This is a genomic window from Wolbachia endosymbiont (group A) of Rhinocyllus conicus (genome assembly GCF_947250775.1).
In the GTDB taxonomy this organism is placed as follows: Bacteria; Pseudomonadota; Alphaproteobacteria; order Rickettsiales; family Anaplasmataceae; genus Wolbachia.
In genome coordinates, this window is record NZ_OX366349.1 from 461,371 (window position 1) to 576,713 (window position 115,343).

109 protein-coding genes, 1 tRNA gene and 1 pseudogene (1 of these 111 running past the window's edge) are annotated in these 115,343 nt (G+C 35.5%); 59 read left to right on the forward strand and 52 right to left on the reverse strand.

Annotated features, from left to right (window positions below; genetic code table 11):
• Nucleotides 1-181: 181 nt before the first annotated feature.
• On the forward strand, nucleotides 182-310 hold the full coding sequence (locus OOK92_RS02360; RefSeq protein WP_264735853.1) for a hypothetical protein: 129 nt from the start codon (nucleotides 182-184) through the stop codon (nucleotides 308-310).
• Nucleotides 311-935: 625 nt separating this feature from the next.
• Here the strand turns inward: OOK92_RS02360 and OOK92_RS02365 are convergent.
• Nucleotides 936-1,094 (reverse strand): hypothetical protein, encoded by a 159-nt coding sequence (locus OOK92_RS02365; protein ID WP_264736104.1) that lies wholly within the window; start codon nucleotides 1,092-1,094, stop codon nucleotides 936-938.
• A 60-nt stretch (nucleotides 1,095-1,154) separates the two neighbouring features.
• Nucleotides 1,155-2,165 carry an Mrp/NBP35 family ATP-binding protein gene (locus OOK92_RS02370; RefSeq protein WP_264736105.1) on the reverse strand — a complete coding sequence of 337 codons (1,011 nt, stop codon included), beginning with the start codon at nucleotides 2,163-2,165 and terminating at the stop codon, nucleotides 1,155-1,157.
• 207 nt (nucleotides 2,166-2,372) lie between these two features.
• Between OOK92_RS02370 and OOK92_RS02375 the strand changes: the two genes are divergently transcribed.
• Nucleotides 2,373-2,498, forward strand: coding sequence for a hypothetical protein (locus tag OOK92_RS02375; RefSeq protein ID WP_264736106.1), 126 nt, complete (start codon nucleotides 2,373-2,375; stop codon nucleotides 2,496-2,498).
• A 142-nt stretch (nucleotides 2,499-2,640) separates the two neighbouring features.
• Here OOK92_RS02375 and OOK92_RS02380 read toward each other — a convergent pair whose 3' ends face one another.
• From OOK92_RS02380 to OOK92_RS02410, 7 genes are all read right to left on the reverse strand, one after another.
• Entirely contained in the window at nucleotides 2,641-2,781 is a 141-nt protein-coding gene (locus OOK92_RS02380; protein WP_264735821.1) for a hypothetical protein, read from the reverse strand.
• Nucleotides 2,751-2,879 (reverse strand): hypothetical protein, encoded by a 129-nt coding sequence (locus OOK92_RS02385; protein WP_264736107.1) that lies wholly within the window; start codon nucleotides 2,877-2,879, stop codon nucleotides 2,751-2,753. Before OOK92_RS02385 ends, OOK92_RS02380 begins: the two co-directional genes overlap by 31 nt.
• Nucleotides 2,880-3,138: 259 nt before the next feature.
• Nucleotides 3,139-4,968 carry a translational GTPase TypA gene (typA, locus tag OOK92_RS02390; RefSeq protein ID WP_264736108.1) on the reverse strand — a complete coding sequence of 610 codons (1,830 nt, stop codon included), beginning with the start codon at nucleotides 4,966-4,968 and terminating at the stop codon, nucleotides 3,139-3,141.
• A 105-nt stretch (nucleotides 4,969-5,073) separates the two neighbouring features.
• The gene (gene pyrE / locus OOK92_RS02395) at nucleotides 5,074-5,670 is read right to left on the reverse strand and encodes an orotate phosphoribosyltransferase (RefSeq protein ID WP_264736109.1); all 597 of its coding nucleotides are present in this window, start codon (nucleotides 5,668-5,670) and stop codon (nucleotides 5,074-5,076) included.
• A gap of 3 nt (nucleotides 5,671-5,673) precedes the next feature.
• The gene (locus tag OOK92_RS02400) at nucleotides 5,674-6,858 is read right to left on the reverse strand and encodes a dicarboxylate/amino acid:cation symporter (RefSeq protein ID WP_264732084.1); all 1,185 of its coding nucleotides are present in this window, start codon (nucleotides 6,856-6,858) and stop codon (nucleotides 5,674-5,676) included.
• Between the two features lie 1,000 nt (nucleotides 6,859-7,858).
• Nucleotides 7,859-9,184: a dihydroorotase gene (locus OOK92_RS02405; RefSeq protein WP_264736110.1), complete on the reverse strand. Its 1,326-nt coding sequence runs from the start codon at nucleotides 9,182-9,184 to the stop codon at nucleotides 7,859-7,861.
• A 122-nt stretch (nucleotides 9,185-9,306) separates the two neighbouring features.
• Nucleotides 9,307-10,548, reverse strand: a complete 1,242-nt coding sequence (locus tag OOK92_RS02410) for a hypothetical protein (RefSeq protein ID WP_264736111.1) — start codon at nucleotides 10,546-10,548, stop codon at nucleotides 9,307-9,309.
• A gap of 181 nt (nucleotides 10,549-10,729) precedes the next feature.
• On the opposite strand from OOK92_RS02410, the gene OOK92_RS02415 reads away from it, so the two are divergent.
• Both OOK92_RS02415 and OOK92_RS02420 read left to right on the forward strand, forming a co-directional pair.
• Nucleotides 10,730-12,673, forward strand: a complete 1,944-nt coding sequence (locus OOK92_RS02415) for a heme lyase CcmF/NrfE family subunit (protein ID WP_264736112.1) — start codon at nucleotides 10,730-10,732, stop codon at nucleotides 12,671-12,673.
• Between the two features lie 753 nt (nucleotides 12,674-13,426).
• Nucleotides 13,427-13,558, forward strand: a complete 132-nt coding sequence (locus OOK92_RS02420; RefSeq protein ID WP_264736113.1) for a hypothetical protein — start codon at nucleotides 13,427-13,429, stop codon at nucleotides 13,556-13,558.
• 142 nt (nucleotides 13,559-13,700) lie between these two features.
• Here OOK92_RS02420 and OOK92_RS02425 read toward each other — a convergent pair whose 3' ends face one another.
• Nucleotides 13,701-13,952: a hypothetical protein gene (locus OOK92_RS02425; RefSeq protein WP_264736114.1), complete on the reverse strand. Its 252-nt coding sequence runs from the start codon at nucleotides 13,950-13,952 to the stop codon at nucleotides 13,701-13,703.
• Nucleotides 13,953-14,020: 68 nt separating this feature from the next.
• Here OOK92_RS02425 and secF point away from each other — a divergent pair, with 68 nt between their 5' ends.
• Entirely contained in the window at nucleotides 14,021-14,896 is an 876-nt protein-coding gene (secF, locus tag OOK92_RS02430) for a protein translocase subunit SecF (protein ID WP_264732072.1), read from the forward strand.
• Nucleotides 14,897-14,902: 6 nt separating this feature from the next.
• Here secF and OOK92_RS02435 read toward each other — a convergent pair whose 3' ends face one another.
• The gene (locus tag OOK92_RS02435) at nucleotides 14,903-15,418 is read right to left on the reverse strand and encodes a TIGR02281 family clan AA aspartic protease (RefSeq protein WP_182182693.1); all 516 of its coding nucleotides are present in this window, start codon (nucleotides 15,416-15,418) and stop codon (nucleotides 14,903-14,905) included.
• 134 nt (nucleotides 15,419-15,552) lie between these two features.
• On the opposite strand from OOK92_RS02435, the gene yidC reads away from it, so the two are divergent.
• The 3 genes from yidC to nusB are packed head-to-tail and all read left to right on the forward strand — an operon-like array spanning nucleotide 15,553 to nucleotide 18,150.
• Nucleotides 15,553-17,262 (forward strand): membrane protein insertase YidC, encoded by a 1,710-nt coding sequence (yidC, locus tag OOK92_RS02440; RefSeq protein WP_264732069.1) that lies wholly within the window; start codon nucleotides 15,553-15,555, stop codon nucleotides 17,260-17,262.
• Nucleotides 17,240-17,668, forward strand: coding sequence for a 6,7-dimethyl-8-ribityllumazine synthase (locus tag OOK92_RS02445; protein WP_264736115.1), 429 nt, complete (start codon nucleotides 17,240-17,242; stop codon nucleotides 17,666-17,668). The genes yidC and OOK92_RS02445 overlap by 23 nt, the downstream gene beginning before the upstream one ends.
• Nucleotides 17,668-18,150, forward strand: a complete 483-nt coding sequence (nusB, locus tag OOK92_RS02450) for a transcription antitermination factor NusB (RefSeq protein ID WP_264736116.1) — start codon at nucleotides 17,668-17,670, stop codon at nucleotides 18,148-18,150. The genes OOK92_RS02445 and nusB overlap by 1 nt, the downstream gene beginning before the upstream one ends.
• Nucleotides 18,151-18,255: 105 nt before the next feature.
• Here nusB and OOK92_RS02455 read toward each other — a convergent pair whose 3' ends face one another.
• The 3 genes from OOK92_RS02455 to ygfZ all read right to left on the reverse strand — a co-directional run bounded on the left by OOK92_RS02455 (nucleotide 18,256) and on the right by ygfZ (nucleotide 20,417).
• Entirely contained in the window at nucleotides 18,256-18,792 is a 537-nt protein-coding gene (locus OOK92_RS02455) for a hypothetical protein (RefSeq protein WP_264736117.1), read from the reverse strand.
• Between the two features lie 207 nt (nucleotides 18,793-18,999).
• Complete coding sequence (dut, locus tag OOK92_RS02460; protein ID WP_264736118.1) at nucleotides 19,000-19,461, reverse strand: dUTP diphosphatase; 462 nt, start codon at nucleotides 19,459-19,461, stop codon at nucleotides 19,000-19,002.
• Nucleotides 19,462-19,610: 149 nt separating this feature from the next.
• Nucleotides 19,611-20,417 (reverse strand): CAF17-like 4Fe-4S cluster assembly/insertion protein YgfZ, encoded by an 807-nt coding sequence (gene ygfZ, locus OOK92_RS02465; protein WP_264736119.1) that lies wholly within the window; start codon nucleotides 20,415-20,417, stop codon nucleotides 19,611-19,613.
• A gap of 173 nt (nucleotides 20,418-20,590) precedes the next feature.
• Between ygfZ and OOK92_RS02470 the strand changes: the two genes are divergently transcribed.
• From OOK92_RS02470 to OOK92_RS02495, 6 genes are all read left to right on the forward strand, one after another.
• Complete coding sequence (locus OOK92_RS02470) at nucleotides 20,591-20,881, forward strand: co-chaperone GroES (protein ID WP_373457551.1); 291 nt, start codon at nucleotides 20,591-20,593, stop codon at nucleotides 20,879-20,881.
• Nucleotides 20,882-20,981: 100 nt separating this feature from the next.
• Complete coding sequence (groL, locus tag OOK92_RS02475) at nucleotides 20,982-22,631, forward strand: chaperonin GroEL (protein WP_264736120.1); 1,650 nt, start codon at nucleotides 20,982-20,984, stop codon at nucleotides 22,629-22,631.
• 415 nt (nucleotides 22,632-23,046) lie between these two features.
• A complete protein-coding gene (locus tag OOK92_RS02480) occupies nucleotides 23,047-23,550 on the forward strand; it encodes a protein-disulfide reductase DsbD domain-containing protein (RefSeq protein WP_264736121.1) in 504 nt (167 codons plus the stop codon).
• 352 nt (nucleotides 23,551-23,902) lie between these two features.
• Entirely contained in the window at nucleotides 23,903-24,178 is a 276-nt protein-coding gene (locus OOK92_RS02485) for a hypothetical protein (protein WP_264736122.1), read from the forward strand.
• Nucleotides 24,179-24,595: 417 nt separating this feature from the next.
• The gene (locus OOK92_RS02490) at nucleotides 24,596-25,930 is read left to right on the forward strand and encodes an alanine/glycine:cation symporter family protein (protein ID WP_264736123.1); all 1,335 of its coding nucleotides are present in this window, start codon (nucleotides 24,596-24,598) and stop codon (nucleotides 25,928-25,930) included.
• Between the two features lie 119 nt (nucleotides 25,931-26,049).
• The gene (locus tag OOK92_RS02495; protein ID WP_264736124.1) at nucleotides 26,050-28,746 is read left to right on the forward strand and encodes a hypothetical protein; all 2,697 of its coding nucleotides are present in this window, start codon (nucleotides 26,050-26,052) and stop codon (nucleotides 28,744-28,746) included.
• A 341-nt stretch (nucleotides 28,747-29,087) separates the two neighbouring features.
• Here OOK92_RS02495 and OOK92_RS02500 read toward each other — a convergent pair whose 3' ends face one another.
• Nucleotides 29,088-29,225 (reverse strand): hypothetical protein, encoded by a 138-nt coding sequence (locus OOK92_RS02500; protein ID WP_264736125.1) that lies wholly within the window; start codon nucleotides 29,223-29,225, stop codon nucleotides 29,088-29,090.
• 208 nt (nucleotides 29,226-29,433) lie between these two features.
• Between OOK92_RS02500 and OOK92_RS02505 the strand changes: the two genes are divergently transcribed.
• Nucleotides 29,434-31,146 carry a recombinase family protein gene (locus OOK92_RS02505; protein WP_264736126.1) on the forward strand — a complete coding sequence of 571 codons (1,713 nt, stop codon included), beginning with the start codon at nucleotides 29,434-29,436 and terminating at the stop codon, nucleotides 31,144-31,146.
• Here the strand turns inward: OOK92_RS02505 and OOK92_RS02510 are convergent.
• Together OOK92_RS02510 and OOK92_RS08405 are read right to left on the reverse strand one after the other, a co-directional pair.
• Nucleotides 31,033-31,806 (reverse strand): reverse transcriptase N-terminal domain-containing protein, encoded by a 774-nt coding sequence (locus tag OOK92_RS02510; RefSeq protein WP_264736127.1) that lies wholly within the window; start codon nucleotides 31,804-31,806, stop codon nucleotides 31,033-31,035. The two genes, OOK92_RS02505 and OOK92_RS02510, sit on opposite strands and share 114 nt — an antisense overlap.
• A gap of 633 nt (nucleotides 31,807-32,439) precedes the next feature.
• A pseudogene (locus tag OOK92_RS08405) lies at nucleotides 32,440-32,685 on the reverse strand (PD-(D/E)XK nuclease family transposase); the annotation flags it as partial.
• Nucleotides 32,686-33,079: 394 nt separating this feature from the next.
• Here OOK92_RS08405 and OOK92_RS02520 point away from each other — a divergent pair.
• Nucleotides 33,080-33,385 carry a helix-turn-helix domain-containing protein gene (locus OOK92_RS02520; RefSeq protein ID WP_264736129.1) on the forward strand — a complete coding sequence of 102 codons (306 nt, stop codon included), beginning with the start codon at nucleotides 33,080-33,082 and terminating at the stop codon, nucleotides 33,383-33,385.
• On the opposite strand, the gene OOK92_RS02525 is transcribed toward OOK92_RS02520, so the two are convergent.
• A complete protein-coding gene (locus tag OOK92_RS02525) occupies nucleotides 33,354-33,611 on the reverse strand; it encodes a leucine-rich repeat domain-containing protein (protein WP_264736130.1) in 258 nt (85 codons plus the stop codon). The genes OOK92_RS02520 and OOK92_RS02525 overlap by 32 nt on opposite strands.
• A 290-nt stretch (nucleotides 33,612-33,901) precedes the next feature.
• Between OOK92_RS02525 and OOK92_RS02530 the strand changes: the two genes are divergently transcribed.
• Nucleotides 33,902-34,174 (forward strand): hypothetical protein, encoded by a 273-nt coding sequence (locus tag OOK92_RS02530; protein WP_264329155.1) that lies wholly within the window; start codon nucleotides 33,902-33,904, stop codon nucleotides 34,172-34,174.
• Nucleotides 34,175-34,263: 89 nt separating this feature from the next.
• Here OOK92_RS02530 and OOK92_RS02535 read toward each other — a convergent pair whose 3' ends face one another.
• Nucleotides 34,264-35,085: a uracil-DNA glycosylase gene (locus tag OOK92_RS02535; RefSeq protein ID WP_264736131.1), complete on the reverse strand. Its 822-nt coding sequence runs from the start codon at nucleotides 35,083-35,085 to the stop codon at nucleotides 34,264-34,266.
• Nucleotides 35,075-35,614 carry a peptide deformylase gene (def, locus tag OOK92_RS02540; RefSeq protein ID WP_264736132.1) on the reverse strand — a complete coding sequence of 180 codons (540 nt, stop codon included), beginning with the start codon at nucleotides 35,612-35,614 and terminating at the stop codon, nucleotides 35,075-35,077. The genes OOK92_RS02535 and def overlap by 11 nt, the downstream gene beginning before the upstream one ends.
• 138 nt (nucleotides 35,615-35,752) lie before the next feature.
• Here def and ftsA point away from each other — a divergent pair, with 138 nt between their 5' ends.
• Nucleotides 35,753-36,991: a cell division protein FtsA gene (gene ftsA / locus OOK92_RS02545; protein WP_264732303.1), complete on the forward strand. Its 1,239-nt coding sequence runs from the start codon at nucleotides 35,753-35,755 to the stop codon at nucleotides 36,989-36,991.
• Nucleotides 36,992-37,123: 132 nt separating this feature from the next.
• A complete protein-coding gene (gene map / locus OOK92_RS02550; RefSeq protein ID WP_264736133.1) occupies nucleotides 37,124-37,906 on the forward strand; it encodes a type I methionyl aminopeptidase in 783 nt (260 codons plus the stop codon).
• A 50-nt stretch (nucleotides 37,907-37,956) separates the two neighbouring features.
• Here the strand turns inward: map and OOK92_RS02555 are convergent, their stop codons facing one another.
• On the reverse strand, nucleotides 37,957-39,168 hold the full coding sequence (locus OOK92_RS02555) for an MFS transporter (RefSeq protein ID WP_264736134.1): 1,212 nt from the start codon (nucleotides 39,166-39,168) through the stop codon (nucleotides 37,957-37,959).
• Between the two features lie 220 nt (nucleotides 39,169-39,388).
• On the opposite strand from OOK92_RS02555, the gene rsmH reads away from it, so the two are divergent.
• Together rsmH and ftsL are read left to right on the forward strand one after the other, a co-directional pair.
• Complete coding sequence (rsmH, locus tag OOK92_RS02560) at nucleotides 39,389-40,342, forward strand: 16S rRNA (cytosine(1402)-N(4))-methyltransferase RsmH (protein WP_264736136.1); 954 nt, start codon at nucleotides 39,389-39,391, stop codon at nucleotides 40,340-40,342.
• Nucleotides 40,339-40,644: a cell division protein FtsL gene (ftsL, locus tag OOK92_RS02565; protein WP_096617865.1), complete on the forward strand. Its 306-nt coding sequence runs from the start codon at nucleotides 40,339-40,341 to the stop codon at nucleotides 40,642-40,644. The genes rsmH and ftsL overlap by 4 nt, the downstream gene beginning before the upstream one ends.
• Before the next feature lie 51 nt (nucleotides 40,645-40,695).
• Here ftsL and OOK92_RS02570 read toward each other — a convergent pair whose 3' ends face one another.
• Nucleotides 40,696-40,995, reverse strand: a complete 300-nt coding sequence (locus OOK92_RS02570) for an ETC complex I subunit (RefSeq protein WP_253309377.1) — start codon at nucleotides 40,993-40,995, stop codon at nucleotides 40,696-40,698.
• 145 nt (nucleotides 40,996-41,140) lie between these two features.
• Here OOK92_RS02570 and OOK92_RS02575 point away from each other — a divergent pair, with 145 nt between their 5' ends.
• On the forward strand, nucleotides 41,141-41,749 hold the full coding sequence (locus OOK92_RS02575; RefSeq protein WP_250295275.1) for a 50S ribosomal protein L25/general stress protein Ctc: 609 nt from the start codon (nucleotides 41,141-41,143) through the stop codon (nucleotides 41,747-41,749).
• A 2-nt stretch (nucleotides 41,750-41,751) separates the two neighbouring features.
• Nucleotides 41,752-42,300, forward strand: coding sequence for an aminoacyl-tRNA hydrolase (gene pth / locus OOK92_RS02580; protein ID WP_253309378.1), 549 nt, complete (start codon nucleotides 41,752-41,754; stop codon nucleotides 42,298-42,300).
• Nucleotides 42,301-43,199: 899 nt separating this feature from the next.
• On the opposite strand, the gene OOK92_RS02585 is transcribed toward pth, so the two are convergent.
• The 4 genes from OOK92_RS02585 to OOK92_RS02600 all read right to left on the reverse strand — a co-directional run bounded on the left by OOK92_RS02585 (nucleotide 43,200) and on the right by OOK92_RS02600 (nucleotide 45,625).
• Nucleotides 43,200-43,976, reverse strand: a complete 777-nt coding sequence (locus OOK92_RS02585; RefSeq protein WP_264736137.1) for a hypothetical protein — start codon at nucleotides 43,974-43,976, stop codon at nucleotides 43,200-43,202.
• 65 nt (nucleotides 43,977-44,041) lie between these two features.
• Entirely contained in the window at nucleotides 44,042-44,431 is a 390-nt protein-coding gene (locus OOK92_RS02590; protein WP_182159821.1) for a phage tail tube protein, read from the reverse strand.
• Nucleotides 44,406-44,816 (reverse strand): tail completion protein gp17, encoded by a 411-nt coding sequence (gene gp17 / locus OOK92_RS02595; protein ID WP_264732286.1) that lies wholly within the window; start codon nucleotides 44,814-44,816, stop codon nucleotides 44,406-44,408. Before gp17 ends, OOK92_RS02590 begins: the two co-directional genes overlap by 26 nt.
• Before the next feature lie 329 nt (nucleotides 44,817-45,145).
• Complete coding sequence (locus tag OOK92_RS02600) at nucleotides 45,146-45,625, reverse strand: head-tail connector protein (RefSeq protein WP_264736139.1); 480 nt, start codon at nucleotides 45,623-45,625, stop codon at nucleotides 45,146-45,148.
• A gap of 69 nt (nucleotides 45,626-45,694) precedes the next feature.
• Here OOK92_RS02600 and OOK92_RS02605 point away from each other — a divergent pair.
• Nucleotides 45,695-46,697 (forward strand): IS630 family transposase gene (locus tag OOK92_RS02605; RefSeq protein WP_264735405.1). Its coding sequence is split into 2 segments (ribosomal slippage): nucleotides 45,695-46,204 and nucleotides 46,206-46,697, totalling 1,002 coding nucleotides; the frame shifts between segments, so codons are not numbered across the junction.
• Here OOK92_RS02605 and OOK92_RS02610 read toward each other — a convergent pair.
• Both OOK92_RS02610 and OOK92_RS02615 read right to left on the reverse strand, forming a co-directional pair.
• Nucleotides 46,660-46,797, reverse strand: a complete 138-nt coding sequence (locus tag OOK92_RS02610) for a hypothetical protein (RefSeq protein WP_264736141.1) — start codon at nucleotides 46,795-46,797, stop codon at nucleotides 46,660-46,662. The genes OOK92_RS02605 and OOK92_RS02610 overlap by 38 nt on opposite strands.
• Before the next feature lie 83 nt (nucleotides 46,798-46,880).
• Nucleotides 46,881-48,575: a recombinase family protein gene (locus OOK92_RS02615; protein ID WP_264736143.1), complete on the reverse strand. Its 1,695-nt coding sequence runs from the start codon at nucleotides 48,573-48,575 to the stop codon at nucleotides 46,881-46,883.
• Between the two features lie 330 nt (nucleotides 48,576-48,905).
• Here OOK92_RS02615 and OOK92_RS02620 point away from each other — a divergent pair, with 330 nt between their 5' ends.
• Complete coding sequence (locus OOK92_RS02620) at nucleotides 48,906-49,067, forward strand: hypothetical protein (protein ID WP_264736144.1); 162 nt, start codon at nucleotides 48,906-48,908, stop codon at nucleotides 49,065-49,067.
• Between the two features lie 30 nt (nucleotides 49,068-49,097).
• Here the strand turns inward: OOK92_RS02620 and secB are convergent, their stop codons facing one another.
• Nucleotides 49,098-49,601, reverse strand: coding sequence for a protein-export chaperone SecB (gene secB / locus OOK92_RS02625; RefSeq protein WP_264736145.1), 504 nt, complete (start codon nucleotides 49,599-49,601; stop codon nucleotides 49,098-49,100).
• A gap of 164 nt (nucleotides 49,602-49,765) precedes the next feature.
• Here secB and OOK92_RS02630 point away from each other — a divergent pair, with 164 nt between their 5' ends.
• From OOK92_RS02630 to lpdA, 6 genes are all read left to right on the forward strand, one after another.
• Nucleotides 49,766-50,416 (forward strand): Tim44/TimA family putative adaptor protein, encoded by a 651-nt coding sequence (locus tag OOK92_RS02630; RefSeq protein ID WP_264736146.1) that lies wholly within the window; start codon nucleotides 49,766-49,768, stop codon nucleotides 50,414-50,416.
• Between the two features lie 24 nt (nucleotides 50,417-50,440).
• The gene (gene dnaQ / locus OOK92_RS02635; protein ID WP_264736147.1) at nucleotides 50,441-51,136 is read left to right on the forward strand and encodes a DNA polymerase III subunit epsilon; all 696 of its coding nucleotides are present in this window, start codon (nucleotides 50,441-50,443) and stop codon (nucleotides 51,134-51,136) included.
• A gap of 44 nt (nucleotides 51,137-51,180) precedes the next feature.
• Nucleotides 51,181-51,789: an SCO family protein gene (locus tag OOK92_RS02640; protein ID WP_264736148.1), complete on the forward strand. Its 609-nt coding sequence runs from the start codon at nucleotides 51,181-51,183 to the stop codon at nucleotides 51,787-51,789.
• Nucleotides 51,790-52,005: 216 nt separating this feature from the next.
• A complete protein-coding gene (gyrB, locus tag OOK92_RS02645; RefSeq protein ID WP_253309509.1) occupies nucleotides 52,006-54,393 on the forward strand; it encodes a DNA topoisomerase (ATP-hydrolyzing) subunit B in 2,388 nt (795 codons plus the stop codon).
• Nucleotides 54,394-54,550: 157 nt separating this feature from the next.
• Nucleotides 54,551-55,507: an IS5 family transposase gene (locus OOK92_RS02650; RefSeq protein WP_264736149.1), complete on the forward strand. Its 957-nt coding sequence runs from the start codon at nucleotides 54,551-54,553 to the stop codon at nucleotides 55,505-55,507.
• A gap of 1,314 nt (nucleotides 55,508-56,821) precedes the next feature.
• The gene (gene lpdA, locus OOK92_RS02655; protein ID WP_264736150.1) at nucleotides 56,822-58,207 is read left to right on the forward strand and encodes a dihydrolipoyl dehydrogenase; all 1,386 of its coding nucleotides are present in this window, start codon (nucleotides 56,822-56,824) and stop codon (nucleotides 58,205-58,207) included.
• Nucleotide 58,208: 1 nt separating this feature from the next.
• Here lpdA and OOK92_RS02660 read toward each other — a convergent pair whose 3' ends face one another.
• On the reverse strand, nucleotides 58,209-58,601 hold the full coding sequence (locus OOK92_RS02660; protein ID WP_264688321.1) for a hypothetical protein: 393 nt from the start codon (nucleotides 58,599-58,601) through the stop codon (nucleotides 58,209-58,211).
• Nucleotides 58,602-58,670: 69 nt separating this feature from the next.
• Between OOK92_RS02660 and murG the strand changes: the two genes are divergently transcribed.
• On the forward strand, nucleotides 58,671-59,702 hold the full coding sequence (gene murG / locus OOK92_RS02665; RefSeq protein ID WP_264736151.1) for an undecaprenyldiphospho-muramoylpentapeptide beta-N-acetylglucosaminyltransferase: 1,032 nt from the start codon (nucleotides 58,671-58,673) through the stop codon (nucleotides 59,700-59,702).
• On the opposite strand, the gene gshB is transcribed toward murG, so the two are convergent.
• Together gshB and OOK92_RS02675 are read right to left on the reverse strand one after the other, a co-directional pair.
• On the reverse strand, nucleotides 59,687-60,616 hold the full coding sequence (gene gshB, locus OOK92_RS02670) for a glutathione synthase (protein WP_264688409.1): 930 nt from the start codon (nucleotides 60,614-60,616) through the stop codon (nucleotides 59,687-59,689). The two genes, murG and gshB, sit on opposite strands and share 16 nt — an antisense overlap.
• A 60-nt stretch (nucleotides 60,617-60,676) precedes the next feature.
• Nucleotides 60,677-61,273: a BON domain-containing protein gene (locus OOK92_RS02675; protein ID WP_264736152.1), complete on the reverse strand. Its 597-nt coding sequence runs from the start codon at nucleotides 61,271-61,273 to the stop codon at nucleotides 60,677-60,679.
• Between the two features lie 140 nt (nucleotides 61,274-61,413).
• On the opposite strand from OOK92_RS02675, the gene OOK92_RS02680 reads away from it, so the two are divergent.
• The 8 genes from OOK92_RS02680 (at nucleotide 61,414) to OOK92_RS02715 (ending at nucleotide 69,585) form a co-directional block, all read left to right on the forward strand.
• Nucleotides 61,414-61,495 (forward strand) — tRNA-Leu (locus OOK92_RS02680).
• 158 nt (nucleotides 61,496-61,653) lie between these two features.
• The gene (tig, locus tag OOK92_RS02685) at nucleotides 61,654-62,988 is read left to right on the forward strand and encodes a trigger factor (RefSeq protein ID WP_264736366.1); all 1,335 of its coding nucleotides are present in this window, start codon (nucleotides 61,654-61,656) and stop codon (nucleotides 62,986-62,988) included.
• A gap of 11 nt (nucleotides 62,989-62,999) precedes the next feature.
• Nucleotides 63,000-63,626 carry an ATP-dependent Clp endopeptidase proteolytic subunit ClpP gene (gene clpP / locus OOK92_RS02690; protein ID WP_164225183.1) on the forward strand — a complete coding sequence of 209 codons (627 nt, stop codon included), beginning with the start codon at nucleotides 63,000-63,002 and terminating at the stop codon, nucleotides 63,624-63,626.
• Nucleotides 63,626-64,903: an ATP-dependent Clp protease ATP-binding subunit ClpX gene (gene clpX, locus OOK92_RS02695; protein WP_264736153.1), complete on the forward strand. Its 1,278-nt coding sequence runs from the start codon at nucleotides 63,626-63,628 to the stop codon at nucleotides 64,901-64,903. The genes clpP and clpX overlap by 1 nt, the downstream gene beginning before the upstream one ends.
• A 15-nt stretch (nucleotides 64,904-64,918) precedes the next feature.
• The gene (lon, locus tag OOK92_RS02700) at nucleotides 64,919-67,366 is read left to right on the forward strand and encodes an endopeptidase La (RefSeq protein WP_264736154.1); all 2,448 of its coding nucleotides are present in this window, start codon (nucleotides 64,919-64,921) and stop codon (nucleotides 67,364-67,366) included.
• A 185-nt stretch (nucleotides 67,367-67,551) separates the two neighbouring features.
• Entirely contained in the window at nucleotides 67,552-68,847 is a 1,296-nt protein-coding gene (locus OOK92_RS02705) for a cbb3-type cytochrome c oxidase subunit I (protein WP_319803915.1), read from the forward strand.
• A 362-nt stretch (nucleotides 68,848-69,209) separates the two neighbouring features.
• Complete coding sequence (locus tag OOK92_RS02710; protein WP_264736156.1) at nucleotides 69,210-69,398, forward strand: hypothetical protein; 189 nt, start codon at nucleotides 69,210-69,212, stop codon at nucleotides 69,396-69,398.
• Nucleotides 69,376-69,585, forward strand: a complete 210-nt coding sequence (locus tag OOK92_RS02715) for a hypothetical protein (protein ID WP_264736157.1) — start codon at nucleotides 69,376-69,378, stop codon at nucleotides 69,583-69,585. Before OOK92_RS02710 ends, OOK92_RS02715 begins: the two co-directional genes overlap by 23 nt.
• A gap of 357 nt (nucleotides 69,586-69,942) precedes the next feature.
• On the opposite strand, the gene OOK92_RS02720 is transcribed toward OOK92_RS02715, so the two are convergent.
• On the reverse strand, nucleotides 69,943-72,138 hold the full coding sequence (locus OOK92_RS02720) for a coiled-coil domain-containing protein (RefSeq protein ID WP_264736158.1): 2,196 nt from the start codon (nucleotides 72,136-72,138) through the stop codon (nucleotides 69,943-69,945).
• Between the two features lie 129 nt (nucleotides 72,139-72,267).
• Here OOK92_RS02720 and OOK92_RS02725 point away from each other — a divergent pair, with 129 nt between their 5' ends.
• Both OOK92_RS02725 and ppdK read left to right on the forward strand, forming a co-directional pair.
• Complete coding sequence (locus tag OOK92_RS02725) at nucleotides 72,268-73,623, forward strand: phosphomannomutase/phosphoglucomutase (protein WP_264736159.1); 1,356 nt, start codon at nucleotides 72,268-72,270, stop codon at nucleotides 73,621-73,623.
• Between the two features lie 361 nt (nucleotides 73,624-73,984).
• Entirely contained in the window at nucleotides 73,985-76,666 is a 2,682-nt protein-coding gene (gene ppdK, locus OOK92_RS02730; RefSeq protein WP_264736367.1) for a pyruvate, phosphate dikinase, read from the forward strand.
• Between the two features lie 460 nt (nucleotides 76,667-77,126).
• Here the strand turns inward: ppdK and OOK92_RS02735 are convergent, their stop codons facing one another.
• Nucleotides 77,127-77,255, reverse strand: coding sequence for a hypothetical protein (locus OOK92_RS02735; RefSeq protein ID WP_264736160.1), 129 nt, complete (start codon nucleotides 77,253-77,255; stop codon nucleotides 77,127-77,129).
• Between the two features lie 463 nt (nucleotides 77,256-77,718).
• The gene (locus OOK92_RS02740; RefSeq protein ID WP_264736161.1) at nucleotides 77,719-79,014 is read right to left on the reverse strand and encodes a Na+/H+ antiporter NhaC family protein; all 1,296 of its coding nucleotides are present in this window, start codon (nucleotides 79,012-79,014) and stop codon (nucleotides 77,719-77,721) included.
• A gap of 175 nt (nucleotides 79,015-79,189) precedes the next feature.
• Here OOK92_RS02740 and OOK92_RS02745 point away from each other — a divergent pair, with 175 nt between their 5' ends.
• Complete coding sequence (locus OOK92_RS02745; protein WP_264736163.1) at nucleotides 79,190-80,149, forward strand: RluA family pseudouridine synthase; 960 nt, start codon at nucleotides 79,190-79,192, stop codon at nucleotides 80,147-80,149.
• Between the two features lie 7 nt (nucleotides 80,150-80,156).
• Here OOK92_RS02745 and OOK92_RS02750 read toward each other — a convergent pair whose 3' ends face one another.
• Nucleotides 80,157-81,419 carry an MFS transporter gene (locus OOK92_RS02750; protein ID WP_264736164.1) on the reverse strand — a complete coding sequence of 421 codons (1,263 nt, stop codon included), beginning with the start codon at nucleotides 81,417-81,419 and terminating at the stop codon, nucleotides 80,157-80,159.
• Nucleotides 81,420-81,454: 35 nt separating this feature from the next.
• A complete protein-coding gene (gene aspS, locus OOK92_RS02755) occupies nucleotides 81,455-83,257 on the reverse strand; it encodes an aspartate--tRNA ligase (RefSeq protein ID WP_264736368.1) in 1,803 nt (600 codons plus the stop codon).
• 195 nt (nucleotides 83,258-83,452) lie between these two features.
• Between aspS and OOK92_RS02760 the strand changes: the two genes are divergently transcribed.
• Nucleotides 83,453-83,884 carry a hypothetical protein gene (locus OOK92_RS02760; RefSeq protein WP_253309472.1) on the forward strand — a complete coding sequence of 144 codons (432 nt, stop codon included), beginning with the start codon at nucleotides 83,453-83,455 and terminating at the stop codon, nucleotides 83,882-83,884.
• A 3-nt stretch (nucleotides 83,885-83,887) separates the two neighbouring features.
• Nucleotides 83,888-84,511 carry a heme ABC exporter ATP-binding protein CcmA gene (ccmA, locus tag OOK92_RS02765; protein WP_264736165.1) on the forward strand — a complete coding sequence of 208 codons (624 nt, stop codon included), beginning with the start codon at nucleotides 83,888-83,890 and terminating at the stop codon, nucleotides 84,509-84,511.
• A 475-nt stretch (nucleotides 84,512-84,986) separates the two neighbouring features.
• On the opposite strand, the gene OOK92_RS02770 is transcribed toward ccmA, so the two are convergent.
• The gene (locus OOK92_RS02770) at nucleotides 84,987-85,226 is read right to left on the reverse strand and encodes a hypothetical protein (RefSeq protein WP_264736166.1); all 240 of its coding nucleotides are present in this window, start codon (nucleotides 85,224-85,226) and stop codon (nucleotides 84,987-84,989) included.
• Here OOK92_RS02770 and OOK92_RS02775 point away from each other — a divergent pair.
• Nucleotides 85,209-85,346, forward strand: a complete 138-nt coding sequence (locus OOK92_RS02775; RefSeq protein ID WP_264736168.1) for a hypothetical protein — start codon at nucleotides 85,209-85,211, stop codon at nucleotides 85,344-85,346. The genes OOK92_RS02770 and OOK92_RS02775 overlap by 18 nt on opposite strands.
• A gap of 142 nt (nucleotides 85,347-85,488) precedes the next feature.
• Here OOK92_RS02775 and OOK92_RS02780 read toward each other — a convergent pair whose 3' ends face one another.
• Nucleotides 85,489-85,656: a hypothetical protein gene (locus OOK92_RS02780; protein WP_264736169.1), complete on the reverse strand. Its 168-nt coding sequence runs from the start codon at nucleotides 85,654-85,656 to the stop codon at nucleotides 85,489-85,491.
• Nucleotides 85,657-85,806: 150 nt separating this feature from the next.
• Entirely contained in the window at nucleotides 85,807-86,787 is a 981-nt protein-coding gene (gene pdhA / locus OOK92_RS02785) for a pyruvate dehydrogenase (acetyl-transferring) E1 component subunit alpha (protein WP_264736170.1), read from the reverse strand.
• Between the two features lie 65 nt (nucleotides 86,788-86,852).
• Here pdhA and hemJ point away from each other — a divergent pair, with 65 nt between their 5' ends.
• The 4 genes from hemJ (at nucleotide 86,853) to OOK92_RS02805 (ending at nucleotide 95,353) form a co-directional block, all read left to right on the forward strand.
• Complete coding sequence (hemJ, locus tag OOK92_RS02790) at nucleotides 86,853-87,281, forward strand: protoporphyrinogen oxidase HemJ (protein ID WP_264736171.1); 429 nt, start codon at nucleotides 86,853-86,855, stop codon at nucleotides 87,279-87,281.
• Between the two features lie 269 nt (nucleotides 87,282-87,550).
• Nucleotides 87,551-88,870 carry a tRNA (N6-isopentenyl adenosine(37)-C2)-methylthiotransferase MiaB gene (gene miaB, locus OOK92_RS02795; RefSeq protein WP_264688421.1) on the forward strand — a complete coding sequence of 440 codons (1,320 nt, stop codon included), beginning with the start codon at nucleotides 87,551-87,553 and terminating at the stop codon, nucleotides 88,868-88,870.
• A 334-nt stretch (nucleotides 88,871-89,204) separates the two neighbouring features.
• On the forward strand, nucleotides 89,205-92,591 hold the full coding sequence (gene ileS / locus OOK92_RS02800) for an isoleucine--tRNA ligase (RefSeq protein ID WP_264736369.1): 3,387 nt from the start codon (nucleotides 89,205-89,207) through the stop codon (nucleotides 92,589-92,591).
• A 68-nt stretch (nucleotides 92,592-92,659) separates the two neighbouring features.
• Nucleotides 92,660-95,353 carry a hypothetical protein gene (locus tag OOK92_RS02805; protein WP_264736172.1) on the forward strand — a complete coding sequence of 898 codons (2,694 nt, stop codon included), beginning with the start codon at nucleotides 92,660-92,662 and terminating at the stop codon, nucleotides 95,351-95,353.
• Here OOK92_RS02805 and pheT read toward each other — a convergent pair.
• Together pheT and OOK92_RS02815 are read right to left on the reverse strand one after the other, a co-directional pair.
• A complete protein-coding gene (gene pheT, locus OOK92_RS02810; protein WP_264736173.1) occupies nucleotides 95,350-97,746 on the reverse strand; it encodes a phenylalanine--tRNA ligase subunit beta in 2,397 nt (798 codons plus the stop codon). The two genes, OOK92_RS02805 and pheT, sit on opposite strands and share 4 nt — an antisense overlap.
• Before the next feature lie 112 nt (nucleotides 97,747-97,858).
• The gene (locus OOK92_RS02815) at nucleotides 97,859-98,146 is read right to left on the reverse strand and encodes a hypothetical protein (protein ID WP_264736174.1); all 288 of its coding nucleotides are present in this window, start codon (nucleotides 98,144-98,146) and stop codon (nucleotides 97,859-97,861) included.
• A 230-nt stretch (nucleotides 98,147-98,376) separates the two neighbouring features.
• Between OOK92_RS02815 and OOK92_RS02820 the strand changes: the two genes are divergently transcribed.
• The 6 genes from OOK92_RS02820 to OOK92_RS02845 are packed head-to-tail and all read left to right on the forward strand — an operon-like array spanning nucleotide 98,377 to nucleotide 103,025.
• Nucleotides 98,377-99,102, forward strand: coding sequence for a F0F1 ATP synthase subunit A (locus OOK92_RS02820; RefSeq protein ID WP_253309466.1), 726 nt, complete (start codon nucleotides 98,377-98,379; stop codon nucleotides 99,100-99,102).
• 59 nt (nucleotides 99,103-99,161) lie between these two features.
• Nucleotides 99,162-99,389 carry a F0F1 ATP synthase subunit C gene (locus tag OOK92_RS02825; RefSeq protein ID WP_250294934.1) on the forward strand — a complete coding sequence of 76 codons (228 nt, stop codon included), beginning with the start codon at nucleotides 99,162-99,164 and terminating at the stop codon, nucleotides 99,387-99,389.
• A 3-nt stretch (nucleotides 99,390-99,392) separates the two neighbouring features.
• On the forward strand, nucleotides 99,393-99,872 hold the full coding sequence (locus OOK92_RS02830; protein WP_264736175.1) for a F0F1 ATP synthase subunit B family protein: 480 nt from the start codon (nucleotides 99,393-99,395) through the stop codon (nucleotides 99,870-99,872).
• Nucleotides 99,873-99,880: 8 nt separating this feature from the next.
• A complete protein-coding gene (locus OOK92_RS02835; RefSeq protein WP_064125097.1) occupies nucleotides 99,881-100,357 on the forward strand; it encodes a F0F1 ATP synthase subunit B family protein in 477 nt (158 codons plus the stop codon).
• Between the two features lie 14 nt (nucleotides 100,358-100,371).
• On the forward strand, nucleotides 100,372-101,970 hold the full coding sequence (locus OOK92_RS02840; RefSeq protein WP_319803920.1) for a glycosyltransferase family 2 protein: 1,599 nt from the start codon (nucleotides 100,372-100,374) through the stop codon (nucleotides 101,968-101,970).
• On the forward strand, nucleotides 101,952-103,025 hold the full coding sequence (locus OOK92_RS02845; protein WP_264736370.1) for a COX15/CtaA family protein: 1,074 nt from the start codon (nucleotides 101,952-101,954) through the stop codon (nucleotides 103,023-103,025). The genes OOK92_RS02840 and OOK92_RS02845 overlap by 19 nt, the downstream gene beginning before the upstream one ends.
• Here the strand turns inward: OOK92_RS02845 and OOK92_RS02850 are convergent.
• Both OOK92_RS02850 and OOK92_RS02855 read right to left on the reverse strand, forming a co-directional pair.
• Nucleotides 103,008-105,086 carry an acetyl-CoA carboxylase biotin carboxylase subunit gene (locus tag OOK92_RS02850; RefSeq protein ID WP_264736178.1) on the reverse strand — a complete coding sequence of 693 codons (2,079 nt, stop codon included), beginning with the start codon at nucleotides 105,084-105,086 and terminating at the stop codon, nucleotides 103,008-103,010. The genes OOK92_RS02845 and OOK92_RS02850 overlap by 18 nt on opposite strands.
• A gap of 72 nt (nucleotides 105,087-105,158) precedes the next feature.
• Nucleotides 105,159-105,911 carry an ankyrin repeat domain-containing protein gene (locus OOK92_RS02855; RefSeq protein ID WP_264736179.1) on the reverse strand — a complete coding sequence of 251 codons (753 nt, stop codon included), beginning with the start codon at nucleotides 105,909-105,911 and terminating at the stop codon, nucleotides 105,159-105,161.
• A gap of 151 nt (nucleotides 105,912-106,062) precedes the next feature.
• Here OOK92_RS02855 and gltX point away from each other — a divergent pair, with 151 nt between their 5' ends.
• The gene (gene gltX, locus OOK92_RS02860) at nucleotides 106,063-107,493 is read left to right on the forward strand and encodes a glutamate--tRNA ligase (protein ID WP_264736180.1); all 1,431 of its coding nucleotides are present in this window, start codon (nucleotides 106,063-106,065) and stop codon (nucleotides 107,491-107,493) included.
• Nucleotides 107,494-107,857: 364 nt separating this feature from the next.
• Here gltX and OOK92_RS02865 read toward each other — a convergent pair whose 3' ends face one another.
• The gene (locus OOK92_RS02865; RefSeq protein WP_264736181.1) at nucleotides 107,858-109,573 is read right to left on the reverse strand and encodes a recombinase family protein; all 1,716 of its coding nucleotides are present in this window, start codon (nucleotides 109,571-109,573) and stop codon (nucleotides 107,858-107,860) included.
• Nucleotides 109,574-109,781: 208 nt separating this feature from the next.
• On the opposite strand from OOK92_RS02865, the gene OOK92_RS02870 reads away from it, so the two are divergent.
• Entirely contained in the window at nucleotides 109,782-109,907 is a 126-nt protein-coding gene (locus OOK92_RS02870) for a hypothetical protein (RefSeq protein WP_264736183.1), read from the forward strand.
• 35 nt (nucleotides 109,908-109,942) lie between these two features.
• Here the strand turns inward: OOK92_RS02870 and OOK92_RS02875 are convergent, their stop codons facing one another.
• The gene (locus tag OOK92_RS02875; RefSeq protein WP_264736184.1) at nucleotides 109,943-110,107 is read right to left on the reverse strand and encodes a hypothetical protein; all 165 of its coding nucleotides are present in this window, start codon (nucleotides 110,105-110,107) and stop codon (nucleotides 109,943-109,945) included.
• Nucleotides 110,108-110,173: 66 nt separating this feature from the next.
• Entirely contained in the window at nucleotides 110,174-111,130 is a 957-nt protein-coding gene (locus OOK92_RS02880) for an IS5 family transposase (protein ID WP_253309764.1), read from the reverse strand.
• A gap of 438 nt (nucleotides 111,131-111,568) precedes the next feature.
• On the opposite strand from OOK92_RS02880, the gene OOK92_RS02885 reads away from it, so the two are divergent.
• On the forward strand, nucleotides 111,569-111,703 hold the full coding sequence (locus OOK92_RS02885) for a hypothetical protein (protein WP_264730966.1): 135 nt from the start codon (nucleotides 111,569-111,571) through the stop codon (nucleotides 111,701-111,703).
• Nucleotides 111,704-111,719: 16 nt separating this feature from the next.
• Here OOK92_RS02885 and purH read toward each other — a convergent pair whose 3' ends face one another.
• From purH to OOK92_RS02910, 5 genes are all read right to left on the reverse strand, one after another.
• Nucleotides 111,720-113,231 carry a bifunctional phosphoribosylaminoimidazolecarboxamide formyltransferase/IMP cyclohydrolase gene (gene purH / locus OOK92_RS02890; RefSeq protein WP_264736185.1) on the reverse strand — a complete coding sequence of 504 codons (1,512 nt, stop codon included), beginning with the start codon at nucleotides 113,229-113,231 and terminating at the stop codon, nucleotides 111,720-111,722.
• 80 nt (nucleotides 113,232-113,311) lie between these two features.
• Nucleotides 113,312-114,211 carry a methionyl-tRNA formyltransferase gene (gene fmt, locus OOK92_RS02895; protein WP_264736186.1) on the reverse strand — a complete coding sequence of 300 codons (900 nt, stop codon included), beginning with the start codon at nucleotides 114,209-114,211 and terminating at the stop codon, nucleotides 113,312-113,314.
• Between the two features lie 19 nt (nucleotides 114,212-114,230).
• Nucleotides 114,231-114,596: a 50S ribosomal protein L20 gene (gene rplT, locus OOK92_RS02900; RefSeq protein WP_064125369.1), complete on the reverse strand. Its 366-nt coding sequence runs from the start codon at nucleotides 114,594-114,596 to the stop codon at nucleotides 114,231-114,233.
• A 20-nt stretch (nucleotides 114,597-114,616) separates the two neighbouring features.
• Nucleotides 114,617-114,823, reverse strand: a complete 207-nt coding sequence (gene rpmI, locus OOK92_RS02905) for a 50S ribosomal protein L35 (protein ID WP_015589253.1) — start codon at nucleotides 114,821-114,823, stop codon at nucleotides 114,617-114,619.
• Nucleotides 114,824-114,921: 98 nt separating this feature from the next.
• Nucleotides 114,922-115,343, reverse strand: the 3' portion of a protein-coding gene (locus tag OOK92_RS02910; RefSeq protein ID WP_253309455.1) for a PAS domain-containing protein. 22 nt of this gene lie beyond the right edge of the window; only the last 422 of its 444 coding nucleotides appear in the window; its start codon lies beyond the right edge, outside the window — the gene reads right to left on this strand; its stop codon occupies nucleotides 114,922-114,924.

Consider the following 115,343-nt stretch of genomic DNA (forward strand, 5'->3'; position numbering starts at 1 on the left):
TTTCCTATATACAAATTAAGTCTCTTAGAACCTGTCTTGAAAATGGCTAAGCATAGAAGTAATCATATTAGATTTCTTGCATAACCCAAACTAAGTAGAAAAAAGGCAACTCCCCTGTCATCCCAGTAGCCCTCTTCTTGTCATCCCAGTAGCCCTTTCTTGTCATCCCAGTAGCCCTTTCTTGTCATCCCAGTGCGTGACACTGGGATGGCTTTGTTGCATCGCTACTTATGAAAGGCTAACTATAGCTAGGATTATAAGCAACCTATTGAAAATCTTGTTTTTTTGCAATCAATCTGATCAAATTTAAGAATAGCAATTTATTATTTATATTAATAAACTTAATTCTATTGAAAATAGCTAAAGCATTGAAATTCTTGAATTTTAGCCGGATTAGTGAGTGGTAGTGAAATTTCTTTTACTCAAATTTAGGTATTCACTGACCGTTCTTGTTATAAATACCAGAATAATAAGCTACTGATATTCTCCATCTTTTTTATCTTTAATCCATCATAGCTAGCGATGCAACAAAGCCCACTGGGATCTCATTTTACTTTATAATGATGTCATGGAAGTAGCTGACACTGGAATTCAGAAAAAAGGATGATGTCATTCCAGTCTGGAATCCAGCCTTTCCATAATCATCAAAACGTTGTATTTTAACATAAAACAGCTATTTTTATACTTAATAAAATTCCTGGATCCCAGACGGCTTTGTTGCATCGCTAGCTATGATGGATTAAAGATAAAAAAGATGGAGAATATCAGTAGCTTATTATTCTGGTATTTATAACAAGAACGGTCAGTGAATACCTAAATTTGAGTAAAAGAAATTTCACTACCACTCACTAATCCGGCTAAAATTCAAGAATTTCAATGCTTTAGCTATTTTCAATAGAATTAAGTTTATTAATATAAATAATAAATTACTATTCTTAAATTTGATCAGGTTGATTGCAAAAAAACAAGATTTTCAATAGGTTGCTTATAATCCTAGCTATAGTTAGCCTTTCATAAGTAGCGATGCAACAAAGCCATCCCAGACTGGGATGACACCCTTCTGGTAGACAATGTTCGTACAGTTGTGGATTCATTCGCGGTATAAATTCCGCTAACTAGTAGCGGAATGACGGTTTTTCAAATTGTAGGTAAACCTAAGCCACTTTAGCTATAACATCTTTAGCAATGTCTTCATAAATCTCTGCCAAATCTTCACTTAGCATTAAAGGATTTCCACAATCAGAAGCATGACATATTTGTGGATCCAGAGGAATCCTGCCTAATAGTTTGATGCCCAGCTCCTCAGACATTCTTTTTGCGCCGTCTTTTCCAAATATGTATATTTCTGAGCCGCTTTGAGTAAAATAGCTCATGTTTTCCACAATGCCAATAATCGGTATACTGAGCTTTTTAAGCATATCATAAATTTTGCGAGCATCGATTAAAGAGAGCTCCTGTGGAGTTGAAACTATTATCGCCCCGGTTAAGTTAAAATTTTCCATAAGACTTAAATGCACATCGCCAGTTCCAGGTGGTGTATCAACTATCAAATACTCTATATCGGACCATTTTGTTCCCATGAGCAGATTATAAAGTGCTTTTGTGATCATAGGTCCGCGCCATATTGCTGCACGATCCTTGTCAACAAAATAGCCGATTGAAATAGTATGCAGTCCATACCTTTCTATAGGTATTGCTTTTCCACCCTGTATTTCTGGCTTTAATTTTTCAGTGCTAAGCATTTTAGGAATTGAAGGACCATATATATCTGCATCAACCAGCGCAACTTTATGTTTCAACTTTGCTAATGAGAGAGCAAGATTTAGCGCAACTGTGGACTTGCCCACACCGCCTTTACCAGAGGCCACAACGATTATATTTTTCACTCCTTCGATATGTAATTTAGCTTTTTGTTGCCCAGTTTGTTTTTGACAAGTAGCAACCACGATCACTTTTGTCACCCCCGGTATAGCTTTAACAGCTTGCTCACAATTTCTTCTTAATTCTTCGTTTGCTTGCGTGTTACCGGCAACTTCAAGCGCAAAACCAATGTCCCCGCCTTTAATAATGATTGAGGATATTATGCCAAGAGCGATCACATCTTTACCGCTTTTTTGCTCTATGACTTTTTTTAAGTTCTCTCTTACAATTTCTTCGTTGATCATTAGACCTCTTACATAGCAGATCCCAGTGCGGAACATTTGTTTCGGAAACAGTATGTTAAATGTTATAGCAGGTTTTGCCTAGAACACAAGCCAAGTACTGGTTCACTTTATGACAGTATCATGAAAGTAGCCTCTTTCTTGTCATCCAAGTAGCCCCTTCTCCTGTCATCCAAGTAGCTTGACACTGGTTTACTTTATGATGATGTCATGAAAGTAGCTGACACTGGTTCTTTTTTTCTAGATCCCAGTGGGCTTTGTTGCATCGCTAGCTATGATGGATTAAAGATAAAAAAGATGGAGAATATCAGTAGCTTATTATTCTGGTATTTATAACAAGAACGGTCAGTGAATACCTAAATTTGAGTAAAAGAAATTTCACTACCACTCACTAATCCGGCTAAAATTCAAGAATTTCAATGCTTTAGCTATTTTCAATAGAATTAAGTTTATTAATATAAATAATAAATTACTATTCTTAAATTTGATCAGGTTGATTGCAAAAAAACAAGATTTTCAATAGGTTGCTTATAATCCTAGCTATAGTTAGCCTTTCATAAGTAGCGATGCAACAAAGCCATCCCAGTGTCACGCACTGGGATGACAAAAAAAGGAGCACTGGAATGACAGCAGTCCCACGTCATACCGCGATTCATTCGCGGTATCTCTTAACATAGATCCCGCTAACACGTAGCGGGATGACGAATATACCGCCACGAACCGTCATACCGCCACGAACCGTCATACCGCGATTCATTCGCGGTATCTCTTAGCCGCTAACACGTAGTGGGATGACGGTTGTCGGTGAACCTAAGTTACTTTAGCTACAAACATTAAGAAATTTACCAAATGAAAAAAAAGGCAAAAGAAGCCCCGTGGTTATTATCCGCTTTAAAATATTGGCGTTTTTTATGTTTTAAACGCTTGACAAGCGAGATAGTACGCTGCTACGAAAATTACCTGCAAAAAGAAACCTCTACTCCTTATTCTTTGCCCTTCCTGCACGCTTACGTTCATTTGGATCAAGGAATTTCTTGCGTAAACGTATAGATTTTGGAGTTACTTCCACCAATTCATCATCATCTATATACGCTATCATATCCTCCAGTGTCATTATCTTTGGAGGAGTGAGTTTTATGGCTTCATCACTACCTGAAGCTCTTACGTTTGTTAATTGCTTACCTTTTAGCACGTTTATCTCCAAATCATTGTCACGGCTATGCTGGCCGACAATCATGCCACAATATACCTTATCCTGTGGCTTGATAAACATAATTCCCCTGTCTTGCAAATTGAAAATTGCATACGCCACAGCCTCACCCTTATCTGTAGAAATTAAAACTCCATTGCGCCTTCCAGAAATTGGACCTTTATGTGGAGCATAACTATGAAATAAACGGTTAATTATGCCTGTGCCCCGAGAATCAGTTAAAAACTCTCCTTGATAACCAATTAATCCTCTTGATGGCACTAAAAACGTTAATCTTGTCCTACCATTACCAGAAGGTCTCATGTCAGTCACTTCACCTTTTCGGAAGCTGAGTTTTTCCATGATGATTCCACTATATTCATCATCTACATCAATTACTACTTCCTCTATAGGTTCAAGTTTTTTGCCATCTTCTTCCTTAAATAGCACGCGAGGGCGTGATACTGAAAGCTCAAAACCTTCTCTCCTCATATTTTCAATTAACACTCCAAGCTGTAGCTCACCACGTCCACCTACTTCAAACGCTTCACCACTTGATGCCAAAGTTACGGTAATTGCAACATTTGTTTCTGCTTCTGCATATAAACGATCCTTTATAACAGTTGAGGTAAGCTTTGTTCCCTCTTGTCCGGCAAAAGGTGAATCATTAACACTCAGAGTAATCGCCATCGTCGGCGGATCAACTGGAGTTGAGCTTACTGCAGTTGTAACCTCTGGTGCTGCTATAGTGTCTGAAACTGAAGCTTTCTCAAGTCCTGCAATTGCAATTATGTCTCCCGCCACAGCTTGTTCTACTGGAATACGTTTCAAGCCAGAAAATGAGAGCAACTTAGTTAATCTCCCTCGTTCAATTACTTTACCGTCCAGATCAAGTACCTTAAGATCTGAATTGACTTTTGCAACGCCCTGATAAACCTTTCCTGTCAATATTCTGCCAAGAAACTTATCAGACTCAAGTAGAGTGACCAACATAGCAAAAGGGGCATTTTGATCATAAACAGAAGGTTTTATATAATCTATAACCGTTGAAAATAATGGGCTTAAATCTTTTCTTTCATCAGAAAGCTCCTTAGCACACCAACCATTTCTACCTGAAGCATACAACACTGGAAAATCTAGCTGCTCGTTGGTTGCATCAAGGTTAAAAAATAACTCATATATTTCATTTAATACTTCATCAATTCTGCTGTCTGGTCGGTCAACCTTATTGATTATCACAATTGGCTTCAAATTTGCTTTTAGTGCTTTTGACAACACAAATTTAGTTTGTGGCATGGGACCTTCCGCAGCGTCAACCAGCAGCAACACACCATCTGCCATGCACAATACCCTTTCTACTTCTCCACCAAAGTCTGCGTGCCCTGGCGTATCAATAATATTGATTTTTTCATCACCCCACATTATTGATGTGCATTTTGCAAGTATTGTAATTCCGCGCTCACGTTCTTGGTCGCCACTATCCATAACTCGCTCTTGAACTTCTTGATTCTCACGGAACGTGCCACTTTGTTTTAACATGTTATCAAGCAAAGTAGTTTTACCGTGGTCAACGTGTGCGATTATTGCTATATTACGGATCGATTTAAATTCGTTCATTTTCTATCATTTCAAAATTAATTTAGTAATAAGTATACATAAAATACACTTGGAGTAAATAACTAAAGCTGTGTATAAGTGCTGTGTTTCCAAGATATTATAGGATTACTTTGTTAAATATTCTCTACTCCCAGGTTTTATTATGGGTAGTTGTTTTAATTCACTTGGAAGTTCTTCCTCGCTGTAGTTTTGGATGTTCAGTTCAATCAAAGATATGACAGGAAAAGGCAGTTTCGTTTCACTATTCCTCTTTATTAAAGAAGCTTCAGCAATGACTTTACCTCCCTCCCCTTCTGCACATTTCACTGCTTCAAGTGAAGATTTGCCTGTGGTTATCACATCCTCGATAAGTAATATTTTCTCACCCTTTTTGATCTTAAATCCACGGCGTAATTCAAACTTGCCATTAACGCGCTCGCAAAACATTGTCTTTATTCCAAGCTGCCTGCCAATCTCATAACCTACAACTATTCCGCCAATTGCAGGAGATAATATTAAATCTATGGAGCTATTTAATTCTTTTTTTATTTTATCTGCCAGTAATGCGCAAACTTTCATGGCTCTGCTTGGATTTTCAAAAATTTTAGCGCATTGTATATATGTATTGCTATGCAATCCAGAAGATAAAACAAAATGCCCATGCAAAATTGCTTCTGCTTCTTTAAATTCTTTTATTATTAGGTTGTTTTCGTCTAATATCATTTTTTAAGTTTCACTATTACATTCTTTATTAATTATCTGAGTGATACAAATATCAGACCACACGTTTATTGCAGTTTCAAACATATCGATGATTGTATAAATAGGCAAAATCAGTCCCATAATATGCAGAGGAACATTCATCGACATGAGATAACTGGTTGCCATAAAATAGCACCCCATCGGCACTCCAGCGTTACCAATTGCTGCACTAGTTGCTAAAAAAATCCATATAAACATTTCGCTTAAGGAAAATGCGCATCCATTCATCTCTGCAACAAACATTACAGTGATTAGTATAAATGCAGCACATGCATTCATATTAATTGTTGTGCATATTGGTAAAATAAAGGACGACAATTTCTTTGGCACCTTTAGCTTATTTTGCACACAGTCTATAGTTGTTGGCAATGTTGCACTGGATGATTTAGAAAAAAACGCAAGTGTGAGTGCCGGCATAACCCCTTTCAGCGTTTGAATTGGTGATATGCCTTTATACCACATAAGTAGCGGTAAAATCAGAAATGCCTGCACAAAATTTGCAGACATTATGCAAACAAAATACCATAAAAGACTGTAGAACTCGCTACCACCTTTTAATTCGTGCAAAAAACATGTAATAAAAGACCACACAGCAAGTGGAACAAGCTTTAGTAACCCCTGAGCAATTTTAAGTAACGTATCGAAAAGTGCAGAGAATATTTGATGTAATATGTCCTGCTTTTCTTTTGAAAGTGAAACAATAGCTCCACCCATCAAAAAAGCGATCAATATGCTACCAATAACGTTATTTTCAAGAAAAACTTGCACAAAATTCGAAGGAATGAGTGATTTTAAGTATGAAAAGTAACTGTAATTGTTATTATCCAAACTTCCTATCGTGTTACATATGAAATTTTTTTTCACTGGGTCTATTAGCAGGTAAAACAATAATGCAACAAACGCAGCTATAATAGTTGTAAGCAGCGTATAAAATAGTGTTTTCTTAACTAAGGTTTTAATTTCGATTGAGTCTTTAAGTCCTGAAATTGTGGAAACTATTGATAGAAAAACTAAAGGTAAACTTATTAATTTCAACAAACTAACAAATATGTCACTAAACAGCTTTGCTATTTCAAATATAATCTCACTGTTTAAATAGTAAGCAACTATTGCAAACAGTATAGAAAAGAGTATTGCAAACTTGTGCATTGAAAATAAAACTTCAAAGTAACATTATACAACAATTTTGCTGTTTTGGAATCAGATTGATAGACAAAATAACTTTACAAATTAGGAAAAGATAAGAGGATGCGTTTATTCGGAGACAGTAGACTTCTTGCATAACCCAAACTAAGTAGAAAAAGGTATCATCCGAGTAGTTGACACTGGTTCCTTTATGACGGCAGTGCCCAGATACTGGAATCCAGCCTTTCTGCAATCTCATCGAAAACGTTTTTCTATGCTAGTTTGCTTGTGAGCAACCTGGATCCCAATGTCTGGGCACTGGGATGACACCCTACTTAACCGTCATACCGCGATTCATTCGCGGTATCTCTTAACATAGATCCCGCTAACAAGCAGCGGGATGACGATTGTCGTTTAGCCATAAATATTAAGAAATTTACCGAATGAAAAAAAAGGCAAAAGAAGCCCCATGGTTAACTAGTTATTTATATGTACTTCAAAATATTGGCGTTTTTTTATTCTAAACGCTTAATAACCGCGATTCAGCCGCTTTTAAATGCGACTAACCTAAATTACAAACATTAAGAAATTTACTAAGTGGAAAAAAAGGCAAAGAAACCCTAAGGTAGCTAGTATTCAAATTCTCCCTTGTCTATTTGACGTCTTTTGCTGTCTTAAACGCTTTATAAGCGCGTTTCGGCTTGTATAGGTAGAAACCTAAAAGTTTTATAAAAACATGAGGTGCACATAGTGCAAAAAATTAAGCATGATTTACGCCAAATACATTAAGTTTTTTTGTTATTAATCCACTGCAGAGATTGCGAAGATAAATAATTAGCTTCAGTTTCATGATAAGGGAGCTGGCGGAGTTTGTCAAGGAAGTTTTTCGTTTCTATTCCCAATAAAAGTTTATTATATGGTTATGCAAGAAGTCTAGTGGAATTGGCTAATATTTCTTAATTTAAATTTAGGTGCACTTAGCCCATTCTGGTGATAACAAATTGGAATAGATAAGGTATGATAACTAACTTTTCTGTGAGTATATAGTTTTGCCAGACACAACAGTACGTACCACGTGCCCTTTTACTTTGCGCCCATCGAAAGGGGAATTTTTTGATTTACTAGCAAAGTTGTCAGTTTTAATTTCCCATTCATGATTGAGGTCAACTAAAATTAAGTCTGCAGCAAGGTTTTTTTGTATACGACCACGTGGTATGTGTATTATATCTGCAGGCTTATATGTCAATTTTGCGAGCACATCAAGTAGACCCATTTGCCCACTGTGATAGAGTTCAAGTGAAAGGGGCAGCATTGTTTCAAGACCAACAATACCAAATGCAGCATTTTCAAGTGGCAGATCTTTAGAACTACGATCATGCGGAGCGTGATCGGTTGCAATGCAATCAATCACACCTGTCTTTAAACCTTCAACCATAGCTAAACGATCTTCTTCAGTGCGAAGTGGCGGGTTCATTTTTGCAATTGCTCCATGTTGCTTTACTATATCTTCAGTCAAAGTGAAGTGATGAGGGGTTACTTCGCACGTAACATTTAATCCCAAGTCTTTTGCACGTTTAATAGCATCAAGTGAATCTTTTGAAGAGACATGTAGAATATGGTAGTGCACATTTTCCATATCTTTCATGAGCAGTATATCGCGATTTACCATAATCGATTCTGACGCACTCAAGATTCCCTTTACTCCCAATTCTTCAGAAATTTTACCTTCGTTGATTGCACCACCTGCTGACAAATTTAAATCTTCTGCATGTTGAGCAATAGGGACACCCAGCATACTTGAATAAAGCAGCGCCTGTCTCATAATCATGGGGTTCATAACTGGCATGCCATCATCGGTGAACCCAACCGCACCTGCTTCCTTTAAAAGTGCCATTTCAGTCAACTTTTCTTCCGAAGTGGTGATTTTAGCGTAAAATTCAACGTTTACATGTGAAGTTTCAAGTGCTCTATATTTCAAATATTTAGCCAAAACAACGCTATCAATTGCTGGAACAGTGTTCGGCTGACAAACTACAGTTGTAACGCCTCCCGCAGCTGCAGATTTGCTGCCTGTATATATAGTTTCTTTATGTTCTTGGCCTGGTTCACGAAAATGTACGTGAATGTCAATAAGGCCTGGCATTAGAACAAGCCCTTTACAGTCTATTGTTTCATCGACCCCACTTGTTGAAAATAATGATTCACCAAAGTCAACAATTTTATCCCCTTCAGTCAATAATGAACCTTTTATATCAAGCTTAGTTTCCGGGTCGATAATACGAGCATTAGTATACGCAATTTTATAGCCTTCCTTTTGCCCTGTTTGCAACAAATTCCAAGTTTGAGTCATTATATTTGAGTATCGATTATAAAATAAATCTAAAGTTTTTTTAACAAAACACAACCAAATAAAAACGCAGACTAAAGTTGCGAGAGCTGTCTTGAATTAAAATTGTCCCAAAAATTTGGCTCTTATAACCGAGTTACTTCAGTTTTAACGTTAATATGAAAAACTCTTAGCTCTGTTGAAGGATTTTCCAGTTGAATATCTAGCTCATTCTGTATGTTCGATAAACAAATCAAAGCTGAGTCAAAATTTTCATCACACTGCTTCGCTTCATGCATACCATCGATTATTTCCTCTAATTCTTCCACATCATCCATTTCTTGCGGCGCACTTTTTAATATCGCTTTTATTTGGTTTAAATTTTGACGAATTTTCTCCTGATATCCAGCAATTCTCTCTTGATATATATCAATCATTTTTTGACATGCGTTGCCTCTAAATGGATGTTCTTTTTTCTCTTTTATGTAAGAACTTTGAAAGTCTTTACAGTTAAGGATTGCTTCTCTATGTTTTTTTATGTCATTAATTGCACTGACTATCGACTTATCTATTTTCTTCAAATTTTCTTCCCGTCCTTCTCTTTTAATTATACTTTTGGATTCATTTTTCATTTGGTTCATTTTGTCATACAGGTTTCTGCATTCTTTGTAAGATACCATTGGTTGTAATATTCCTTCTTCTACACCTTTATTGTAAAAATTCTTCAACTCATTACTTGATAGTATTGTTATAGCATCTTCCCTTTTACCTTGTGATTTAGGATACTTTTTATTCAATGAACTAACATGATTTAACAAGAAATCTTTAACTAGCCCTTCTCTTTTTACTTCGGATAATTTTTCTAGTGTTTCTATATATTTCAGAACTTCCGCAAAGAGCTGTCCACCAGATGGAGCAAATCCTTGAAGTGGTTTACTCTGAGCTTTATAAAAATCGGTTTGTAAAAAATCTTCAGCTTGTTTTTTTATTACTGAAAGTTCATTGAAGGCTTTTTCTGGATTGATTTTTCTCAAAATACCAACAGTTTTTCTAATCGCTTTTTCTCTCTTTTTATTATCTTGCTTTTCATTTAATATCAGATGTTCAGTTTTGGTAAAAGCATTACCTTGATCACTCTTTGCAATGTTACAAACGATGTTTTTTACAACTTTTTCAGTTGCTGCATAATCTATTTCTTTTGCAAAGCAGTCAACAAATGATTGCCAAACTTTTTTATTAACAAGCTTACTTGTCTTATTTTCAAAATCTTCTCTACTTTTGAATCCTAAAATAGTATAGAGATTTTTTTCAACTATTGGTTCGGCATGTTGTTTTGCCACTTTACCTTTTATATTGAATGGAAATTTACTAATCTTAGTTGTACCCACAATGTTACCTCAATATTAACGCTATCTATAAAAGTATAAAGATTTAATATTTAATTTTTAATTAATACTAGCACAGCTAACTACGGGGGCATTATGCTAGCATCAATAGCAAGCGTCAATTAACACTTTAACTTCTAACTTGTCATCAGTAATATTATTTATATAAAAACTATAATTTTTTATGCCTGAACTTGGGAATATATTGCTACTCATAGCCTGCTTATTGTCTTTGACATATTTGTTTTTACCACTTAGTTCTTGTCGGTTTATTACCACTGCCATATTTTTTTGTGTATCAACATCAATGGCTATTTTGATCTACTGCCACATTACAAATGATTTCTCACTCGAAAACGTATATTACCACTCACACACAACAAAACCTTTGATCTATAAGATTTGTGGAGTTTGGGGAAATAAAGAAGGGTCTATGTTGCTTTGGACATTAGTGCTTACCTTTTACCTATTTCTGATGGGTATTTTTACTGATAACGACAGTAAATTGAAGAAAGTATCCTTGATCACCCAAGGCTTGATTTGCTTTTGTTTTTTACTGTTCACTTTACTTGAATCCAGCCCCTTCACTAAAATGCCAAGCGTTGAAAAAGATGGATTGGGTTTTAATCCGATATTGCAAGATATAGGCCTTGCTATTCATCCACCGATATTATATTTGGGGTACCTTGGATTTAGCGTTCCTTTTTCGCTCTCTATAGCTGGATTAATTGCAAATACTGAAGGAAATGTTTGGGCTAAAATTGTCAGGCCTTGGGTACTTATTTCTTGGTCGCTGCTCACTTTGGGCATCAGCTTGGGTAGCTGGTGGGCATATCGCGAACTTGGGTGGGGTGGATTTTGGTTTTGGGATCCAGTGGAAAACGTTTCTTTGATACCGTGGCTAATTGCAGTGGCGCTGACACATTTGTTGCTCGTTGTACGAAATTTCAATACTTTAAGGAATTTCGCTATTTTACTTACGCTTACAACTTTTATATTGAGTGTAACTGGAACATTTCTAGTCCGCTCAGGAATACTCACCTCAGTGCACACGTTTGCAGATGACTCAAGGTATGGACTGTATATATTAGCTCTACTTGGTGTAATTACAGTCAGTAGCTTAGTAATATTTGTAGTGTTTACGAGAAAGAATCACACATCTTTCCAGTATTCGATATTGGAATCTGAAAAGAAATCTGCTACTCAAGTGACAGAGGGTAGAAGATTCTTTTCACGCCTTACGATGATGCTGATGAACAATTTATTATTTATTACTGCCTTTTTCATCGTGTTCGTTGGCACTTTATACCCTACAGTGCTTGAGTATTTAACCGGTGAATTAATTTCAGTTGGAGCACCATATTACAATTCTTTATTTAATCCTATTGCACTGGCTATTCTAGTGCTCACCATGATCGGGCAATACTGCCGTTGGCAGGGAAATAGTCTATTGCCAATATTTCGTGAATACAGATTTTCATTCTGTAGTGCTGCAGCTATTTTGCCGTTTATCTTTCACATGGAGCTAATAATTGTGCTATCAATTACTATCTCCATAGCATTATTAATCTTTGTTTTAGAAGCATATAGTAAAAGAATTTGTTTATTTAAGGTAGCATTTGGTGAATCAATTTTATTAGCAAGAAAAGTTTCTAAATCCTACTATGCAATGATGGCAGCTCATGCTGGAGTGGCAATTTTAGTGCTTGGTATAGCTTATTCAGTTGGTTGGCAGGAGAAAAAAGAAAATTACTTAAAAATAGGGGATAGCATAACAGTCAATAAATTTAAAGTTACTTTGCAAAATATTGAGCTAATAAAAGAAAAAAATTTCCATGCAGTGAGAGGTACAATGGACATTAGGAATTTGCTGAATAATAAGATATTGGGTGAGATAACCCCTGAATATAGATTTTACCTTGTGGAAGGTCAGAAAAATGTTGAAAGCAGTATCTACCACAATTTGCTTTCTGATATTTATGTTGTAATTGGAGAGATTGATAAGAGTAAGAGCAAAATCGCAGCTAAAGTGCACTATAAACCTGGAATGTCTATAACCTGGCTTGGATCCTTTCTTATCGCTTTTGGTTCGCTCCTTGCTGCTTTGCCTTTATTGAGAAGATTTTAATAGGACTCCTTTATACTATAACGAAAAAACTTCCTTGACAAACTCCGCCAGCGCCCTTATCATGGTATTGAAGGTATTCAGTTATCTTCATCTGTGCAGATTAAACAGCAAGAAAACAACGTAGTTGGCGTCTTATTTTTAATTTTTTGCACTATGTGCACCTTATGTCTTCACAATATTTCTAGGTTTTTACCTACACAAGCTGAAACGCGCTTATAAGTCGTTTAAGACAGTATAGTACGCCAATTTGCAGGATTAGAGAGTGACAACTAGCTAACGCGGGGTTTCTTTTGCCTTTTTTTCTGCTTAGTGAATTTCTTAAACATTTATAGCTTAAGTTAGTTGCACTTAAAAGCAGCTAAATTGCAGTGTTTAAGACTTAAAAAACGCCAAATACTGAAAATAGACAATGACTAGGGCTTCTTTTGCCTTTTTTTTGTTTGCTTAATATTTATAGCTAAACGACAACCGTCATCCCGCTACGTGTTAGCGGCTAAGAGATACCGCGAATGAATCGCGGTATGACGGTTCGTGGCGGTATGACGGTTCGCGGTGGCATGACGATAACTTCGTCATTCCGCTATGTGTTAGCGGCTAAGAGATACCGCGGCAGTATGACGTAGGACCGCTGTCATTCCAGTCTGGAATCTAGTTCTTATTGTACATTTACTTAGTGTAGAGTTAAGTTTCCTGGATCCAAGTAGTCTGGGCACTGGGACGACACCCTTTTGGATGGAAACCTCAGCTACTTTCATGACACCATTCTTTCTTCTGGATCCCAGTGGGCTTTGTTGCATCGCTACTTATGAAAGGCTAACTATAGCTAGGATTATAAGCAACCTATTGAAAATCTTGTTTTTTTGCAATCAATCTGATCAAATTTAAGAATAGTAATTTATTATTTATATTAATAAACTTAATTCTATTGAAAATAGCTAAAGCATTGAAATTCTTGAATTTTAGCCGGATTAGTGAGTGGTAGTGAAATTTCTTTTACTCAAATTTAGGTATTCACTGACCGTTCTTGTTATAAATACCAGAATAATAAGCTACTGATATTCTCCATCTTTTTTATCTTTAATCCATCATAGCTAGCGATGCAACAAAGCCATCCCAGTGTCAAGCACTGGGATGACATCATAGGGGTACTAGCCTGACAACCGTCATCCCGCTGCTTGTTAGCGGGATCTAGAGATACCGCAGCGGTATGACGTAGGACTGCTGTGATACCATTATAGAGTGAACCAGTGTCAGCTACTCGGATGACAGAGAAGTCCAATCACAGAATAAACTAGTGAATTTTTTGAAAAGTATATAAAATCCAAGTGATTATTTTAAGTAAATAGCATGGCACTTAGACTCATTCCAGATAATCTCGATATCAAGTTTAGTAAATATAGGGATTTGACTGCACTCGTTAGCATTATTCTTATCATCTTTTCAATGCTCACTGTTGTGCTGCGTGGAGTGAACTTAGGCATAGACTTTGCAGGCGGAATTTTGATAGAGATAAAATCTTCAGATGAGAATCACTCTATTCTCGATGCATTAAAAGAAAATGGTTTTACAGTGCAGAGTTCAAAAGCGGGTGATAATTTAGTCATGCGTTTTAAAGATGAAGGAGATGAAGATAAAATCAAAAAGATAAAAAGCATACTAGAAGAAAAGCTGGGGAGCTCAATAAGCTATCGTAAAATAGACTATGTTGGCCCACAAATAAGCTCAACACAAATATTTGAAGGAATGTTATCCATGTTGATCGCGATTGTTGGAATATTTTTTTACGTTTGGTTTAGATTTAATTGGCAATGTGGATTCAGTGGAATAACAGCACTGATTCATGACGTGATTTTAACTGTTGGTTTTATTAGCCTAACTGGCATTGAGTTTAATATTTCATCAGTTGCAGCTCTCCTCACTGTCATTGGTTATTCAATCAATAACTCAGTAATTATATACGATCGGATTCGAGAGTATTGCAAGAGTGGTAAAAGTGGGCGGATGAGTGAGATAGTAGATGCAAGTATCAACGCTACATTATTTCGCACTATATTAACCTCGGGTACAACCCTTCTTGCTGCTCTTCCTTTGACATTAATCTGCACAGATGCAGTGAGAGACTTCAGCTTGATCATTTTTTTTGGTATTTTGATTGGCACTTGTTCTGCAATATTTATTTCTGCTCCTATATTAACCTACAGAGCTTTGATAAGTAGATTGTAGAAGTGTTTAGTCGCGGTATAATATCAACTTATTATCTCTTATAGTGAAATGAAAATACCTTAAAAAGCTCATTCCAAGTAGTGAATGAGACATAGAATGAGTGTTAACGCTCGCCTGTACATCATTAACTAAAAAATTCCCTATTTTAACCTGAGGGATGTGAACAACACCAGCTTTTATTTGACCTTTCGCAGTTTCATATATTTTAAAATCCTGAACGTTTTGTAAGTTAATACCAACATGTAATGCGTCTTTTTGTGATAGAACAATATCGGTTGCTCCGGTATCAAGCAAAAACGTTATATTGCGATCATTGACCTGAGCCTGAATATAAAAGTGTCCATCGTATGATTTCGTAAATTCGATACTTCCACTATTCTGACCACTATTTTGAATTCTCCCTTTATATGGTAAAAAAGTACTGAGAAATCTGTCGCTTAGTTTGTCCCTTTGTGAATCAATAAGCATTGAAGTGGCAGCTATTATTAGTAACCAAATAACTAGATTTTTCACCGCGTTCATATTGTTAAAATTTGAAGCTATTAAAATAAATTTTAAAGATTAGCGTTAAAAGTTATTATTAAAAATAAGTAAATTTTATTGTTTTAGTACAATATTTAATATACACTTTAAGAAGATATGTTTGATTTAATTTCATGTCAGAAGCAAAAAGTTTAATTTTAGCAGCTATCCTTTCCATGTTGATCATGGTATCTTGGCGCATTATTTATGATAATTTTTTTAGTGCAAACCAAAACCAGCCATTGATTGAAAATATTGAACATATCGAATCTTTTAACGACCTTGCTCCTATAATACACCAAAATCGTTCTGAAATTATTAATTCCACTCGAGAACAGAGGGTTAGTTTAACCAATAACATGATTAAAGGATCAATTTCTTTGAAAGGTGCAAGGTTTGATGACTTAATCTTAACTAACTACCACTTAGAACCGAGTTCTTCTTCTCCACAAGTGGTGTTACTGTCACCTGCAGAATCAAAAGATGTATATTTCGCAGAATTTGGGTGGCTCGATCCGAATGAAAAGATTAAAGTTCCAGATTCTAAAACAGTCTGGCAAGCAGATAAACTCAATCAAAAAGAGGTCAATTTATTTTGGGATAATGAAAATGGCATTTTATTTAGAATGAAAATTAGCCTTGACGATAACTACATGTTTAAAGTTGAGCAAATTATTGAAAACAATACAAAAGATAATGTAGTTTTGGTTCCTTATGGTAGAATTAACCGTAAACGTGACAATATCAACGAATCTTATTGGATATCCCATGAAGGAGTACTGGGTGCATTTGATAATAAACTAGAGGAGTGGACATATAAGGATATTTCCAAAAAACATTTAATAAAAGCAAGCACGAGTGAAAAAAATTGGTTTGGTTTTGCTGATAAATACTGGCTTACAGCCATCATACCTGAAAAATCTGATAAAATAAATGTAAGCATTAAGCATACTAACGCTAATGATATTGATAAATTTCAAGTAGATTTTGTCAAACCTTATAAGAGCATACTTCCTGGCGCAAGTGTTTCTAATGTGAATTATTTTTTTGCTGGAGCAAAAAAGTTGAATTTACTGGATTCTTATAAGGATACTCTCAATATACCTTTGTTTGATAAAGCTGTAGATTTTGGTGTTCTTTATTTTATAACCAAGCCAGTGTTTTTACTGCTTGAATATTTTAACTTCGTTTTAAAAAATTTTGGCTTAGCAATATTATTGCTGACTTTAGTAATCAAACTTTTGATGCTTCCCTTATCTAATAGATCATATATTTCGATGTTCAAGGTGAAAAGCCTGCAGCCTGAATTAACTCGTATAAAAGAGTTGTATAAAAATGACAGCTTAAAGCAGCACAAAGAGACAATTGCGTTGTTCAAGAGAAACAATGTAAACCCAATGTCGAGCATTTTTCCCATGCTAATACAAATACCGGTATTTTTTGCTCTATATAAAGTATTATTTGTTACTATAGAGATGAGACATGCTCCTTTTTTTTTATGGATTAAGGATCTTTCAGCTCCTGACCCAACGAACATCTTTACATTATTTGGGTTGTTTAATTATAACTTTCCTATTTCTATAGGCATTTTACCTATAATTTTCGGTGCCACCATGATAATTCAGCAGAAGCTAAGTGAGAAAGATCAAACCAATAAAGATGATATTCAAGTAAATGTTATGAAGTTTTTACCTTACATTTCTGTCTTTATTTTTTCTTCTTTTCCTGCCGGCCTGGTAATATATTGGATATTTAGTAATATTATAACTTTAATTCAACAATCATTAATAAAGTTGTTTTTAACGAAAAAAGTGGTAGTAAATGTCGAAAATACTAATAGTTAATTCAATTTATTATGCTGAAATAGCAAACCTTTTGCTTGAAGGTGCAGTCGATAGATTAAAAGAAAGTCATGCAAGCTATGACATAATTGAAGTTCCTGGTGCATTTGAGATACCAGCTACAATTCTCTTTGCAGTAAAAAGCAAGAATGCTAATTATGACGGTTATTTAGCTCTTGGGTGCGTGATTCGCGGTGAAACCGATCACTATCAATACGTTTGTAAAGGGGTAATCGAAGGTTTAAATGAAGTTATTATGCATTATGTAATGCCCCTTGGTATGGGCATAATTACCGCTGACAGCAAAGATAAAGCACTAGTTAGAGCTGACAAAAACAAAAAGAACGTTGGTGGCCACGCAGCCTCAACTGTTTTGCATATGATAGATTTACACAATAAATTAAAATAATGGAGGAAAAACCAGTAGATAAAAAGTGGCGCATAAAAAGAAGTACGGCAAGATTTCTTGCTGTACAAGTTGCTTATTCAAATATTTTTGTAGGTTACAACAAAAGCACTTTTAAATTGGAAAATTGTGAACTTAAGGACTACATAAGTAAGTTGAAAGATATATTTGAATGTGAAGAATTTGAACATCAGTTCTTAGAAAACTTGTTATATAAGGTTATAAAAAGCAGTGAAGAATATGATAAAATAATAGAGTCTTACTTACACCCAAGCTGGTCCCTTTCACGGTTAAATCTTATAAGCTTATCTATCTTGCGTGTTGCAATATGTGAGTTAGCTAATTGTGATACGCCAGTTCCAGTTGTCATTAATGAATATACTAACATTGCATCTGATTTACTTGATAAACCAAGCGAAATTGGTTTTATTAATGGGTTATTGGATAAGGCAAAAGATGCAGTTAAATTAAATAAAAATCCTTAGCAGCTTCTCACAACTATATAAAAGTTAAGGCAATTCCCGTAATAAATTTAAGTAACTGACATTAAAAAAACGGTAGACTTAGTCTACCATTTTTATTTCGCTTAATTATTTATTTCTTCCGGTTTTCCCTTGCTCAGCTGCTGGTTTTTGCATAACTGTGCTTGGCATAAATGTAATGCTTAATTCCTTAGGATACTGATCCTCTAAGCCTAAACCTAATGTTTCCAATTGCTTACTTCTATCATTTATTGAAACATATTTACCCTCACCATCTTTCACGTCTAGTGAAGACACACGGAAGAGATAAGTGCTGCCAAGCAAAATCGGATGATCATTATCTTTGTACTTGACGTGACCATCAAGGGTAATACGGTATACTTCACCTTTTGAGTTGACACAATCTATACGATGTTTGTCATCTACTTTATAATTCTCTTCAATAAACTTACTATCTTCGCTTAATACTTGTAGCACTAGATGTGCATAATCACTACTAACACTGAGCTTCCAAGCTTTCAACTCAGATATTTCGTTATTTTTGCTGATGGCATATACTGCTAAACAAATCAGTGCAACAGCAACAAATGCTAAAACACTCATTCCAAGTGGTGTAGCTGCAAAAGCTGCAAGTGGAGCTAGCATGGAAGTTTAAGACACCCAATATGGTGCTGAAAGTGCTACTGCTGCGCCTATGACATACAAAGAAGTAAGTGCAACAAGTGCAGTGTTTGTTTTGTGGAACTGACCTCGATGATTTTTGAAAGTTAGCATAAACGACCTCATTTAATAAAATATTAATATGCTTAAATTGTATATAAAAGAACTGTCATAGTCAAGCTTTTTCGCAAATTACCTGCCACTTGAGCCAAAGCCCCCTGCATTGCGACCGGTTTCTTCTGTGCAGAATTCTTCTCTGTCATCCCAAATTACCTGAGATACAGGAGAAATAAGGATTTGTGCAATTCTATCTCCTCTTTTTATCTCATACGACTGATTACTTAGATTAATTAGGCAAATCTTCACCTCACCTCGATAATCAGAGTCTATAGTGCCCGGAGAATTTAAGACAGTGATTCCATGTTTTGCAGCAAGACCAGAACGTGGGCGGATTTGCCCCTCAAAACCGTTTGGTATTGCAATCACAATTCCAGTTGGAACAAGTAATCTCTCAAGTGGATTTAAAACAGCAGAGTCATTCAATGCAGCATAAAGATCCATACCAGCACTCTGCGTAGTTGCATAACATGGAAGAGACAAGTCTTCTCCGTGTGATAATCTTTTTATTTCTACTTTAATTGTACTTCTTTGCACTCCAATTTACCAACTATGAAGGTTCAATTATAGCATGTAAATTGTATCTGCAAAAGTAATAAATGTTACATCGTAAATGATGTCATTCTAGTGCGTGACGCTAGGCCATAAAATAAGTTTTTCGTTTCTATATGCGCTACCTTAAGACTTTAATTATACAACGTCTTAACGCACTTAACCCCATCGACATATAAATTTGCATGACTTTTTTGAGTATTAAGCAATGCAAGTCCAATGTTGTCTACACTAGAGCGCAGTTCCCCTATTTCCTCATTATTTTCATTTGTCACTTTAGTGCCAATATCTGGAAGTGCGTTATCCCCCTCAACAGGATAAAGTTTTCTTCTGAATATTTCTTGTCTGCTCATTCGATTTACGACTTCCTGACCTATATAACACCCCTTATTAAAGCTTATACCGTTTGCCTTATCGATTAAATATTGCAATGGGAACGATGAATTTTGTACCATATCTTTTGCTCCATCTGGGACAAGGTTTTTAATTCTAACTTTTTCATACTGAATAAAATCTCCAACCGGTTCTTTTATTTCATCTTTATGTATGATCCTCATTCCTAGCAGCTTGTGCCTTGGATCTTGAAAAATAACTTGTGACTTACTACTACACTCCGCCAACTTAGTATCAAACAAAACTCCAACCTTATATAGTGCACTAATGTCTTTAATTTTCACTCTCAAATAAGTTTTAAGTAAATCTAGTTTCTCGATTATTTGCTGTAAGTGCACATTTTCGCACTCTAAGAAAATATATCTACCATATTCAATAAGAAAAAAATCATATAGGTATTTTCCCTGAGGGCTAAGCAATAAAGAGTAAATAGCTTTTTGGCTATCTAGCTTATTAATATCATTGGTTATAATGCCCTGCAGAAAATCTCTAGTGTCAGGCCCATATAGCACTATCACACCACGACTTAAGAATGGTATATAACTCATGAAATCTCTATAAATAAACCTAAATTTTATTATATAACATTAGGCTCTTTTAGAAACTGCTTTTGGCGTGCATATTTTATATGGTGTGCATATTTTACAAGCTCCAGCCCTTGAAATCTAACTTACGAGTATATATATAAAATTATAGGTTAATTTGTTGAGAGGAAAAGCAAATGTCAAGTATAAGTTTAAATGTATTGGATGATAGCGTGCTGATCAAGCCTATTAGCGAGGAAAAGCAGGGTGGAATTATGCTTCCATCAAGTGCTGAAAAGAAACCTACTAAAGGTGAAATTGTAGCAACTGGTGAAGGTTCACGCAACTCAAATGGCGAACGCATAGCTTTAACTGTAAAGGCTGGTGATAAAGTGTTCTATCGTCAATGGGCTGGTACAGAAATAGAACATAATGATGAAAAGCTTATCGTGATGAAAGAGTCCGATATACTTGCTGTCATTAAATAGCAGTCTTTATTTTACTAAATTGAAACAAAGCGCAACATGGCGCATTGTAAATGGTTTTATTATAGTTTTCTAAATTTTTTATTAACAAGAGGTGATAAAAATGACTAATGTAGTAGTATCAGGTGAGCAGTTACAAGAAGCCTTTCGTGAAGTCGCAGCAATAGTGGATTCAACGGTAGCAATAACTGCGGGACCTAGGGGAAAAACAGTAGGGATTAATAAGCCCTATGGAGCACCAGAAATTACAAAAGATGGTTATAAGGTGATGAAGGGTATCAAGCCTGAAAAACCACTAAATGCTGCAATAGCAAGCATCTTTGCCCAAAGTTGTTCTCAATGTAACGACAAAGTTGGTGATGGTACAACAACGTGCTCAATATTAACTAGCAGCATGATCATGGAAGCTTCAAAATCAATTGCTGCTGGAAACGATCGTGCTGGTATTAAAAACGGAATACAGAAGGCAAAAGATGTAATATTAAAGGAAATTGCATCAATGTCTCGTACAATTTCTCTAGAGAAAATGGATGAAGTAGCGCAAGTTGCGATAATCTCTGCAAATGGTGATAAGGATATAGGTAACAGTATCGCTGATTCCGTGAAAAAAGTTGGAAAAGAGGGTGTAATCACTGTTGAAGAAAGTAAAGGTTCAAAAGAGTTAGAAGTTGAGCTGACTACTGGCATGCAATTTGATCGCGGTTATCTCTCTCCGTATTTTATTACAAATAATGAAAAAATGATCGTGGAGCTTGATAATCCTTATCTATTAATTACAGAGAAAAAATTAAATATTATTCAACCTTTACTTCCTATTCTTGAAGCTGTTGTTAAATCTGGTAAACCTTTGGTTATTATTGCAGAGGATATCGAAGGTGAAGCATTAAGCACTTTAGTTATCAATAAATTGCGTGGTGGTTTAAAAGTTGCTGCAGTAAAAGCTCCAGGTTTTGGTGACAGAAGAAAGGAAATGCTCGAAGATATAGCAACTTTGACTGGTGCTAAGTACGTCATAAAAGATGAACTTGGAATCAAGATGGAAGATCTGACACTTGATGATCTTGGTACTGCTAAAAATGTTAAAATTACTAAAGATAATACCACAGTTGTCAGCGAAAATAGCGATTCTGACAGTGTGAAAGCTAGAATCGAGCAGATCAAATCTCAAATTGAAACTTCAACTTCTGATTATGATAAAGAAAAGCTAAGAGAACGTTTAGCGAAATTATCAGGTGGTGTTGCTGTGCTAAAAGTTGGTGGAGCAACTGAAGTGGAAGTTAAAGAACGTAGAGATAGAGTTGAAGATGCGCTGCATGCAACAAGAGCTGCAATTGAAGAAGGCATAGTTCCAGGTGGTGGAGTTGCACTTCTTTATGCTTCATCTGTTCTCGACAAATTAAAAGGTGCAAGTGACGAAGAGCAAATAGGCATAAACATTATCAAGAAAGTTCTCAGTGCTCCAATTAGAAGGTTAGTTAAAAATGCTGGTCTTGAATCTGCTGTTATCATTGACTATTTGATTAAGCAGAATGATAAAGAGCTTATATACAACGTTGAGGCTATGAATTACGCTAATGCATTTACAGCTGGTGTGATTGATCCAGCAAAAGTGGTGCGTATTGCTTTTGAAACAGCGATATCTGTTGCGAGTGTGCTGATTACTACTGAATCTATGATAGTTGATGTACCAAGCAAAGAAAATGCTTCATCTCCTATGGGCGCAGGAGAAATGGGTGGCATGGGTGGATTCTAAGTAGAGTGAAGCCGTGGAGCAATTGCTCCACGGTAGTTCCAAAAAATCTCACATTTTACTATTCGTTAAAGGTAATACGTTTGGTGCAGAAAGGCACTACTGTTTGCATCCGTTTCACTCTTTTATATTATGGTTGTCTATAGCTAACCCAAGAAAGGTTTTCCTACGTCATACCGCCGCGGATAGATTCCGCTAACAAGTAGCGGAATGACGAATTTTTGTTTTTCAAATTGTCGGTAAATCTAAGTCAGTTTAGCTATATGTGTTTTCCACAATGACTTATTCTTTTCACCCATTTATATTACAGTTGTATATATTAGAATAATGCTATATTAATAAATAATCTATATAATGCTATTAAATATAACACTTAAAATCTAAATCACTTTCTCTATAAAAGGAGAAATTTGCCTTAATGAAAATACATATATATTTAATATTGTTTTTATTTTTTTCTTGCACCCAACTATATGCTGACGAGGAAATTGCAAAATTTGATTTACTTATTGGCGAGATAAATGAAGCAAACCTCACTCTTAAAGGTGCAATAAAGGTTACAGTAGAACCAGGCTGGCACATATATTATAAAGATCCTGGAGATTTCGGTCTTCCCACTTCTTTTGATTGTAAGGGTAACACATTAAACATAGATATTTACTGGCCTACTCCAAAGGAACATAGAGATAAAGTAGGAAGAGAGATATTTATCAGTAACGTATATAAGGATATGGTATTATTTCCCTTTAAGATGAATGTGTTTTCAAATCAAGGGTATATTGACCTTAACTTCCATATAAATTATGCGATATGTAAAGATAGGTGCATCCCTAAAAATGTTGAGATAAAAACCAGGCAACCACTAAAGGATTTTATAGATTCTGATATCAGTAAACTCATAAATGAGTGGTATGAAAAATAGAGTTCTCAGGGGGCGAGTAAGGCAGTGATAATTACGCAATAGTTTAAAAATGTTATTCCTGCTAATTTTTGAACAGATTGTTTAGTGGCTTTAGTTAGTTCAATAAGGTGTTGTGAAATTTCTGGATCGAAGGTTACATTAACCCTTGAATCTACCATAAAATTTGCCAATAATTGTACAGCATTTTCCTGAATTTTTCAATAAAGAATTTACAGATCAAATAATAAAAGGCATGAGTTTTTTCAAAAGGTATCATAAAGCTATATCTCTGAAAAGTAATTATATAAGTATTAGTATAATATTAATACTTATATGTTAAAATTATGTTAATTTTTTAATTAAGGAGTATATTATGGTAAAATCTACACAAAACTTGCCTTCATTGGAATGGAAGGGAGTCAATCCACATCACGATTGCCACAGAGCATGTGAACGAGATTCATGGACTTCGGTCACTGAGGCACTATGCAAACACAAGTGTGATTTGTTTGTGAGGTCCCCATCTCATTCACAAACACCAACGCTTAGTGAGAAATTAGCAGCTAGTGCAAATAATCTCCTTGATGAGAGCTTAAAATTATCATCTATGGCAGATGAAATACACGCTCAAGATCCAATGTATCTTTAATCACAACAAGAAAAGAAGATATTCAATATCTTCTTTTTTTAATACGATTACTTCGATGCTAGCTACTTGATTCTTGCCAAGGGTTCTAAGGCATCCACATTAACCTATAGACTTTGTATAGTTCTCAACTGACGTTAAATTCTGGGTAAAATTATGTAAAGGGCAATTCTGCCCTTATATATCATTGCGAACAGAGCGTAGAAAGAAGCGGAAAAATACTCTGTGGAGTTTGACACTGACTTTGACTAAAAACTGAGTATGAGAGCAGCTAGTATTGTGTTAAAATAAAAATTTTTGATACGGAAAACTGGTTCTAGTATCAGCTGCTTGGATAACAGAAACGAAGTCATACATAGAAAATAGGTTAGGTATTCTCAATTTTTGTTGTATACTTAAATAAAAATCTCACTTTTACAGATGGATACAGTAAAGTTTGTTTTATTACTGCCAACAATATTACTCATGCTAGTTGCTGGTGTTTACCTATCGGTTAAACTAAAATGGCTACAGATATTTAGATTGCCGTACGCCCTTTCACTCATTGGAGTTAAAAGAGGGGAAAATAAATTTTCTTCTATAGCCGCCCTGTTTACAATCTTAGGGGGAAATTTAGGAGTAGGAAACATTTCAGGAACTGCTGTTGCTCTAAAAACCGGAGGACCGGGCTCTATTTTATGGATGGCAATAATTATTGTTATCACTTCTGTGATAAAATATGTCACTTGTTATCTAAGTATAAAAACCAGAAAGGAAAAGAACGGACGGTTTATAGGTGGCCCTGTAGCCTACATGGCTGATGCATTTAATTCTAGGAAAGCTACAATTGTGTTTCTGGTTGTTATGATGATGGTTTCAATAACAGCTGGTAACCTTGTTCAGGTAAATTCTCTATCAATACCACTTAACATGATAGATGTGCCTGTAGTCATTGGTGGCATTGTAATGGCCATAATATTTTTTGTTGTTGCAGTTCTCAGCTTAAAAAAAATTAAAATTTTTATATCGGCTATGATACCGATAATGACGGTAAGTTACCTCATACTTTGCGGTATCATATTATTTAAGTTTAGTGAAAATATCCCTCCTTCTCTAAAATTAATAACAAGCAATTTTTTGACAGCTAGTAGCTTTAACTCTGGTTTATCTCTAGGTTTGATTTTAGAAATGTTGACTATTATTCAAGTCGGAACTTTGCGAGGTATTTTTGCAACAGATATAGGGCTTGGCCTCGAAGGAGTCGTACATTCTTCAATTGTTCCTAAGAAAAATAATAATAAATTTATTATTGAGCAGAGTCTAATTACAATAATATCGCCTTTTATAGTTGCATTTATAGTGTTTATTACAACAATGGTACTGCTTGTCACAGATTCTTGGGTCACCGATTTAGAGAGTACTAACATGTGCATATTTGCTTTTAGAAAAGCTATGAATTGGCCCTATATTGACTATTTAATTATGGCCATAATGTTTTGTTTTGCCTTTACTACTATTTTTACTTGGTTTTTTTGCTCAAAACAGACAATACGCTATGTGTCTATGGATAATAAATACACTAAAATCTGGATTGTAATTTTTACCATGATCATTCCGCTTGGTGCGATAGGTAAAGTCCGGTTGCTATGGGATGTCGCTGATATCTCGATTGCTGCTTTGTTGTTTATCAACATACTTGCTATACTCAAGCTAACTTCTAAAGATCCAGAAGTATTCACTATGAGCAACAGATATTTAAAATTAGGCGCCAACTAAAAGTTGCCATCTGAGTAACAACACAACCTTCCTTAATAAAAATTCAACCAATGCTCGTGATAATTATATTAGCTAGTATTAGCTAGAACTAAAGGCAGAGGGTTATTAGTGAGGGGTATATGAATACTAACAATATACAACAAAAACACATTTATAATGAGCGCGTTCAAGAATTTTTTCCTTTATTTGATGAAATAAAAAAGGAAGACGACCTAATTTATAATGTTAGAGTTGATTTTAACATAGTAAAGTTTTTAACAGAACACGCCGACTGGAATTGGGACGAAGATGAAAACAAAAATAAAGCATGTGGAGTTATTCTTCAGGAATGCAACAAGACAGCTAGACAAGAGCTTGAAGATAAAGCTAAAGAAGAGTTGAATAAGTATATTACTAGTGCTAATAACATTAATGATGATGTTGAAGATAAAAAAGTTTCAATATACGGTAATCATGCCAGTATTACACTGGAGGATAACAAGAAAGAGTTCAAAATCAGCGAATTTTTAAACAGTGATTTTTGTCAGAAGAATGGAATCTCGGGATTTTCAACGTTGCATAGTGATGGAAAGAGCGGAATGCATGGTTTTGTTGCCGAGGAAGGAGGGAAAAAAATAAGACATTATGTCGTAACCGATGGTTCATATGAGATGACTCTGAAATGGTACGCGAAAGGGGAAGAATGCAAGATCAAAATTAAGATTGATGCTAACGGTGTAGACCTTGTTAAAGGTGATGATTTTTCTCTAGAACGGTTAGAAGCGAATCAAGATGTAAAAATAGGTGGTTTATTCTTGCATGAAATAAAATTCAGGGAAAAAGGAAAAGTGAATGAGGTGCAACATGACGGAAAAGACAATCAAGTCCTTAACAAATCATCTGAAATCGCAATAAAAAGTAACAGTAGAGATATTGAGCAAGAGGTCAAAAAACCTGTTCAAAAACACCAAGCTACTCATATGAATCGAGAAATTGGGTCTCAGACCCCTTCGCTGCCACCACTTAGAATTACACCTGAAAAAGATGTTTTCAATGAGCAAGGGAGTGGAAGCCAAAAACCAGATGGCTTGCGCGGAAATGAGCAAACATCTAATAATCAGCAAAAAGGTGCAACTTCTGATCCTTCGGACAGTTCTACTTTCACCAAGTCTGTAAGCCACAATCAAGATAATAGACAAGAAGATGAACGGTATGACAATCCTACATTTGGACATGCTGTACCTGGAAGCCAAAAACCAGATAGAAGTGAGCAAACACCTAATAATCAGCAACAACCTAAAACCCAGCAACAAGAAGGAAATAGCAAAGGCGATCTATTACAAGACATCAGAAATTTCAAGAGAAACAGCTTACGGCGCACTGGTGTTGTTGATGGTAGCGGAGCATCAATGGAAGGAGGCAGGAAAAATGAATCAACGTCTTCTATATTAGAAACATTAAAGGACAAAGTTCCTTACTTGCCTTATTCAAATATACATGAACATGACAGTGATAACCGTGGTGCCAGTGATGCTGAGTGGGAAGAAAGTAAACAGCCACTTTCTGTTCCAAAACCCAATAGCAAAAGTGACTCGGGCTATTCACCTCAAATTCATGCTCAACCTCAAGTAGATCCTGAGCAGCCAAAGAGGAGCTTAGAGAACATTGAACAAAGTGACCAAACTCCACCTGAAAATCTTCTTAAAGAAATCAGAGATAGATCACAGCAAGATAATAGAGGATTAAGGCAAGTTGATCCTACTGATAAACTGTCACAAGATAAAGAAGATGGGTTGCTAAAAGACAGTTCAACAGATGTAAAAACAAACGATTCGGGCTATTCACCTCAAATTCATGCTCAACCTCAAGTAGATCCTGAGCAGCCAAAGAGGAGCTTAGAGAACATTGAACAAAGTGACCAAACTCCACCTGAAAATCTTCTTAAAGAAATCAGAGATAGATCACAGCAAGATAATGGAGGATTAAGGCAAGTTGATCCTACTGATAAACTGTCACAAGATAAAGAAGATGGGTTGCTAAAAGACAGTTCAACAGATGTAAAAACAAACGATTCGGGCTATTCATCTCCAACTCATGCCAATCATGGACAATCTCAAGTAAATCCTGGACAGTTAAAAGCGAGCCTAATGAATGTTGAACAAAGAGATGACACTCTACTTACGGAATTTACCAGTAAGTTGGATAAAGAAACTCAGAAGTTCCCACTAAAACCGGTGGATCAAAAAGGAATTAGTGAACAAACCAAAGAACATTTATTAGCAGCAGGATTGCTAAAAGACAGTTCAACAGATGTAAAAACAAACGATTCGGGCTATTCATCTCCAACTCATGCCAATCATGGACAATCTCAAGTAAATCCTGGACAGTTAAAAGCGAGCCTAATGAATGTTGAACAAAGGGATGACACTCTACTTACGGAATTTACCAGTAAGTTGGATAAAGAAACTCAGAAGTTCCCACTAAAACCGGTGGATCAAAAAGGAATTAGTGAACAAACCAAAGAACATTTATTAGCAGCAGGATTGTTAAAAGACAGTTCAACAGACATAAAAACAGTGGCAGAACAAGAAAACAATGACACTAATTCAATTGTAGATAAAAATAGTAATCTATATAAATTACTAGAGAAAGATGAAGCACAACTGAAAATTGGAGTAATAGAAGAAGAAAGAAAAGATACTTTAACGGAACACACTGATAGTTATGATCGCAATAGAATTGCATTAGGTAACAGAAATAAAAGGCCACTGGATTGGACTAAACGTATTGCTGAGTCACAACAAGAAAAAGATACCAATAAAGGTATTTCAATATAAATTGAGGTTAGGGAATGTTCAAAAAAGCATACGCGTCAAGTTAAGGCCCAATATAGCACCATTCTGATACAATGTTGAACATTTTTTTTTGCATTTTGAATTCTATGGTATTTTGTTTAACATTGAAGCAAGAGTCCAGGCACTGCCTTTGTGTTTGAGGCAAAACCGGCTATAACACTTAACACACTGCCTTTGCAAACAAATGTTCGTGCAGCTATATGCTGCACACTAGAATAACAGAAAGCAGAAACCTTACTTAATTGGTTTAAGGTGATTCGCACCCCTTCCCTTTTGAAGAAAAACACTCAACTATAGGAGAAATAATATATTCATTCACTTTTTCAGCAGCAAATGATGTAGCTCTGATTGCAAATATCCCTGCAAACGGCGCTATTACCCCGCCAACAATGTTGCAAAAAACGTAAAATTAGAGAAAAGCATTTCTCGAAAACTTCTATGTCCAAAAACAAGAGTGCCATTTATTTATAGTGCCAACAATCAATTAACCATCAGTTTCAATGAATGATATGAACATATTATTTCAAGGAAAGTTCATGGGAAATAAGAGATTAGCTATACGGATTAGCTGTAGCTATGAAACTAACCGGTTGGCAGAAAAGTATTTGTTAGATGCTTATGAAAAAGCCGTGTCAAAGCAAGTAAGCCAAAAAAATTTAAAACATAAAAATGGGATTCAAGGAGGATCAAATGGTAACAGTGAGTTTATATGCAAGAGTTTCTTCGGGGAAACAAGCACAAGAAAATACAATAGCAAGTCAAGTTGCAGCTTTAGAGAAGCAAATTAGTACGGATGGATACAAATTATTAAGTGAGTATAAATTTATTGATAATGGCTACAGTGGATCTAATCTAGTCCGTCCTGATCTAGAAAAGTTACGTGATAAAGTAACAGAAGGTAAAATTGATAGAATTTACATTCATTCACCTGATCGCTTATCTAGAAAATATGCATATCAAATGGTATTACTTGAAGAATTTGAGAAAGCAGGAGCAGAAACGGTTTTCTTAAATTATGAGATTAACGATAATCCAGAATCTCAATTGCTGTTACAAATGCAAGGTATGATAGCAGAATATGAACGAGCGAAAATTATGGAACGAAGTCGTCGCGGAAAGATTTATGCAGCTAATAAAGGTTGTGTAAGCGTAATGGGAGGAGCTCCTTATGGTTATCGTTATATAGATAAATATATGGGAGGAGGACAAGCTTTATTTGAAATAAACGAAGAAGAAGCTAATGTTGTTAGGAAAGTATTTTTGTGGATAGGAAGAGAAAGGACAAGTATTGGGGAAGTGTGTCGTCGGCTAAACACTATGTCTATTATAACACGAACAGGAAAAAAGTACTGGGATAGAAGTGTGATTTGGGGTATGTTAAAAAATCCTGCTTACAAAGGACAAGCGGCTTTTGGTAAAACAAAAGTAGGTATAAAGTTACAACATATCAGACCACAGAAACATTCTTGTGAACAACCGAAAGATAATTACTCTACCTATTCTGTTGAAAAAGCAAATTGGATTTATGTTAAAGTGCCAAATATAGTGGACGAAGATGTATTTGATATAGTTCAAGAACAATTAGCTGAGAATAGAAAAATAGCAAGGACAAGAGAAAGAGGAGCAAAATATTTACTACAAGGTTTAATCGTATGTAAGCGTTGTCGTTATGCATATTACGGAAGTCCTGTAAGAAATAAGCGAGGAGAAAAAATTGATCATTATGCTTATTATCGTTGTATTGGTAGAGATTCTTACCGTTTTGGTGGTAATAAAATTTGTGATAATAAACACATTCGTACAGATGCATTAGAAACAGCCGTTTGGGAAGAGGTTAAGCATTTATTGAAAAATCCAAATAGGGTTTTAGAAGAATACAGGCGTAGACTTTCAGAGCTTAAAAAATCATCATGGGATCAAAAAAGCGATTTACTAGAGAAACAAGAAAATAAATTAAAACGTGGTATTGCTAGACTTATTGATAGTTATGCTCAAGAATATATTAATCAAGAAGAATTTGAACCACGAATTAAAGCAATGAAACAAAGTTTAAAAACAATTGAAGAGGAGAAGAAAAGGATATTCGATCAAAAGAAATTAAAACAGGAATTAACTTTGGTTGTAACCAATTTAGAAGACTTTTCTTCCAATATTACATCAAACCTTGATAACGCAGACTGGCTAACTAAACGTGATATTATTAGAACGTTAGTCAAGAGAATTGAAATTAACCTTGAGGACGTAAATGTGGTATTTCGTGTAAAAGAGCTACCAAACTCTCCTGGAAATAATCGAGAAGAAAAGAAAAATTTGCAACATTGTTGGCGGGGTAATTATACCTCCTTGCGGGGTACCAGCAGTTGTGGGGTACAAGGTTTTTGATTCTAGGAAACCAGCCTTTAACCAACTATGGAGAATTTTTCTCTCCATAGGAATGTGCTTCATAAGCCATTCATGGTTAATGTTGTCAAAGCACCCTTTGATATCACCTTCTAGTATCCATTGTGGTCGATTGCGCCTTGCCAGTAATAAGTGACAAGCAACAATAGCATCCGCGCAGGATCTTTTAGATCTAAAGCCATAAGAGTGACGATCACTGATTGTTTCAGCTATCGGTTCCAGAGCAAACAAATATAATGCTTGCATGGCTCTATCTTTTATCGTGGGTATTCCAAGAGGTCTTCTTTTGCCATTAGATTTACTGATATAAATTCGTTTTAGCGGAGAAGGTTTATACCCTCTTTGTTTTAACTGCTTTATTCCTTGAAATTTAGCATTGTAAGTTGACCATAGTTGACGATCTACACCTGCTGTGTTTTTTCCTTGGTTTTCAGTTACTCTTTTAATGGCTAAAGCTTTTCCACTAAAAGAGCGTGTTAAGAGATGTTGTAAAGATTTTACCTTACTCCATCTTCCTTCTTGAACAGCCTTAACAATACGCCTTTGTAGCCTCATAACAACCTTTTGGCATTTCTTCCATGGCAACTGGTTCCATGCTTCGGAGCTGTTGGTAGGTGCACTTACAGTTTTACTTGTAATCATCTGCTTTCCTACCTTAAGTGGTTGACAAAGTTTCTTGTCACGAGGGACCAAATGGAAGTCTGCTCGTTTTCACGCGAATTAATGTTACAAATTCTATCCATTTCGTTACAAAATGGCATTCGCTTTCTCCATTTTCCTTTACCTGCATTTTCATCAGCGTTCCTTGCGGTTTGCTTGCCATATAGGCGGAAATACAGGCTTACCCTGTTCCTTCTGTCATACAACAGTGGGTTAGGTGACTTCTCTATACCGGTGGAGTTATTATTTGCGTACATCTAGAGATGAAAAATGTAACTTATCCACATTACCTTTTGGTCAGAGCTTATCAGCATCTTTAGCTCTTCAATTTTTACGATACTTACGAAGCTTCACTTACGTTCACCATACCACTAGCCTAGCCCTCCAACCACATGATGCTTGTAGTTTATGCTCCTCTTACGATTACGCATCTTCTTTTTCAAGAGGAGGTTCATTGTCCGCATCGCTCGGCACCAACCGGTTACCCGATTCGCACTGATGCGTAGACTCAGATGGCAAAACATCTGGTTTAATAAGTTTTAGAACTCTTTCAGTTTCTTTCTGAAGGAATTCCTCTCCCTTTAAACAATATGACCGAAGACTTTCAGGTCGCACCATCTCGCAAATGTATTGAGCACCTGTAGAATCTCTACAGAGAACATCAACAATACTTTGCTTTTTAGAGGCAATATCAGGGTCTTGAATAGTACTTAAAAACTCTATATCCTGTATTGCATTTTTGCCAGCAAAACCCAGAATATCGTTGAGGAAGTGAATGAGGATATCTTTATTCTTTTCAGTACCAAAGATACGGCGAAAGGCGACATCATTCTTTGGATCGAGAAACTTCGAAAGAGCCATAACGAACTAACCTAAAAAGCATTAATAATTATACACAATTCTGAAGAAATATTCAACTCTTTTGTGTTTGGTCTATTAAAGTGGTAAATTTAGCTAAATTTCAAGAGTTGGTAAAAAACTACCTTCATAGATGACCCTAGAATGCTACTACGCATCTTGGATGTCAGTTATCATCTTTTACAACTGCCTCTGTAAACCCTCTAAAAAGCCCAGCAAATGAATTCATGAGCTATAAAGAGCTTTAAAAACACTTATTTTTGGTGCAAGAGCCTAACAAAAGTGCGAGCGTCATCTAGCTCTCACATCTTTCATAATAAAGAGCTTGAAGTCAACATTTTCATAGTAAATTTATGCTAACCTGTGCAATAATGTGTAGTTTATTTCTGTTAGCGGCATGGCAAAACGTACTACTATCTCCATAAGGTACAAAATAGCACAAAATATAAGAAGCTGGATATTAAAGCGGAAATATACCCAAAAAGATTTAGCAAATAAAACAGGTATAGAATACTATACGCTGCTAAGGTATGTAAAAGGAAAATGTGGCATTCCAACTGAAAAGTTAAAACGTATAGCAAAGGCATTGTCAGTTCCTATTAGTAATCTACTTCCTCCATCAAGAGAAGACAGTTGTTTTGATAAAGATAAGGCGCAAGAGACGTACGATTTCATGGGAAAATACATGAAAACGATAAATTAAGTGAAGTAAGATTTGTAAGCTTAGATAATTCTTTTACACCTTCATCACCAATATTGTTATTCGATAAATTAAGTGAAGTAAGATTTGTAAGCTTAGATAATTCTTTTACACCTTCATCACTAATATTATTTTTTCCCAAGTTAAGTGAAGTAAAACTTGTAAGCTTACCATTAGCTAAAGCTTTCGCACCTTCATCACTAATTTTGTTATCATTTAAGTGAAGCAAAGTAAGATTTGTAAAATTACCTTCAGCTAACCCTTTTGCACCTTCATTACCAATATTGTTACCATTTAAGTGAAGCCTTTCAAGATTTTTAAGATTACCTTCAGCTAAAGAAGATCATTAGAGGGAAAAGAGGAGCTTGATGATTTGGAAGAGAGCTTAATTGATGAAAGATAGCGCTATGTGTTTCCAAAATTGTGCATAAAAGTAAAACAAAACGAAGGTTAACAGTTGCGTCTTTTTCGCAAGAATAGCTGATAAATGGATTTATGGAAAAAAGGAGTGCCTGAACTATGAAAACATTTACAGGAGAAACTATGAGAAAAAGAACATTAACTGTTACCTGTCGATATGAGCCTGATGAGTTAGCAGATAAACGCTTATCGGATGTATACGGGCAACTGATAGAGAGATTGATAAAGAGAAAAAAAGAAAATAGAGAGAAAGAAACAAATGAAAGTAGTGAGTTTATATGCGAGAGTGTCATCGTGCAAAAAATTAAGCATAGTACGACAAATACAAGTTTTCTTGTCGTTTTAATCTGCACAGATTGCGAAGTTAAATGAAATAGCTTCAGTTTCATGATAAGGGGGCTGGCGAAACTTGTCAAGTAAGTTTTTTCGTTTCTGCGGGCTACTTCTCGACACCAGTGGTGTTAAGTATTCGTACAGTTATTGGTATTATTAAGATACTCCCTAATCTTCTTTAAATCCTCCCAGGCTAAACGTTTTTGCATTGGCTGACGCAGTAGGTAAGCTGGGTGAAATATAGCAGCTGTAGTGATTGAGTGAGATAAATATTGGTTAGTGTACGTATGAAATCTACCACGCAAATTCGATATAGTTTTTGTGCTGTCAAGAAGGCTATAACACGCAATTCCCCCGACCAAAATTAGAATTTGCGGTGAAACCAGTGCAACATGCTTCTCAACAAATGGTCTGCACATATCAAGCTCTAGGTCGGTTGGCTTTCTATTGCCAGGTGGGCGCCAAAATACGGTATTGCTTATGTATACCTTAGTGCGATCAAGATTGATTGCATTTAACATTTTATCGAGCAACATTCCACTTGCACCACAAAATGGTATGCCTTGAAGGTCTTCATTTGCTCCTGGAGCTTCACCAACGAGCATAATTTTTGCGTTTGGATTACCATCGGAAAAAACAGTATTAGTTGCAGTTTTTTTTATCTCACAACCTTCAAATGATTCAACTGCACTTCTTAGTTCATCCACACTACTACATTTACTTGCAAGTTTCCTTGCTTCAATTATCCAATCACTTGGAAACATGTCTTTTCCATCTTTAGTGTCACCCCAGCGCGTATCTGCATCTTTCTTCTGGGTCCCGGTTTGGATAACAGAGGGTTGCACACCCTCTTTGCTCTCCAACTTTTTTTCCCCTTCACCCTCTGTTAGTGTGCAATCAACGCCCACTTCATGGTAAAATTTTAATAATTCTAGGTCTTCATTGCTCATAATGCTTTTTAACCTTTTGTGCTTTTTTCATGGCCATATCATACTTTAATTTAGATAAATGTCTAATATATAATATGCCATTTAAGTGATCTAGCTCATGCTGAATACACCTTGCGAGCCAGCCGCAAGCTTTTAGCGTCTGTTCCTCATTATTTAAATCCTTATATTTCACAGTCAAATATTTTGGACGCTTAATTTCATAGCTTTGCTCTGGAATTGAAAGGCACCCTTCTTTGAGAATTACTTGTTCATCGGATAATTCCGTAATTTCAGGGTTAATCATGTAAAATTTGCCAGTCGATTCATACCCTACTGGCTCGTCTTCAGCTCGAGAGAGCTGAATGTCCATAACAAAAACTCTCCTCAGCACTCCAACTTGCACTGCAGCAAGGCCAAGACCTTCTGCATCGTACACAGCTTCGAACATGTCGTTTACTAATTCTTTAATTTTATCGTTTATATCTGTTACTTCACTGGCACGTGTGATTAGTCTTTCATCAGGGGCAATTACAATTGGTAATATGGACATAAAAATTATAATTCTATGTTTTGCTTTTCCTTTTGTCCAGAATTTAGTGTATATTAAAATGTTGCTATATCTATAATAGAAATATAAATTATTAAAGAAAGCTACAATTTAAATGAAATTGCGTAATAAGGTTAACTAATGTACTCTGCAGTAATAGCAAAACCAAAGAGAAACGTTTTTGCTGTTTTAGACATAGGTACAACAAAGATTATTTGTCTAATCGTTAAAATAAATGGCAACTTCAGCTATAAAGTAACAGGAACGGGCTATAAGATTGCAGAAGGTGTAAACGGTGGGTCGATAACTAATGTAAAACACGCAAATTACTCCATCTCATCAACTATAGGTTTAGCTGAGCAAGTGTCAGAGGAAACTATAGACCAGATATATGTGAACATTGCTGGATGTGGCATCTCATCTTTTAATGTACATAATGAAATCATTGCAGCTAATCATGAAATTTCTGACCGGGATATAAAACGTGTAGTTTTTCAGACGTTTGAGAAATATATTGAAGAAAATGTTATCATTCACAATATACCACTGAAATATCACTTAGATGACATGACTGACATAAAAGAAGTTGGTGGATTGTACGGAAAAAGACTATCTGCTGATGTTAATGTTGTCACTGCTTCGCGTCCAGCGCTTACCAATATTGAAAACTGTATTACCAATAATGGTGGATTAAATATGGCAGGTTGTATTGCTTCTGCATATTCTGCAGGTCTTGCCTGTCTGAGTGAAGATGAAAAAGAGCTCGGGACTGCTATTGTTGATATAGGCGGTGGGTGCACTGCAATTGGAATTTTCAAAAGAGGGAAACTTGTGTATGCAAGCAGCGTTCCAATTGGTGGCGTTCATATCACTCGAGATATTGCTTACGGGCTATGCACAAGCATAGAACGTGCAGAGTATATAAAAATACTGTATGGTAGCACTATCGTAACTTCAATAGATGAGAACGAATATATTACAGTCCAAAATAGTGAAAATGATGAACCTACTCAAGTATTTAAATCTGAGCTTATTAACATCATAAGACCAAGAGTTGAAGAAATACTTGAAATGGTAAGAGAGCAATTTCAAGAGCAGAAAGATCCAATTAATAAAGTAGTGATCACAGGTGGAACTAGTCAACTCACAAGCATGAAGGAAATTGCAGGCTATATATTCAATAAGCAAGTTCGAATTGGGTGCCCTGAGTCTTGTAGCGGTCTTGATGGCGAATATGATAAAAATCCTGTATTTTCTGCTGCTATAGGTTCTATAAAGCTAATAGTTGACACTTTTTATAAGAATAACTCTGGAATGCTCGGTCAAGATGGTAAAATAAGTAAGTTGTACCATTGGGTTAAATCAAAAGTTACAGTCTAGATTTCTGTTTTACCACTTGTCATACAAATGACTTGACACTAGGATCCATAGGGCTTATTTTCATAATACGTAAAGTTATTACATTTATGTACTTGCAAGTAAGCGTACCAATTACAATAAGACATGGAAAATATGAACATAACTATACACTCACAAGAAGATTTTGAATTTATGCGCAAGGCTGGCAGGCTTGCTGCTGAAACTCTTGATTTCATTGCACCGTACGTAAAGGTAGGGGTGACAACTAATGAGTTAAATGATCTATGTCATGATTTTATAATTAATGCAGGTGCAATTCCAGCACCACTAAACTATAGGGGGTATCCAAAATCGATTTGCACTTCAAAAAATGCAGTTGTGTGCCATGGTGTTCCCGATGATAAAACGCTTAAAGATGGAGATATTTTAAATATTGATGTCACGGTGATTTTAAATGGTTGGCATGGTGATACAAGTCGCATGTTTTGGGTTGGCAAGCCATCAATAAAAGCAAAACGTTTGTGTGACGCTACTTATCATGCATTGATGGAAGCAATTAAACAAGTTAAACCCGGCAATAAGTTAAATGAAATAGGGCTTGCTATAGAGCAATATATTAGAGATTTTGGATATTCTATCGTACGCAGCTACTGCGGACATGGTATAGGAAAAGTCTTTCATGCTCCACCAAATGTAGTGCATTTCTATGATCAAGATGAAAATCTCATCTTGAAGGAAGGTATGTTTTTTACAATAGAGCCAATGATTAATGCTGGAAAACATGAGACTCTGCTCAGTAAACTCGATGACTGGACAGTTACAACACGCGATCTTTCACTTTCTGCTCAATTTGAACATACGCTCGGAGTAACTAAAGATGGTGCTGAAATATTCACATTATCACCTAAAAATTGGCACTTCCCACCATATAATTAGATTTTTTTAAACTCTGCTATACTGCAACTATACTTGGATCTTGAAGAAAGCTAATCCTTAATTTGCGATATAGCAACTAGCCCAATTAATGCACAGAAAATCATGTAAAAACTAGCTGAAGTCTCTTGTCCTGTAACTTTGATAATTGTTGTGCATATAAATGGTGCAAGGCCACCAAAAAATCCAGCAGCTATATTTCTTGACAAGCCAAATCCGCTGTACCGAACCTTTGTTGGAAATAATTCACACATAAATGCACTGACAGGACCAAGCGATGCAGCTATTGGAATTATAAAAAGAATATGTGCCGTAAAAGTGAGTAAGTAATTGCCACTACATAACATTGAGAAAACTGGATAACTCACTATTACAAAAGCTATAAATGCAAATTTCATAACTTTTTCTCTTCCTACCTTATCAGAAAGTATTGCAAACAATATTGTCAATCCTCCGAGCGCAATTTGACTCAGTATTTCTACCATATGGTTAAAATGAGTATTTATTGTTGATGTAAGCACATTGAAAAATACCAGATATATGTAAAGAGATGAGTTTTCAACTATATCAACCCCAACTGATATCAGAAAAGGTTTTTTATAGCTATTCAATAACTCTTTTAATGGCAGTTTAGATGGATTTTTCTGTCTTTTATACTCTGGGCTTTCATCAAGTATATATCTCATATATATGCTGATTAATCCCATTGCTAAACTGAAAATGAAAGGTAATCTCCACCCCCAAGATTCAAAATCAGATACTTTTTTGCATATGAGTACTGCTATCAGGCTTAATACTGAACCAAAAATTGCGCTTAATACTTCAATGCTGCCAAAAAATCCTTTTTTGTTTTTAGGAGCGTGTTCTATTAAAAATGGTGCATTTCCTGCTTCTCCTCCAAGGGATATACCCTGCAATAATCTTAAACAAACTACCAGCATTGACGCTAGTATTCCAATGCTTTGATAACCTGGAACAAAAGCAATTAATACAGTTGATAAAGTCATTAATATAATCGAGAGCAATAAGGCAACTCTTCTGCCATGCTTATCACCAATGTGACCAAATATAGCAGCGCCGACTGGTCTCATTAAGAAACCCACTGCAAACACTCCAAAAGCCTTCAATACGCTGGTTAGTTGATCATCCGATGGAAAAAACACACCACCTATTATGTTTATTAAGTGGCCAAAAAGCATGTGGTCATACCACAATAAAGTGTTACAAATCAAACTTGAAAATATTACTTTTGTTATTTGCTGCATAATTTTCTATAGTTTGTTTAGTATTTAGTAATATACATTACTTTTTTTTATATAATAGAAAAATTTGAACATTATACTAATAATAGTATCTTATTAAATCTTAATATTTTTATATCATTGACTATATTCAAATATTTTTATATTATTGCCTATATATTTCCATATGTTTTAGTGGGAAGCTATTTTTATTTGTATGCACAGAGTCTTTTGATGGAGCACTATGACACACACTCCAGTTTTGTTAAAAGAGATGCTATCACTACTATCACCGCAGGATGGTGGTATATACGTGGACGCCACATTTGGAGCTGGAGGGTATAGCAAAGCAATATTGGAGTCAGCTGATTGCAAGGTATATGCAATTGATAGAGATGAAACGGTAACTAAGTTTTATGATGATTTAAGCGTTAGATATCCCGATAGAATAAAACTATTCATTGAGAAGTTTAGTAATATTAAAAGTATACTAAGCAGCGTTGAGCCATCTCCTGTCATCCCAGTACTTGATACTGGAAAAAATAACTGGTCACGCGCTGGAATGAAATCAAACGGAGTGGATGGGGTGGTTTTTGACATCGGAGTTTCATCTATGCAGCTTGATAACGGAGATAGAGGGTTCTCATTTTTACATGATGGTCCACTCGATATGAGCATGGATAACTCTTCTTATATAAACGCTTCAACGTTTGTTAACGCTTTACGTGAAGAAGAAATTGCAAATACTATATATAACTACGGAGGAGAGCATCATTCTCGCAAAATCGCAAGAGCAATAGTAAGTGCACGGAAGAAGAAAACTATCAAAATTACATTTGAGCTTGCGAACATTGTACGTTCTGTGGTGTTCCGTGGAAAAAGCAAAATTGATCCTGCAACCAGAACATTTCAGGCAATCAGAATATGGGTAAACGATGAGCTGGGAGAACTTGAGAGGGGCATTAAAGCTGCATCTGAAATTTTAAATGAGAATGGCAAATTAATTGTTGTCACCTTTCATTCTTTGGAAGATCGTATAGTCAAAACTTTTTTTAAAGATCTATGTGAGCCAAGATCTACTGATTGTAAGACATTCTCTCTTCTAAATAAAAAAGTGATCAAAGCAAGTATAGAAGAAGTAAGTGCAAATCCGCGTTCACGCTCAGCAAAACTAAGAGCTATACAGAAGTTGTCATGAGAACTTTCTGCATCATCTCAATAGTTATGTTTTTTCTTAGCATTGTAGGACTATTTAAGATAAAACTACATGTTCAGTCATTAAATAGAGAGCTAATAAAAATAAAAAGTGAAATTAGTTTAGTACAAAGTGATATAAAAGTTTTACAAGCAGAGTGGAGCTATTTGAATAATCCAAAAAGACTTGCAAGCCTTGTAAAGAAATACCTAAAAAATAACTCTTTAATACTGGCTAGCCAGGTTAAAAATCTTGACTCTTTAAATGGCCGCAGTGTGTTAGCACAACTTAAAACCCAGAGTTAAATTGGTTATACTAAGCTTTATCTTTTACAGATAAGCACACCACAATAAACCTTACTTTAGTATGAAATTGCTTGCGTAAGATTTTGGCAGCCTCTTAACATTTTTTGGCATTTCAATTACGTATTTAACGTTGCGTTTTTTTGCGTAGAATACTGCTTTTTCAAGAGAATCAAACTTTAATACAATCTGTTTTTTTGGATCTTTTGAGCCAACCCACCCCATTAAAGGTTCAATGTAGTAAGAACCAGATTCAATTTTTAGGTGCCAGAGATTTGTATTACCTAAACCAGATTGTGTTGCAGTTTTTGTTGGTTTATAAATCCTAAAAACTACTTTATCATCAATGCCCATAGTTCTTGTTAAATAAGCTTAAATATACATCTAAATAAATCCTTTCACAAACAATTAGTATGAAAGAATGAAGTTTGAAATAAATATTTTTATGTTATATTATTATTAAATTATATTAAAAGGATTAGCTGAATAGGAGTAATCGATGACGCAACAAGAAATAGTAACAATTAATGCAGAGTTACGTGATATAACAAAAACAAAAGCGATGCATTCTCTAAGGAAGAAAGGAAACATCCCTGGAATCATATATGGAAAGGGTCATGATAATGTAAATTTAACATTGTCTGCAAAGGAATTCACGAAGCAATATAAATCAGGCTCTCTTTCTGCACATTTGATAGAGCTGAATATTTCGGGCAAAAAGGAATATGCTCTTGTTCGCGATATCCAATTGCATGTAGTAAAGGATACTGTGCAACATGTTGATTTTCAATTTGTTGATAAAGGCAGCGAAATTAAAATAGACATACCTCTATCATTTGTGAATGAAAGTAAAGCTCCAGGGATCAAGTTAGGTGGAGTGCTTAATGTTTTGTGTCGTTCTATTGCTGTTAAATGCTCTCCTGATAAAATACCTCAGGTTATTGAAGTTGATTTATCCGGTAAAATGATTGGCCAGTCTATACATATTAATGATGTAAAATTACCAGAAGGTGTTAAGTTTGTAGCTCATGAAGAAGAAAATTTTACTATTGTTACAATTTCTGCTGCCGATAGTGACGTTGAAGAACCTCAAGCAGAAACAGAGTAATAGTGCATCTGATAGTTGGACTTGGTAACCCTGGTGGTCAATATGAGTTAACTCATCATAATATCGGCTTCATCGTAGTTGATAAAATTTACAAATATTGGAATTTCCAGTCGTTTTCTAAAAAAGCCGATTATCTAATAACCTCTGGCATAATTAATGATAATAAAATCATGTTAATAAAGCCTTATTCATTTATGAATAATTCAGGCATCCCTGTTGCAAAAATACGAAACTTTTACAAATTATCGCTAGATAATATCGTTGTCATACACGATGACGCTGATTTGGAAATTGGAAGAATAAAAATAAAGAAAGGTGGTAGCTCTGCTGGACATAATGGACTTAAATCCATAGATAGTTTTATTGGTAATGATTATTGGCGCTTGAGATTTGGAGTGGGTAGACCTGAAGATGAAAAAAGCTTAGCAGATTATGTATTATCAAAATTTTCAAATTTTGATAACGTTACTCCCTTAGTGGAAAAAATAGCAAAAAATATACACTTAATGCTGCAAGGAGATAATACAGCTTTTATCAATTTGATTGTATAATATTATGAAACACAAAACTAAATTTCACACAATTAAAATAACAGATTTCTTGTACTACCTCCCAAGCCACAACTGTCATTCAGTGGAAACAAAAAACTTCCTTGACAAACTCCGCCAGCCCCCTTATTATGACAATAAGGGTATTTATGACTCAAAACTTGTTTTTGACCTGCAGGCTTAATGACAAAATTCAGTAAAAAACTTAGGGTATTTTTTGGCGGATTACATAAAATTATAGCGGCTGCATGTCTTTTAAATTTTTTCTACATTCAGCCAAATCGCGCTTATTTTAAGCGTTAGCACATTATTACAGCGCCAGTTTAAATTATTATAGGGTCAAAACTCGCACCACGGGAGTTCTTTGCCTTTTTTTTCGTTTGGTAAATTTCTTAATATTTATGGCTTGGGTTAGTTACAAATTAAGAGCAATATTCACTAGGGAGGATGTCATCCGAGTAGCTTGACTACTTGGATCCAGGAAAGTTTGCTTGTGAGCAAGCAAACTATAGCTAACCCAAGTAAGGTTTCCCCGAGTGCTAAAATCAATAGCCGAATTGATATCGGGCCAAAAGTTCTGCAGAGCTTTTCTTATGGCATGCTTGATGGCAAACCATAACTTTTCAATTGGATTTAAATCCGGCGAGTATCTTTGTCTTTGCACATATTGCCAAATTTTTCAATTATCTTTTCTCTTGCTTATCTTCTCCATAGTCATTTTTTTCTCGTCTACTACTTTCAAAACACGTTCCCTCAGATCCTCACTTTGGCATCATTCTACCTTATCTAAAGCCATTTTATACCTTTTTATCCCTTCTGGGGTAACCTTTTTTCAGTTAGCTAGATAACCCTAATTATGAATTAACAGACAGTAGAATCGAAAGATTATTACAAGGAAAAGTCTACACAGATCGACCTTTTTGTGAATCTGCGTTTCTGCTTTCTTCAACTTGTTTTGCAAAAGATGTTTCCTGTTTGCCGATATGCTGAAGTGGCTTAGCAATTTCGCGCACAACGGCAGTAACTGCTGTTAAAAATGTTTTTAACAATGCACCTAAAGCTCCACCAACTGCTTCCCTGCCATATATATGAGCTTGCTTTTCGTTATCGTCAGCAGTTTCTCCTGCTCTCCTTCTTGGATCCATCCTATGAGCAATCACCGAAAACAACACTCCCCTGATTGAAGACTTCACTCGTTTTTTTGCTTCATCATCATGTGCTGTTTCATGTCCATGACTTAAGTGTTTAGCGTTCATTAGCTCCTTTTGTTGCTGGGCAAACATGCTACTTAATACTTCTTCTATTGCTTGCTTCCTTCTTTTCTCTCTAACCCTTTTCATAGATTCTGATTTATCGCGAGTATGCTTTGTGGTTTCAAATTCTGCATCAATATCTTCAGACGCAGCCTGACTATATAAAGTCTCTATGAGCCTGTCTATGCTTCGCTTTATTTGCATAGTCCTTTCGTAACTATCCAAATTATCAATTCCTTCGTCGATCTGATTTAGAATATCCTCAAAAACTTTTAAATAGTCTTGAATATACTGTATTATGTATTGCTTATCTTCCTCTTTGTATTGTTCTTCTTGATTTTCATTTTCTAAACTTCTCTCTCTTCTGTCATTGTTATTTTCTTCAATATTACCACCGTCTTCCTCGAAAAGGTTTTCGTCGTTCATGATTTTTTTTAATTTAGTTAAAATTCTCACCAGTTACTATTGTATATGAAAAAATTAAATTAACATTAATGAAAAGCGTTTACAACTTCAGCACTCGCTAAAATTACAGTAAAACTGTCAAAAGCAGCGGGGTCATAATATCTCTCATACAGTTCAACTGAACACCGTAATCTGATCTTTTCCTTAGTGTTAAAATTAATTTCATAATCATTATTAGAGTTTAATATAGCAGAATTACGTAATAATTCATCAGCTAATACAGAGTCTAAAATTCCATTAATTTTTATCGTAATGTGTCTGCTTCCAGCACAATCGAGCACTTTTCTCCAGCCAAAAGAAGAAATATCTTTCACCTCTTCTCTGTTATTACGCAAAGTAAACCTTAGGTTTCGTATATTATTTAACACAATAAAATTATTGTCATGATCTTTAATTTTTAGCTGTAATTTGCTCATTATCGCCTCCTTTCATTAAAATATCAAAATTAATTGTTGAATGTAAAATTTCATCGTGCTGACTCATAGCACAATTACTTTCCAAAATAGTTTCATTATCAGAATATTTAATACTCTTAAGTATCAAGTTAATATGCCTTATAATGGCAAACATACTGCCTATATGATGGGTATATATGTCGCATGAAAATCTTGCCTTTGTAGCAAAATTGGACAGCATGTGCAGATTATTATAATTCACTACATGCAATCTCAGGTAAGGAATGGTGACCTGTTTAGGTAAGTAGTCATAAATGTTAGTAACATATTTCCTTAAATCAGAGTTTGCTTTTAGTGCTGCATAAATACTATTGTACAACTCGTTTATAGCTTGAATTTTTTCCATGATTAATCCTCGAAAGATATATAGCTAAAACATAAGCAGCGTTTCCCGATACAAACTCGTCATCCCGCTGCTTGTTAGCGGGATCTATGTGAGATACCGTGACGGTATGACGTAGGACTGCTGTCATTCCGCTACTTGTTAGCGGCTGAGATACCGCGGCGGTATGACGGTATTTATCTCGTCATACCGCTGCTTGTTAGCGGGATCTATGTGAGATACCGTGACGGTATGACGTAGGACTGCTGTCATTCCGCTACTTGTTAGCGGGATCTATGTGAGATACCGTGACGGTATGACGTAGGTAGCCCAGTTTGGATGACAAGAAAGAGCTACAAAACAACCTTTGGTTCGCGAAATGGAGAATACACCTTCTTCACTTCAGACAAATGGCTACTTACCCCCGATTCACGATCTTTGTAAATAGCAGAAACATGCCGCATAATACCTAGTTTTATCTGCTCAGGAACATTGTCATAGCCAGCCTCGTATACAACATCAACTCTTATTGCATTCAAATAATTGAAAAACTCAACGTAGCCCCCTACATCACTAAAATAATACTTAAGTGTTCTCTTCTCTTGACCTTTAGACATCATTGCAGTAGCCAATACTATCTTACTCACAGGGCCATAGCTTAAATAGATCCTACGAGGTACATAATCTTCATATGAAACTTGCCATGTTTGTTTCACCAGTGACTTTTCCATATGCCACTCAGCATAATCAGTTGCCATAAAAATTAGATCTGAAATCAACTTATCATCTTGATCGTTCTCAATGCGTAAAAAAGATTTAATACCAATTCCCACTATACAAAGAACAGATAGAAGATAATGGAAAAAAAGCTATACTAAAGTAAGTGAAATAGCGAGGTTTAAATGGCATTAAGGTCAAAACTATTAGACGAAAAAGTTGTAAATTTGGCGAAAGAAATGTTAAAAAAGGTCAGAAATAATGCATATGTTTCAAAAAAGTTACAAGCGGTAATAGCAGGAAAAGAAAGTAGTATAAGCGCTGTAGCAAGAATATGTAAAATTTCAAGGACTGCTTTGACTGAATGGATAAAGCATCTAAAATTTGGTAGAGTAGAAAAACTATTTGCCCCGTCTCAGCGGCGAAGAAAAAGCAAATTAAACAAAAATCAACGTAAGCAAATTGAAATATGGGTAGAAAAAAATCCAAATATTACTATTAAGGAAGTGCGAATAAAAATCTCAGAGGAATTTGACCTAAACATCGGTAAATCAACAGTGCACCGTGAGATACAAAGGATGAAATTTTCTTACATAACACCAAGGCCAATGCACCATAAACAAGATAAAAACAAGCAAGAAGAGTTTAAAAAATACTTCAATAAAATAGTCAATTCCCACCCTGAAAAGGAGGTATTTTTTTGATGAATCACGATTTGGAACTCATTCAAAAATCGGACACGGATGGTTCAAAAAAGGGATCAGAACGCAGGTTAAAATAAAAATCGGTAGACAAAATTTCTATATCTACAGTGCGGTAAATCCAAGAAGTGGTAAGGAAATTAGCCTACTTGCTCCATATGTAAACACTGATTGTATGAATATATTTCTGGAGCAGATGTCGAAAGATTTAGGCACGAAAGAAGCCTTTCTTGTAATGGATTGTGCAAGTTGGCATAGATCAAAAAGTTTGAAATTTCAGGAAAACATTACCATTATATACTTGCCTCCTTATTCACCTGAACTGAATCCTGTTGAGAGGTTGTGGCAATATATCAAACACAATACTTTACGCAACAGAGTCTACGATACCATAGGCTTACTTGAAGATGTTGTGTGTAATTTTATTGTCAGTATTTCCAGCACTACTATTAAACGAGTTTGTAATGTTTCTTATTTGTTCGATTAGTAATGGAATTTGGTATAACCTCTTCTAAAGTAACTGGAAAAGATTCAGGCTTAGATTTACGTTGCACATGTATTCTTGGTGAAGTAGATCTTGTTGACATGATAACCCTCCTTATAAATATATTTTTGTCATTCTAACGCTCCTTATTTTGTCATCCCAGCACCTTCTTCTGTCATCCCAGTGTCACGCACTGGGATGACAAAAAAAGGAGCACTTACCCCGCCAACAATGTTGCAAATTTTTCTTTTCTTCTCGATTATTTCCAGGAGAGTTTGGTAGCTCTTTTACACGAAATACCACATTTACGTCCTCAAGGTTAATTTCAATTCTCTTGACTAACGTTCTAATAATATCACGTTTAGTTAGCCAGTCTGCGTTATCAAGGTTTGATGTAATATTGGAAGAAAAGTCTTCTAAATTGGTTACAACCAAAGTTAATTCCTGTTTTAATTTCTTTTGATCGAATATCCTTTTCTTCTCCTCTTCAATTGTTTTTAAACTTTGTTTCATTGCTTTAATTCGTGGTTCAAATTCTTCTTGATTAATATATTCTTGAGCATAACTATCAATAAGTCTAGCAATACCACGTTTTAATTTATTTTCTTGTTTCTCTAGTAAATCGCTTTTTTGATCCCATGATGATTTTTTAAGCTCTGAAAGTCTACGCCTGTATTCTTCTAAAACCCTATTTGGATTTTTCAATAAATGCTTAACCTCTTCCCAAACGGCTGTTTCTAATGCATCTGTACGAATGTGTTTATTATCACAAATTTTATTACCACCAAAACGGTAAGAATCTCTACCAATACAACGATAATAAGCATAATGATCAATTTTTTCTCCTCGCTTATTTCTTACAGGACTTCCGTAATATGCATAACGACAACGCTTACATACGATTAAACCTTGTAGTAAATATTTTGCTCCTCTTTCTCTTGTCCTTGCTATTTTTCTATTCTCAGCTAATTGTTCTTGAACTATATCAAATACATCTTCGTCCACTATATTTGGCACTTTAACATAAATCCAATTTGCTTTTTCAACAGAATAGGTAGAGTAATTATCTTTCGGTTGTTCACAAGAATGTTTCTGTGGTCTGATATGTTGTAACTTTATACCTACTTTTGTTTTACCAAAAGCCGCTTGTCCTTTGTAAGCAGGATTTTTTAACATACCCCAAATCACACTTCTATCCCAGTACTTTTTTCCTGTTCGTGTTATAATAGACATAGTGTTTAGCCGACGACACACTTCCCCAATACTTGTCCTTTCTCTTCCTATCCACAAAAATACTTTCCTAACAACATTAGCTTCTTCTTCGTTTATTTCAAATAAAGCTTGTCCTCCTCCCATATATTTATCTATATAACGATAACCATAAGGAGCTCCTCCCATTACGCTTACACAACCTTTATTAGCTGCATAAATCTTTCCGCGACGACTTCGTTCCATAATTTTCGCTCGTTCATATTCTGCTATCATACCTTGCATTTGTAACAGCAATTGAGATTCTGGATTATCGTTAATCTCATAATTTAAGAAAACCGTTTCTGCTCCTGCTTTCTCAAATTCTTCAAGTAATACCATTTGATATGCATATTTTCTAGATAAGCGATCAGGTGAATGAATGTAAATTCTATCAATTTTACCTTCTGTTACTTTATCACGTAACTTTTCTAGATCAGGACGGACTAGATTAGATCCACTGTAGCCATTATCAATAAATTTATACTCACTTAATAATTTGTATCCATCCGTACTAATTTGCTTCTCTAAAGCTGCAACTTGACTTGCTATTGTATTTTCTTGTGCTTGTTTCCCCGAAGAAACTCTTGCATATAAACTCACTGTTACCATTTGATCCTCCTTGAATCCCATTTTTATGTTTTAAATTTTTTTGGCTTACTTGCTTTGACACGGCTTTTTCATAAGCATCTAACAAATACTTTTCTGCCAACCGGTTAGTTTCATAGCTACAGCTAATCCGTATAGCTAATCTCTTATTTCCCATGAACTTTCCTTGAAATAATATGTTCATATCATTCATTGAAACTGATGGTTAATTGATTGTTGGCACTATAAATAAATGGCACTCTTGTTTTTGGACATAGAAGTTTTCGAGAAATGCTTTTCTCTAATTTTACGTTTTTTGCAACATTGTTGGCGGGGTAATCGTCCCGTGTTGCAGTAGAGTAAGCATAACTACCAATGTCATCCCAGTGCCCAGACACTGGGATGACAAGAATAATTTGCACCTGGATGACAAGGATGAAGTACATTTGGATGACAACTGGATATATAGATCACATTCAAAATTATTATGCATATTCTGCTTCATTTCAGATATTTCCTCCTTTGGTACCTCAGTAGCACAGCTATTTTCAGCTATATTACACTGTATTAGTTAAAATTGGAATTACTACCGTTACTTTTTTGTTGTTGACCTTGCTGCTCGTACATAGTTTCAAAATCTATAGGATCTAGCATTAGTGGGGGAAATCCACCACTGCTTGTAACTCTTGCAATTATTTCTCTTGCAAAAGGGAAAAGAAAAGTAGGTCCGCCAATAAACAAAGCTTGTCTTACCTCTTCCTCACTCAACTCTTTAAAATTTTCTATTGAAAAAATGCCACAATATTTTGTCTCACAAATGAAAGCTACGCCATCTTTTATACCTTCATCTTTTATTGTTGCTCTGACTTCTATATGTAAAGTAATTTCATGGAAAGATTTTTCTTCATTTACTCCTTCTTTGTTTTCCATTCCTTCTAATTTCGCTGAATTGATATTAACCATTACATTAATATCGGGAGCTTTATTTGAAGAAAGGAATGGCGAATTCGGATTCTCAAACGATAGATCTTTAACATATTGACCGTGAATTCTCATTTTTTGTTGTGGCATTTCTTACGTCTCCTTTAATTAAGTTGAGATATTTAATACTTTCTTATATAATATATTCATTTACAAACGAATAGCAAACCTGATTATAAGTTGATATGAAAAACATATTTTCATTAATAATTAATAATGTTCGGATACTTTATATGCCAAGGAGTTGAGTTACTATGATAGAGCTTGTAATATATACTTTATTAGCGGCGTTCATTTTTTCACGTTTGTATAATTCTTTAGGAAGGTCAGCCAATCTCAATCTAAAAAAGCTAACTAGTGTGTTGGATGTAAGCCGAAGTAAAGAAGATGTAGTAGAAAACATTGAGGGTTACATTGATAGCAACGATGAAAATTCAATAAAAGTTACTTATGAACAAATATTAAAAAAAAACAAAGATTTTTCTATTTCCCACTTTATAGAAGGTTCAAGCATAGCTTTTGAATTAATAATAAAGTATTTCAATCAAGGAAATTTGTCTCAGTTAAAACCACTTCTCGATAAAGACTTATATGATAATTTTGCAGAGAAGATTAAACATCGTAAAGAGGTGCACGAGTCTATAATTGTTTCTATCGTTTCACAAAAGATTTTAGAAATAAAGCTAGTAAAAAACACAGTGTTTATTGCAGTATATTTCCTTTCAGAGCAAATTAACTTCGTTAAGAACAATGAAGGAGATATCATATCAGGTAGCACATCCACCATTAATAAAGTTGAGGATGTATGGCAATTCAAAAAAAATGTTAATTCATCAGACCCAAGCTGGTTGCTTGTTTCTATTAACTATAAAAAGACAAATAACGATAAGACAAATGACAAGTAAGATTAGTTTCATTTAGAGTTAACCATGGAAAGCAAGCTGCGCGAAATAGTACTTGACACTGAAACGACAGGTCTTGACACTGGATCTGGTCATCGAATTATTGAAATAGGGTGTGTGGAATTAATTAATCGTATTCCAACAGGTAAAGTACTCCATCTGTACCTTAACCCAGAAAGAGATATACCTTATCACTCGTTTAAGATTCACGGTATTAGTGAAGAATTTTTAGAAGATAAACCATTATTCTCAGATGTTGCACTTGAATTTCTTGACTTTATATCTAATGATATTTTGGTAATTCACAACGCTGAATTCGATGTTAAGTTCCTTAACATGGAGTTAAGCAAGCTGAATGCTGGGTTAATTTCCTCAGATAGAGTGCTAGATACATTACCTCTTGCGAGGAAAAAATTCGTAGGATCACCTGCTTCTTTGAATGCATTATGTAAGCGTTTTGATATATCGCTAGAGAATAGAGAATTGCACGGAGCACTAGTTGATGCTCAATTGCTTGCAAAGGTATATGTTGAACTTACAGGAGGGTTACAAACCTTTCTGTTTGATAATGAATGCAATCAGGACAGTAACTCTACATTCGTTCAGCATAAAGTGCGTAATCTAACTCCCAGAGAACATTCACCAAATAGTGAAGAAATTGATGAACATAAGAAACTGTTAGACAAAATTAACAATACACTTTGGGATAAATATATTGAATAGGTTAACCAATAAAGATACAATTTGATTTTACTGAGAGCATTCTAATGGTAAGGTTTATAAGATTGTTATCTAATGTGCTAGCAGCATTAGCAGTTGTTTTTTTAGGTTATTATTATTTCACTAAAAAAGGCATATTTGCCCCGGCAGCGATTCACAACGCGGAAGTTAAGATAGGCGGAGATTTTTCTTTAATTAATCAGGACGGACAGATTCTGCGCAGTAGTGATTTTAAAGATAAATACATGATGATTTTCTTTGGATTTTCCTCATGTAAAAGAATTTGTCCTATAAACCTTGGGATAATTTCAGAAACACTTGCAAAGTTAGATGAGAAAACTACCAACAAGCTACAAACATTCTTCATCACAGTTGATCCTGAGCGCGATAGCACGGAAAGACTTAAAGAATTTCAGCAGCAATTTGACCATAGAATACAAATGTTAACTGGTGAAAGAGAAAAAATAGACGAAGTAGTTGCGAAATATAAAGTATATGCAAGCAAAGTAGACGGAGAAGAAGAAATCAACCATTCTTCGATAATATATCTTATTGGCCCTGGAGGAAAATATGTTACACACTTTGCAGCTGATTTAAATTCAGACGAAAGTCAATCTGATAAGATTTTGGCTGAGATAAGAAAATACGTAAACTGAATTATAGATTTTTCTGTTAATTAGTCGAGCACGCAACTGCATGAGCATTATAATTTAATCTCCACCGGGAAGACGCATTGGAATGACACTATTTGCTGTCTTCAAAAATAAGCATTCGTAAAGTTGTGCTTTTAACATGGGTTATCAGTTTAAAAATGTTGCTAACTAGTATATCTGGATGTAATATTAATTAACATTCATAAACGAAGCAATCTAATGGAAAATAGTTATAATGCCGATGCAATAAAAATCTTAAGGGGTCTTGATGCTGTAAGGAAACGTCCAGGTATGTACATTGGTGACACTGACGATGGATCTGGCTTGCACCACATGGTATATGAGGTTGTTGACAACGCAATAGATGAATCTTTAGCTGGATATTGTGATAAAATTGAAGTTAGCATAAATAAAGATGGTTCAGTATCTGTAACTGATAATGGTCGTGGCATTCCAACTGACCTTCATGAAGAAGAAGGAATATCAGCAGCAGAGGTAATAATGACTCAACTCCATGCTGGTGGTAAATTTGACAGTAATACCTATAAAGTTTCTGGGGGATTACATGGTGTTGGAATCTCAGTTGTGAATGCATTATCAAGCTGGTTGGAATTAACTATTTGGCGCAATAAGAAAGAACACTTTATGCGCTTTGAAGATGGTGAGTCTATTGAACCTTTAAAGGTAGTCAACGAAAATACAAACAAAAGAGGAACTAAAGTCACGTTCATGCCATCAACAGAGACTTTTAATGGCATTAATTTCAGTTACTCAACGCTTGAAAGTCGTATAAGAGAATTAGCATTTTTAAATTCAAATATCGACATTACTTTACGTGATCTGCGCAATGAACCATATACAGAATCTCATTTCAATCAGAGCAATCAATCTAAAGACAATTTTGGTACAGCGAATTTTGTGCGGTACTTAGATAAGAATAAGACACATGTAACTAAAATTGCCAGTATGAAAGGAGATGCAGAAGATCTTGGCATCAGCTTGGAAATATCGATGGAATGGAATGATTCCTACTATGAACATATGTTATGCTTCACGAATAATATAAGGCAACGAGATGGTGGTACGCATTTGGCAGGATTTAGATCTGCACTAACTAGATGTATCAATAACTATGCAACTAATGAAGGGTTTTTAAAGAAAGCAAAAGTAAATTTAACTGGAGAGGACGTTAGAGAAGGTTTAACTTGTGTTTTATCTCTCAAGATGCCTGATCCTAAGTTTTCTTCACAAACAAAAGATAAACTAGTTAGTTCTGAAGCGCGTACAGTTGTGGAGAGCATAGTTTCTGATAAATTGAGCACAATCCTTGAAACTGATCCCAAGTTGGCAGCAAGTATAGTAGAAAGAGCAATCAGATCAGCAAAAGGAAGAGAAGCCGCAAGAAAAGCACGAGAGTTAGTTAAAAGCAAAAACAATATTGATATTGCAACTCTGCCAGGAAAGCTTGCTGATTGCCAGGAAAAAGCCCCTGAGTTATCGGAATTATTTATAGTAGAGGGTAATTCAGCAGGTGGTACTGCAAAGCAGGGGCGTAATCGTAAAACACAAGCAGTGCTTGCCTTAAGAGGAAAAATTCTAAACGTAGAACGTGTAAGTTTAGATCGTATTTTTTCATCTGCAGAAATAGGCTCTTTAATTACTGCAATTGGTGCTGGAATAGGGAGTGAACACTTCAATATTGAAAAAGCTAGATATCATAAAATTATCATCATGACAGATGCAGATGTTGATGGTTCACATATAAGAACTTTGATTCTAACTTTCTTTTTTAGACATATGCGTGAAGTTATTGAAAAAGGCTACTTATACATAGCACAGCCACCCCTTTATAAAGTTACAAAGAATGCTAAAGACACTTATATTAAAGATGACGAAACTTTTGAAGAGTATATAATAAACTCAGCAGTTAAAAGATTAACACTAAGTGGTACAGCTACAGAATTTAACGACTTGCGCCTTATTTTGAATAAATGCGTTAGCATTTCTAATATTAGCAAAAATTATGATAGAGAAATACCACAAAATCTCTTAGAGTCATTGCTAATTTTAAGCAAAAAGAATGCTCTATCATCGGCTGATGAGATATTAAAGTATTTAAAATTAATGTACAGTGAATATACTTGGGAAGTAGAAATAAAGGATGAAGAAAAAGAAATTCACATCTCTAAATTATTTCAAGGATTGGCAGACAAATATATATTTGCACTTAGTATGCTTGAAGGCAAAGATATGCAAAACATATTAAGTTTGCTTGATGGTATAAGTAATTTATTTAATGGTGATTCATTTTTAAAGTCACAAGAAACTGAAATAAAAATCACTTCTCCAAGTACGCTTGCAAAAATAATAATGGACTATGGTAAAAAAGGTTTAACTCTGCAGAGATTTAAAGGTCTTGGTGAAATGAATGCTGATCAGCTATGGGATACTACGTTAAATCCTGAGGCTAGAACTTTATTGAAGGTTGAAATAAGAGATTGTGAAGAAGCTGATTCCATATTTTCAATATTAATGGGTGATATAGTTGAACCACGCCGTGATTTTATTAATAGTAATGCACTCAACGTGCATGATGTTGATATTTGAACTTTTAGCAAAATGTACGAACGTTACGGGTTTAAGCAAAAACTGTGTCATTCAAGTAGCTGACACTGGGATGGCTTTGTTGCATAGCAACCGAAAAAATCTGGTGGCTACTGACAAAATTCATTATAAATAACCATTTAACTGTTGAAGAAAAAATATGCCACAGAAAATGAAAGTCAGTAACCAAAACGAATATAACAAATTCCTTGAAAAAAGGGGAAATATTTTTCGTTACATCGATGAAGCTATCGAAAATTGGTATGAAAATAGTCCAAAAATGCAGGGCGGCAACTATATTTACAGTGATAAAGTCGTAATTTTGGTGCATATAATTGTCAATCTTTTTAGAATTGGGTTAAGACAAACGGTGGGGTTTATAAAAGGATATCTGCAACAAATAGGAAAAAATTTGGCAGTTATCAGCTATTCACAAGCATCAAGAAGGTTTAAAAAACTTAATATTAAGATAAATGATTGCAGGGTTGATAAAAGCAACATGGAAAATATTGAAATTATCATAGATAGCACAAGTATCAGCATTTACAGTAACACTCCTGGCCACAGTAAGGAAAACAGTGCAGATAGAAAGTACCGAAGCTACGAGCAAGTAAGAAAGTTACATGTTATGTTAAGTGTGAATAGTAAAAAAGCTATAGCTGCAAGATACAGTAATGGCGTCTACTCTGACCACTATGGAGCTTGCGATTTGCTTGAAGAAGTTAATTTTCAGCACAAAATAAAAGCATTATATGCAGATAGGGCATACGATAAGCACAAACTTTATAAATTGTGTAAGAAATACGATATAAAGACAAAAGTTCTACCAAAAAAGGATGCAGCAGAACATTCAAAAATAGATTATATGTCTGACAGGAATGCTGCTATTAGGTTAATAAAATTATATGGACAAGATGGTGTAAAAGAGTGGAAAAAGGAAGCAATTTATGGAAAGAGATCTTACATAGAAGGATTTTTCTCAAGGTTGAAGCAAGTATTTGGATTTAGCTTTAGGAATAAATCTGAAGTAAATCGTGAAAAAGAATTACTAATTAAGTGCTATTTGCTCAACAAATTCACTGATATTGGTATGGCTAAATTTGAAATCATTACATAAATTTGTCGTAAACCATCACTGCTTAAGGTGCTATGCAACAAAGCCCACTTGGATCCAGATTGGCTTTGTTGCATCGCTACTTATGAAAGGCTAACTATAGCTAGGATTATAAGCAACCTATTGAAAATCTTGTTTTTTTGCAATCAATCTGATCAAATTTAAGAATAGTAATTTATTATTTATATTAATAAACTTAATTCTATTGAAAATAGCTAAAGCATTGAAATTCTTGAATTTTAGCCGGATTAGTGAGTGGTAGTGAAATTTCTTTTACTCAAATTTAGGTATTCACTGACCGTTCTTGTTATAAATACCAGAATAATAAGCTACTGATATTCTCCATCTTTTTTATCTTTAATCCATCATAGCTAGCGATGCAACAAAGCCCACCAGATTGGATACTGAGTTGGTGAGTATAAAAGTATAGCTTCTACGTCATACCGCGATTCATTCGCGGTATCTCATCCGCTAACACGTAGCGGGATGACGAGGTTATCGTCATGCCACCGCGAACCGTCATACCGCCGCGGTATCTCACATAGATCCCGCTAACAAGCAGCGGGATGACAGCAATCCTACGTCATACCGCGATTCATTCGCGGTATCTCATCCGCTAACACGTAGCAGGATGACGAGGTTATCGTCATGCCACCGCGAACCGTCATACCGCCGCGGTATCTCACATAGATCCCGCTAACAAGCAGCGGGATGACAGCAATCCTACGTCATACCGCGATTCATTCGCGGTATCTCATCCGCTAACACGTAGCAGGATGACGATTGTCAAGGTGTCATCCGAGTAGCTTGACTACTTGGATCCAGAAAACTTAACTTTAAATAAGTGGCTGCATAATAAAGACTAGATTCCAGCGTCACGCGCTGGAATGACACCATTTTCGGTCTCTTAAGTTACTTTAGCTATAAACATTAAGAAATTTACCAAACGAAAAAAAAGGCAAAAGAAGCCCCGTGGTGCGAGTTTTGACTCTATATTACTGTAAGTGGCGCTGTAATAATGTGCTAACGCTTAAAATAAGCGCGATTTGGCTGAATGTAGAAAAAATAAAAAAGACATGCAGCCGCTATAATTTTATGTAATCCGCCAAAAAATACCCTAAGTTTTTTACTGAATTTTGTCATTGAGCCTGCAGGTCAAAAACAAGTTTTGAGTCATAAATACCCTTATTGTCATGATAAGGGGGCTGGCAGAGTTTGTCAAGCAAGTTTTTTCGTTTCTATGTTGTCAGCTACCTGAATATTGATCATACGGTTTCCATCTGTTATATATAATCTTTTTGAATACGAAGAAAACTGATGAATGAGTATGATATTACGGTTATAGGTAGCGGTCCTGGTGGTTATATAGCAGCAATTAGGGCGGCACAGCTTGGGTTTAAAACTGCAATTGTAGAAAAAGAAAAAAATTTAGGCGGTATATGCTTAAATTGGGGATGTATACCAACAAAATCACTACTTAGAGCATCTGAGGTTTATAGGCTAATAAAAAGATCAAAAGAGTTTGGTATAGAAGTAAAGGGAGCGAGTTTTGATATACAATCAATAGTGAAATACTCAAGAAACGTTGTTGATAAATTGTCAAGCGGTGTTGCATATTTGATGAAAAAAAATAACATCAAAGTTCATCAAGGCTTTGGTAAACTTGCAGGCAATAGTACTATAAAAGTTGCTGGCGATAAGGAAGAACAAGAAATTGTTTCCAAACATATCATTTTAGCAACAGGCGTGAGAGCACGGAATCTGCCTGGAATAGAGGCAGATGGAGATTTAATATGGAATGCGCAGCACGCTATGACTCCAGAGAGATTACCAAAATCACTACTAATCATAGGGTCTGGTGCAATTGGAATAGAATTTGCAAGTTTTTATAGTACTTTGGGGGTTGATGTAACAATCATAGAGATAAAGAGCACTATTTTGCCGCTGGAAGATAAAGACATTTCAGGCCTAGCAGAAGAAATATTCACAAAACAGGGGATAAAAATATATACAAACAGTAGCGTAAAAGCTCTTACTAAAAGTAAAGACTCTGCTCAAGTGCTACTAAGTAGTGGCGAGAGCAAAGAATTTGATAGGGTGATTGTTGCGGTTGGAATTCAAGCAAATATTGAAAATATAGGTTTAGAAAATACAAAAATTAAATTAAGCCCTTCTGGTTTTATTGAAATGAATGAATGGTATGAAACTAGTGAATCAAATGTGTATGCAATAGGTGATGTAGCTGGCCCACCATGTTTAGCACATAAAGCGAGCCATGAAGCTGTGATCTGCGTTGAAAAGATTGCTGGTAAAAGTGCTCATGCGTTAAAAAAAGAATGCATACCAAATTGCACTTATTCTCATCCACAAATAGCGAGCATCGGCCTTACTGAGGAACAGGCAATAAGAGGTGGGTATGATGTAAAAATAGGAAAATTTCACTCTAACTTTAATGGTAAGTCTATTGCACTCAGTGAAACTGAAGGGTTAGTGAAAACAATTATAGACAAAAAGACAGGCGAACTTCTGGGTAGCCACATGATAGGTGCAGAAGTAACGGAGTTAATTAGCAATTTTGCTCTTGCAAAGCAACTAGAAGGAACAGACTTCGACATAAAATCTACGATTTTTCCTCATCCAACCATTTCAGAGATGATACACGAATCAGTGCTTGCTGCAGATGATGAGTCGTTAAATAGTTGAACTAACGTTCCATCGTTTTAGAGTTGTCAATGTCTTGGGTAGTAGTTTGATTAGGCACTTTAGTTTCAATAGATTGATTACCACCAGCATCAGAATTCTGTAACTCTTCTTTCAATCCCTTAGCTGCTTCTTTAACTTTAAGCTTTGCCTTTGGATGAAGATCTTCTGGGCCTTTTCCTTTAGTATCCAAACCTTGTTGTAGATTAGTGCTTTTCATTTTATTATGCTGCTCGTGCTCAGGTAGGTCAACAACCGAATTGAAAAGAATTTTTATTATATTTTTTAGCAGTTCTAAAAAACCTCCGCTTCTGCCTTCTCTTTGTTCTTGAGGTTTATTTTTCTCATTAGGTTCTTTTTTACTATTACTTTTAGGCATTTTTAACTCAACTATTATAAAGCTTAATAAAATTCTACGTGCAAATTATTAAATAACAGTTAACAATCTAGGATTCATTATTTACAGATGGATATTATTTTAGCAACAGGTGGCACAGGTGGGCATATCTTTCCGGCCATAGCCTTAGCAAAAGCACTAAAGACACAAGGATACAATTGCATATTATTCACTGATAAAAAAACAAATAAAAATATCGACATAGAAAGCTATATTTTACCATTACGTAGACCAAGCGGCAACAAATTTAAGTTTTTCCTTTTATTAATGTATAGTTGTGTGCTAGCAATATATAAAATCAGAAAATTGAAGCCAAGATTAGTAATTGGGTTTGGTAGCTACGCTTCTTTTCCAACTCTTCTTGCAGCAAAGGTTCTCTCTATACCTATAATTTTACATGAACAAAACACAGTTTTAGGGAGGGTAAATAGATTCTTTTTTAAGAGTGCAAAATTAATTGCAACCAGCTTTCCGGAGACTAAATATACAGAAGGTAATAAATGTATTTTTACAGGAAATTTTATTGATATAAAAGCACAGAGCCATTCTAGCACTGAGAAAGCCCTAAACATATTAGTCATAGCAGGTAGCCAAGGTGCAAATTTTTTTGATGATGTAGTAAGCAGCGTAATTTGTAATTTGCCTATTAAAATGAAAAAGAAAATTAGAGTGACGCAGCAATGTACGAAGAAAAATGTAAACAAGGTCAAGAGTCTATACAAAAGTGAAAAGATCGATTGTGAATTGAGTGAATTTTTTGATGATATGGAAAATAGATTGGCCAATGCTCACTTGGTAATTAGCAGAGCAGGAGCAACTTCAATAGCAGAGATCACTCTTGCTAGGCGCGCTGCTATATACATTCCTTACCCTGACTCAAAAGATAATCACCAATTTTATAACGCAAAATGTATTGAAGATTCGGGAGCAGCTGTAATAGTTGAGCAGAATAGTGAAGCAAAAAAAAATCTAACAGAGGTACTATTTGATCTATTAAATAATTCTCAAAAATTGCGTGATATGACCAATAATACAAAAAAAACAGGGATAAAGAATGGGACTACTGAGTTTGTTAAGGTAATTGTTCACAGGTTTAGTTGATGGCTGCTTGCTTTTTCTTCAAACACATCCCAAAGGTCTTTTTCTAGCGATATATTATATAATTTATTGATATAAACCACTCCCGTGGGTGAAGTTGTGTTAATTTCGAGCAGGAAGTCATCTATAATATCAATACCAACAAATATTAGCCCCCTTTTCTTTAATTCAGGACCAATTTTGTTACATATTTCATTGTCTCTATCGTTCATTTGAGCGGGCTCAAAACTTGCTCCAAGTCGCATGTTTGTTCTGATCTCTCCACTGATTTTTGGAACTCGTTTCATTACTCCAATTGGTTGACCATAAAGTAGCAATATTCTTTTATCTTTATCTATGTTTTTACAAAATGATTGCGCAATTACAGGACATTCATATTTTGCTATCATGAGATCCACTACCACTTGAATGCTGTTTTCATCTCGTATTCTTATTACATCGTTTCCTCCATAACTATACAACGGCTTCAGAATAATATCTTGATAGTTGTGGTAGAAATCTCTAATCATCGATATATTTTCAGTGATCAAAGTCGGCGGAATTAGCTCTGGAAATAATGAAGTTATCAATTTTTCAGGACAATTTCTTATTTCTGTTGGATTGTTAATTACCAATGCGCTGGTTTTTTCTAAGATATAGGTTGTTGTAATGTAGCGCATATCAAAGGGTGGATCCTGTCTGATAAATATGATGTCCATTTCATTCAAGTTGATTGCTACATCCTCTTTAGAGATAAAACTAAAATCATCAACGCTGACTTTCTGAGCAAGAGCAATTGGATGGTTTAGCTTTAGTGCTAAATTGTTAGGAGCATAGACAAAAACTTCGTGCTTCCTCCTTTGTGCTTCCTTTATTAGCACGAATGTAGTGTCAGTTTCAAAATTTATATTTTCATCCATCTGAAAGGCAACTTTCATTTATGTTCTCTACCTATTGTCACAACTGTACAAATGTTATAATTTGAAGGCGATTTTTGCCTAATGGCGTAATTTACTGTACTTATATCGTACATAACTTACAACTTGTTTTACTCCCTTTACTTTTCTTGCAATTGATATTACAGCTTTTAATTCCGCTTTATTTTGGGCTATACCCATCAAATAAACAACTCTATCAACCGTATTAACGCTATAATTAATTGATTTAATATTTCTTTTCCCTAGAAGTCTTGTTCTTATTTCCGCTGTTATCATGCCATCTACAGTAGTGTCTAGCATGGAAGACATTTGAATTGGTATTACTCTTATTTCATTTATCACTTCTTTAATTTCTTTTTGCTGCCAAGCTATTTTTTCTGCTGTAAGTTGTTTTTCAGGAGTGTCAACACTTCCAATGAGCAATACTCTTCCTTCACTTACTTTAACTTTTATGGATGAAAATAGCCCATGTTTTAAGAGCCCCTTATTAATTCTGATGACCATAGTCGTATCATCAATGATATTTCCCAAGGATTTGTCCTGCATTGTTATTGCTGTTGCTGTCGCTGTAGCCACCACACCACCTATTATAAGGGTTGTGCAACCACTTTGTGTAATCAAAAAAATTGCAAGTAAGAAGCTTGTTATTAATCTCATTATTGATTTTCAGGATTTAGAGCTTTCATTAAGAAATGTTAATAAGCTTTTTTGATTGTGTAAATACTATAAATTAAGTAAGACTTTAAACCTTGAATATTTTTAATGGAATACCTATAATAGGGTACTGAAAATTTCTTGCGGATATGGCGGAATTGGTAGACGTGCCAGGTTTAGGTCCTGGTGAGCTTGCTCGTGGGGGTTCAAGTCCCTCTATCCGCACTTTAAAGTCATGTAACTTAGGTTTTAAGGGAAAATTTATAATCACTGAATACACTTTTGTTTGTATAAAAACCTGTTCTTAAGGATTGTGTTTAACTTAAATTCTGGTAAAATGACTCTATTAAGATATGAATTAAAATGTTAATAAATGAATTATGATGTCTAATAATATACCTCAAAATACAGTCGAAGTAAGTAGCGTATATACCTACAAAGAGCTTAGTATAGATAAACTAAAGTATGAGTATGAAATCACAGTTGGTAGTGATTATATAAAACAAAAGGTAAATTCCAGGTTGCAAGAGATAGCAGAAAATGCAAAATCACCTGGGTTTAGGGCTGGAAAGATGCCCTATGACCTTGTTGTTGCAAATTATAAAAACGAAGCTTTGGAATATGTGATAAATAATACAATTGATTATTGCTCAAGTGATTTGATGAAAAAAATTGAAGTCAAGTCTCACATTTATCCTAAGGTTGATGTTATATCATTACCAGATCTGGGCAAAGAAAATGAGGAGGGCAATTTTGTATACAAGCTATCTTTTGAGTCGATGCCTGAAGTACCGATGATAGATCTTGACAAAATAAACTTAAAGAAAATTGAAGCAAAGATTGAAGAGGAAGATATAAAAGAATTTATTGATTCTATTAAAACAAAGTTCCCCAATTTCGCCTCTGTTGATGATGCTTCTTATCAAGCGAAAGATGGGGATAAATTGATAATTGATTTTGAAGGGCGGATTAGGAATAAGCTCTTTCAGGGTGGAAGTAGCAAAAATTTTGCCGTTAATTTAGGGTCTGGCACATTTATTAATGGTTTTGAAGATCAATTAACTGGTATGAAAAAGGGAGAAACAAAGGACTTTAAGTTGCAATTTCCTGAAAATTACCAAGCCATTTCCCTTGCAGGACAGGAAGCTGATTTTTCTGTGCGAGTTAATGAGATTCAAATTGCCAAAGATTTTGAAAATGATGATGAAATAGCTAGGAGTATTGGTTTTAAAGATTATTCTTTGCTAATAAGTCATGCAAAAAAAATGATTGGTGATCAGTGCACCGAAATGAGAAATCTCTTAATTAAAAAGGAGCTATTTGATTATTTGGATGCTAATTATAGTTTTGATTTACCCACAGACATAGTAAAACAGGAGCAACAAAGAATGGAAGGAGAACTGGGTGCTCAAAATGATTCTTGTAAAGAAGCTGAAAAACGTGTAAAGCTTGCTATGTTATTTATGAAATTTAGTGCAGAAAATAAAATATCATTAACTCAAAATGATGTTTTGAATGTTATTGTAAATCAATATGTCAGTAAGGGTGTACCGTTTGACAGAGTACTTAAGCATTTTGAATCAAATAAACAATTTCAAGAATTAGTTAGAGGGCAAGCGCTTGAGTATAAAGTGACAGATTATATAATAGAAAAAGTTAGTAAAGAAGAGCAGATTATTTCTGTGAAAGAATTAAAGGAATTGTTTGGTAATATTTAATAGGAAAAGGTATGACTCTTATACCAATTGTAGTTGAACAAACTAGTCGCGGTGAGCGCGCTTATGACATATATTCAAGACTAGTGAAAGAAAGAATAATTTTCGTAACAGGTCCTATTGAGGACAACATGGCCAGTGTAATAGTAGCACAGCTTTTATTTTTAGAATCGGAAAATCCCGATAAAGACATTTGTATGTACATCAACTCACCAGGTGGTGTTGTAACTGCTGGTTTGTCGATCTACGATACAATGCAGTATATAAACCCAGACGTTTCAACTTTATGTATAGGTCAAGCTGCGTCTATGGGTTCCTTATTGCTTGCATCTGGTACAAAAGGTAAGCGCTACTCTCTACCTCATTCAAGAATTATGATACATCAGCCATCTGGTGGTTATCATGGTCAAGCAACTGATATAGAAATACATGCTAATGAAATTTTGCGAGTTAAGAAAAAACTAAATCAAATTTATGAAAAACATACTGGAAATTCACTGAAGAAAATTGAAGGAATGATGGAAAGAGATAAATTCATGGATCCTGAAGAAGCAAGGAAAATTGGCTTAATTGACAGGGTGATAGCTGAGCGTACAGATATTGAAATTGAAAATATTAAAGTTAAACAAAAGGTGGGTTAATGGATAACAATAATGATTTACACTACTGTTCTTTTTGCAACAAGGCGCAAGATGAAGTAGATAAATTGATTACTAGCTCCTCGGATGGTTTAAAGGTGTTTATTTGTAATGAGTGCATAGAATTATCCCATAAAGCAATAAGTCAAAAGAAAGATAGATCTTTTAATTCAGATCGTATATCTGATATGAAGCTATTACTAAAGAAACCTGAGGATATAAAAAATTTTCTCAGCAAGCATGTTGTAGGTCAAGAACACGCGCAACACGTTTTATCTGTAGCTATGTATAACCATTGTCAATCCATGGTACAATTTCATGCTATAAGTGATATTGAAATCGAGAAGTCAAATATAATGCTTATTGGTCCCACTGGTTCTGGTAAGACTTTGCTAGCCAAAACACTTGCTAAAGTTTCAGATGTGCCATTTGCTATGGCTGATGCGACAACTTTAACTGAGGCAGGTTATGTGGGTGATGATGTAGAAAGCGTGTTGTCGCGTTTATTACAAGCTGCAAATTATGACGTTGCAAAAGCACAGCGTGGTATAGTGTTTATAGATGAAATAGACAAGATTACAAGAAAATCTGAAAGCACTTCAATAACCCGTGACGTTTCAGGTGAAGGGGTCCAGCAAGCTCTGCTTAAGATTATGGAGGGTACAGTTGCTTATGTTCCGCCACAAGGAGGGCGAAAACACCCACAACAAGAGTTTATACAAGTGGATACTAGTAACATACTATTTATTTGTGGAGGAGCTTTTGAAGGCCTCGATAAGATTATTGAAGCGAGAAAAAAGGGAACGTCAGTTGGCTTTGGAGCAGATATAAGTCAGTCTAAAGAGCAAAAGAAAAAGAATGCTTTACATGATGTTCAACCTGAAGATTTAATCAAATTCGGTTTAATACCCGAATTTGTAGGGCGGGTTCCAATAACTGCTGTTTTAGATGAGTTGGATCATGAAGATTTAATACATGTGTTGACAGAGCCAAGGAATGCACTAATAAAACAGTACAAAGCATTGCTTGCGTTTAGCAAAGTAAACCTTGAGTTTTCAGATGAAGCAATATCAGCTATTGCTAAAAAGGCTATAAGCTATAAAACAGGTGCAAGAATGTTACGTGCTATCTTGGAGTCACTTTTGCTTGACGTTATGTATACAGCTGGAAACGGAGATTTTGAAGGTAGCACTATAGTAATCACTAAGAAAATGGTAGAATTAGGAAAAGCAACGGTTAATCATAATAATAATGGCAATGTTATAACGGTTAATGATTAATTTGAGGCATATATTATGAACATTGAACGTGCTGTGAGCTCTAGTTTTACTGCATTGCCAGTATTACCTTTAAGAGATGTAGTAATTTTTCCAAATATAATGGTGCCTTTATTCATAGGCAGAGAAAAATCTGTTAATGCACTAGAATATGCAACAAGTAGTAGTAGTCACCAAAATGAGATTTTTCTTGTAGCACAGAAAGATGGCTCTGTTGATAATCCAGAGCCTGAAGATCTTTATGAAGTAGGTGTGTTAGCAAACATTATACAACCATTAATAAAATTGCCTGACAATGCAGTAAAAGTTATAATCCGGGGGATAAGAAGGGGAAGAGTTGTAGAATATATTAGCTCTCATACTTTATTACAAGCCAGGGTAGAGTTAGACAATCATTATAAAGAAGATGAAGACAATATTGATTTAGAAGCTTTAAGGCGATCTGTTATAGACGCGTTCGATAGCTGGTGTAAGCTAAACAAGAAAAATCAGCCTGAAGTTGCCATTAACCCCATTGATCAAATCAAAGAAGTTGATCAACTTGTAGACACGGTAGCTTCACATTTAAATATAAAAGTATCGGATAAACAAAGCATACTTGAGGCTTATGACCCAAAAGAGCGTTTAAAAAAAGCTTTTGCTTTTATTGAGGGAGAAATAAGTATTTTGAACGCACAAAACCGTTTATATAAGACAATTAAATCGCAAGTTGAAAGCACTCAGAAAGTTTACTACCTTAACGAGCAATTGAAAGCTATACAGAAAGAATTAGACGAATTTGAGAATGGTGATGAAGGGAATATACTCAATGAATTTGAAAAAAAGATAAATGAAACAAAGCTTTCTCAGGAAGCAAGAGAGAAAGCTATAACTGATTTGAAGAGATACAAGAAAATGAATCCCATTTCTCCTGAAGCTACAGTTATATCTAGTTACTTGCATTGGTTACTTGATTTGCCGTGGGGAAAGTACAAAGATGCAAAAATTAACTTAAATGCAGCTAAGAAAATCTTAGATGAAAATCATTATGGCATAGAGAAAGTAAAAGATAGGATAATAGAATTTTTAGCAGTATTAAAAAGAGTAAAAGAGATAAAAGGTCCTATACTTTGCTTGGTTGGACCGCCAGGTGTTGGTAAAACTTCTTTAGCTAAGTCTATGGCAGGAGCAGTAGGAAGAGATTTTGTTCGCATAGCTCTTGGTGGTGTGCGTGATGAGTCCGAGATACGAGGGCATAGGAAAACTTATATTGGCTCAATGCCTGGTAAAATTATTCAACATATGAAAAAAGCTAATTCATGCAACCCGCTTTTTCTGCTTGATGAAATAGATAAGATGGGTTCTGATTCGCGTGGCGATCCTGCATCTGCATTACTTGAGGTTTTAGATACTGAGCACAATAAACACTTTACGGATCATTACTTGGAAGTTGAGTTTGATCTTTCAAGTGTAATGTTTGTAACTACGGCAAACAGCTTAAATTTGCCACATCCTTTGCGTGATAGGATGGAAATTATACAATTGTCCGGGTGTACTGAAGATGAAAAAATCAGTATTGCTACACACCACCTTATTCCGAAGTTAAAGAAGGAGCATGGTTTGTATCAGAAGGAATGGGACATAACTAATGAGGCGTTATACAAGTTGATACGTTTATATACACGTGAAAGTGGTGTGCGGAGTATGGAAAGGGAGCTTGCAAAGCTCATGAGAAAGGCAGTTAAAGAAATATTGACTGATAAAAATAAGAAAATATCCGTAGGGGTTGACAATTTACAAGATTATTTAGGGGTACGTAAATATACCTTTGGTATTGCAGAAAATGAGAGTTTAGTGGGAGTAGTAACTGGGCTTGCCTATACTGAAACAGGTGGTGATATTTTGATGATAGAATCAGTCCTAATTCCGGGCAAGGGAGAAATAAAATACACAGGAAAGCTTGGAGAGGTTATGCAAGAATCTATAAAAGCTGCGTATAGTTATATTCGATCAAATTGTTTGTTTTTTGGTATAAAGCCCGAAAAATTCCAAAATAATGATATACATTTGCATGTACCTGAGGGTGCTGTACCAAAAGATGGCCCTTCTGCTGGCGGCGCGGTATGTACGTCTATTGTTTCTCTTATGACAAATATACCAGTTAACAAAAATGTTGCTATGACAGGCGAAGTGACATTGCGTGGTAGAGTTTTAGCTATTGGGGGCTTAAGAGAAAAATTGCTTGCAGCGCTCAGAGGATCAATCAAAACTGTGATTATACCAAGTGAAAATGAGAAAGATATGCAAGAGATTCCGGCAAGCATCAAAGAGGGGATCAACGTAGTTTTTGCTAAGAATATTGATGAAGTTATGAAAGTTGCTTTAATGCACCCTACTACTCCAATTGATGATAATCAAAATAGTGTGTCTTCCTCTATAGAAAATAAAGATGATACTTTTCCTATGTTGGAAACATTGAAGCATTAGATTAAGAAGATATTATACAGTCTCCATTTCTCTTTTGTCCGGTAAAAACCCACTAACTTGTGCATTCCATAAGGATATGACCTGCTTTGCTGTGATATTATTCATCAATGCCAATTAATTTGAAAAATTTATAGCGCTTTATATTATAATACTTTATCAATCAAAAATAAAAAGAGAAAATGACCGTGCTCAACATACAAAATAATGCTCCACTCTGTAGAAAATGGATATTCTTAGCAGTATGTGCCCTTGCTTGCTCTGGATTGCTGTCAATAATTGTTATTTTTTTACGATTGCCTTTTATCTCCTCTCTCGTTCCTTCTGCACAATATATCTTTGATAATGCGCTGGTGATACACGTGAACTTGTCAATTTTGGTGTGGATGTGCTCTATAATATCTCTGCTCTTTATTATAAACCTACAAAATACCAATAGTTGGTTTAACTTTTCATGGGTTCTATCAACCCTTTCGATGCTGCTCATGTTTATATCCGCATTCGTTCCAAACACTGAAGTTATCAAAAGTAACTATATTCCCGTGTTACAAAACAAATTATTCTTATTTGGTCTTGGTTTGTTTACCACCAGTATATTAGTAAATGCAATGCTAGCATACACATCAAAAAAAGAGGTTTCATTTCTCTCTGTGGGGCAAGTTGGGCTGGTTATTACACTTGTTTCGTCATTTCTTTGCTTTGTTTTAACATATCAAAATATGCCTCCAGGTCTATATCACTCAGATAAGAATTTGTTTTACGAATATCTCTTTTGGGGAGGCGGACATTTATTGCAGTTTGCTTTTACTCAAGGAATGTTTTTAGTCTATTTAATAATGTTAAGCGATGCTAGTTTAGCTTCAAGCAATAAAATTACTATTTTACCACTATTTATAAACACAATTTTGGCTATGGGTGCATCGTTTATATATTTTGTTTATCCAATTGATAGCGCCAAGTTAATACAGTTTTTTACTTGGCATATGAGAATTGCTGGAGCAGTTTTGCCGTGCTTTTTGATAATATTAGTGTGCTGCAACATCAGGACTTTTACTAATGATAAAAGCAACTATTTATTACATTCATTTTTATTGTTCATTTATGGAGATGTGCTTGGAGTGCTGACTATTGAAGGAAATGTCACCATTCCCGCTCATTATCATGGTTCTGTAGTTGGGATCACTATAGCTTTTATGAATTTCATTTATTGGCTGTTACCTAAATTAAACTTTAAAGAGGTAAAAAGTTCCATGGTAAGATTACAGATTTATGCGTACAGTGTGGGGCATTTTCTCCATATTACTGGACTTGTATGGCTTGGTGGATATGGTGCCTTAAGAAAAGTTGCAGATCTGCCAAGTATTTCATCAATGTTGGCACGTGCTTGTTTTATTGCGGGTGGAGCTATATCAGTCATTGGTGGAATGTTGTTCGTAATAATTGTGCTTTTACATCTGTTAAAAGGCAAAGCGCGTACCAACTAACCCATAGAAACGAAAAAACTTACTTGACAAACTCCGCCAGGCCCCTTATTGTAGTAGTAAGGGTATTTATGACTCATTGTTTTTGACCTGCAGGCTCAATGACAAAATTCAGTAAAAAACTCAGGGTATTTATTGGCGGATTACATAAAATTATAGCGGCTGCATGTCTTTTTTATTTTTTCTACATTCAGCCAAATCGCGCTTATTTTAAGCGTTAGCACATTATTACAGCGCCACTTACAGTAATATAGAGTCAAAACTCGCACCACGGGAGTTCTTTGCCTTTTTTTTCTGCCTGGTAAATTTCTTAATGTTTGTAGCTAAAGCAATTTAAGAGACCGAAAATGGTGTCATTCCAGCGCGTGACGCTGGAATCTAGTCTTTATTATGCAGCCACTTATTTAAAGTTAAGTTTTCTGGATCCAAGTAGTCAAGCTACTCGGATGACACCCTCTTGGATGGAAACCAGTGTCAGCTACTTTCATGACACTATGACAACCGTCATCCCGCTGCTTGTTAGCGGGATCTATGCTAAGAGATACCGCGAATGAATCGCGGTATGACGATCTGCGGCAGTATGACGGTTCGCGGCGGTATGACGTAGGATTGCTGTCATCCCGCTGCTTGTTAGCGGGATGGCTTTGTTGCATCGCTACTTATGAAAGGCTAACTATAGCTAGGATTATAAGCAACCTATTGAAAATCTTGTTTTTTTGCAATCAATCTGATCAAATTTAAGAATAGTAATTTATTATTTATATTAATAAACTTAATTCTATTGAAAATAGCTAAAGCATTGAAATTCTTGAATTTTAGCCGGATTAGTGAGTGGTAGTGAAATTTCTTTTACTCAAATTTAGGTATTCACTGACCGTTCTTGTTATAAATACCAGAATAATAAGCTACTGATATTCTCCATCTTTTTTATCTTTAATCCATCATAGCTAGCGATGCAACAAAGCCTAGCGGGATCTATGTGAGATACTGCGGCAGTGTGACGGTTCGCGGCGGAATGACGATAACCTCGTCATCCTGCTACGTGTTAGCGCCATGGCGGTATGACGTCTTAGCTATAGTTAACAATAGAAGCAAAACTCATCCTTTTGAAAGAGGAGGAGATTTTTCTGGATCCTCAGCGGGGATTGATTTTGGATCTGATAATTCTGTATTTACCTTGATTGGCTCTAATGGAGTTTTCTGCTCTTCCGGTTTATCGTCTGGAATTGGAACAGGCCAATCCATAATGTTTTGCGGTATAACTTCTGCTTCTTTAGCTTCTTTTTGACCTGTTGAAGATGGTGTATCAACTCCTGCATTTTTAGTAACTTCTTGTTTTAGTTGTTTATTTTCTTCTTGTAATTGCTTTAAATTTTTCTTTAACTCGTCAATCTCTCTTATTTTTTGTTTTAATTGTTCAGATATAGTTAGTTTGTCTCTAGTCAATTTTTTGTTTTCTTGTCTTAACCCACTAGCTATTCTGCTTGAGTTGTTGTTTACAGCTTGTGTACCTTGGTCTTGCTGCTGCATGCTTGTTCCTCTACTTTCATATTCAACTTCAGTTTGAGTTGCCTGACCTTTTTCCTGCTGTAATATGTTCTGCAGTTGCTCTAGACTCTCTTTGACAGATGCCAGCTCTTCCTGTGTACACGTTAACATCCCTTCCTTTTCCTTAAGCTGTTGTTTAAGCTTATCTATTTCTGATTGTTGCTTTCTGAACGATGTTGAATCTGTACTTTTTGCTCTTAATTGTCTAAATAAATTTTCCTTTTCTTCTGCCAATTTTTCTATTTGCTCAGTCAGCTTATCTTTATTATCGATAAATTCAATCTCAGCTTGTTTTAGTTTACGGGTTAAATTTTCAATATACTCACTATCTTCGTTTTTTACTTCCGAATACTTTGCCCTTAAATCTTGAAGCTTTCCTTCTAATTTCTGGCTCTCTCTTACTATCTGCTGTATCTTTTCATCCTTCTGCTTAATTTCTTTTCTCAAACTCTCTATTTTCTCATTTTTCTCCACTTCTTCTATCTCATCTGCAAGAGACTTTTTACCTATACCAGATTGCTGAATTGCCATTTCTAAATCTTCTTTTTCTTTGTACAGTTGATTTAATTCCTTAACTAACTCTTGATTCTTTAATTGCTCTTTACTCATAAGCGACTCAATTAAAGTACCTTGTTCCTTTATTCCTTGATTTTTTTCAGATATAACTTGCCGTTGTTCATTAACTTCATCTCTCAAGAAGTCACGTTCTAATCTTAGATCCTCAAGCTGCTTTGCCTGCGCTGCAAAATATTTAGCAAATGTTTCTTTTTCTTTCTCTAATTCCTCAATTTCGTCTACTTCACCTTTTGCTCCTTCTTGTTCATGCTCTTCTTCATCACTAGACATATCATCCTCAAATATTTCATCTTCATCACTAAATTTACTAACACTAGAGAAAGAACTTCTACGTGAAGAAGGTGTGCTAGGAGAGGAATACCCACTGCTGCTTGGTGTAGGTGACTGTGGTGATATATGTGGATCTTTTGTAAATATTTCCTCTGCTGGTACTTGCTGATCGTCTACACTCCTGGACATGTCAGTAAAAGCTTGATGCAGAGTTTTTCCATTGATAAAAACTTCTTTATTCTGCTCAACTAATTTTAATATTTTATCTTTTGTTTTCTCTGGTGTGAACTTTAAATCACCAAACTTTGGCTCACCAATGACACTTTGTATACCACTAGAATCCAATTTTACGATCATGCTACAGTCTATGCTGTTGCCTTCAGAATCTTTAGCCTGCCAGTTAATGGTCATTTCACATGAGCTTGAACCAGTAAAATCATAGTGCCTTTCGCTGCCTTTTTTGGTCGCAGTTATTTGACTATCTTTCTCTAAAGATATGTTATAAACCTTACCTTCTCTGCTGGCTCTTAAAATATTGCTAATTTCTATTGGTTTTTCTTCATTTTCAAATCTAATTTTGAAGTCGTTATCTTTTGTTGAATACGCTAAGAAATTTTGACCAGGCAGAGACGACTTAAGTTCTTTATGCATTGTGTTTATTGATTGCTCAAATTTTTGGAACTCCTTTTCCCACTTTAAATTTATCTGTCCTGTAATGTCCTCATCTTTGCGTAAAGGACCAATAAAGTACCAGATTAAATTTTCTTCCTCCAGTCTTTTAATAAAATCCTGAAGATCGTTGCAAGATTCAATGACACTTAGAATATCATTTTTCTTCTGTTCATCTACATTTAGACTTTGATTCTCAGCTATAAATACATTTTCGTTTTCCTGTGGCATAATTTTGCATCTTTAAAAAGTATACTATAATATTAACAGATTTTTTTAAAAGTCAACTAATCGTTGAGTAAATAAACTTGAGCACTTGTCCACTATGCTATATAGTGGTTACTCCTTAAGCAGTGCAGTATGGACAATAGCATTATAAGAAAATACGATATTAGAGGTGTAGTAGGCAAAGATTTGCAGATTAATGATGGGTACGAGATAGGTAGAAAGTTTGGCCAAACCGTAGCTAGTGTTTGTGTCGGCTACGACAGCAGAATAGATTCACCAGGTATAGAAAGAGAATTAATTAGGGGCTTAACTTTATCTGGAGCAAATGTTATACGTGTTGGACTATGCTCGTCACCTATGCTCTACGCTGCAACGCAAATCACGCAGGCGGATCTTGGTATCATAATAACTGCCTCTCATAACCCCAGCGAATATAATGGCTTTAAATTTTTTAGTAATAAAAAAGTCTTCTCAGATCAAGAGATAAAGGAAATTATAAGCAGTCCAATTAAAAACAGTACAAGAATTGGAAGCTTAATTAACATAAATATATATGGTGAGTACATTCGCATATTAAAAGGTGCAGTGAAGAATAATACTACACAGAAATTAAAAATAGCCTGGGATTGTGGAAATAGTCCAGCAAGTGGAATTATAAGGTGTATTGAAAAGATCTTGCCTGGTCATACGCATATCGTAACCAATAACTCTATAGATGGGGCATTTCCACTGCATGATCCAGATCCCATAGAGGAAAAAAATCTCGCTCAATTAATTGACATTGTGAAGGAATATGGATGTGATCTTGGCATTGCGCTAGATGGCGATAGCGATAGGGTGCGCTTAATTGATAATAAAGGCAACGTTGTTTCCAATGACCATTTATTTATAATTTTTGCACGTGAAGTGCTGGAGGAATATCCAGAAAGCAAAGTTATTGCCAACGTAAAAATGAGTATGAAGGTGCATGATTTTGTTAGTAAGTTAGGAGGGCAAGTTATTACCTGCGCTACTGGACATTCACTAGTTAAGAAGAAGATGGTAGAGGAAGAGGCAAAGTTTGCTGGTGAGTTAAGCGGGCACTTCTTCTTTTCTGAGCTAGGTTTTGATGATGGGCTATATTCTGCTGTTAAAGCAGTTGACATTTTGCTTAAGAAAAACCAAAGCCTATCTCAGGTGATTGAGGATTTACCGAAGTTATATATCACTCATGAAGTAAAGATTGTAGTTAAAGATGAGAAAAAATTTCAAATCATTGAATCAATAAAGAAAACACTAGAGCAGCAAAATATTGTATTTTCAGATCTTGACGGTGTTAAGGTAAATGATAACGATAATAAAGGTTGGTGGCTCCTTAGAGCATCAAATACACAAAACTGCATTACAGCAAGATGCGAAGGAGATACCTTAGAAGGTTTTGAACTTACTAAAAAGGTTTTGTTCCATTACATTGATGAAGCAAGGTCTTTAAATTGTAGCTGCTCATAGAGAAATTAACCCTATCTCTTAAATAGAGCCACTTAGGGTGGTTGCTCCTGAAACCCGATTTCGAAGGGCCTTCCTTCATCTTCAATAAAACAAACATTACTTTGTTTGTTACTGCAGCACACCATTATTCTTAGGGTTGAAAAACTTGGAAAGAGCCATAAAAAAATTTTTAAATATATCTTTATATTATATATTCTTATTGATAATAATTTGTCATCTTTTTTGTTAACTTTACTGATGTTGCCAGAAGGAACGTTGTTGCCAAATTTTGTAAAATTTATTATCCTAAGGTTTCAAGTCCTCACAGGTTTATTGGAACTATATGTACAATGTGTTTATCAGTGAAAATCCGGAGAAAATGATGGGGGAAAAGTTAATACATTACTTTAGCCAGGGTAAATGCGAAGGCAATGCAGAAATGAAAAATCTGCTGGGAGGAAAGGGAGCAAATTTAGCAGAAATGTGCAATGTTGGCATTCCTGTTCCACCTGGTTTCACAATTTCCACCTCTGTTTGTCAGGCCTACTGTCAGGATAATGAATTGTCTAACGACCTACGTAACGAGGTTAAAAACTACATGGCGATGCTCGAAAATGACATCGGTTGTAAATTAGGGGATTTAAATAACCCCTTATTAGTTTCAATACGCTCTGGTAGTGTTAGTTCAATGCCGGGCATGCTTGATACTATTTTAAATGTTGGTTTAAATGATGAAACAGTTATTGGGCTTGCAAAAAAAAGTGGAGAACGTTTTGCCTATGATAGCTACTGCCGTTTCATCATGATGTACTCCAATGTTGTACTACAGCTTGACCATCACCTATTTCAAGATGTTGTTGATAATAAGCAGCAAAAGAGTGGAGCAAAAAGCTTAGCTGATCTTGATGTTGATGTTTTAAAGAGAATTGTTAACAATTTCAAAAGGATAGTACATGAAAAAACAGGAAAACATTTTCCGCAGAACGTTGAAGAGCAATTGTTAAACTCAGTTAATGCAGTATTTACCTCTTGGAAAAATGATAGGGCTGTTTCCTATAGAAGAATACATAACATTCCTGAAAACCTTGGAACAGCGGTCAACGTGCAAGCAATGGTTTTCGGTAATTTAAATGATAATTCTGCAACTGGTGTGATATTTACACGAAATCCTTCAACTGGAGAAAAAAAGCTTTTTGGTGAGTTTTTGGTTAATGCTCAGGGTGAGGATGTGGTTTCTGGTGTTTATACTCCTATGCCAATTGACGGAGAGCAAGAAAACACCATGGAGAAGTTGCTGCCAAGTGTCTACCTGGAATTATGCGCGGTATGTGAAAAACTTGAAAGGCATTATAAAGACATGCAGGATATCGAATTTACTGTGCAGGACGGTAAGTTATGGATTTTGCAGACTAGGTCTGGCAAGCGCACGGCTGAAGCTGCTATTCGCATAATAGTTGATATGGTAAACGAAGGAACGATTACAAAAGAAGAAGGAATATTGAGAATTGATCCAAAAACTTTTGACAATTTATTGCATCCAGTTCTTGACGTTAAGAGTGACCAAAAAGTAATAGGGAAGGGACTGCCGGCTTCTCCAGGGGTTGCTTCTGGATATGTAGTGTTTAGTGCAAGTGATGCTGAAAAAGCTGCAGAGCAGGGTAAAAAAGTGATTTTAGTAAGGTCAGAAACGAGTCCTGAAGATATTAATGGAATGAATGCTGCAAGTGGCATAGTAACAGCACGGGGAGGGATGACCTCGCATGCTGCTGTTGTAACCCGTGGAATGGGTAAGCCATGCATTTGCAGTGTAAGTGGACTTTATATCGATAAAGATGGAACTTTCTTTTCTGTGGGGGATACAAAAGTAAATAAAGGTGAACCAATTACCATCAACGGAGGAACAGGGGAGGTTATGCTTGGCATTCTTCCTACAATTTCACCTGAATTATCGCAAGAATTCAAAACGATAATCAACTGGATAGATGAAATCAAAACGGTCAAAGTGAGAGCGAACGCTGATACTCCAAAAGATGCAAAAATTGCAAAAGGATTCGGTGCGGAAGGTATAGGCTTATGTCGCACAGAACATATGTTTTTCGCTAGTGATAGAATCGAATTCATTCAAAAGTTGATAATAGCTGACGATGAAAATGAAAGGGCAAATGCGCTCATTAAACTGGAAGAAATGCAAAAGTCTGATTTCAAAGAAATATTTTCTATTATGGAGGGTAGGGAAGTCACTATACGGTTGCTTGATCCACCCTTACATGAATTTTTACCCAATAATCAGTCTACTATAGAAAAAATCGCCAAATCACTTAGTAAGTCAGTTGAATCAGTAAAAAATAAAATAGCACAGTTGTCAGAAAAGAACCCAATGCTTGGCCATCGAGGTTGTAGACTTGCCATTTCTCATCCTGAAATATATAGCATGCAGATTAGGGCAATACTTAGTGCTGCAAATGAGCTAAAAAAGGAAAAAAGTGTAGAAATCAAGCCTGAGATCATGATCCCTTTTATAATGAATGAGAAAGAATTTATTCTGATATGCGAGCTAGCAAAGAAAGAATCCTCTGTCATCTCAGCTGGAATCCAGACGCAGATTCCAGCGTCACGCGCTGGAATGACATCAGACAAGGCTTATTCAATTGGGACGATGATAGAACTACCAAGAGCAGCACTGATTGCTGATAAGTTAGCAAAACATGCAGAGTTTTTTAGTTTTGGCACTAATGATTTAACGCAAACAACCATGGGACTTTCAAGAGATGATTCAGTTAATTTCCTCGATTCTTATAAGGAAAGCAATATATTTGACAATGATCCATTTGAAGTGCTGGACATCGAAGGGGTAGGGGAGTTAATCAAGATAGCCATTGAAAGAGGCAAAAAAACCCGAAAAGAAATAAAACTAGGTATATGTGGAGAGCATGGAGCAGATCCAAAATCTATAGAGTTTCTCATCGAATCAGGGGTGGATTATGTTTCATGCTCACCCTATAGAGTACCGGTTGCAAAGTTAGTGGCAGCACAGTTTAGTGTAAAATCTAAGTTTGTTGGGTAAGTGAGAAATATAGCAATAATATAACCACTGGTGACTTTCCTCACTTAGACAACTGTGTCAAGCACTGGCTACTTAACCGTCATACCGCCGCGGTATCTCTAGATCCCGCTAACAAGCAGCGGGATGACGGTTGTCAGGGCCAGCGCCTCTATGATGTCATCCCAGTGCCCAGACTACTTGGATCCAGGAAAAAGAATGATGTCATGTAAGTAGCCTCCTTCTTCTGTCATCCAAGTAGCCTCTTTCTCGTCATCCCAGTGCCCTGACTACTTGGATCCAGAAAACTTAACTTTAAATAAGTGGCTGCATAATCAAGACTAGATTCCAGACTGGGATGACACCCTACTTAACCGTCATACCGCGATTCATTCGCGGTATCTCAGCCGCTAACAAGAGATCCCGCTAACAAGTAGCGGGATGACGAATTACTATCTACACCGTCATACCGCCGCGGTATCTCTTAGCCGCTAACACGTAGCGGGATGACGAGCTTATCATCATGCCGCCGCGAACCGTCATACCGCGATTCATTCGCGGTATCTCTAGATCCCGCTAACAAGCAGCGGGATGACGGTTGTCGTTTAGCCATAAATATTTAAGAAATTTACCAAACGAAAAAAAAGGCAAAAGAAGCCCTAGTCATTGTCTACTTTCAGTATTGGCGTTTTTTAAGTCTTAAACACTGCAATTTAGCTGCTTTTAAGTGCAGCTCACCTTAGTTCAAATGTTTAAGAAATTTACTAAGCAGAAAAAAAGGCAAAAGAAACCCCGTGTTAGCTAGTTGTCACTCTCTAATCCTGCAAATTGGCGTACTATACTGTCTTAAACGACTTATAAGCGCGTTTCAGCTTGTGTAGGTAAAAACCTAGAAATATTGTGAAGACATAAGGTGCACATAGTGCAAAAAATTAAAAATAAGACGCCAACCACGTTGTTTTCTTGCTGTTTAATCTGCACAGATGAAGATAACTGAATACCTTCAGTTCCATGATAAGGGGGCTGGCGGAGTTTGTCAAGTAATTCCGTTCCTTATGGGTAAAAAAAGAGAAACTTTAAGTTGCAGCCGCACAATGTTTCTCTTTTCTGCTGTTGATGATTATTTCGCCTATTGTAACTGCCGCTAGAATAAAGCAGTAATATACCTGTGTTAATAAAGAAACAGGTGATACAAAGGCGATGCTACCTGCCAGCAATAGTTGAGAACCATAAGGTAAGATGCCTTGTGTAGCACAAGCAAAAACATCTAATAAGTATGCACTGCGGTATGGTACAATATCGTGTTTCTGTGCGAGTCTTTTTGCAATGCCACCACTTAGTAAAATAGCAATGGTATTATTGGCAACTAAGGTAGTAAACATAGACGCAATTCCTGCTATCAAAAATTCAGCTTTAGTTTTTGTGATATTGCTTTCATCGATGAGTTTATGCAACGCTTTTTGACCTTGTTTGTACATTATATGGCTCAACCCACCGATAAATAGAGCAAATATTACTATTTCGTTTACTTTTTTGAAACCGTCGTACACGTCATGAGGAAATTGAACGATGGCATAATCAAAAAAAGCTATTCCTAGCACACCAGCAATAATTATGTTTACAGTTATTGTTACTAAAGTGGTGACTTCAAGCAGCCCCATGATTATTAAAGAAATATAAGGAATAATTTTTATTATAGAATAATAATCTAAATTTGATATAGAAATAATTTTTGTACTACTTGAAATCACTGCCAGATAGGTGAGTGTTATAATACCTGCAGTAAATGCAACCTTAGAGTTTATTTTAAGTTTATCTTTTGCTGAAGCTCCCTGTGAAGAAACAGATGCAATGGTGGTATCAGATATCATTGAGAGGTTGTCACCAAACACGGCACCACCTACTACAGTTGCAGTTCCTATTTCAAGGCCAAAAGCTCCACTTTTTGCCAGATTAACAGCTATAGGTACCATCAGCGCAACAACTCCCATAGATGTACCAATTGCAGTTGAAATAAAAGCAGAAGCCAAAAATACTCCAGGCAGCATTAATCTTGCTGGAAGGAAATTAAGAATTAAATTAGCAACAGTGTCTGCGCTACCAATTGATTGAGTAACCGCAGAAAATGCTCCAGAAAATAAAAAAATTAAACACATAGTAAGGGTATTTTTGTCACCCATGCCCTTGATAACAGTATCGATGTTATGCTGAATTTTATTTGTACCACGTGAGACAGCAAAAAATAGCGCTGGTAACAAGCAGATTACTGGTGAAACCTGATGAAGTGGATTATCAGTTCCGATAAAAGAAAAATAAGCACCACTTCCAAGGTACAAGATTAAAAAAATAATCAAAGGGACAAAAGCTGTCATTTTACTGTACCTCAAACTTATGACTATAACTAATTAAGTGGTTTTAAGCAAGTTTGGTTTTCACTAGTTTTGCAGGAAGTTGACAGCAGAGTTTTAAACTTCATATTTAATCTACTAAATAAATAGCACATGTAGCCGAAGGGTTTATATCTTGTGCTATACTTTATTTTATGTCATGCAAACAGTTGATATTAGCATACATCCAAATAAAGTAATGGAGAATATAAAAACCATATCAGTAAAAGACGATAACGTTAGGCTGGATAGGTACATCAGAAGAATCTTTCCTGATCTAAAGCAATCTGTAATTGAAAAATCTTTAAGGAAAGGGTTAATCAAAGTTGATGATTGCAAAGCAAAGTCTAGTGATAGAGTAAATTCTGGACAAACTATAACGCTGAAGCACTTGAATTATATTGAGAACGCTAATTCTGATCGCAAATATAATGAAAAGTTAGTGAATCTACTAAGAGAGAACATATTATATGAAGACGAATATATACTAGCTATAAACAAACCCGCAGGGGTCATCGTTCAAGGTGGCGTAAAAGTAAAGATTAGCATTAGTGATTTGCTTGACCAAATAAGAGAGGAAGAAACATTTAAAATTGTCCATAGGCTGGATAGAGATACGAGTGGAGTGATAATATTCGCACGCAATGCTAGTGTTGCCAGATACCTTATGGAGGAATTTAAAGGACGAAGGGTAAAAAAAACTTACTTGGCATTGACTTCTGGCATACCGAGCAAGGATAGTGGAACAATAGACTATCCATTGGTGAAAAAATATGTTTCAGGTCAAGAAAAAGTGGTCGTTGATGAAAATTCACCTCAGAATGCCACTACGCATTTTTCAATTATGGCAAGGTTAGAACATAATGTCGCTTATTTAAAATTACAACCAATTACCGGCAGGACCCATCAGTTACGTGCACATTTAGCTCATATAAATTGCCCTATTCTTGGTGACGGTAAATACGGTGGTAAAAAAGCTTTTATTAATGGGGTAGCAAATAAAATTCACCTTCATTCGCATTCTTTATCTTTAAAATTACCAAGCAATAAAGAAATCACTATTACTGCTCCTATCCCTAAGCACATTGAAAAGTCTATTGAAGTGCTATTTTTCGACTGAAACGATTTCACCAATCAACTTTTCTGTCTTTGGCTTTGATTTGAAGCACAGATATTAGGCTAATTAATGCGCAGGCAGTAAGATAAATACCTGCTGCAAGTTTTGTTTCGGTTTTTTCTATAAGCCACATGCATATGTATGGAGAAAGGCCACCAAAAATTCCTGCAGATATGTTATGTGCGAGGCTAAAGCCGGTGCACCTAACTTTCGTTGGAAATAACTCACAGGCAAGAGAATTATATATCCCAAAAGATGCACCTATCGGCACACTTATCAACAGAAAAGTGAGCGTTACAATATAGTGATTATCATACGATAATAGCGAAAGTACCGGCAAACCGGCGCAAGCTAGAGCTACTAATGTAGGAATCATTACATTTTTTCTTCCAACTTTATCAGACAGTATTGCAAATAGCACTGCGGACGTTCCAAATGTAATTTCAACCATAATCCTTACTACATTTTTTATATCAATACCTGAGAGAATAAGTTCTTTTACAGATATGTTGTAAAACATGATTGCTGAATAAACAATTGCATTTTGGGCAACGCCAAGCCCAATTGCTAGCACAAATGCCTTTTTATAGTCCCTGATTAATTCTAAAAATGGAGAATGAGATAAGCTTCTATTTTGATCATGAATTTTATATGCTAGGCTCTCTTCCATTATGTATCTTATTAAGAAGCCTATTATGCCCATAATAAAGCAGAAATAGAAGAGCAACCTCCAGCCCCAAATTTCATAATTTTCACCTGTAAATTTTTTGCAAATAGCTATCATTACAAAACATGTAATAGAACCAAGAGCACCACTAAAAGCTTTCATGCTACCTAAAAAGCCTAGATTTTTTTTATCGCTTGAATGCTCTATTAAAAAAGCTGAATTGATACTTGTTTCTCCACCTGCTGCCATTCCTTGTGTTATTCTACAAAGCAGAAGCAGTATAGGAGAAAATATTCCTATTTCTTTAAAGCTTGGTATAATCGCAATTGCAGTAGATGATATCGAAGCTAATATTACGGAAGTCAGCAAAACTTTCCTCCTACCGTACTTATCTCCAATGTAACCAAAAATAAATGCACCAAGTGGTCTAAATCCAAATCCAATTGCAAAACTGCCAAGAAATTTGATTGTGCTTAAATAATCACTTTCTGAAGGAAAAAAAACGTTACTTATTATATGCGTCAAAACTCCAAACAGAGTTACTTCATACCATATAATCATATTGCAGATTATGCTTGATAGTATTGCTTTTTGAATATCGTTCATGATTTTCGGTTTACCACACTCCGCTATAAAAATTTTTATTCAATAACCTTTAAGGATAATTCACGTAAATGTTTATTGTCCACTTCAGAAGGAGCACCCATTAGAACATCCTCTCCTTGCTGATTCATAGGAAAACAGATTACTTCACGAATGTTTGGCTCATCAGCAAGTAGCATAACCATTCTATCAACCCCTGGTGCTATTCCACCATGAGGGGGCACACCAAACCTGAATGCACGCACAAGTGCGCCAAATTTTGTATCAACTTCTTCTTTGCTGTAGCCTGCAATGGCAAAGGCCTTATACATGATATCCAGCTTGTTACTACGAATTGCTCCACTTGAAAGCTCTATTCCATTGCAAACAAGATCATATTGGTAAGCAAGGATATCCAGTGGATTTTTGTCCTCTAAATCTTTCAAGCCGCCATGTGGCATGGAGAATGGGTTATGAAAGAAATCGATTTTTTTACTTTTATCGTCATATACAAAATAGGGAAAATCAATGATCCAACAAAACTTGAAGATATTATCATCTATAAGACTGAGTTCTGACCCTAAAAGAGTGCGCACTTTCCCTGCAATTGTTGCTGCTTCATTTTCCTTATCAGAAGCAAAAAATACACTATCTCCAGGCTTTACATCCGTTATTTCTTTTATAGAATTTAGCCTGTTTTCATCAAGGAATTTAGCAATTGGCCCTTTTGCGATGCCGTCCTTATCAAATGTTATATACCCAAGCCCCTTAGCGCCGAATTCTTTTTGCGCATGTTCTATTTTTTTATCAAAGAAGCTGCGTGGTTCTTCTGCTGTTTTAGGAGCAGGGATGGCTCTGACTACCATACCACGATCAATATTACTTTTGAAAATATTGAACTCTGAATCACGGAAAATTTCTGTAACATCGCTGATTAATAATGGATTGCGCAGATCTGGCTTATCAGAACCATATTTGAGCATTGCTTCTTTATATGTAATACGTGGAAAATCTTTATCGACAGACTTACGAGAAAATTTAGCAAACACTTTATATAAGGTAGACTCAATAATCTGAAAGATGTCTTCTTGAGTCACAAAAGACATTTCAAGATCTAGTTGATAAAACTCCCCCGGAGAACGGTCAGCCCTTGCGTCTTCGTCACGGAAACACGGTGCAATTTGAAAATATTTATCAAACCCTGAAACCATGAGCAATTGCTTAAAAATCTGTGGAGCTTGCGGCAATGCATAAAATTTACCAAGATTTAGTCTGCTTGGCACCAAATAATCACGTGCACCTTCAGGGGACGAAGCAGTAAGTATTGGAGTCTGAATTTCCAAAAACCCTTGCTCTATCATGAGCTTGCGGAGTTCTGCAATAATTTGTGAGCGCAGAATAATATTGTTGCGGGTGTTTTCTCGCCTTAAATCAAGAAACCGATATTTAAATCTCATATTTTCTGGGTATTCTTGTTCGCCAGCAATGCTCGCTAATATACTTCTTTCTTCTTTTGCTATTTCTTCATCACAGTGGAACTCGACTTCCGATTCAACGTGCAAATTGCTAACTACAACCTCAATTTCTCCGGTTGCGATAGAGCTGTTTACCGTATCTTCAGTTCTAGCTTCAACTATTCCTGTAACAGTGATCACACTTTCTGATTTTAAATTTGAAATCTCATCAAAAAAATCTTTATCATTATTAAATACTAGTTGAGTGATTCCATAGAAGTCTCTTAAATCAACAAAAATTAAGTTACCGTGATCGCGCTTACGATATAACCATCCAGAGAGGGTAACTTCCTTTCCTACATCATTCTTCCTTAATTCTTCACACGTGTGAGTTTTATAGCAGTTCATATTTGTTTCACTTCTAAATTCTTTAAAAAGTATAGAAATAAACCTTACTACATACAAGCCCATTCTCAGATATTTGTCCAATTTACGAAATAGAGCAGTATTACTTTTATACTGTCTTTACCCGCAAAGAAATTGCACAATTTCTATAATTATGGTATAATAGTAAGGGTATTTTTAATGAATTAGATACAGGAAATGCCACTTACACAGATCATATTATATAGCGTAACATTACTTGCTGTAGCTGCAGTATTTCTCTTTTTGAGAAAAATATACAAAAATCGCATTAGAAAAATCATATTTCCTAGAAAAGTTTTTAAAGAAGAGTGGGAAGAAGACAGAAAATTCAACGAATTATATCAAAAAAATAAGCAAAAAGAGTTGATGAAACAACAGGAAATGCTACGCGAAAAGCAAAAAGATATACAGGTTTATAAAGAAGATCTAGAAATAGTTGACATAGCAAAACCGGTAGGTAAATGGACAAAGATGGTTATGATGGGTAATGGTTTAATGCAGCGTTTTGCACAATTGATACATAGAGAAGGCGGAAAGAAAGGATTTTGGGAGCTGTTTGTAAAAGCTCAGGCTTCAACTCAAGGTAAACATAAGGGGAAGGGCAGATAATTCATGCTCGAATGTGAAAATTTATCCTGCGCTCGTAATAACAAAGTATTATTTAAACATCTCAGTTTTAAAGCTGAGCCAAAATCAAAGATTCTAATCACTGGTCCAAATGGTAGTGGTAAAACCAGCTTAATTAGAAGTTTATCTGGACTTTTACCGCCGGTATCAGGCAATATAAGGTACTGCGGAAAAGACATATATGATGATCCAAAATCCTATATACCTTCTATGGTCTATATAGGCCATAAGAATGCCTGTAAAGATAGCTTAACTGTTGCCCAAAACATAGAATTCTGGGCAGGAATACGAAATACTAGGGAATTGATTGTGGCAGCTATTTGTTGCTTGCAGTTACAGCCTGTACTTAATATTAGATATGGCGAACTTTCTGCAGGCTGGAAAAGAAGAGTTGCGCTTGCTCGCCTCTTGATTTCTAATGCAAACGTTTGGCTGATAGATGAACCATTTTGTAATCTTGATAGTGCAACGTGTGAATTAGTGCTGAACCTAATCTCAATACGCTCTGAGCAAAATGGTATAGTAATTATTACAGGGCATAGCTCTACAGAGCAATTGTGTGATTTTACAACGATTGATATACGCGATTTCAATAGACTTCTTGCATAGTTTTTGGCAGCACGTTAACAACCGTTAGAAACGAAAAAACTTCCTTGACAAACTCCGCCAGCCCCCTTATCATGATAGTGAAGGTATTCAGTTATCTTCATCTGTGCAGATTAAACAGCAAGAAAACAACGTAGTTGGCGTCTTATTTTTAATTTTTTGCACTATGTGCACCTTATGTCTTCACAACATTTCTGGGTTTTTACCTATATAAGCTGAAACGCGCTTATAAGTCGTTTAAGACAGTATAGTACGCCAATTTGCAGGATTAGAGAGTGACAACTAGCTAACACGGTGTTTCTTTTGCCTTTTTTTCTGCTTAGTAAATTTCTTAAACATTTAAACTAAGGTGAGCTGCACTTAAAAGCAGCTAAATTGCAGTGTTTAAGACTTAAAAAACGCCAAATACTGAAAATAGACAATGACTAGGGCTTCTTTTGCCTTTTTTTTCGCTTGGTAAATTTCTTAACGTTTGTAGCTAAAAGAGCCCAAGAGAGGTGTCATCCCGCTGCTTGTTAGCGGGATCTATGTTAAGAGATACCGCGAATGAATCGCGGTATGACGTAGGAATGAATCGCGGTATGACGTAGGAATGAATCGCGGTATGACGTAGGACTGCTGTCATCCCAGTGCCCAGACACTGGGATCCAGTTTTCCATATAATCTCATCGAAAATGTTGTAACCACTTTCTATGCTAGTTTGCTTGCTTACAAGCAAACTTTTCTGGATCCCAGTGGGCTTTGTTGCATCGCTACTTATGAAAGGCTAACTATAGCTAGGATTATAAGCAACCTATTGAAAATCTTGTTTTTTTGCAATCAATCTGATCAAATTTAAGAATAGTAATTTATTATTTATATTAATAAACTTAATTCTATTGAAAATAGCTAAAGCATTGAAATTCTTGAATTTTAGCCGGATTAGTGAGTGGTAGTGAAATTTCTTTTACTCAAATTTAGGTATTCACTGACCGTTCTTGTTATAAATACCAGAATAATAAGCTACTGATATTCTCCATCTTTTTTATCTTTAATCCATCATAGCTAGCGATGCAACAAAGCCATCCCAGTGTCGGGGCACTGGGATGACACCATTCTTTTTCCTGGATCCAAGTAGTCAGGGCACTGGGATGACAAGAAGAGGGCACTGGGCCGTCATAAAGGAATCAGTTTCAGCTACTCGGATGACAAGAAGAAGGCTACTTAGATGACGGGAGAAGGAGCTACTTGAATGACATCGTTTACTATACAATGTTCGTACAGTTAGTTGCCACCTGGATAAAAAAAAAGAAGCCTACTTAGCTAACAAATTTATAAACATCAGTATACAACTCATCAACGCTTGGTTCTTTACTATTTTTGGCAAAATCTTCCGACTTTTTTACTAAATCACGTACTTCCTTATCAATTACTTTACATTCTTCTTCTGAAGCAATTTTATTATCTATCATGTATTTCTTTAAAGTGCCTATAGGGTCATGATTTTGCTTCATATCTTCAACTTCTTCTTTTAAGCGGTAAGTAGCAGGATCTGACATCGAATGGCCGCGATATCGATATGTCTTCATTTCAAGCAGGATAGGCCCTTTTCCGCTGCGTGTGTGTTCCGCTGCTTCGCTTGTAGCCGCATAAACAGAGAAAAAATCCATTCCATCAACTTGTTTTCCAGGAATACCAAAACTTTCTCCTTTTTTATATAGCTCAGTTACCAAAGTGGATCTTTCTACAGAAGTACCCATTGCATATCCGTTATTCTCTATAATATAAACTACAGGTAACTTCCATAAAGCTGCCATATTAAATGATTCATATGTTTGCCCTTGATTTACAGCACCGTCACCAAAATACGTGAATACCACGTTGTCTCTTTTCTTATATTTATTAGCAAATGCTATTCCTGTGCCAATTGGAACTTGTGCCCCCACTATTCCATGTCCACCGAAGAATTTTTTTTCAACGTCAAATACGTGCATCGAACCACCTTTACCTTTCGAGCATCCTGTTTCTTTGCCAGTGAGTTCTGCCATTACAACATTTGGATCAGAATTACATGCGAGCATTAAGCCATGGTCTCTATAACTTGTAATAAAAGCGTCACCTAATTTTGATGCAGCTTGAGTTCCAACTGCAACTGCTTCTTGCCCTATTGATAGGTGACAGAACCCGCCTATTAATCCCATTCCATATAATTGTCCTGCTTTTTCTTCAAATCTGCGTATGAGTAGCATTTTCCTGTAGAATCCAATTATCTGTTCTTTAGTGAAATTTTCTGCTTTCATATCGATTTCTTTTTCATTAAACTAAAATAATATCAGAAATTTTTAACATTTTGTAATAAATCTCAATGGATTACTACCGCTGGCTCGAAGCTTTTCACGTTATCTCCGCCATTATGTGGATGGCAGGTATGCTTTATTTACCCAGGCTTTATGTCTACCACGCAACTGTAAAACCGGGATCGGAAAATGATAGCTTGCTTCAAACAATGGAAAAGAGGCTACTTAGATATATCATAAACCCTGCAATGCTTTTCTCACTTGGTCTTGGAATCACATTAATGGTTATTAGGGAAGCATATCGTGAAGGATGGTTTCATGTAAAAGCATTTGCAATACTTTTGATGTTAATTATTCATATGCTACTTGCAAAATATAGGAAAAATTTTGCAATGGGTTCAAATGAAAAAAAACACGTTTATTTTCGTGTTTTAAATGAAGCAGTTACGGTATTGATAATAGTTATAGTTATTATGGTTGTTGTAAAACCTTTTTGACTGACCTTACCCAGAAAAAGCAGAAAGCTCAGCTACTCTTCTATTTTCATTTTTGACTTTTTTGAAAATAACATAAGCTAAAGTTACTGAGGTTTACCAATGATTTTTACAGGGATACTGGTGAAGTCGAGTTGCAATAGCTGTGTGCTTGACATTGGGATCCAATTTTATAAAAATCTATTGTGCTAGCAAGTTCACTAGCGTCACGCGCTGGTCTGTTGGACATTTAATGTGATTGTATGTAGGGTTTTGAAAAAGACATACCAAATATGAAAGGCCTATATATTAAAACTTACGGCTGTCAGATGAACGTTTATGACTCCGTTTTAATGGAAAATATAATTAAACCTTTGGGGTTCAACGTTGTTAGTGATGCAGAAAAAGCTGATTTGGTGATACTGAACACTTGTCACATTAGAGAGAAGGCAGCAGAAAAGCTTTATTCTGAGCTCGGGAAAATTCATTCGTCACGAAAAGAAATTACTATAGTGGTGGCTGGATGTGTAGCGCAAGCAGAGGGAGAAGAAGTATTCAGAAGGGCTCCTTTTGTTGATATTGTTGTTGGTCCGCAGAGTATCGCTACCTTACCGGAGCTGATAGTCAAAGCAAGCAGAAGTAAAGGTCATGTAATAAACACTGATTTTCCTGAAGTTGCAAAGTTTGATAAATTGCCAGATGAATGCTATGGCAATAGCCAGGGGTCCTCTGCGTTTCTTGCCATACAAGAAGGTTGTGATAAATTTTGTACGTTTTGTGTGGTGCCCTATACTCGTGGAGCTGAGTATTCACGGCCAGTGAATGAAATATTTCGTGAAGCATTGAAATTAGTTGCAAATGGGGCGAAGGAAATCAATTTGCTTGGTCAGAACGTCAATGCTTACCATGGGAAATGCGAAGGGGAAGTGTGGGATTTAGGCAAATTAGTTAGTCATATTGCTAAAATTGAAAAGCTAGAGAGGATTCGTTATACAACTTCTCATCCAAGAGATATGCATGAATCTCTCTACTTGGCGCATGCGGAAGAGCCAAAACTCATGCCATTTATTCACCTGCCTGTGCAGTCAGGTTCGAATAAAATATTGCACGCGATGAACAGAAAGCACACTGCAGAGGAGTATTTGGAAATAATAGACAGATTTCGCAAATTGAAACCTGAAATCGAATTTTCTTCTGATTTTATTGTTGGTTTTCCTGGAGAAACCGAAAAAGATTTTGAAGAAACTGTAAAATTAGTAGAAAAAATTAGATATGCTCAGGCTTATAGCTTTAAATATAGCCCAAGACCAGGTACACCAGGAGCAGAAAGAAAAGATCAAGTACCAGAAGAGGTTAAAACAGAACGCCTTCTTCGTTTACAGAAATTAATTAGTAAGCAACAACTTGAGTTTAACCAGAGTATGGTAGGCAAAACTATACCTGCTTTGTTCAGTGATAAAAAAGGCAAACACCAAAACCAAATTATTGGTAAAAGCCCATATATGCAATCAGTGTGCATTGATGATCCTGAAGGTAAATACAGGGACAAAATAGTAAACGTGAAAGTGTTGGAAGCTCGGCAGAATAGTTTGTTGGGGTGTGGTGCAGGATAGCTCTGTTGGACATCCGTCAGAGAATTATTTTGATTGAGAGAAAGTACCCCTATAGAACAAGATAGAAGTACTTCACGTAGTTTATTTCAAGTTTATCAACTATAGCTAAAGTAATTTAGGCTTACCGACAACCGTCATCCCGCTACTTGTTAGCGGGATCTAGAGATACCGTGACGATATGACGGTTAAGCTGAGATACCGCGAATGAATCGCGTTATGACGTGGGATTGTGTTAGCTATAGGGTGTGGGGTGCAGGAATAAGTTTGTTTCTTTTTGCATTTGTAATTTTCTAGAAAGCCCTATATTCTTTGGCTTTATCCGGTCAAAATGAACATGAAGTCAAAGCATTATCCTGATACAGTAAGTAGTCCTGATTTTTCGTCGTTAGAAAAAGAAATCATAAAATTTTGGCAGGAAAATAAAGTTTTTGAGCGGTCAGTTGGAGAACGTTCCAAGGATAATTGTTTTGTGTTTTATGATGGACCTCCGTTTGCAAATGGACTTCCACATTATGGACATTTACTCACTGGTTTCATCAAAGACGCATTTGCAAGATATCAAACTATGCTTCAAAAAAGGGTTGAACGTAGATTTGGTTGGGATTGCCATGGATTACCGGCTGAGATGGGTGCAGAAAAAGAACTTGGAATATCTGGTAGAACTGAGATAGAAAAATTCGGCATTGAAAAATTCAATAACCATTGTCGTACTTCTGTAATGAGATTTTCATCAGAGTGGGAAAAATATGTCAATAGGCAGGCAAGGTGGGTGGATTTTCATAATGACTATAAAACCATGGATAAATCATTCATGGAGTCGGTCATGTGGGCATTTAAACAGCTTTATGATAAGGGTCTAGTGTATGAATCAGTACGCGTTGTTCCATATAGCTGGGCGTGCGAAACTCCATTATCCAATTTTGAAACAAGGCTTGATAACGCGTATAGAGAAAAGACTAGCAAAGCTGTAACTGTTGCATTTGAGCTTTTAGAAAACCCACAGCAGTTTAAAAGTGTTAAACAAAAATGTAAATTACTTGCTTGGACTACAACTCCTTGGACTCTTCCTAGCAATCTGGCATTGGCGATAGGAAAGGACATCAAGTATTGTGCAGTGTCAGTCCACTCTTTGGTGTCATTCCAGCGCGTGACGCTGGAATCTATTTCTGGATCCCAGTGTCGAAGCACTGGGATGACAGAAGTTAATGAAAGGAGTTCAGTGAACAGTGAAATTTATATTTTCGCTGAAAGCTACCTAGAAAAATTTATCAGCCACTCTGAACAAAACAATATTCCATATGAAAACTGCAATATAAAACTTAAAGCGAATGATCTTGCAGGCCTTTCCTATAAGCCGCTGTTTGATTACTTTAAAGATACAAAGAATGCATTCCGTGTTTTTGTTGCTGATTATGTTACAGGAGAAGATGGTACTGGCGTTGTACACACTGCTCCTGGATTTGGTGAGGAAGATTTTTACCTTTGCCAAAGCCATGATATTTCAGTTATTTGTCCAATTGATAACAGTGGAAAATTTACTGCTGAAGTTTCAGATTTGGCAGGGGTTCATGTTTTTGATACCAATGATACAGTAATAAAAAAATTGAAAGAACAAGGAAACTGGTTCAAAACTGAACAATATATTCACAATTATCCACACTGCTGGAGAACTGACACTCCTTTGATCTATCGCACTATGCCTTCTTGGTATGTTGCCGTTACAAAATTCAAAAGCAGAATGGTAGAGCTAAATAAGAGAGTTAATTGGATACCAAACCACATTAGAGATGGTCAATTTGGAAAATGGCTTGAAGGGGCACACGACTGGTCAATTTCACGCAATCGATTCTGGGGTACTCCGATTCCTGTGTGGCAATCAGATGATACAAGATATCCAAGAGTGGATGTATATGGTTCGATAGAAGAACTAGAGCGAGATTTTAATGTTAAAGTAGATGATTTGCACAGACCATTTATCGATACTTTAACGAGGCCAAATCCTGATGATCCAACAGGAAAATCAGTTATGCGTCGTGTGCCTGACGTATTTGACTGCTGGTTTGAATCTGGCTCGATGCCATTCGCACAAGTCCACTATCCGTTTGAAAATAAGGAGTGGTTTGAAACTGCAGATTTTATCACTGAATACATAGCGCAAACCAGGGGGTGGTTTTATACGCTCTTTGTATTGTCCACTGCTTTGTTTGATAGGGAACCATTTAAGAACTGCATATGCCACGGTGTTGTTTTGGATGTAAAAGGGCAAAAATTGTCCAAGCGTTTGAATAACTATGCAGATCCAATGGAGGTTTTTGATAGATACGGTTCTGATGCACTGCGTTTTCTTATGCTTTCTGGATCTATTGTTTGTGGTGGTAATTTGCTACTCGATAAAAAAGGAAACTCAATACGAGATGTTCTGAAAAACGTAATAAAACCTATTTGGAACAGTTATCACTTTTTTACCATGTATGCAAATGCAGATGGAATTAAAGCTGAAGTTTGTAAGGATTATCAAAGTACTATTGATCGCTACATGATTTCCAAATGTTTTGAAGCTGTAGAAAGTATCCAAACTTCTATGAACAGCTATAACTCCCAAGAGGCTTGCAAAATTTTGATGAACTTTTTTGAAGTGCTAAATAATTGGTATATTCGTCGCAGTCGCGAGCGTTTTTGGAAAAGTGATTTGGATCAGGATAAAACTGATGCTTATAATGTTCTATATACGGTTTTTTATTACATACTAAGAGCTGCAGCCCCTTTGTTGCCACTTATAACAGAGAATATATGGCAAGGGCTTAAGTATGAAGAAACATCTGTTCATTTGGCCGATTTCCCACAATTAGAGAAGTTTGATAGTCAGCTCATTGCCAAAATGGATCTAGTGAGAGAGATATGTAACTCTGCACTCTCTATTAGAAACACTTTTAATATACGTATCAGACAGCCACTTGGCAGTATGATCATTTATCATCAGTCTTCCTGTAGTTTTCTTGAAGGTGAGCCGTTTTCTGTCATCCCAGTGCGTGACACTGGGATCCAGTGTGCTGAAAACTCAAATGAGTACCAAGAGATGATAAAAGATGAGGTAAATGTAAAAAAACTGAAGTTAGTAAACAGACTTGAAGATATTGCATCACTAGAGTTAAAACTCAACTTCCCTGTGCTTGGAAAAAGAATTCCGGAGAAGATTAAGACACTGGTTCAATATGTTAAACAAGGAAAGTGGAAACAAGTTGAATCCGGTGTCATCCGAGTAGCTGACACTGGGATCCAGACGCAGATTCCAGCGTCACGCGCTGGAATGACAGAAAGAGGTCTCATATTTTTGGGGGACGAGTCAGAAAATTATATCATAGAAAAAGGCGAATATGAACTATTATTAAAAGCAAACAGTGAATTCTCCTCTGTATTTGATAACAACAAAGGGGTTGTTATCCTAAACACTACTTTAAATGATGAATTGATTCTAGAAGGGCTTGCAAGAGATGTAGTGAGGCTCATTCAGGAAACTAGGAAACAAGCTGATTTTCATATGTCCGATAGAATCAGAGTAATAATCAAAACAGAAGATGAGAAAATTAAGGAAGCAATAAATACGTGGATTGAATATATAAAAGAGCAGACCCTTGCCTTATCTTTGGACATTAATACAGAAATTGGAACTAACTTTTATTCTAAGGAATATCAGGATTTAAATGTTAGCATTGAGCGTTAGATTTTTAATAAAGTTGCAAGATTGTCAGTATTTATGCTATACTTAAGGTAATTGGATAAGGTTATGGTATGAATGCTGTTGTAGGTTGTGAGGAAGTTGTTGACTTAAATAACAATAGTGGTGATTTAGATGCATTAAATGGACAACCTAATTTACAAAGAGAATCTTTTGCTACTTCAGAAAAACAGGAAGGACCTGTTGCTACTTTGGAAGAGCAAGAATCTGTTAGTAATTTAAAAAAAATATGTGCTGATTTTAGCATTCCACTAAGTATATTTCATTATAAAGGTTACGGCTCCGATTTTTTTACTTCCTGGTATAATATATCAAGCGAAATATTTAAGGAAATAAACAGAGCTTGCCTGGAGAAGAAAGTATTAAATTCAGCTCTGTCAGTTTTAATGTTTCCTTATGTTGCTTCTGTTGCATTGGGGTTAGTTATATATAAAACAAACAGTAAAACACAAACCAGTTCAGAGGAAAGTAAAACAAAAAAGAGTGAGGTAAGTACAGCAAAAAGATTGGCATATGGCGTTCTTGCTGCAATTGCAATTCTTGTTGATATAGCTGTGCTTATAGCCTTAATTATTCCTGCAACACCCGCCTTAGCTACTTTTTATCTTACAAACAGAAAGTTATCTCATTCTTTGGTTGCTGCTCTAAAAATAAGTAATGGGTTATATCAGAATGAACACCAGAATATTGAAGTGTCTTTTCGTGAAATAGATGCTGGTAAGTCAGACATTAAGTGGGATATGGAAGTTAAGTTTCCACCGCAATTTGAACAATTACTTAGAGATTTATATGAAGATAAAGATGGTAGTTGGTTTAATGTTGCACGTGATTCAGAACATAATACCATACTGAAATTATCAGCTAATATCAATTTAAAAAACGGCCTTAGGCCTTTACGTAATGAGATCAAGAATGTGCTTGCAATTTCGATTCAGGAATTCGCAAAGACTATGGAAGAGCTAATGAAGCTAGAAGGAAAAGATATTACATATGATAAGCTGAAGGAACTGTTGAACGAATTCAGACTGAAAGTGGTGGATAGTGTAGATTCTAAACTGGTGAATTACTTAATACAAAATGCTTATCGAGTTGCTTTTATACAAGCAATTAAATTTCAGCGAGATAGACGGGGAGAAGATTTTTCACTGGAAGATGAGCTAAGAAATACTTTAGTGAAACAGAAACTAGAAAGCCAAGGTAAAGAATTACCAAATGAGAAAGAGATGATAATAAAAGGTCTAAAAGAAGCAGGAGCAAAAGTGCCAGATGCCTTAGGCGATAGTGAGCTTTCTGTATTTAAAGCAGAATGGGGACGGCTTATACAAGAAGATAAAATAGCTAAGAAAACAATAATTGATGTTTATAAGGATACAGATCTTGGAAAAACAGAGAAAGCTCTAAATGATGCTAAAAAAATAATTGAAGATTTAAAAAAACAAGGACAAGAAAGATATACTAAGATATATGAAAAATTAAAAGCAGTATATGATGAGGGAAAAAATAACTTAACAAATGATGATTTAAAAAGGAAATTAGAAGGTCTTTTTAAATTCGAGTATGATAATCAGGAGGTTGAGCAAAGGCTAGTAAAATCAGTAATGAAAAAAGCAAAGGGTGAGTTAGGCCTATTAGGCACGCTAAGCTTAATAGACCAGTTTCGAAGTTTAGAAGAGGAGATAAAAGGTCCTTTTAGCAAGAAAAGTTTAAAAGAAGCTTCAGATAAAGTAAATGACTTTATAGCAAAGATATATTTAGAAATAACGAAATGTAAAATACAAAATTTATTCAAAGGCCAAGCAAAGGGTATAGAGGACTCATGTAAGCTGTTAGAGGAAAAGGAGCCGAATTTAGTGCAGAGGATTAATGCGCACCGAGCGGAAATTGCAGAATGCTTAAAGCAACCTATATCGTTAAGAAAAGTAATAGAAGGAAATGAGGATTTAAACAAATATTTAGAAGATGAGCAAAATAGAAGGGGGGAGAAGCATCCAAGTACAAAATTAATAGAGAAGCACTTGCAAAATAACCAAGAAATCCTAAAAGCATTAAAACAGTTAGAATTAGAAGAAAAAGGATTATTGATAAATGAAGAAACAAAAAATGATTATAGAGAAGAACTGGAATCTCGCGAAAAAATAAAATTTGCAATAATAGAAGATGAGTTGTTGGAGGTGCTCAAGCAAGAAATTTTTGATGAAAAAGAAATCAAGGAGTTATTAGAAAAAGCAGAACTAGAATACTTTTTAGCAGAAAAACGCATGAAAGGTCCTGCAGTTGAAATAAAGAATAATATCAAACACTTTTGTCAAGATTTATTGTCTCCTTTAATAAATAGGTTGGTGGAAAATATAGTAAATAATGTACCAAAAAGCGATAAGAGTTCATGGCTGCAACCTATAAAAGCTATTCAGACAGGCTTGGGATATATTAAAACAGGTCTTGCCGTTGCAATGTATGGGGATGAGAGCACAGAAGGAAAAGCGTTGAGTGTGGCACATGATACTCATAAGGAAATAGAGACATTTCTTCAACATTTTCATTCAAATTATGAAGGATTTGGAGCTTTTTTAGGCAATGTGTTTTCTGATGATGGAGAGACATTTAAAAATGATGTATGGCCTAAAGTAGAAGAGCATTTGCGTGGAATGTGGAATAGATTTTTTAAGGATGTTGAATTCAAGATTGGGAATAGATTGGATGAAGTAAGTGTGACACAGCAAAATCAGGAAACTGTGATTACGTTTTAATGACTAGTTCTCAAGGTTCCTCCGGTATTTTCACATACTAAATTAACTATAGCACTTGATTCTTTTTGGATCTCTTTTTCAGTTAAAGTGTGGATTGGAGAGCAGAAAGTAACTGACAATGCTATAGACATCTTATTCGGTTCTATATTGTTTCCATGGTATACGTCAAATACTAAAACTTCTGTGATGAGCTCTGAGCTTTTTTTTACCACATTGATTATGTTACCTACTTCCACATCCTTATTTACAATAAATGCAAAATCACGTTTTACACTTTGGTATTTATAATCGATAAATTTCTTTCTACTTACAGGTAAATTTTCAATATTTTCTAGTATTACCTCAAAACCTACAACTTTTTGCTTGATGTCAAAAAGATCTAATATATTAGGATGCAATTCCCCAAAACAACCAACTATTTTACTTCTAAAAGATAAGGTGCCTGACTTTCCTGGATGATAATATTCTTTTTCTGCTCTCTCTATCGTTAAATTATCGCAATTGACGTTAAAAAACTCCAAAGCTGCTATGCAATCAGCCTTTGCGTCAAAAACATCTACTTTCCTATCAATATTATAATGGTTTCGCGGTAAATTATTTCCTGTTCTTATTCCACTTAAGACATGTTTAGACTGAGCTTCACCATCGTAAATCGGCCCAATTTCGAAGATTGCAAGATCAGATACTCCATGGGCAATATTATCAGCAGTGACTTGCAATAAATTTGGCATAATACTTGGTCTCATCATATTAAAGTTATTGTTAAACGGATTATCGATGATAAATAACTTATTCGAGTAACCAAATTTTTCAGCTGTTGATTCACTCATAAACGACCAGGTTAGCACTTCATGAAACCCTCTGTTTGTCATCAAAATACGCAAATTGTCGTATGTACTATCTACTTCTTCAACATTATTTGGTAGTGGTTCTTCTTTTATTTTGTCATAGCCGTATATTCTTGTTACTTCTTCAATTAGGTCAGCAGGTATAGTCACGTCCGGTCTCCAGCTTGGTACTTGTACATTCCAATTGCCTTCGGTTTTTTTATCAATACTAAACCCTAGTTTCGTTAAAATATCGAACGTCTCATCAGGTGATACAGATACACTTCCAAACTTGTTTATATCTTGGTAATCAAGGCTTATCTTAGCATCATTCCGGCATGGTTTTTTCTGGATCCCAGTGTCAGCTACTTGGATGACAGAGGTGTATTCTTTATCTAGATTACCGGCAGACACTACGCTTGAGACTTCTCCACCACATAAATCCAAAATCATTTTGGCTGCAAGATTGAGTCCATCAAGGGTAAATCCAGGATCGATTGAACGTGCAAATCTGTAACTAGCGTCTGTGGAGATGCTGAGCTGTCTTGAAGATTTAGTGATAGAGATTGGATCGAGCAAAGCTAATTCCAAAAAAATATTGGTGGTTTCAAGAGTACATTCACTGCACTTTCCACCTATAATTCCAGCAACTCCATGAATATTTTTACTATCAGAATAAATGTTTATATTATTGTCCAGTAAATATTCCTTACCATTTAAAGCAAAGAAGCTTTCTCCATCATTTGCTTTTCTTATTGTAAGTTTGCCATCTACTTTGTTTGCATCAAACGCATGCATTGGACGATTAAAAGATATCATAATATAGTTAGTAATGTCAACTATTGTAGAAATGGAGCGCATTCCTATCGATTCCAATTTATCTTTTAGCCACTTTGGGCTTTCTTGATTTTTTACATTGGCGATGTATATTCCACTAATAAAACTTTCTCCGTCAGTCACTTCAACATCGATTGGTGAATTTATGGAGCTGGTAAGTTGTGGAATGCTTAAAGTCTTTAATGTCCCAATTCCAGTTGCAGCAAGGTCGCGAGCTATTCCATAAATGCCTAAGCAATCTCCACGGTTTGGAGTAACATTTATATCAATTACAGGGTCACAATTGAAAAATTTATCCCCTACTTTATAATCATCGGAAAGCTCGATTATTCCTTCACTTTCTTCTTGAACCAGCGCAAGTTCAGAAGCAGAGCAGAGCATCCCTTCACTTAGCACTCCTCGTATTTTTGTAGGCTTGATTGTGAAATCACTTTCTGGCAATGTGCTACCAAGAGATGCAAGCACAGTTTTCATACCTTCTCTAACATTGTTTGCTCCGCAAACTATTTGTAGAGTTTTACTTCTGTCATCTACTTTACATAATTTTAATTTATCGGCATTTGGATGAGGTGCAACTTCTAATACTTTTGCAACAATAAAACCAGCTAATTTGGTATTGTCGATCACATCTTCTACTTCTAACCCTATGTGAGTTAATTTATCGGTAATTTCTTCTAAACTAGCATTGGTTTCTAAGTGCTCTAATAACCAAGATAATGTGAATTTCATGAACCTTTAAAGAAATAAAAGAGTTATTGTAATATAAAATGTAGTGCTTTTAAAGCTTGTTGTAGTGGAATACTTCTACATCATAAACAATGATGTAGAAGCTTTTGTAACTTTATATCTTCTTGTAAAGAGAATCGATCTTCTCTATATCACCTTCTAAGTTTACTTCCATGAAATACTGAAGATTAACCTTATGGTCATCATGGTGAAAATGACAAACATAGCCGCCAACGGTTAGTGGTCCTAACGTGTTATGATTTTCATCTAATACTTGACCTATCATTCCATAACTACCGGTATTCTCATCAAAATAACCGTCAGTGAATCTAATATATCCATTACCAAATTCTTGCTCTAAGTTTAAAGGATGATTAGTGTTAATAAAATCTATTTCGTTCATAATAATACCTCACTAAAAATTAAATTATAATTAAAATAAGATGTTAAGTCAAGATATTGAATTATTTAATAAGATTAGTAAGTTTTAAAATACAGAGCTGACTGTAATTAACACTCTAATTACATATTTTGTTAATGTATCAATGTTATAATGATACAGGGCTTTATCTTAATTCTTGACTTTGTCCTATAAAATTCATACTTTATTTACTGTTTATAGTTCAGATTAAAATGGCATTAAATCCACTGGAACAGTTTAAAGTATATACAATAATAGAGTTACCTAGGTTATTTGGGTATGACGTAAGCTTTACCAATTCATCTCTTTTCATGATGATTTCGGTGATATTGGTGATACTCTTTTTGCTTTTTGGAATAAAGAAGGGGTCAGTAATACCAGGATATTTGCAAGCTGCAGTTGAGTATGTATATGATTTTGTTGTTTCAATAATAGAAAGTAACACTGGAAGCAAAGGCTTGCAGCACATTCCATTGATATTTACAGTGTTTATTTTCATTTTATCATGTAATTTGGTTGGTGTTCTTCCTTATAGTTTCACGGTCACAAGTCATGTGATAGTCACCTTCGCTTTATCGATGGTGGTTTTTATTTATATAACGATTGTTGGATTTAAAGAAAGGGGAGTAGAATTTTTACGCATATTGCTACCAAAAGGAACTCCTTCGTGGCTTGCACCTATAATAATTATTATTAAGTTGTTTGCTTATTTAGTAAGGCCGATTAGCCTATCAATAAGGCTTGCAGCAAATATGATTGCGGGTCATACAATTATCAAAGTGATAGCAGGGTTTATTGTAAATATGAACATATTTCTCACTCCTGCGCCGTTTTTGTTCATAATTGCATTGATAGGGTTTGAAGTATTTGTTGCAGTTTTACAAGCTTATATATTTACTATATTAACATGTGTATATTTGTCAGATGCAGTAAAGTAATTGACTTCCTTGCAGAATATTTTACAATTATATTATAAAGAAATGTTTAAAGGTAATATATGGATTTAGTAGCTTTAAAATTTATAGCAATTGGTTTAGTTGCGTTTGGAATGCTCGGTGCTGGTTTAGGTATAGCTAATATCTTTTCTGCTATGCTGAATGGGATTGCGAGGAATCCTGAATCGGAAGGTAAAATGAAAACTTACGTTTATATTGGTGCTGCTATGGTTGAAATAATGGGATTGCTTGCGTTTTTACTTGCAGTATTATTAATATTTGTTGCTTAACACATGCCGCAGCTTGATGTTTCAAACTTCTTTTCTCAAGTTTTTTGGTTTTTAATTTTTTTCTCTTCACTTTTTTTCGTAGTAAGTTGTTTATTTTTACCAAAGTTAGATGAAATAATAAGCACTAGAAGTAAAAAAGTATTGGATTCTTTTAATAGTTCTGTTCATCTTTTAAGACTCACGGAAGAGCAGATTGCCAAGTATAATGCCGCTTTAAACCAAGCTAGAATACAGGCAAAAAGGATCATAGATGATGCACTTGCTCAGGTAGAAGAAATGAGAGCTAATGTTAAGAATATATTAGAAGAGGAAGACAAAAAAAAGAGCAAGCTTATTGAAGAAAAAGTAGCAGAATTTAAATCTGAATATACTGATCAGTTAAAACAAATGGCTACTAGTATTGCTTTAATTTATTATACTAAATTGACCAATTCTGAAATTGAAGAGGAGTTTGTTGCTGACTTGGTGTCCAAAGAATTTTAGGGGTTTTTATGTCTACATCACTGATTATCGGTCTTGCCTTCTTGGTAAGTTTTGTCCTTTCGTATAAATTGCTAAAGAAAGTGATAAAAAATGCGCTTAACAATAAGCGTAACAAAAGCAAATTTTCAAGTGAAGAAACTGAAAAATTCAGGAAAGATATGTTGGAGTATTACAAAAAATCTTCTGAAAAATACAAAGAATTAGATGCAGAAGTTAATAAAATGATGAATGAAGCACTTGATAAAGCTAATAGTATCATTAAGCACAATAGACAGCAGCTAGATCAGACATTAGATGACAATGCCCATTCTAACTTGAAGAAAGTCACTGACCAAGTTGAAAAAGCTCTTGGAGACTTACAAGCTAACACAGCGAATATAGCTGCTGATGCTGTAAAAAAAATAATGCATGAACGTAAAGATGATAAGCGTAGTAGCGAGGTCATATCTTCATTTTCACGTGACTTAAATAAAAAATTGCATTAGGTTTAATGCAACAATTGCCTATACTTCAAGCTGATAATGTAGAAAAAATTAAGTTTGATTCTAGTTTATGCAAAGAGCAAGAGAAACTTTTTTACTATAAATTTAATATAATTCCTTGGCAAAAATTAAATGATACTACTTTTTTTATGGTTGAAGACACAAGCCGAGATATCAACCGTTGGGTCGAAGCTCATTACGGTATTGACTATGTATTAATAAAAGTGGATAGCGAACAGATTTTAAATCTTCTTAACTCGCACTTTGGTATTTCAGAATTTGCAAGCAACTACTTATATTACAAGAATGCTAATTTTTCAGCTAAAAGCATTAAACTAAGCTCAATATTTTTTGCTTCTTTCTTTATTGTAACTTCAATTTTAACACTAACAGAGAAATATACATATTTTGCTTTGATGTTGATATTTATAATCGGATGTTCTAGTTATTTATTCAAGTTTATAGCTACAATTTTTAACTTATGTGAAACCTCCAACCAAAAAGTGGATTATAATAAGCTGAATGAAGAAGATTTTCCTATATATACTATTTTATTGCCTGCTTTTAAAGAAAGTGCAGTGATAGAGCAATTGGTCGAAAGCATTGAAAGTTTGGATTATCCAAAATCGAAATTAGATGTGAAGCTTCAGGTAGAAAGTGATGACCAGGAAACGCTAGCAGCTATAGAAAAGTACACTTTACCACAGTATTTTGAAGTAATAAAAGTGCCTCATTCTTTGCCTAGAACAAAAGCCAAGTCATGCAATTATGCTATGAGCTTTGCTAGAGGAAAGTATGCAGTAATATATGATGCGGACGATAAACCAGACCCATTGCAGTTAAAAAAAGCACTGATTGAATTTAATAAGGGCGACGATAAGCTTGCCTGTGTACAGGCGAAATTAAATTACTATAATTGTGATTATAATTTTCTCACAAAATCCTTTTCTCTGGAGTATATGAACTGGTTTCAATACTTATTGCCTGGATTCCAAAAAATGAACATGCCAATGCCTTTGGGTGGTAGCAGTAATCATTTTTCAGTAAAAATTCTAAAAAAATTGTTTTTCTGGGATGCTTATAGTGTTACCGAAGATGCTGACCTTGGTTTGAGACTTGCGCAAATGGGATATAAAACCAGGATGATTGACTCAGAAACATTGGAAGAGTCACCAATTGCTGTATTTGCTTGGATTAAGCAAAGAGCGCGCTGGATCAAAGGCTATATGCAAACTTATATTGTTCATTTAAAAAATATAAAGTCTCTTTATAAACACACTGGATTTAAGGGAATTTTGCTATTGAATCTTTTTGTTGGCTCTGCAGCTTTTATATTTTTTACTACTCCATTTTTACTGCTTTCATTGATATTAACTAAAGTTTTAAATGAATTATTTTTGTACTACTTTGTAGTGGTATACGTTACTAACCTGATTCTTTTGGTAATAGCTGTCAAACAGCAAAAGATGCCTTTTTATTTTTATATAGTATCGATATTTTTTCCGGTCTATAGTCTGCTACATAGTGTTGCAGCTTTTCTTGCCTTATGGGAATTTATTCTTTACCCTGAGCGATGGAACAAAACTCAGCATGGTTTATGGAATCAAAACCTGTAGCTATTTGGCTTTTTCTCTGCTGTATTATGGTAATTCTCATGGTGGGGATTGGTGGATTTACCAGACTTTCAAAAGCAGGATTGTCAATCACGGAGTGGAAACCCATCACTGGAACATTGCCACCACTGAGTGGACAAGATTGGCTACAAGAAAAATTAAAATATGAAACTACACCTGAGTATAAAGCATTCAACTATGGTATGAGTATGGAGGAATTTCAGGCTATATACTTAATAGAATATGTACACAGATTGGTTGCAAGACTAACAGGTTTAGTTTTTGTCCTGCCATTTATATATTTTACATTAAGAAGAAAAATATCTAAAAAGGTAGTAATAAGGCTATTTGTGGCATTATTATTTGGAGCTTTACAAGCTTTTGCTGGTTGGTATATGGTTAAAAGTGGTTTAGTAACTGAACCTCATGTTAGCCACTATAGGCTTGCACTTCACTTATTATTAGCATTAATTGTCTTTGCATTATTGTCATATCAATTTTTTGATTATCAGCCAGCGTCACGTACGCAACTGCACGAACATTGCAATATAAGAGTAACTTTCACCAAGAAAGATGTCATCCCAGTGCGTGACACTGAGATGACAGGATTTCAATCTACTAACAGTAGTATATATTACACAATACTTATTCTGATTCTAATTGTAATACAAATAATTTTCGGTGCGTTTGTTGCGGGATTAAATGCTGGTTTGATTTACAATACCTTTCCACTAATGGACGGACAAATCGTTCCAGAAGATTTATTTTTCTTACACCCTATATGGCTGAATATCTTTGAGAACAGAGCAACAGTGCAATTTATACATCGAGCACTGGCATTGCTAATACTAGCTTTGGTAGTAATACTCACAGTAAAAAATGCTAGCGTAAAACCGGTATATATTATGCTGCTCTCCGTTATCATTCAGATCATTTTGGGTGTAATTACTCTATTATTGCACATACCAATAGCCATTGCCATAGCTCATCAAGTGTTTTCATTTATCTTGTTTGGGTCAAGTTTATACTTCTTGTGTTATTTAAGAAAGCAGAGCTAATACTACATCACCAATCTGCACATTTTTTCCTTCTTGAACGAGAATATTTTTTATCACCATTGCTGCTTCAGCACATATGATATTTTCCATTTTCATTGCCTCCACCACAAATAAAGGTTGTCCTATTTCCACCTGATCTCCTATATTTACGTGCAACTTAACTAATAAGCCAGATATTGGGGATTTTACAGCATCTGCTGAAATCCCTTCTGTTTCATTATTTAGCATTAACCTACTTAATTCAGCTACATGAGGCTTAAATATACAACACTCAGCTTTCATGCCTGCATGTCTTATGAAGTATTTGCTGCCTTGTTTTTCTACTTTAAATGTTATATCAGCATCATCATTAATTGTAATATATAGTAACTTATGACTTGATTTCCACTTGCCTACTACAGAGTATGTATTGTGGTTATATACTGTTGTTAATATATTATCTTGATATCTTGCACTTACGGAGTACTCATTGTCATTTATATTTACTATGAATAAATCTCTTGCACGGTCACCTGCCATCCGAGTAGCTGATACTGGTGCCCCTTCTTTTTTACTAGATTCCAGTGTCACGCACTGGAATGACACCTGAGGTGTTTCATTCACTGCTTTATGATGGTACCTTTCTTCATTTTCCAAATGAACATATAACGCAGTGAAAATAAATATTTTAATATACTCCTCTGTAACAAAATCGCCGTGAAACCCACTAGGGTAATGGTCTGGAATGAATCTCGTATGGAGCTTTGCTGCAATAAAATTTGGGTGATGGAAGATGGATTCTAGAAATTCTATATTATTTGTTACTCCTTCTATATAGCATTCAGACAATGCTTTTTGCATTCTACTGATCGCTTCTACTCTATCTTTTCCATATGTTATAACTTTTGCAATCATTGAGTCATAGAACGTGCTAATTTCTGAACCTGCAGCAACTCCATCATCTATTCTTACATAATCATTTCCACCTGGTTTATCGTAATATTTTATTCTTCCGCTGGAAGGGAAAAATTTCTTCGATGGGTCTTCAGCGCAAATTCTACTTTCTATTGCAGAACCAGTAAGTTTAATATCATCCTGATTGAATCTCAATTTCTCTCCACAGGAAGTTCTAATCATTTCTTCTACTATGTCTATTCCAGTTATAAATTCTGTTACTGGATGCTCAACTTGCAATCTCGTATTTACCTCAAGAAAATAGAAGTTTTGGTCTTTATCTACAACAAACTCAACAGTGCCTGCTGAAAAATAGCCAACTTGCTTTGCCAGAGAAACACATTGGGCATACATTTTTTGTCTTACTTCTTCACTAATAAATGGACTTGGAGTTTCTTCCATTATTTTCTGGTTATTCCTTTGTATCGAGCATTCTCTTTCTCCAAGACACACTATATTGCCATATTTATCTGCTATGATTTGTATTTCAATATGTCTTGGTAGTTCTATATATTTCTCTATAAAGATACTGCCATCCTTAAAACTTTTCTCTGCTTCATTTGTTGCTGATGTGAACGCTAGTTCAATTTCTTTTTTGGAATTTACAATTCGCATTCCTTTGCCACCACCGCCTGATGCAGCTTTTAGCATAACTGGAAAACCAATCTCTTCAGCAACGATGGCTGCATGAGCGACATCTTTAATCTTGCCCATATATCCTGGTACTACATTTACTCCAGCCTTTCTTGCCTCTTCTTTTGCCGTTATTTTGTTGGCTGTAACTTCTATTGTTTCTGCACTGGGGCCGATGAAGTCTATATTATGTTTTTGAAGAGCACGTGGAAAATCTGGATTTTCCGCTAAAAACCCATAACCAGGATGAACTGCCTGTGCACCTGTTTCAACTGCTACCTCGCATATTTTTTCGATGTTTAAGTAACTGAGGCAAGAAGGCGAAGGGCCAATATACCTCGACTCATCTGCTTGCCTTACATGCACAGAATTTATATCCGCATCCGAATATACGCATACACAAGATATATCCATCTTATGGGCAGTTCTGATAATCCTGCAAGCAATCTCTCCTCTGTTTGCTATTAAAATCTTACTGTACTTCTTTTCCGTCATCGTATCAGTATACTTTCTTAACTTAAGAAAGTAAATTTCTATATCATTGCCTGCAAGTAATTTCTAGCTTCATCAAACACCCAAACCTTCTCCTGCAAGTTGTACATTAGTTTCCACTAAAGTGCTTTCGTTATGCAAGGCATGTATCTCGTTACATGCCTTAACTGACAGGTATGTGACTCCGCCAGAAGCTATTGCAACCATCGAGCTTAGTGCAAAAGTCTGAGAAGATAGATACAGAAAATATAAAGATAAACACAAGGCAGCAATACACGCTATAGCCCCTACTATATATAAACACAGGTGAAACTTCTGATTACATATAAAGCTGTCTTTTATGTCTGCGATTTGCTTAATTTCTTTCTGTTGTGCAGCATCTAAGTAATAAAGAGGAGTTTCCCTTTTCTTATTAAAAGCATGGTCTTTACTGCAGAGCGCATCTTTAATATATTTTTTATTACATTTGAGTTCCTCTTTCAATCTGCTTACTTCTTTCCGATCTCCAGCTTCTTCTGCTTTTGTAATTTTGTTATCAGCTTCCGTCTCTAAGTAATGCACAATCTCTTTTACTGCAGGCAGCAAAATCCCACTCCTTGCTGCTTCATGAAATGGATTATTTCCATATTCATTATGCGCAGTTACAGAAGCAATGTTCTTCCTGCAAATGTCTACAAATTCATCTTTTTTTGGTATTCTTGCAGCTAGATGCAAGAGATTATCTGCCCGTACTATTTGTTTTGTTTTATCAAAAGGGCCGGTGTAACGCCAATTGATATTATCTTTATTATCTGAAAGCAATTTTGCTATATCTACAAGTCCATCCATAACTCACCTCGCTATATTCAACCAATAATAAATTATACAACATAACTCTTATGAAAAACAAGTAAATCTTATCTCTCAGAATAAATAAATTCCACATTGTTGCAAGCATAAATTTTAGCTATCATCATTTACATTACTGTAATAGACAAATATGCCAGACGTAGTCACTAGATTCGCTCCATCACCAACAGGGTTTTTGCACATTGGAGGGGCTCGTACTGCTTTATTTAATTGGCTCTACGCGAGGCACCATGGTGGCAGGTTTTTGCTAAGGATTGAGGACACCGACAGAAAACGTTTAACACAAGAAGCAATTGATGCAATTATAGAAGGGCTAAAATGGCTCGGTGTGAGTTATGATGGAGAAATAGTATATCAGTCAAAAAGAATAGAGCGGCATAAAGAAGTAGCAAACCTTTTAGTTGAGAAGGGTAGGGCGTATCACTGTTATTGCCCTGAAGATGAAGTTGCAGAAAAGAAAATAAAAGCAAGAGAAGAGGGCAAGATATACAAGCATAAATGTACTACAAAACCTCCTTCTTGTCATCCCAGTGCTCGACACTGGGATCCAGAAAAAAATATGTGGTCACGCGCTGGAATGACATCGGGTGTGAGGTCAGTTATCCGTTTCAAAGTGCCAGACTCGCAAGAGATCGTCGTTGATGATAAAATATACGGCCCAATCAAAGTAAGTAGCGAGCAGCTTGATGATATAGTGATCTTACGCTCTGATAACACTCCAACATATATTTTTGCCGTAGTGGTTGACGATCATGATGCTGGAATAACTGATATAATACGTGGCTCTGATCACCTAACTAACACCTTCAAGCAATTGCTGATATATCAGGCTCTTGATTTTGACATTCCACGCTTTGCACATGTGCCGCTTATCCATGGGGAAGATGGGAATAAGCTATCCAAAAGGCACGGTGCCACAAGCGTTTGCGATTATGAAAAGATGGGAATATTGCCAAAAGCGATGCGTAATTACTTGCTGAGACTTGGCTGGAGTCACGGCAACGATGAGATTATTAGCGATGAGCAAGCAATAGAGTGGTTTAATTTAGAAAGTATTGGTCGTTCACCTGCACGGCTCGATTTCAAAAAACTGGAGCATTTGAATAACCACTATATTAGTAATATGAGCAATGAAGATATTCTGACTCTAATGCTTAGAGAAAATACTCTAACTGACAAAAAAAAGGGCTATTTACTGCAGGGACTGACAGAGCTGAAAAAAAGAGCAAACTACCTGACCGAATTATTGGATTTAGCAAAATTTTATATTCAAGATCCGCCACTTGATTTAAGTGAAGAAGCTTGTCAAATTGTCAAATCTAACCTCAATATAATTAAGTTACTCGCATCATTTCTGTCAAAGATCGGTGATGAAAATTGGAATAAGGGTTTTTTATCTTCTCAGATCAAGGAATGTGCAAAATCACATGATATGAAAATAAGCAGTGTATACCACTCATTACGTGCCCCTATAACTGGAGTAATGGATGCACCTGGAATCATCGATATCATGGTGATTCTTGGTAAAGACGAGTGTATAAGAAGGTTACAAGCAATTTAAATGAAATAAGAAAATTCCTTGACAAACTCCGCCAGCCCCCTTATTATGACAATAAGGGTATTTATGACTCAAAACTTGTTTTTGACCTGCAGGCTCAATGACAAAATTCAGTAAAAAACTCAGGGTATTTATTGGCGGATTACATAAAATTATAGCGGCTGCATGTCTTTTTTATTTTTTCTACATTCAGCCAAATCGCGCTTATTTTAAGCGTTAGCACATTATTACAGCGCCACTTACAGTAATATAGAGTCAAAACTCGCACCACGGGGCTTCTTTTGCCTTTTTTTCATTTGGTAAATTTCTTAAACATTTATAGCTAAACGACAACCGTCATCCCGCTACGTGTTAGCGGGATCTCTTGTTAGCGGATGAGATACCGCGAATGAATCGCGGTATGACGGTTCGCGGTGGAATTACCCCGCCAACAATGTTGCAAATTTTTCTTTTCTTCTCGATTATTTCCAGGAGAGTTTGGTAGCTCTTTTACACGAAATACCACATTTACGTCCTCAAGGTTAATTTCAATTCTCTTGACTAACGTTCTAATAATATCACGTTTAGTTAGCCAGTCTGCGTTATCAAGGTTTGATGTAATATTGGAAGAAAAGTCTTCTAAATTGGTTACAACCAAAGTTAATTCCTGTTTTAATTTCTTTTGATCGAATATCCTTTTCTTCTCCTCTTCAATTGTTTTTAAACTTTGTTTCATTGCTTTAATTCGTGGTTCAAATTCTTCTTGATTAATATATTCTTGAGCATAACTATCAATAAGTCTAGCAATACCACGTTTTAATTTATTTTCTTGTTTCTCTAGTAAATCGCTTTTTTGATCCCATGATGATTTTTTAAGCTCTGAAAGTCTACGCCTGTATTCTTCTAAAACCCTATTTGGATTTTTCAATAAATGCTTAACCTCTTCCCAAACGGCTGTTTCTAATGCATCTGTACGAATGTGTTTATTATCACAAATTTTATTACCACCAAAACGGTAAGAATCTCTACCAATACAACGATAATAAGCATAATGATCAATTTTTTCTCCTCGCTTATTTCTTACAGGACTTCCGTAATATGCATAACGACAACGCTTACATACGATTAAACCTTGTAGTAAATATTTTGCTCCTCTTTCTCTTGTCCTTGCTATTTTTCTATTCTCAGCTAATTGTTCTTGAACTATATCAAATACATCTTCGTCCACTATATTTGGCACTTTAACATAAATCCAATTTGCTTTTTCAACAGAATAGGTAGAGTAATTATCTTTCGGTTGTTCACAAGAATGTTTCTGTGGTCTGATATGTTGTAACTTTATACCTACTTTTGTTTTACCAAAAGCCGCTTGTCCTTTGTAAGCAGGATTTTTTAACATACCCCAAATCACACTTCTATCCCAGTACTTTTTTCCTGTTCGTGTTATAATAGACATAGTGTTTAGCCGACGACACACTTCCCCAATACTTGTCCTTTCTCTTCCTATCCACAAAAATACTTTCCTAACAACATTAGCTTCTTCTTCGTTTATTTCAAATAAAGCTTGTCCTCCTCCCATATATTTATCTATATAACGATAACCATAAGGAGCTCCTCCCATTACGCTTACACAACCTTTATTAGCTGCATAAATCTTTCCGCGACGACTTCGTTCCATAATTTTCGCTCGTTCATATTCTGCTATCATACCTTGCATTTGTAACAGCAATTGAGATTCTGGATTATCGTTAATCTCATAATTTAAGAAAACCGTTTCTGCTCCTGCTTTCTCAAATTCTTCAAGTAATACCATTTGATATGCATATTTTCTAGATAAGCGATCAGGTGAATGAATGTAAATTCTATCAATTTTACCTTCTGTTACTTTATCACGTAACTTTTCTAGATCAGGACGGACTAGATTAGATCCACTGTAGCCATTATCAATAAATTTATACTCACTTAATAATTTGTATCCATCCGTACTAATTTGCTTCTCTAAAGCTGCAACTTGACTTGCTATTGTATTTTCTTGTGCTTGTTTCCCCGAAGAAACTCTTGCATATAAACTCACTGTTACCATTTGATCCTCCTTGAATCCCATTTTTATGTTTTAAATTTTTTTGGCTTACTTGCTTTGACACGGCTTTTTCATAAGCATCTAACAAATACTTTTCTGCCAACCGGTTAGTTTCATAGCTACAGCTAATCCGTATAGCTAATCTCTTATTTCCCATGAACTTTCCTTGAAATAATATGTTCATATCATTCATTGAAACTGATGGTTAATTGATTGTTGGCACTATAAATAAATGGCACTCTTGTTTTTGGACATAGAAGTTTTCGAGAAATGCTTTTCTCTAATTTTACGTTTTTTGCAACATTGTTGGCGGGGTAATGACGATAACTTCATCACTCCGCTATGTGTTAGCGGCTAAGAGATACCGCGGCAGTATGATGGTTAAGTAGGGTGTCATCCCAGTGTCAAGCACTGGGATGACAAAAAAGGGGCTACTCGGATGACAAAAAAAGGAGCACTGGGATGACAGCTAGCCTGACAACCGTCATCCCGCTGCTTGTTAGCGGGATCTAGAGATACCGTGGCGGGATGACGAGGATGCCGCCGCGAACTTGTCATTCCAGCGCGTGACGCTGGAATGGCTTTGTTGCATCACACTTTATGAGATGGTGATTTATGGTAAATTCATGTAACTATCTCAAATTTAGCCATACCAATATCAGTGAATTTATTAAGCAAATAGCATTTGATTAGCAGTTCTTTTTCTCGATTTATCTCAGATTTATTCCTAAAACTAAATCCGAATATTTGCTTTAATCTTGAGAAAAACCCTTCAATATAAGATCTTTTCCCATAATTTACTTCTTTTTTCCATTCTTTCATGCCATCTTCACCGTATAGTTTTATTAACCTAATAGCAGCATTCCTGTCAGACATATAATCTATTTCTGGATGTTCTGCCGCATTGTTTATTGGTGGAATTTTTGTCTTTATATCATATTCGTTACACAACTTATAAAACTTGTGCCTATCACATGCTCTATCTGCATATAGTGCCTTTATGGCATGCTGAAAATCAACTTCTTTTAGCAAATCACAAGCTCCATAGTGATCAGAGTAGACACCGTTACTGTATTTTACAGCTATGGCTTTTTTGTTGTTTATATTCAACATTACGTGCAATTTTCTCGTTTGCTCATAGCCACGATATTTTCTGTCAGTGCTATTTTCCTTGCTGTGACCAGGAGTGTTGTTGTATATACTAATTCCTGTACTGTCCATAGCAATTTCGATATCTTCCATATTATTTTTATCAATTCTGCAATCATTTATCTTAATATTAAGTTTCTTAAACCTTCTTGATGCTTGTGAATAGCTGATAACTGCCAAATCTCTTCCTATTTGTTGCAAATACCCTTTTATAAACCCGACTGTTTGTCTTAAACCAATTCTAAAGAAACTGACGATTATATGCACCAAAATCACAACTTTATCACTATAAATATAGTTGCCGCCCTGCATTTTTGGACAATTCTCGTACCAATTTTCTATGGCGTCATTGATATAACAAAAAATGCTTCCTCTTTCTTGGAGAAATTTGTTATATTCATGGCAGTTACTGACTCTCATTTTTTGTGGCATATTTTTTCTTCAACAGTTAAATGGCTATTTATAATGAATTTTGTCAGTAACTGCCAGTTCTTTTCACTTGAGCGATGCAACAAAGCCCGCTGGAATCTAGTCTTTATTATGCAGCCACTTATTTAAAGTTAAGTTTCCTGGATCCAAGTAGTCAAGCTACTCGGATGACACCTTGACGATTTGAAGAATCGTCATCCCGCTACTTGTTAGCGGGATCTATGTGAGATACCGTGAATAAATCACGGTATGACGTAGAAGCTATACTTTTATACTCACTAGCTCAGTGTCCAATCTGGATCCAAGTAGTCAAGCTACTCGGATGACACCTTGACGATTTGAAGAATCGTCATCCCGCTACTTGTTAGCGGGATCTATGTGAGATACCGTGAATAAATCACGGTATGACGTAGAAGCTATACTTTTATACTCACCAGCTCAGTGTCCAATCTGGATCCAAGTAGTCAGGGCACTGGGATGACAGGGGAAGGAGGCTACTTGAATGACATCCTACCTTGTGGACTCAAATCACAACGTTCGTACAGTTATGGTGGTATGATATGGAAAAATCTCTAGCCATAAGACACAAAGCCTAATGGAAAAAACTGCGAACGCCAGTGAAAAACATAGCAATTTTATTTTCATTTGCAGCTTTTATCACATCTTGATCTTTCAGCGAGCCACCAGGCTGAATTATAGCTGTAATTCCATGTTTTGCACTTTCTACTATGCTATCTGGGAATGGAAAAAATGCATCTGAAGCAAGCACTGCACCTTTACATTTTTCACCTGCTTTTTTTACTGCAATGTTCACACTATCTATTCTGCTTGTTTGCCCTGCACCGATGCCAATAGCACAACCATCTTTTGCTATAACTATTGCGTTGGATTTCACATGTTTACATATTTTCCAGGCAAAAATAAGATCTTCCTTTTCTTTTTCTGTTGTAGTGCATTCTGTTACTTGTTCTGCTTTTATTGTGTGGTCATTATTTTCTTGCACCAAAAACCCACCAACAACATTTTTAGTTTGGTATTTTACATTTTGTTGAAAAGATTTATGAATAATCACTCTTAAATTTTTCTTTCTTTGTAAAATTTTTAGTGCCTCATTGTTTACTGATGGTGCTATCACTACTTCCAAAAATATCTCGTTTAATTTTTCTGCTAGCTTTAAATCTATCTCCCGATTTAAAGCGACTATTCCGCCGAAACTGCTTATTTCATCACACGATAGAGCCTTTTCATATGCCTCTAAAGCATTATCACCAATAGCAGCGCCACATGGGTTATTGTGCTTTATTATCACTGCTGCAGGTTCTTCAAATTCAGAAATTATGTTAAGTGCAGATTCTATATCTACTATATTATTATAACTCAGCTCTTTTCCATGTATTTTTTCCAACGGATATTTGGTAAATTGATTGCTATAAAATGCAGCTTTTTGATGAGGGTTTTCACCATACCTGAGTTCTTGTGCTTTATGTCCATATAGTGCAAAAAACTCTGGCAACTCATTATTTTTACTCTGGGATAAAAACCAACTGTGAATGTTAGAATCATAGTGTGCAGTGAGAGCAAACGCTTTAGTTGCCAAATGTTTTCTATATTCCAATGTTGTTTCATTGTTATTTTTTATCATCTCAGCTTTTAGTGCTTCATAGTCTTGAATGCTAGAAATAACTGAAGTAAAACAAAAGTTTTTTGCTGCAGCTCTAATTAACGCCACTCCGCCGATATCAATTTGTTCTATAATTTGATCTTCATTTGAGCCGCTACTTACTGTCTCCCAAAATGGGTATAGGTTAGTTATAAGCAGGTCTATTGGCTCAACACCTAGATTTTGCATTTCCGTTTTGTGCTTTTCTCTATTGCAAAGTATTCCTCCATGAATTTTAGGGTGTAAAGTTTTTACTCTACCACCCAGTATCTCTGGAAATTGTGTGTAATCTGAGACCTCTTGTGTTTTTATTCCGGCATCAGATAGTGCTTTATAAGTATTTCCCGTTGAGAGAATTTCTATTTGTTGCTGCATTAAAAACGATGCAAGATCAATTATATTCGTTTTGTCGTATACTGATATTAAAGCTCTTTTTATTTTCATTTTTGTACGGAAAGTTTTTTAAGATTATATCTAAGAAAAGGAAATTTAGCTATTACATTTCTACACTAATTTAAAGCAGTCTATTCTATAAATTTTTTTACCATGCCTGATTTTAAGCCACGAATAAAATCTTCAATACTGCAAGGATTTCTCCCTTCCATTTGTACAACTTTAGGAATTAAAATGCCACCTTTTAAACTCATGTGCATGTTATCATTAATGATCTTACCTTGTTCTGAAGCGAGAGCTTCAAAGTCAGCATCAAGTATCCTGATACGTTTATTCTCTATCTTGATGAACGCTTTTGGGTAAAACGCTTTAACCTTTCTATAAGCAACCTCACAAGCATCACTTGCATAAATTTTATAGTCTTCCACTTTGTCAGCGTAACATGCATCATTATCGTTCTGTTTTAAGGGAACCTGTTTTTCAATTTCGTTTAGCACTTTCAGCAGTAAATCACTGCCTAATTCAGACAATTTATCATGCAATGTCTTGTAGTTATCGTTCTTTTCGATAAGAAATTTTTCCTGTTTTAAAATAGGGCCGGAATCTAATCCTTCATCCAATTGCATAATGCTAACCCCGGTTTCTTGATCTCCTGCTAAAATTGTGTGCTGTATCGGAGCTGCACCACGCCACCTTGGTAGTAATGAAGGATGAATATTAATACAACCATATTTAGGAATATTCAAAATTTTTCTTGGAAGTATCAATCCATACGCAGCAACAACTGCAACGTCTGGTTTGAAATTTCTAAATTTTTCTTGCTCTGCCAAAAACTTTAGAGAGATAGGAGTACATACCTCTATGTTACTTTCTTCAGCGATAACATGTACTGGAGATTTCGTTGGCTTCTGTCCACGTCCTGAAGGTTTTGGAGCCTTGGTGTATACTGCTACCACTTCGCTCTTTGATTTCAGTAACAAGCTCAGAGAATTAACAGCAAATCCTGGTGATCCCATGAAAATAATTCTCATGCTTTCAAGTGTTTTTGCTTTAAGAATTCTCCGCTAATTTACCACTTACAGCTTCTACTAATTTGGCAAAATCATCCTTATAATTAACGGCCATCTCAGCAAGAATTTTTCTATTTAAATCAATGCCGGCAAGTGTAAGACCATGCATAAACCTACCATAAGTAAGCCCATGCTCTCTTGCTGCTGCATTAATACGTATTATCCATAAGCTACGGAAATCACGTTTACGGGTTCTTCTGTCTCTGTAAGCATATTGCAGTGCTTTTTCAACTCTTTGTAATGCAATTCTATAACAGCTTTTTGCACGTCCTCTATAACCCTTTGCCAGTTTCAATATTTTTTTATGACGAGCGTGAGTAGTGACTCCACGTTTTACCCGAGCCATTTTATTTTACCTCCATTTTGTTAAATACCATAAGGCATATAAAGCTTAACTATACGCGAGTCAGATTTACCAAGAATCGTTGTACCGCGCTGATTACGAATATTAGATTTACTTCTCTTTACCATGCCATGCCTTTTGCCTGACTGAGTAGAAATGACTTTACCCTTAGCTGTAAGGTGAAAGCGCTTTTTAACAGAAGATTTGGTTTTTAATTTTATTTTCTTCATATTCCAAATAAATTTACAAGCACTACTATTGAGTTCTTTAATAGTAATTAAGCATTAGTATAAATAATTTTATTAAAGAATCAAATTAAAATTGTATATTAAAGGAGTTTAAAAGTAATTACGCCCAATATGTGTGTTATACCTTCTTTATTCCCAAGTGGTAACAATACTTGCCTCATTTTAACACTTTCACTTTCTTCCTCTTCATTGATTGGGCATTTACTCTCTATTACAGCATCAAGTTTATCAATAACTGCATCTATTTTATATAGTCGCAAAAATGGTGCATCAATTGCATACTTATTATCAATGCGCGTCTTTTTCTCAAAACCATAGAATTCAACAGCCTTTTCTCCTGCATTTTCACAAATATAACCTTGATCCTTGACTTCAATGATAAAACAATGCTGCCATGACTCCATTATTTCTGCAGTGTCTATTTCGTGCCTTTCTGGCCAATCTCTGTCTGGTCCTTTTATGTCACTCCAGTGCTCAGTTACCACATTTGCTATTCTTTTTT

Bases quoted from the DNA above. Each gene is read 5' to 3' on its own strand.
- lon (WP_264736154.1), top strand. From the start codon at position 64,919: ATGAACATTGAACGTGCTGTGAGCTCTAGTTTTACTGCATTGCCAGTA.
- ftsA (WP_264732303.1), top strand. From the start codon at position 35,753: ATGTACTCTGCAGTAATAGCAAAACCAAAGAGAAACGTTTTTGCTGTT.
- OOK92_RS02610 (WP_264736141.1), bottom strand. From the start codon at position 46,797: ATGTCAACAAGATCTACTTCACCAAGAATACATGTGCAACGTAAATCT.
- OOK92_RS02505 (WP_264736126.1), top strand. From the start codon at position 29,434: ATGGGATTCAAGGAGGATCAAATGGTAACAGTGAGTTTATATGCAAGA.
- OOK92_RS02405 (WP_264736110.1), bottom strand. From the start codon at position 9,184: ATGACTCAAACTTGGAATTTGTTGCAAACAGGGCAAAAGGAAGGCTAT.
- OOK92_RS02585 (WP_264736137.1), bottom strand. From the start codon at position 43,976: ATGAACGACGAAAACCTTTTCGAGGAAGACGGTGGTAATATTGAAGAA.
- OOK92_RS02435 (WP_182182693.1), bottom strand. From the start codon at position 15,418: ATGAACGCGGTGAAAAATCTAGTTATTTGGTTACTAATAATAGCTGCC.
- fmt (WP_264736186.1), bottom strand. From the start codon at position 114,211: ATGAGAATTATTTTCATGGGATCACCAGGATTTGCTGTTAATTCTCTG.
- OOK92_RS02815 (WP_264736174.1), bottom strand. From the start codon at position 98,146: ATGAACGAAATAGATTTTATTAACACTAATCATCCTTTAAACTTAGAG.
- OOK92_RS02750 (WP_264736164.1), bottom strand. From the start codon at position 81,419: ATGAACGATATTCAAAAAGCAATACTATCAAGCATAATCTGCAATATG.
- ileS (WP_264736369.1), top strand. From the start codon at position 89,205: ATGAAGTCAAAGCATTATCCTGATACAGTAAGTAGTCCTGATTTTTCG.
- OOK92_RS02535 (WP_264736131.1), bottom strand. From the start codon at position 35,085: ATGAGCAATGAAGACCTAGAATTATTAAAATTTTACCATGAAGTGGGC.
- pheT (WP_264736173.1), bottom strand. From the start codon at position 97,746: ATGAAATTCACATTATCTTGGTTATTAGAGCACTTAGAAACCAATGCT.
- rplT (WP_064125369.1), bottom strand. From the start codon at position 114,596: ATGGCTCGGGTAAAACGTGGAGTCACTACTCACGCTCGTCATAAAAAA.
- rsmH (WP_264736136.1), top strand. From the start codon at position 39,389: ATGACACACACTCCAGTTTTGTTAAAAGAGATGCTATCACTACTATCA.
- lpdA (WP_264736150.1), top strand. From the start codon at position 56,822: ATGAATGAGTATGATATTACGGTTATAGGTAGCGGTCCTGGTGGTTAT.
- OOK92_RS02880 (WP_253309764.1), bottom strand. From the start codon at position 111,130: ATGCCACAAAAAATGAGAGTCAGTAACTGCCATGAATATAACAAATTT.
- OOK92_RS02455 (WP_264736117.1), bottom strand. From the start codon at position 18,792: ATGCTAGCTCCACTTGCAGCTTTTGCAGCTACACCACTTGGAATGAGT.
- gshB (WP_264688409.1), bottom strand. From the start codon at position 60,616: ATGAAAGTTGCCTTTCAGATGGATGAAAATATAAATTTTGAAACTGAC.
- OOK92_RS02555 (WP_264736134.1), bottom strand. From the start codon at position 39,168: ATGCAGCAAATAACAAAAGTAATATTTTCAAGTTTGATTTGTAACACT.
- ftsL (WP_096617865.1), top strand. From the start codon at position 40,339: ATGAGAACTTTCTGCATCATCTCAATAGTTATGTTTTTTCTTAGCATT.
- clpP (WP_164225183.1), top strand. From the start codon at position 63,000: ATGACTCTTATACCAATTGTAGTTGAACAAACTAGTCGCGGTGAGCGC.
- OOK92_RS02725 (WP_264736159.1), top strand. From the start codon at position 72,268: ATGGACAATAGCATTATAAGAAAATACGATATTAGAGGTGTAGTAGGC.
- gyrB (WP_253309509.1), top strand. From the start codon at position 52,006: ATGGAAAATAGTTATAATGCCGATGCAATAAAAATCTTAAGGGGTCTT.
- OOK92_RS02850 (WP_264736178.1), bottom strand. From the start codon at position 105,086: ATGACGGAAAAGAAGTACAGTAAGATTTTAATAGCAAACAGAGGAGAG.
- clpX (WP_264736153.1), top strand. From the start codon at position 63,626: ATGGATAACAATAATGATTTACACTACTGTTCTTTTTGCAACAAGGCG.
- map (WP_264736133.1), top strand. From the start codon at position 37,124: ATGAACATAACTATACACTCACAAGAAGATTTTGAATTTATGCGCAAG.
- OOK92_RS02735 (WP_264736160.1), bottom strand. From the start codon at position 77,255: ATGGCTAAACGACAACCGTCATCCCGCTGCTTGTTAGCGGGATCTAGA.
- OOK92_RS02480 (WP_264736121.1), top strand. From the start codon at position 23,047: ATGAAAATACATATATATTTAATATTGTTTTTATTTTTTTCTTGCACC.
- OOK92_RS02865 (WP_264736181.1), bottom strand. From the start codon at position 109,573: ATGGGATTCAAGGAGGATCAAATGGTAACAGTGAGTTTATATGCAAGA.
- murG (WP_264736151.1), top strand. From the start codon at position 58,671: ATGGATATTATTTTAGCAACAGGTGGCACAGGTGGGCATATCTTTCCG.
- OOK92_RS02870 (WP_264736183.1), top strand. From the start codon at position 109,782: ATGGCACTCTTGTTTTTGGACATAGAAGTTTTCGAGAAATGCTTTTCT.
- OOK92_RS02485 (WP_264736122.1), top strand. From the start codon at position 23,903: ATGGTAAAATCTACACAAAACTTGCCTTCATTGGAATGGAAGGGAGTC.
- OOK92_RS02715 (WP_264736157.1), top strand. From the start codon at position 69,376: ATGCTAAGAGATACCGCGAATGAATCGCGGTATGACGATCTGCGGCAG.
- OOK92_RS02445 (WP_264736115.1), top strand. From the start codon at position 17,240: ATGTCGAAAATACTAATAGTTAATTCAATTTATTATGCTGAAATAGCA.
- OOK92_RS02630 (WP_264736146.1), top strand. From the start codon at position 49,766: ATGATAGAGCTTGTAATATATACTTTATTAGCGGCGTTCATTTTTTCA.
- ygfZ (WP_264736119.1), bottom strand. From the start codon at position 20,417: ATGAGTTATATACCATTCTTAAGTCGTGGTGTGATAGTGCTATATGGG.
- typA (WP_264736108.1), bottom strand. From the start codon at position 4,968: ATGAACGAATTTAAATCGATCCGTAATATAGCAATAATCGCACACGTT.
- OOK92_RS02415 (WP_264736112.1), top strand. From the start codon at position 10,730: ATGCCTGAACTTGGGAATATATTGCTACTCATAGCCTGCTTATTGTCT.
- OOK92_RS02720 (WP_264736158.1), bottom strand. From the start codon at position 72,138: ATGCCACAGGAAAACGAAAATGTATTTATAGCTGAGAATCAAAGTCTA.
- OOK92_RS02615 (WP_264736143.1), bottom strand. From the start codon at position 48,575: ATGGGATTCAAGGAGGATCAAATGGTAACAGTGAGTTTATATGCAAGA.
- OOK92_RS02495 (WP_264736124.1), top strand. From the start codon at position 26,050: ATGAATACTAACAATATACAACAAAAACACATTTATAATGAGCGCGTT.
- OOK92_RS02590 (WP_182159821.1), bottom strand. From the start codon at position 44,431: ATGAGCAAATTACAGCTAAAAATTAAAGATCATGACAATAATTTTATT.
- OOK92_RS02835 (WP_064125097.1), top strand. From the start codon at position 99,881: ATGTCTACATCACTGATTATCGGTCTTGCCTTCTTGGTAAGTTTTGTC.
- groL (WP_264736120.1), top strand. From the start codon at position 20,982: ATGACTAATGTAGTAGTATCAGGTGAGCAGTTACAAGAAGCCTTTCGT.
- OOK92_RS02520 (WP_264736129.1), top strand. From the start codon at position 33,080: ATGGCAAAACGTACTACTATCTCCATAAGGTACAAAATAGCACAAAAT.
- OOK92_RS02830 (WP_264736175.1), top strand. From the start codon at position 99,393: ATGCCGCAGCTTGATGTTTCAAACTTCTTTTCTCAAGTTTTTTGGTTT.
- OOK92_RS02400 (WP_264732084.1), bottom strand. From the start codon at position 6,858: ATGCACAAGTTTGCAATACTCTTTTCTATACTGTTTGCAATAGTTGCT.
- ccmA (WP_264736165.1), top strand. From the start codon at position 83,888: ATGCTCGAATGTGAAAATTTATCCTGCGCTCGTAATAACAAAGTATTA.
- OOK92_RS02820 (WP_253309466.1), top strand. From the start codon at position 98,377: ATGGCATTAAATCCACTGGAACAGTTTAAAGTATATACAATAATAGAG.
- OOK92_RS02510 (WP_264736127.1), bottom strand. From the start codon at position 31,806: ATGATTACAAGTAAAACTGTAAGTGCACCTACCAACAGCTCCGAAGCA.
- OOK92_RS02470 (WP_373457551.1), top strand. From the start codon at position 20,591: ATGTCAAGTATAAGTTTAAATGTATTGGATGATAGCGTGCTGATCAAG.
- OOK92_RS02575 (WP_250295275.1), top strand. From the start codon at position 41,141: ATGACGCAACAAGAAATAGTAACAATTAATGCAGAGTTACGTGATATA.
- OOK92_RS02745 (WP_264736163.1), top strand. From the start codon at position 79,190: ATGCAAACAGTTGATATTAGCATACATCCAAATAAAGTAATGGAGAAT.
- OOK92_RS02760 (WP_253309472.1), top strand. From the start codon at position 83,453: ATGCCACTTACACAGATCATATTATATAGCGTAACATTACTTGCTGTA.
- pyrE (WP_264736109.1), bottom strand. From the start codon at position 5,670: ATGATATTAGACGAAAACAACCTAATAATAAAAGAATTTAAAGAAGCA.
- tig (WP_264736366.1), top strand. From the start codon at position 61,654: ATGTCTAATAATATACCTCAAAATACAGTCGAAGTAAGTAGCGTATAT.
- OOK92_RS02570 (WP_253309377.1), bottom strand. From the start codon at position 40,995: ATGGGCATTGATGATAAAGTAGTTTTTAGGATTTATAAACCAACAAAA.
- OOK92_RS02640 (WP_264736148.1), top strand. From the start codon at position 51,181: ATGGTAAGGTTTATAAGATTGTTATCTAATGTGCTAGCAGCATTAGCA.
- OOK92_RS02490 (WP_264736123.1), top strand. From the start codon at position 24,596: ATGGATACAGTAAAGTTTGTTTTATTACTGCCAACAATATTACTCATG.
- miaB (WP_264688421.1), top strand. From the start codon at position 87,551: ATGAAAGGCCTATATATTAAAACTTACGGCTGTCAGATGAACGTTTAT.
- nusB (WP_264736116.1), top strand. From the start codon at position 17,668: ATGGAGGAAAAACCAGTAGATAAAAAGTGGCGCATAAAAAGAAGTACG.
- def (WP_264736132.1), bottom strand. From the start codon at position 35,614: ATGTCCATATTACCAATTGTAATTGCCCCTGATGAAAGACTAATCACA.
- OOK92_RS02875 (WP_264736184.1), bottom strand. From the start codon at position 110,107: ATGACAAGTTCGCGGCGGCATCCTCGTCATCCCGCCACGGTATCTCTA.
- aspS (WP_264736368.1), bottom strand. From the start codon at position 83,257: ATGAACTGCTATAAAACTCACACGTGTGAAGAATTAAGGAAGAATGAT.
- OOK92_RS02805 (WP_264736172.1), top strand. From the start codon at position 92,660: ATGAATGCTGTTGTAGGTTGTGAGGAAGTTGTTGACTTAAATAACAAT.
- OOK92_RS02620 (WP_264736144.1), top strand. From the start codon at position 48,906: ATGTCATCCCAGTGCCCAGACACTGGGATGACAAGAATAATTTGCACC.
- yidC (WP_264732069.1), top strand. From the start codon at position 15,553: ATGTCAGAAGCAAAAAGTTTAATTTTAGCAGCTATCCTTTCCATGTTG.
- OOK92_RS02365 (WP_264736104.1), bottom strand. From the start codon at position 1,094: ATGAATCCACAACTGTACGAACATTGTCTACCAGAAGGGTGTCATCCC.
- rpmI (WP_015589253.1), bottom strand. From the start codon at position 114,823: ATGAAGAAAATAAAATTAAAAACCAAATCTTCTGTTAAAAAGCGCTTT.
- OOK92_RS02675 (WP_264736152.1), bottom strand. From the start codon at position 61,273: ATGAGATTAATAACAAGCTTCTTACTTGCAATTTTTTTGATTACACAA.
- OOK92_RS02825 (WP_250294934.1), top strand. From the start codon at position 99,162: ATGGATTTAGTAGCTTTAAAATTTATAGCAATTGGTTTAGTTGCGTTT.
- purH (WP_264736185.1), bottom strand. From the start codon at position 113,231: ATGAAAATAAAAAGAGCTTTAATATCAGTATACGACAAAACGAATATA.
- dnaQ (WP_264736147.1), top strand. From the start codon at position 50,441: ATGGAAAGCAAGCTGCGCGAAATAGTACTTGACACTGAAACGACAGGT.
- gltX (WP_264736180.1), top strand. From the start codon at position 106,063: ATGCCAGACGTAGTCACTAGATTCGCTCCATCACCAACAGGGTTTTTG.
- OOK92_RS02375 (WP_264736106.1), top strand. From the start codon at position 2,373: ATGAAAGTAGCTGACACTGGTTCTTTTTTTCTAGATCCCAGTGGGCTT.
- ppdK (WP_264736367.1), top strand. From the start codon at position 73,985: ATGGGGGAAAAGTTAATACATTACTTTAGCCAGGGTAAATGCGAAGGC.
- gp17 (WP_264732286.1), bottom strand. From the start codon at position 44,816: ATGGAAAAAATTCAAGCTATAAACGAGTTGTACAATAGTATTTATGCA.
- OOK92_RS02650 (WP_264736149.1), top strand. From the start codon at position 54,551: ATGCCACAGAAAATGAAAGTCAGTAACCAAAACGAATATAACAAATTC.
- OOK92_RS02530 (WP_264329155.1), top strand. From the start codon at position 33,902: ATGAAAACATTTACAGGAGAAACTATGAGAAAAAGAACATTAACTGTT.
- OOK92_RS02855 (WP_264736179.1), bottom strand. From the start codon at position 105,911: ATGGATGGACTTGTAGATATAGCAAAATTGCTTTCAGATAATAAAGAT.
- hemJ (WP_264736171.1), top strand. From the start codon at position 86,853: ATGGATTACTACCGCTGGCTCGAAGCTTTTCACGTTATCTCCGCCATT.
- pdhA (WP_264736170.1), bottom strand. From the start codon at position 86,787: ATGAAAGCAGAAAATTTCACTAAAGAACAGATAATTGGATTCTACAGG.
- secB (WP_264736145.1), bottom strand. From the start codon at position 49,601: ATGCCACAACAAAAAATGAGAATTCACGGTCAATATGTTAAAGATCTA.
- OOK92_RS02845 (WP_264736370.1), top strand. From the start codon at position 101,952: ATGGAATCAAAACCTGTAGCTATTTGGCTTTTTCTCTGCTGTATTATG.
- secF (WP_264732072.1), top strand. From the start codon at position 14,021: ATGGCACTTAGACTCATTCCAGATAATCTCGATATCAAGTTTAGTAAA.
- OOK92_RS02740 (WP_264736161.1), bottom strand. From the start codon at position 79,014: ATGACAGCTTTTGTCCCTTTGATTATTTTTTTAATCTTGTACCTTGGA.
- OOK92_RS02370 (WP_264736105.1), bottom strand. From the start codon at position 2,165: ATGATCAACGAAGAAATTGTAAGAGAGAACTTAAAAAAAGTCATAGAG.
- OOK92_RS02420 (WP_264736113.1), top strand. From the start codon at position 13,427: ATGACACCATTCTTTCTTCTGGATCCCAGTGGGCTTTGTTGCATCGCT.
- OOK92_RS02500 (WP_264736125.1), bottom strand. From the start codon at position 29,225: ATGGCACTCTTGTTTTTGGACATAGAAGTTTTCGAGAAATGCTTTTCT.